The sequence below is a fragment of the Chryseobacterium sp. 7 genome, from assembly GCF_003663845.1.
Taxonomy (GTDB): domain Bacteria; phylum Bacteroidota; class Bacteroidia; order Flavobacteriales; family Weeksellaceae; genus Chryseobacterium.
Genome location: NZ_RCCA01000001.1, coordinates 1557127 through 1672469 on the forward strand (window position 1 = coordinate 1557127; position 115343 = coordinate 1672469).

Genomic DNA, 115343 nt, shown 5'->3' on the forward strand with positions numbered 1-115343 from the left:
AATAATAATCATGAAAAAGCTGTTTTTACTGCTTTTATTAAGCATTAATTTTTCCTTTGCCCAAACCAAAGATGAAACAGAGATCCGTAAAGTAATGGATGACTTCATGGGATGTATTAAATCCAGGGATGAAGCCAAGTATCTTACATTGTTCCAGGAACCGGTGCTCTGGACCGGTATTTATAAAGACAGAACACAGGCCAAACGTCTTGAGAAAAATCCTAAAGCGTATTACTACTTTGCAGATGATTATAAAGCTTTTATCAAAAGTTTTAAAGATGATAAATCTGAAGAAAAATTTGACAATATTAAAATTGTGGAAGATGGAGCAATAGCTTCTGCTAATTTCGATTACAGCTTTTGGTATGACGGTAAAATGGAAAACTGGGGAAAGGAGATTTGGACATTAATGAAGATCAACGGAACCTGGAAAATCACTTCCGTAACCTTTTCTATGGATCTGACAAAATACTTCCCACAACCTACACTAAACGAAAGAACTAAAAAATAATACAATGCTTTTTTTACTCCCTGCTTACTTATCAGAAAATACTTCTATCAACCACTTTTCACCTGTTTTGAAGGATTATATCATGCAAACGGATTATTTCTTTGTGGAAAACGAGAAAACAGCACGAAAGGTCGTTAAATTTTTTGCTCCTGAAAAAAAGCAGGCTGATCTGAAGTTATTTTTATTGGATAAATACACGGAAAATGCAGATATCAAAGAAGCTCAGGAATTGATGTTGAAAGGGCAGGATTTCGGATTGCTGTCAGAAGCCGGATTACCATGTATTGCAGATCCCGGAAATTTGATTGTAAAATGGTGTCATGAGAAAAATATCAGAGTGATCCCGGTTTCAGGTCCTTCATCCATTATTCTTGCTCTGATTTCCAGCGGATTCAACGGGCAGGAATTTACCTTCCATGGCTATCTTCCTATTGATAAAGGAGAGAAGAAGAAACAGATCATGAATCTTGAAAGTCTTGTTCAGAAAACAGGATATTCTCAGATTTTCATGGAAACTCCTTACAGAAATAACCCGCTTTTCGAAGATTTGTGTAAGTTTTTATCACCCAATACAAAGCTTTGTATTGCGGCCAGTATCAATGATCCGGAACATGAATTTATCAAAACAAAAACAATAAAAGACTGGCAGAAACAAAAGCCTGAACTCCATAAAATTCCCGCAGTGTTTGTCCTTGGCAAATAAGCTTTATTCTTTTTGATTAAATATTATAATCTTAAGAATCTTTAAAATTTACAGGCTGAGAGAATATTTAATTCTCTCAGCCTTTCTTTTTTTGATTTAAAATAGTTTTGGTAATTTATTAGCAATCACGTAGCTAACAATGCATTACATCTTTATTTTTCTCTCTTTGCTCTATTTAATATTGATTCAGATAAAATTTATTTCAATAATATGTGATTAATTTAGTTAATTTTTACTATTTTTATGCTTTAACATGTTGTAAGTATATGTTAACAATAATATGTTATGAATTGTTATTTTATGTTTTAATTTGAAATATTAACTAATTGTTTTTTATTAATTTGATTCTTATTGAAAATTTTATAATTCAAATTATTTAATGAATGTAAGCTAATACTTTTTGTATTTCTTTAGTTATTTAGAGTAGAAGGGTTTGAAAAATTAGCTATATAAAAATAAATCCGATACAATCAACACCAAATATTTAAATATGAAGACACGTAAAATTTTTTTTCCGGTATTGCTGATGTTGGCGATGCTGGTACCTTCTTTGATCCATCTGTCCGCACACGGGTATGTAATAAGCCCGGCTTCACGAGGATATCAGGGAAGTCTGGATAAGGCTGCACTTGGCTATTCTGTGGCGTTTGGAAAATATGGTTCTGTAATTAATGAACCAGGCTCTCTGGAAGCACCAAAAGGGTTTCCTGCAGCAGGTCCCGCAGACGGAAAGATTGCCTCCGCTAATGGAAGCATAGGGGGAGACACTACACTGGATCTCCAGACTGCCGACAGGTGGAAGAAAACAAATATCTCTACGGGTGTGAATGCCTTTATCTGGAAATACTCGGCGTATCATGCAACTGCAAAATGGCATTATTACATGACCAAGCAGGGCTGGAATCCTAATCAACCTCTTTCCCGCCAGGATCTTGAGCTTATTGGTACAATTACACATAACGGGACACCACCACAGGATAATGTTTCTCATCAGATTACTGTTCCTGCTAACCGCACTGGTTACCACATTATTTTAGCAGTTTGGGATGTAGCAGATACCACTAATGCATTTTATAATGTAATTGACGTTAATGTAACCTCCGGAACAGGAGTTTCTGCACCTGCCATTCCTACAGGATTAACGCAAGTAGGAGTAACAAGTTCTTCTGCTAAAATAAGCTGGAACCCGCAATCTGATGCAGTATCCTATAACGTTTTCCGTAATGGACAGAATATTCAGCAGGTGAACGGGGTTTCATTTGAAGATAATGGTTTAACTGCTAACACAGTTTATACATATGAAGTGCAGGCGAAAGGTTCTTCAGGGCTTACTTCAGGGAAAAGTACGCCACTCAATGTAAAAACAAACAGTGAGGGGACACTTGAAAAACCTACGGCACCATCCAACCTCCATTCAATGGCGGTTACTGAAAACTCAGTTTCACTTATGTGGATGGCTTCTACCCATTCGCAGGGAATTAAAAATTACCAGATTTTTGAAAATGGAATCAAGGTAGGAGAAACTGTACAAACAAGTTTCTTACGAACAGGTTTAGCACAGGACACAGAATATCGTTATACAGTAAAATCTGTTGCCATGAACGATCAGTTCTCTGATGCCAGCAATGAATTAAAAGTTAGAACTAAGAAAGTTACTCCAGGCAATGGACAATCCTATTGCGGAGCAGAACAATATAATGCTGCTAATGCATATCCTACAGCCGGAGTGAAAGTTTTTTACTCTTGCAAAATCTGGAAAAACAAATGGTATGCAAACCCTGGAGAAATACCGGGAACCAATATGGTATGGGAAGAAGTAAGTGTATGCACTGAAGGACCTGGTTGTGAATCAAGTGGTCCGGTTACTTACTGCGGCGCGCAGGAATATAGCCCAACAAAAACTTATCCAACAGCAGGAACAAAAGTATTCCATGCTTGCAAGATCTGGGAAAACAAATGGTATGCAAATCCGGGAGAGGCACCGGAAAGTAATGCCGTTTGGAAAGTGGTAAGCGACTGCAATGAAGGACAAAGTTGTAAAGTATCGTCTCTTACTAACAAAGAGAATGATCTTTCAATCATCGTATCTGAGCATTTGATCAATTTAGCACCAGAAAGTTATTACGGTAAAATAAGCAGAGTAGATGTCGTTACGCCTCACGGACTTCAGATCATGACATTTATGAATCCGGGGCAGAACAGTATGAATGTCAGCCGACTTCAGCCCGGAATCTATTTTGTAAAGATTCTTTATAAAGACGGAAGCAGTATGACCAAAACCATCAGAAAGTAAATTTTCGAAAATATTTAACAGCTGTTAACAAGACTATTGCATTGTTATTGATTTTAAACAAGTACTGGAAACAGGATAAATTGTTGATAATGCAGTAGAAATCCGGGCATCGAAGATGCCCGGATTTTTAATAAATTAATTCTGATTTTTCTTCTTTGATCTCCATTTTCTCCACAGAACAATAATAACGGGAATAAGCAAAAAGAAAGGCCATAATGAAACCATTCCCAGCAGGAAGCCTACAAAACTGTTCCAGCCCTCCGTCAGAGAATCCATAAAACGGCTTCCAAAACCAATTTTTGAAGTGGTTGAGCTTCTTACTTTCTCTTTGTATAAGTTTAAATTCAGAGTACTGTAATTTACCCTATCATCAATAAAACGAAGTCTGCCTTCAGCCACATCTATCTCATCTTCCAGCTCACGGATATTTTCCTGAATTTCCAGCATATCTTTCGTGGTCGCTGCACTTTTAAGCATGTCACGGTATTTTTCAAGATATATCTTTTTGTTAGCCAGTTTTATGGCGATGTCAGTATATTCTTCTGTGACGTCATTAGAGGAAATGTTTTTAGACAAAACAGTTCCTACACCATTTGAAAAGGAATTGATTAATGCATCAAAATTTTTATGAGGCACCCGAATAATCAGAGTAAGATTATCATCCATATCCGTATTTTGAAACTCTTCTTTCTGGATATAAGCATTGTTTTTTTTGATGATCTCATTCACCTGGTTCTGTGTCTTTTTAATATCACCCACCTGAATCTTCATATCTCCGTTTTTGATGATTTTTTTGGAGATCGTATCAGTTTTCTTTGGGGTGTAAACATCTTTGTTGGTTCCGTTCTCATCAGAAGCCGGTTTTTCGGAAACAAAAGCTGGTGGAGGTAAGGGTGCTGCTGCAGAAGAAGGTGCTTTATCCTCGCTTATAACTTCCATCAGGTCTGCTTTCAGTTCCTGTTTCTCACCATTTGATTTGCTGCAATTGATCAGGATAAGACCTGATAATAGGAAAATAATTTTTTTCATGGGTAAATTAGTTTTTTATGGTTATGATCAAAAAGTGTGCTCAAAAATGAGCATTTGTAAAATTGATTACTATTTTAAAATATGAAAATGTTTAAAATAACCCAATCAATAAAAGAAATAGCTGTAAAACCTACCTTGAAAACTGCCGAGACTGGGAAATTATTTCTATTTTTAATTCATGAAAAAAAGTCTTTTAGCATTTGTGTTTTCTCCATTTCTGATGTACGCCCAGGAAGCTCCGAAACTTACAGACGAAATGGCCATGAAATTATCTGATAAACCTCTTCACTGTATCAACCAGGAATATCCTAATAAAACAGCCCATATCATTAATAATGCCGGCGAAGTTCCTTTGACTCCCAAAGATCTTCACCCTAGTTTTTATGGATGTTTTGACTGGCATAGTTCTGTTCACGGACACTGGATGCTGACTAGACTTTTGAAAACAAAACCTAATCTGTCTAATGCTAAAGAGATTGAAAAAATTCTGGATGAATCATTTCAAAAAGAAAAACTGCAGACAGAAGCAGATTATTTTACAAAATATGAGCTAACGGGAACTTTTGAAAGAACCTACGGCTGGGCCTGGATCTTAAAGCTGGATGAAGAACTCACGAATTGGGATCACCCAAAAGCTAAAATATGGCATCAAAATCTGAAACCTCTTACAGATCAAATTCTGAAATCCTGGAAAACTTATCTTCCAAAACAAACATATCCCAACAGAACTGGAGTTCATGCTAATACTGCATTTGCTATGGCTTTTGCTATAGATTGGGCAAGAGCCAATAAGGATAAAGAGTTTGAAAACCAGCTGATGGAAAAGGCAAAATACTTTTTCTTAAAAGATCAGAAAACGCCTGCTTATCTGGAACCGGACGGCTCCGATTTCTTTTCGCCAAGTCTGGAAATTGCAGATCTGATGCGCAGAGTTCTTCCTCAAAAAGAATTTGTACAGTGGCTGAATACTTTCTATGAAAAGAGAAGCTTGGAAAATGTTGAAAAAATCCCTGTCGTAAGTGATCTGAGCGATTATCAGACTGTTCACCTTGTAGGATTATCTTTTTCTAAAGCATGGTGTATGAAAGGAATTTCCAACGCACTTCCTGCCGGTCATCCATTGAAAAAAGACTTTAGAAAAACAGCAGATGTATTTCTGAATAATGGATTGCCGCTGCTTTTTCAGGGTAATTACGGCGGAGACCACTGGCTGGCAAGTTTTGCAGTATATGCGTTAGAAGATTAATACTTGATTCCTGCTTTTTTCAGAATAAAGCCTAAAAGCCAGATTGGTCCAATGAGGAGAAACTGAAGATCTTTAAGGAAAGTCGGCTTTTTTCCTTCAATTTTATGCCCTATAAACTGAAAAATCCAGGTAATGATGAATACGGAAAGATAAACCATCCATGATTGTCTTCCCATACTGATATTGGTAAGGTAGATGAAATGTTCCATAATAAGCATGATCACAATCATCATGATAGCGATCAGAAAAGACAGTCTTAGATAGAACAATGTGATCAGAATAATCACCACAATGCTTATGATACTGGCACATGCGAAATAAGATGCGCAGAAATGCGGGGAAGGAATCAAGGAAGTAAAACCGAGAATTGTCCAGAAAATTAAAGGCACACAAATCCAGTGAATGAACTTGTTGGTCGCATTTCTATGACTTTTACTGTATTCTGCAAATAAGAGATCAACCTTTCTCATACTGAAGGAAAATTGGATTAATGCTAAAATAATAAAATTTTGTAATCACTGGTAAGATTGCTTACATTTGTCTTATGTCTGCCCTGGAAAAATTTGGAGTCGATATTTTTACGGAACGAAATATTTTCGAGAGAATTGCTGTCGATAAGCCTTTCCGTCCTGATAATCCTGCTTTTATCTTCATTAAATCTGGAACTATAAAGCTTCGCCAGCACTTCAGTGATCTGGAAGTTTCTGCCAATATGTTTATGGTAACCGATCCGCAAACCATTTATGAAGTAGTTTCTGTGACAGATGATTTTCAGTCGAGGATGGTTTCTTATAAAAGAGAATTTATCTCTGCTTTATCATTGAAATTTAACCGCCTGATTACATATCGCTATTTCAGACAGCAGATGAATAAAGGAGTTCCTTTTCCTGAAGATGAAATGGAAGTCGTCTGGAAAAGCGTCAACTTCCTGAAGTATATCTTGGATTCTGAGACCGAAATGCTTTATAAAAAAGAAATGGTAGAGCATCTTTTCTCTGTTTTCTGTTATCAGATGGCGGGAATTATTTCCAAGGAAGATAACAGCTCTATGAATCAGATGTCCAGGCAGGAAGAAATCGTTTTTGTATTTCTTACTGATATTGCAGAACATCATCTTACGGAAAGAACTGTCGAGTTTTATGCCGAACGGCAATCCATTACAACCAGACATCTTTCTTCTGTTGTGAAGAGCATTACAGGCAAGTCTGCAAGCCAGATTATTGCTTTAATTGTGATCAATGAAGCAAAAGTACTCTTAAACTCTTCCAATAAACCGGTTTCAGAGGTTTCTTCTATTCTCGGATTCAGTGATCAATACTCGTTTTCTCACTTTTTCAAGAAACATCTGGAAGTAAGTCCCACACAGTACAGACATCAGTTTGAAAATTGAAATCTTACATTTGAACATCTTTTTCCAAAAATCAAACATTTGATTGATTTTGTTGTTGACCTAACTTTGCATCTGTAAAACAAGGTAAAATGACAAAGAAAATAAAAACAGCACTATCTGTACTGATAGCAGCTTTTCCTGCGCTGTTTTTTTCCCAACAGATCAAACAGATGACCGCAGGTGAGGTGGCGGAGCTTGCTGTTCGAAATCACCAGCAGCTTAAAGTTTCTGCACAGAATATTGATATTGCAAAACAAAATACGAATGTTGTTAAGCTTCAGAAGCTTCCTGTCATCACAGCTTCTACCAGCCAATTCTATTTAGGAGATGCAGTTGCTATCGACAAAGACTTTTCGAATTCTACAAATGTTCCGATGCCACACTACGGAAGTTCATATGCGGTACAGGCAACACAGCTTATCTTTAAAGGAGGACTGGTAAATAAATCTATTGAAATGGCGGGGCTTCGTGAACAGCTTTCCGAGCTGGATTTAGAGAAAAATAAACAGGATGTAAAATTTTTAGTGATTTCCAATTATCTGGATGTCTATAAAATCATCAACCAGGAAGAGGTGTTTCAGAATAACAAAAAACTGGCTCAGGAACGTCTTAAAAACATTCAGAAGTTCTATCAGCAGGGAATGGTGACCCGGAATGAAGTGATTCGGGGAGAACTGGCCATTAAAAATCTGGATCAGGGAATTGTTACTCTTACCAACAATAAAAAAATCCTTAATTATAACCTGAATATTGTTTTAGGTTTATCTTCAGACACGGAGATTGTTCCCACAGAAAGTTTAGAGAATAAAGAATCTGGAATAGGCATGGATTACTATACGGATCTTGCCCATGATAACAATCCACTGCTGAAATCAGCTCAAAAAAATATTGCGGTTGCAGATAAGAATATTGAAATCATAAAAACAGATAATGCACCTACGCTGGCTGGATTTGGAGGGTATACACTGCAAAGACCTATCACGACAAGAAATCCTGTTTTGGATATGTACTCAGGAGGTTGGCAGACAGGAGTTTCTTTGAGCTACAATATAGATACTCTTTATAAAACGAAGGAAAAAGTGAAACTGGGTGAGCTGCAAAAGAATCAGGCGAATGATGCAAAGACTCTGGTACAGCAGAATGTAGATATGGGAGTGAATGCTGCCTATACAAAATATCAGGAAGCGATTCAACAGGCTGATATTCTGAATGATTCTAAAAGACTGGCGGAAGAAAACTATAAGATTACAGAAGCCAAATATCTGAACCAATTAGCTGTACAGGCAGAAATGATTGATGCACAGAACCAGAAACTGCAGTCAGAGCTGGATTATGCCAATGCTGAAATCAATGTTTTGTATCAGTATTACAACCTTTTGAAATCTACAGGAACACTTTAATTTTTAAAACTGACAATCAACACAATGGAAAACAAGGAACAAACTACTCAAAATACGACACCAACTCCGGCAACATCTGCTGCAGAAAATAAGAAAAAGAAAAATAAAACCAATAAAATCAGAGCCATCATTTCTAATATCATCGTTTTTCTGGTGATTGGATTCGGATTGTTTTGGTTAATCCGCGAATATTTCCATATCGGAAGCAAAACCTATACGGAAGCAGCGCAGGTAGAGGAATTTATCAATCCTATCAATACACGGGTTTCAGCATATATCAAAGAAATTAAGTTCATAGAACATCAACGTGTGAAGAAAGGAGATACTTTGGTAATCCTTGACGAACGTGAAATTCTTACCCAATTGGGACAGGCAGAAGCAGCTTATCAGAATGCGATGGCACAAAGAACGGCAACAAGTTCTTCTGTGAACACGGTTTCCAATAATATCAACGTTATGCAGTCTAATATCGCAGGAGCAAAAGCCAGATTATGGAATGCTGAACAGAATTTAAACCGATACAAAAATCTTTTATCAGCCGAAGCCGTTACAAGACAGCAATACGATCAGGTGAAGACGGAATATGATGCTCAAAAGGCAGCATATGAAACCCTGGTGAATCAAAAACAATCCGCCAATCTTTCCACTACTGAAGTGAAAAGCAGACTGGGAATTAATGATGCTGAAATTAAAAGAACGAAATCTGCTCTGGATATGGCGAAAATAAATCTTTCATATACCGTTATTACGGCGCCTTATGATGGAGTAATGGGGAGAAGAACCATTTCAGAAGGACAATTAATTCAGCCGGGGCAGCAAGTGGCAACCATCGTTCTGAACGGTCAGAAATGGGTAACAGCCAACTTCCTGGAAAGCCAAATGCCGAATATTAAAGTAGGTGAGAAAATTTTCATGACAGCCGATGCATTAGGAGGTCAAAAATTTGAAGGAGTAGTAACAGCAGTTTCTGCAGCTACCGGATCAAGATATTCAAGCGTACCTACTGATAACTCTACTGGTAACTTCATTAAAGTACAGCAGAGAATTCCTGTAAGAATAGAATTTACAGCTTCCAACAAAAAAGAAGATCTGGATAAGCTGAGTGCGGGAATGAATATGAACGTGAATATTAATAAAGACTAAAAGACGGAAGATATCAGATTCCAGACATTATGCGTATGAAAAGCTAAGGCTGAATGTTGAAAGTCTGCCATCTGATATCTATTACCTAAAAAACATGTACAACAAAGGATTATATAGCGATTGGGTACCAAAACCCGTACAGCTTCTGCTGATTGTATTGCTGCTTGCTGTGGTGATGCCAATTGGTGGGGTGTATACGGGAAATATCAGTTCTCTGGTAAGCGGTACCGGTGCCATGACAGAATATTTTATGTGGGCTAACTATGCGACTACCATTGGTATGGGAGCCTGTATGCCTGTTGTTATCAGAATCAAAATGAGGTTTAAAGTAAGGGATAAGCTGGTTTTACTTCTGGTACTTTTAGGTTTGCTTAGCTACATAAACGGAACTACTTTACAACCAATGGTTTTCATATTTACTTCTCTGCTGATTGGTTTTATGAAAATGATGGTCACCATAGAGTTGTTCCTGCCATTAATGGTGATGATTGGAAACCGCGGAATGTTTTATGGAGCTTTCTATACCTTCGTTCTGGTAATGAATCAGGTAGCAACCTATTATGCCGCTGAATTTGCTCTTATGTACAACTGGCAGCAGTTTTACCTGTTTACAGCTGTTTTATGCTTTATTTTAGCTTTAATACACTGGATTTTTATGCATGATAAATATTTTGCGCTAAAAGTTCCCCTGCATTATATTGACTGGTTAAGTATTTTACTTTTCATCTCCACTTTTATGTTTTCGGCGTATGTGTATTCATTTGGGAGACAGCAGGATTGGTTCAATTCGAAGAATATCATGAATGCAAGTATTGCAGCTTTTGTGAGTTTTGCATTGCTTTCTATCCGTCAGTTAACTTTAAAACGACCATACCTTTCATTCAAAATTTTCACAAAAAATAATGTTCAGCACGGTTTGTTTATGCTTTTCTGGCTGGGAATGTTTCTAGGAACAGCTTCTATCCAGAATACCTTTGCAGTCGGAGTATTGGGGTATGATCAATTGACCAATACCAGACTGAGTCTGCTGATGATTCCCGGAATTATCCTGGCCGGAATCATTGCCATTTTCTGGTTCAAAAAAGAAAAACCTTTGAAAATGTACATTTTTTCCGGTTTTGCAGCAATGATTGGATATGCCATTATCATGTATTTTTCGATGGTACTGGAGTTCAGTTATGACAACTGGTATCTGCCGATGTTTTTGAAAGGTTATGGAATGTGTTCCCTGTTTATTTCCGTATGGTTTTATACGCTGGATAAACTTGAAATGGATGAAATGCTGGCAGCCATCGGACTTGTATTGGTTTGGAGAACTTTCCTTGCCGTAGGAATTTTTTCAACACTCTATTCATGGTTTCAGTATCGTTTTCAGGTTACAGCAATTGGTGATCTTGCTGTTTATATGGATGGAATGACCGTTACTCCTCAGAATGTAGCTGCGAATATGAAGGTGATTCAGCTTAATGCCATCATCATTGCCACCAAAAAGATATTTGGATATATTATTTTAGTCGGATTTGGAGTGCTGATTTATGTTGCGACCCATCATTTCGGAGCAAAGCGTTTCCAGTATTTCAGGTTTATAAGAGTGTTGGGAGGTAAATCCGTTATCGCAAGAAGAAGACTTCGTGAAAGAAGAAAATTGTTAGAAGAAATAAAAGATGCGGCAGGGCCTGCATTATAAAGAATACCTTGTTTTTCACTAGTAAAATCCTGATCCTTCATTGGGTCGGGATTTTACGTTTTTAAGAAAATGTCAAATTTTAAACTTTTTGAAACATTAAGATGGTGTTAAGATGTTTAGAGCATTAAGATGAGCTTCGCTTTAAGCTTGAAATCAGAATGATTGATCTTAATTATACTTTACTCCTTAAATCCTTCTTAATGGTTTTAATATACATCCAGATTTTGAAAACTTTTCTGTAAAAAGATGTTTGCTATCATAAAATAAGGGAAAATCTCATATTTTGTTATTTTTATTCTTTCTAAATAAGAATTATATTTGTGAGATTATAAAACGTTGAGTAGAAAGAATGAAAAAGCAGTATGCATTCATAGGTCTTTTAGCCTCGGGAGTATTATTTTCCCAGACAGCTAAAGATTCTATAGCCTCTAAAGGTATTGAAGATGTGGTGATCGTAGCCTCAAGAAAACCCACAAAAATCTCAGAAGTTCCGGGAACGGTTTGGGTAGTACAGAAGGAAAAGATTCAGGAACAGGCTAAAAGTGGAGTTCCCATCAAAGAAATGTTGTCTATTCTGATTCCTTCCATGGATATTGGCCCGCAGGGAAGAACCAATTACGGTCAGAATATGAGAGGGCGTTCTGCGCTGGTGATGATCGACGGAGTTTCCCTGAACAGTATTCGTGCGATAAGCCGTCAGCTGGATGCGATTGATCCCTTTAATATTGAAAGAATAGAAGTACTTTCAGGAGCAAGTTCAATTTATGGAGGTAATGCTACGGGTGGGATTATCAATATTATTACAAAAACACCTTCCAAAAAAGGAATCAGCGGTGAAACAGAATTGGGAGTACGTACCGGATTTATGGGGAAAGATGACCATGATTTCCGAGCTGCTCAGTCTATTGCAGCAAAGGGTGATAAATTTTTTGGAAGGTTGGGAGTGGCTTATCAGCAAAATGGAGGAGTGTATGGAGCAGATCAGAAGCAGCTTTTTACAGATATTACCCAAACAGATCTTCAGTATAACCAGTCTATTGACATACTGGCTACAGGAGGATATCAGTTTAACAATAAACATAAGATAACAGCTTCTGTTCAGTATTACAACTCTAAATTTAATGGAGATAGAAGCTTGTTTTTAGGTCAAAACCTGAGTGCATTTACTACAAAAAATGCTTCATTATTAGAAATGAGAGATGGTTTCTCATCTGATAAAAATGTAGGAACAGAGCGTTATATGGCAACCGTAGCCTATAACGGAAACGGAATTTTAGGCGGGCAGGATTTGTATGTACAATTGGCTACCCGAGGTGAAAAATTAGGATTCTATCCATTCCCGGGAAATGTGACTTTACAGTCAGGGAAAATACCTTATATGTCCTCTTCACAGCAGGATACTTATTATTCCGGGATTAAAGCTTTATTATCAAAATCATGGCGGGGATTGAATGTTACCTATGGAGCAGATTTTTATTTTGAAAAATTTGAAGGAACACAATCTGTTTATGATATTGCAAAAACAATGTCCAGCGGAGGTTTAGTGAATGAAACAAAATACAGCTTAGGAAGATATCCTACCAATCACTCACAGAGTTATGCAGGATATGTTCAGGCAAAATACAATATTCTTCCTAAACTACAATTGAATGCAGGAATCCGTTATCAGCATATTAATGTGAAAATGGATGACTTTGTGGGATCAGAACAGCAGACACAGGTTGCTATGGGGTATGGAAGCTCAGCATCCGCAATTCCCGGAGGTGAAAGTTCTTATAATGTGACTTTGGCTAATGCAGGATTATTATACAAATTCAATGAGCAGCATCAGGTTTGGGGAACTTTTTCCCAGGGAGCAAGTCTGGCTGATCCTGCCAAATTTTACGGAATCGGGCAATATAAATTAGTGGGTACAAACTGGGATGTAGTGTCCAGTATCAACGTAAAAGAACAGCCGCTACAGGCTATCAAAACAAATCAGTTTGAAGTTGGATATCGTGTCAACAGAGGTGGTTTAAGAGCTCAGATTGCCGGATTTTTGAGTAATTCAGACAAAACTGTTGCTGTAGACAAAAAGACATTCCAGATCCTTGTGAATGATTTGAAATTAAGAAATATGGGAATTGAAGCTGAGGTTTCTTATGCCCTAAACAATGGAGTTTATTTCGGGGCAAGCGGACTTTTGATCAAATCTGAGGTAGATAACAAAGGAGAATGGCAGAAACAGGAGATTTACAACGCTTCTCCATCAAAACTGGTGACTTATATTGGATATAACATTAAAAGCTGGTCATTCAGATTCCAGTCTTTACAGAATTTCAAACAGAAGGACGAGCTTAATAATGTGATAGAAGGCTATAATACTTCAGATTTGATGATCGGATATAAATTCCATTTTGGAAAAATCAATTTAGGAATCCAGAATCTATTCAACACAGATTATCAGACGATATGGAGCAAGCGTTCGCAGGTTCTGTATTCTACATACGGACTTCCGGAACTATTTAATTATAAAGGAAGAGGGAGAACATTCAATCTTTCTTACACTTTTGAATTTTAAAAATACGATGAAGGTAAAAATGCCTTGATCTGAAAAACATATTGTATTTCAAATCCGGTTTCTGAATTAATCGGAAACCGGATTTTAACTTTAAAAAATCAGTTATGGCTAAAATTTCAACAGGGCAGATTGTTGCCGAAGTCACCAGAAAAGAATACATTACTGACCATTTTATCAGAGTGTATTTATACTCCCCAGAAGTTCCGGTGTTCAAGAATACGATGGTAGGAGATAATAATAAGATTGCCGTTCCTCTGGCAGGACTGAACGAGATTCATTTCCCGACACTTGACGAAAATCATCAGTGGGTGTATCCTCCAAAAGAAGTAGCTCCGGCCATCAGAACCTATACCCATAGAGGAATTGATCTTGAGAAAAATGAGCTGATCATTGATTTTGTAGATCATGGAGACGGTGGCCCCGCTTCCAGATGGGTGAGGGAAGCTGAAGTAGGCTCAAAACTGGGAGTGATGATGCGTTTGGAAGGTAAAGAATTGTATCCTGCTGCGGATTGGTATCTGCTGGTAGGAGATGCTACGGCCATTCCTGTAATCAGTGTAATTCTGGAAACGCTTCCTGAAACAGCAAAAGGAATATGTATCATCGAAGTTCATGGAAAAGAAGATGAACAAATGCTTGAGACCAAAGCTCAGATTGATTTTAAATGGCTCCACAATGTCCAACCTCAAATCAGCAGCGAAATTTCAAACACAGTAAAAAGCATTGAGATCCCTGAAGCTGCAAAATTTGGCTATGTTGCCTGTGAATTTTCAAGTGTGAAAGAAATCCGTACTTATCTGAGAAAAGAAAAAAACTGGACTTCCCAGGAATTATACGCTTATTCTTACTGGAAAGCAGGTGTAGCAGAAAATGAATCTCAGGCAGACAGACATAAGGAGAAGGATTCGATGGAATAGAAAGCAGGGATTTTGAATTTGAGAGTGGGAGGGTTTAGGTTTAAAGTTGTAAGTACTTTACATCTCGTACCCCGAAGCCCGCGTAACATTCAACTAAAAACTTTGAACATTGAACATTGAACTACTATCTTTGCACTATGAAAGATTTAATGGGCAGAGCGATCTGGGATTATTACCACAATGATAATCCTGAAGATCTGCAGACTGAAACGTCAATTTCTGAACTGGATGAACTTCCGGTGGATTATTTATTCAGGGATTTTGAAGAGATGAATGATATAGAGCAGAAAGCACTGCAGTTATCCGAAGGAAAAGTTTTGGATATTGGGGCAGGTGCTGGTTCTCATTCTATGTATCTTCAAAATGAAAGAAATCTTGATGTAACTGCATTGGACATTTCACCAAAATCTATTGAGATTTGCCAATTGAGAGGAATTAAAAAAGCAGTTTGTGAAAATATGCTTGATTTCTCCGGAGAAACTTTTGATACCATTGTATTACTGATGAACGGTACCGGAGTTTTTGAAAGTCTTGCTAAAATTGATACCTATCTTCAGAAACTTCATACATTACTGAACGATGACGGACAGGTTTTAATAGACAGTACAGATATTCTTTATATGTTCGACCGTGATAAAGATGGCGGAGTCTATATTCCGGCAGGTGGATATTACGGAGAACTGGAATATGTGGTTCATTATAAGGGGGAATCTGAAGAACCGATTACCTGGCTGTATCTAGACTTCAATACGCTGAAAAATGCGGCTCAAAACAACGGCTTCAAAATAGAAAGAGTTTTAAAAGACGAAGATTCTTACCTGGCAAAGCTGACTAAAAAATAATTAACAATAAGTCATTGCGAGCTGAAAGCGAAGCAATCTCATGAACTTATATATGGTCATTCTGTACACCGGAATGACTTTTTTGTGTTTCTCTAGCCCCGATAGAAATGGTTACCCCACAGCACGCATTGGGATTCCTTCGGCGCGAGGAGTAATAATGGATAGCGGGAATGAGCTTCTAATCATGATCTGAATAAATGAATGACCGTCGCTAACGGATAATAAGAAAACCATTCCTCGAAATAAAAGTACATCAGAACAGCTGTTCCAGCACACAAAATTACCGGAAAAACATAAGATTCTGCACGATAAGGAAGTTTTTTTGGAGTGGCTAAAACGCTTATGACAAGTAAGCCCAAAGCTCCTACTGAAAGAACTCCCATTTCCGGACTGTATCTGGATGTTGTACCAAAATCGAAATGGGAAAGCAGAACGTATTTTTGAAATACGAAAAAAAGAGAGCCAAATACCAGTGTAAAAAGGGCTGCAAGGTATTTTTTGAGTTTGATTAAATTCAGAGATAATAAAATCGCGCCGGGAATCGGGCTAAACAAAATACTGCTAACAAAAATAGTTGACCTTGAATAAAGCTTAATGGCATCAGGATCTTCTGTAATATGATCTCTCCAGACTTCTGCCTCTTCTGTACGTTTCGCTTCTTCTGCTTCCTTTTTCTGTTGGATTAACTGCTGAACAGCCGTTTTTTCCTGTTCACTGAAAACGCGTCTTCTTTCTTCCAGAATTTCAAAAGCCATCTGAACGGCTTCCGGAACAAAGCGGTTGCCTTCCTGTAAATATTTCTCTAATTCTGAATCGGAGAGTTTTCTCAAAACATTTCTGTTCACCATAAGCTGTATACTTTCAAAAGAAAGGCTGCTTCTAGTGAAACAGCCTATAATCTTTATAAGGATTTTAATTACCCGATCTCAATACCGTTTTCAACATTACTGTCATCCGGTGTTACGAAAGATAATTTTCCGTCTGGTTTTGTTGTTAATAATAACATTCCCTGAGATTCAATTCCTCTGATCTTTCTTGGAGCAAGATTCAGAAGGATCATTACCTGCTTACCGATTACTTCTTCAGGAGTGAAACTTTCTGCAATACCAGAAACAACAGTTCTTACATCTACTCCTGTATCTACAGTCAGTTTTAATAATTTATCTGCTTTTTCTACTTTTTCAGCTTCTAAAATAGTAGCTGTTCTAAGGTCTATTTTAGTAAAGTCATCAAACGTGATCTCTTCTTTCATAGAGTTTGCGTTAGGGTTTGTTTTTTTATTGTTTTGTTTTGTATTTTCCAGCTTTTGGATCTGAGCTTCGATGACATCATCCTCAATTTTTGAGAAAAGGAGTGATGATTCATTGATTTTATGTCCTGTTTCAATTAAAACTGATTGCGTTTCAATTGTGTTCCAATCTTTCTTCTCAACATGGAACATGTTTAATAACTTTTCAGAGCTGAAAGGCATGAAAGGTTCACATAGCTGAGCCAATGCAACAGCTATTTGAGCTCCAACGAATAAAGACTGAGCCGCTTTTTCCGGGTTATCTTTAATGGTTTTCCAAGGTTCCTCTGTCTGTAGATACTGGTTTCCAAAACGGGCAAGGTTCATTAATGCCGTTAATGAATTTCTGAACTCATAATTTTCAAGGAATCCTGAGATTTCTTTTGCAGACTTACTTATTTCCTGTAGTTCAGGACTGTTTACATCTCCTTGTGGAACAACTCCATCATAATATTTATGAATAAGAACCGCAACTCTATTGATGAAGTTTCCGAAGATACCTACCAACTCAGAATTATTCTTAGTCTGGAAATCTTTCCATGTAAAGTTATTATCTTTAGTTTCCGGAGCAGATGAAAGAAGAGCATATCTTAACACATCCTGCTGTCCAGGGAAATCTTCTACATATTCATGAGCCCATACTGCCCAGTTTCTTGATGTTGAGATCTTATCGTTCTCAAGGTTCAGGAATTCAAAAGCAGGAACGTTAGCCGGCATAATATAATCTCCGTGCGCTTTCATCATAGACGGGAAAATAATACAGTGGAATACAATATTATCCTTTCCGATAAAATGTACCAGATCACTGTCTGTACTCTGCCAGTAGTCTTTCCAGTCTTTTCCGTTTTTCTCTGCCCATTCTTTAGTGAAAGAAATATAGCCGATAGGAGCATCAAACCATACGTATAATACTTTTCCTTCCGCATTCGGAAGAGGAACCGGAACTCCCCAGTTAAGGTCTCTGGTCATCGCACGAGGCTTTAGGCCATCATTTAACCATGATTTAACCTGTCCGTATACGTTAGGCTTCCAGTCATCTTTATGACCCTCAATGATCCATTCATTTAAAAAGTCTTCGTATTCGTTTAATGGAAGATACCAGTTTTTTGTTTCTTTGAGGATAGGAACATTTCCGCTAAGCATTGATTTCGGATTGATCAGCTCTGATGGAGAAAGGGTAGAACCACATTTCTCACATTGGTCACCATAAGCATTTTCGTTACCACAGTTAGGACAAGTTCCTACAATATAACGGTCAGCAAGGAATTCTCCTGCCTGCTCATCAAAATACTGCTCAGAAATTTCTTCCGTGAATTTTCCTTTTTCGTATAAAACCTTAAAGAAATCCTGACTGGTTTCATAATGGTTTTTGGAGGTTGTTCTGGAATATTCATCAAATGAAATTCCTAGGTCAGAAAAAGATTTTTTAATGATCTCATGATATTTGTCTACAATATCCTGAGGAGTTACTCCTTCTTTTTTAGCTCTTATGGTAATAGGAATCCCGTGCTCATCTGATCCACAGATAAACGCTACATCTTTTCCTAATCTTCTCTGAAATCTTGCGTAAACATCCGCAGGAATATAAACACCTGCCAAATGTCCTATATGAACCGGCCCGTTTGCATAAGGCAAAGCTGCCGTAATCATCTTTCTGTTTGACATTTATAGTAAAGTTTAAATGCAAAGATAAGGAATATCTCTTGAATACCGCTATTGGTGGAGTTATTATGATCAAGATTGCCATTTTGAATGGCTGAATAAGAAATTGAGTTAAACAAACGTTTAACAAATAGTTAAATTAAAACAAATATTATGCAAAGCATAAGACGTTGTAAAATATTGGATCCTAAAAAACTAACTAAAATCCGTTTCGTAATATACATAAATTTAGCTAAAATTATATTAAATTTATGATAATTCTAATTTTTTTATAAATTGCGAGTCTGGCTCTAGGCCAAAGAATGACTGAAAAAAACGAAACTATAAAAAAATATGATTGTGAAGAACTTTACAACAGTTTTGAAAATTGCGCCCGCTTTTTTATTGGCAAGTACAGTAATGCACGCGCAGAAAAAAGATTCTCTTCCTCAGGAGAAGAAAATTGACGAAGTGGTTTTGATCGGGTATGGGAAACAGAAAAAATCTGATCTTACCGGTTCTATAACTTCTGTTACAGCAAAGGACTTTAACGGAGGAGCTACTTCCGCAGGACAGCTCATCCAGGGTAAAACTCCCGGTGTACAAATTACCAATAACAGTGGAGCGCCAGGTTCTGGTACAAAAATCAGAATCAGAGGTACGTCTTCTTTAAGTGGAGAAAACTCACCATTGATTGTAATTGACGGAGTTCCTCAGGATTTCGTAGGAATGAATGGTGTATCTGATCCTTTATCCTTAATTAACCCCAATGATATTGAAACATTTGATATCCTTAAAGATGCTTCTGCTACGGCAATTTATGGTAACAGAGCTTCCAATGGTGTTATTCTCGTTACAACTAAGAAGGGAACTGCAGGAAAATTTAAATTAAATTTCTCAACAGTTGCTTCGGTTTCTACTAAAATGGGTAAAGTAGATGTATTAAATGCCCAAGAGTTTAGAGACTTTGTTAATGCTTATGCGCCTGCAGGTTATAAAACCAAACTTGGAAATGCCAATACCGACTGGCAGGATCAGATTTATCAGGCAGCATGGGGTACAGATAATAATGTAGCATTATCAGGCGGAATAAAAGGTTTGCCATATCGTTTGTCACTAGGTTATAATGAGCAGAATGGTATTGTAAAATCAAACTCTTTCAGAAGAACTTCCGTAGGTTTGAACTTAAACCCTAAATTTTTGGATAATCATTTATCTGTGAATGTGAATTTGAAGGGAACATTTACAGACAACAGATTTGTGGATGGTGAAGTAATCAAGGCGGCTACTTATTTTGATCCTACTCAACCTGTTTACTCAGGAAATTCCAATTATGGAGGCTATTATGAATGGCTGGATCCGGGATCAGCAACAGGATATAATGTTAATGGTAATAAAAACCCGGTTGGACTTATTAATGGTATCAGGGATGTTTCTTCAGTAACCAGAGGATTGGGAAATATCCAGTTAGATTATAAGCTTCACTTTCTTCCGGATCTTCATTTTAACGTAAATGCCGGATATGATTATACAAAAAGTGATGGTCATAAATTTAAAGATGGTAATCTAAGAGCAGGTTTTGAAGATAAAGGAAGCTCAAATTTCTATTCTATGGAAAAGAAAAATAAGCTTTTGGAAACCTACTTTAATTATGTAAAAAATATCAGTGCAATTGATACAGGAGTAGATATTACAGCGGGTTATTCTTATCAGGATTTTAATATCCTAATTCCGGGAGCTGTAACGTATAGAGGAACAGGTATTAACTCGCAGGATTTAGATTTTGAAACCCGAAATACATTAATTTCCTTTTATGGAAGGGCTATTTTTACGATAGCTAATAAATATGTTATTTCAGGATCTATACGTAGAGATGGTTCATCAAGATTCTATAACGGAACCAGAGATAATGTATGGGGTGTTTTCCCAGGAGTTTCTTTGGCATGGAAGCTTAATGAAGAAAACTTCATCAAAAATATATCCTCTATCAGCACCTTAAAACTGAGAGCAGGATGGGGTAAAACAGGTCAGCAGGAACTTCCTGCATTAGATGGGAATAAACCAAACAATTATCCTGCATTTGCTGCTTATAATCCTAGTTACCAGGGAGCAGGATATCAGTTCGGAAACGAATTCTACTTTATGTACAGACCTGCTAACTATAATCCAAATCTTACCTGGGAAACAACAACTACTAAGAACTTAGGATTAGACTTTGGTTTTAACAAAAATAGAATTACAGGATCTATAGATGTCTTCAGAAAAGATACGAAAGACCTTCTTGTATATGCTGACGAACCTGCTGGAGGTTTAAGTAATGCAAGCTGGCAGAATGTTGGAGATATGAAAAATGAAGGGATTGAAGGAAGTATTACGGTAGTACCTGTTAAAAATCAAAATACAACCTGGGAAGTAAGTTTTAATGCTACCCACTATAAGCCGATTATTACTAAGCTTAAAGACAGAGCAGATGAATCATTTAATATGGAAGTAGGTGGTATAGAAGGAGCAGCAGGAAATAAAATTCAGGCTCATGCCGTAGGATATGCTCCAAATTCATTCTGGGTATACCAGCAGATATATGATACTAATGGTAAGCCTGTTGATGGTGCTTTTGTAGACAGAAATGGTGACGGTGTGATCAGTACGAAAGACATGTATTATTATAAATCTACTACGCCAGATGCAATTTTAGGATTTTCAACTAAAGTTTCTCACAAAAACTGGGATTTTGCATTAAGTGCAAGAGCTGTGCTTGGTAATTATGTATATAATAATGCTGCGTCAAATAGCTCCATTCAGTCTGCATCTACAAATGAATACTTACAAAACGTATTTGCAACAGCTCCTCAGTACCAATTCTCAATCCCTCAATATAAATCAGATATTTATGTTGAGAATGCATCATTTCTGAGACTGGATAATATCAATATCGGATACAACTTTGGGGAGATTTTCACTAAAGGAAGTAACCTGAAAGTATATGCAATGGCGCAGAATGTTTTTGTAATCACTAAATATTCCGGAGTGGATCCTGAAGTTTTTGGTGGAATAGACAATGGTTACTACCAAATGCCTAGAATTTACTCTCTAGGTTTTAACTTCCAATTTTAAATACAAATTCAAATGAAACTAAATAGAATTACACTTAAAAATATAATATTGCCTCTTTCAGCAGGATTTTTATTGACAGCAACTTCTTGTGTAAAAGATCTTGAAAGAGAGCCTATCACCGATGTTACTTCAGCCAGTATTTATAAAGACTTTGGTAATTATAAAAACGTTCTGGCAAAACTTTATGGTGGACTTGCTATGGGAGGCCAGGTAAGTGGAGATGGTGATCAGCCCAACAGTGATATTAATGGAATTAATGGAGGCTTTTCCCAATATACCAGATTAATGTACGACTTAAACGTAGTGACAACTGATGAAGCTGTTATTGGGTGGAATGATGGGAATCTTCATACCCTTCACAAAATGACATGGGATGCTTCCAATGAGTTTATCGCTGCTATGTATTATAGAGTGTTTACAGAAATTGCTTTTTGTAATGAATTCTTAAGAAATGTAACAGATGAAAAATTAGCCTCCAATAACATTACAGGGGACAATCTTACTCAGGCAAAATTAATGAGAGCAGAAGCCCGTTTCCTAAGAGCACAATCGTATTATCATGCGATAGATATGTTTGGAAATGTTCCTTTTGTAGACGAATCATACTTGCCGGGATCTATCAACCCGCCTCAAAGAATAGAAAGAAAAGCATTATTTAATTATATTGAGTCTGAATTGCTTGCTATAGTGGGAGAACTAAAAGATCCTAAAACCAATGAATACGGAAGAGCAGATAAAGCGGCCGTATGGTCTTTACTGGCAAAATTATATTTAAATGCTGAAGTTTATACAGGAACTCAAAGAAATACAGACTGTATCACATACTGTAATAAAGTAATTGCGGCAGGTTATTCTTTAAACCCTAAGTATGACAATCTATTCCTTGCAGATAATAATATCAATAATCCGGAGCAGATTTTAAGTGTAAATTTTGATGGAATCAATACACAGACCAATGGGGGAACTACTTTTCTGGTACATGCTGCAATTGGCGGAGATATGAAAGCAGTAGACTTCGGAGTAAATGGTGGATGGAGTGGTTTAAGAACTACAAAAGCATTTGTAGGGCTATTCCCGGCTAACGGAAGTGATGGAAGAGGAAGATTCTTTACTTCAGGACAGAATTTGGAGATTAATGATTTAGGTTCATTCACAGATGGTTATGCTTTCATCAAATTTAAAAATGTTAAAAGTAACGGTTCTGCTGGTGCTCATACCAACTGGGTTGAGGCAGATATTCCGTTATACCGTTTAGCAGATATCTATCTGATGTATGCAGAAGCAGTACTTAGAGGTGGAGCTGGTGGAAACCAGGCTACAGCAATTGGTTATATTAATCAGCTGAGAGAACGTGCTTATGGAAACACAAGCGGTGACGTTGCCTCTATCAATCTCAATTTTATTTTGGATGAAAGAGCAAGAGAATTATCTTGGGAAATGACCAGAAGAAGTGACCTTGTGCGTTTTAATAAATTTACAACAGGAGATTATCTATGGCCATGGAAAGGAAATGTAAAAGATGGTAAAGCTGTAGAAAACTACAGAAATCTTTTCCCGATTCCTGCTAAAGATATTGTCGCAAATCCTAATTTGGTTCAGAACCCTGGATATTAACTTTTAAACACAATCTGAAAATGAAAAACTTTTTTAAAATTTTAGCAATAGCATTTATTGGAATTTTTGTTATTTCATGTGAAAAAGATGAGGACCAGGCAGTTATTACAGAAACTGTAAAAAGTAAGGTTACACCAGATAAGACAACTCTTGTTTTAGATAAGGCTAATCCTGACAAGGTTGCTCTAAATATTACTTGGAATAAATCAACCTTTAACGTACCTGTAGTTTATACACAACAGCTTCAATTTGCAATCAAAGGGAAAAATTTCAAGGATGCCTCTACTATGGAAGTGACAACTTCACCTCTAACCTTTACTAATAAACAGCTTAATAATATAGCATTAGGCTTAGGAGCTGCTACTAATGTAGCTGCTGAGATTGAAGTTAGGTTAAGAACTTTGGTGGGTGCCGCACCTTTCTATTCTGATGTGAATACTTTAACAGTAACGCCCTATCTTTTAGGACCTACTTACAATTATAATGATCTATATCTGATTGGGGATGCTACAGCGGCAGGATGGGATAACACCAGTACAAATACGAAATTTCTTCCATTACAAAAAACAGCTGCAGCAGGAGTCTATTCTTATACCGGATATTTTGCACAAGGCGGTTTTAAAATGATTAAAACTCCGGGATCCTGGAATACCCAATATGGAATGGGCTCTGTAGGTACATTAAGTACAAGCGGTTCTTCAGGAAATATTTCCGTGTCTGCTGCTGGATATTATAAATTGACAGTTGATGCCAATACTTTAACGTATACCTTTACTTCAATTGGATCTCCAACGGTTACCTATAATACAATTTCAATGATTGGAACTGCATCAGGAGATTGGAGCACAGATTTGGATCTACAGAAGTCAGATTTTGATGCTCACATTTGGGTTAAGAAAAATGTTACTCTGAATTCAGGTGAATTCAAGTTCAGAGCAAATCACGATTGGGGAACAAACTGGGGAAAAGCTCAGGAGTTTTTTGGGGTAGCTGAGCTGGGCGGAGGAAATATTCCGGTAAGTGAAACCTTTAAGTATGATGTATATTTCAATGATATTACTGCGGAATATTCGGCAATTCCACTATTTTAAAAAACAATTAGAAATCAAACTAAAATAAAGCAAAGTGCTGTTTTACCACAGCACTTTTTATCTATTTTTAAGTTAATTAAATAGTCATTATGAAGAAAATTACAGTTGGAGCACTTTTGCTCTCAATGATGTTTACAGGTTTGAAAGCCCAATCTTTAAAATCTCCGGACGGAAAGTTTGAAATGAATTTTCAGCTGAAAAGTGGAGTTCCCTACTATAACCTGAAATATAACGGTGCGGTAGTGGTAGAAGATTCTAAATTGGGATTGAGATTATTTAAAGACACAGCCATAAAGTTTGCTTCTGAAATAGCCAAACCAGAAGATGCAAAATTCGATCTGAACAACGGTTTTGCAAAAACAGATGAAAAAAGAGATTCCAAAAATGAAACCTGGCAGCCGGTTTTAGGAGAAAAGAAAAACTATATCAATAACTACAATGAGCTGGCAGTTACCCTGAACCAGGCTTCTACAGACAGAAGTATTGTAGTGAAATTCAGATTGTTCAATGATGGTTTGGGTTTCAGATATGAGTTTCCACAACAGAAAAATCTTAATTATTTCGTAATCAGAGAAGAAGATTCTGAAATTGATTTCCCTACCGATATGAAAGCATGGTGGATTGTTGCAGATTACGACTCTCAGGAATATCAGTATCAGGAAACAAAAGTTTCTGAAATTCCGGCAAAATGGGACAAAGCATATGATGCCAACGCTTCACAATCATTGGTGAAAAATGCAGTTCAGTCTCCATTGATGCTTAAAAAAGAAGGAAAAGAACCTTTGTATATCAACGTTGCAGAAGCAGCGGTATTAGATTATCCGGCTTCACATCTTGAAGTAGATGCTCAGAATTATAAATTCAAAACACATTTAACTGCTGACAGACAGGGAGCGAAAGGATATATCCAGACACCATCAGTAACGCCTTGGAGAACCATTATTGTAGCTCCGAAAGCAGAACAGGTGATGGATTCTAAAATGATATTCAACCTTAACGAACCTACAAAATACACAGACACTTCTTACATTCATCCTACAAAATACATGGGAGTTTGGTGGGAGATGATCATCGGAAAATCACAATGGGCTTATTCTACAGCTGAAAATGTTCATTTAGGTAAAACTGATTTTGCGAAATTGACTCCAAACGGAAAACACGCAGCCAACAATACAAAAGTTAAAGAATATATTGACTTCGCTGCAGAAAACGGATTCCAGGGATTATTGATCGAAGGTTGGAATGTAGGTTGGGAAGACTGGTTCGGGCACTCTAAAGAATTTGTTTTCGATTTCATTACCCCTTATCCGGATTTTGATATCAAAATGTTGAATGAATATGCCCATTCAAAAGGAATTAAGCTAATCATGCACCATGAAACTTCAGGTTCTGCCACGAACTATGAAAGATGGGCAGACAAAGCCTTCCAAACCATGAATAAATATGGTTATGATGCGGTGAAAACAGGATATGTAGGAGATATTATTCCTAGAGGAGAACACCATTATTCTCAATGGATGATTAATCACTACTATAGAATTGCAGAAAAAGCAAATGACTATAAAATCATGGTCAATTCTCACGAATCTGTACGTCCTACAGGAGAAAGCCGTACCTACCCGAACTATATTTCTGCAGAAGCAGCCCGTGGAACAGAATATGAAGCATTCGGAGGAAATAAACCAGATCACCAGACTGTTCTTCCGTTTACAAGATGGATGGGAGGTTCTATGGATTATACGCCGGGAATTTTCCAAACGAAATTAGACTATTATTTCCCTGGAGATAACCGTTCTGTGAAAACTACTTTGGTAAAGCAGCTGGCACTTTATGTAACGATGTATATGCCGCTTCAGATGGCTGCAGACCTTCCTGAGAACTACAAAAAGCATATGGATGCCTTCCAGTTTATTAAAGATGTAGCAGCAGATTGGGATGATACAAAGATTTTATCTGCAGAACCGGGAGATTATGTAATCACTGCAAGAAAAGCTAAAGGTACTGAAAACTGGTTTGTAGGAGGTATTACTGATGAAAACAAACGTGATTATGCATTAGACTTCTCTTTCTTGGACAAAGGAAAGAAATATGAAGCAACAATCTATGAAGATGGAAAAGATGCTGATTATATTGATAATCCTCAAAGCTATAATATCTATAAAAAAGAGATTAGCAGTAAATCAAAAATTAATTTTAAAATGGCAAGAAGTGGCGGTTTCGCAATTTCTATTAAACCCGCGAAATAATTAATTTGAAGAGACACTAAGGTGCCCCGGTTCATCAAAATTCTGATGTCCGGGGTATTTTTTTGACAGATTATTTATCTCCTGCCTGCTGATTCAGTGATGAATACTGGTATTCAGCTTCTGAAACCGGCTCTTTTGCAGGTAAGGGTCTGTTTTTTATCTTTTCCTTATACTCTTTCTGATACTGCTTTACCGTTTTTCCGGTACCGTCATGTCTCCATCCCGGTGAATAAAAAAGATATTGTATGCGGTTTTTAAAGGAAATTCCCGGCTGTCTGATATCCTTTCCTATTCTTCTCCATTCATAGAATAGAGTAGTTGCCGGATCTTTAGACTCCATTTTAGGATAGATACCATATTTCACAGGAACCTCAGGATCTTCTTTCTCAAAAGTTCCGAAAATTTTATCCCAGATAATCAGCCCCATTCCCATATTACGATCCAAGTATTTGATATTACACGCATGATGTACTCTATGGTGAGAAGGTGTAACCAGAATATATTCTAAAAATCCCATGCTTTTAATGGATTGGGTATGCACAAAAGTACCATAAATCTGTATTGCGGAATATGCTACAAGGATATGCCAAGGATGAAATCCCATAAATGCTAAAGGAGAGAAAAACAGATATCTGTACAGCGGCTGAAACACCGGACTTCTGAACCCTGTACTGATATTGAAATAATCAGAATTATGATGGGTAATATGTACCGCCCAGAAAACCCGTGAATGATGATCTACATAATGATGAACATAATAAGCAAAATCCTGAGCCAGAAAAACCGCAATCCAATACCAAATTCCCTCTTGCCAGTCGAAAATACGGTGATGGTAAAAAAACATCATGACAAACAAAGAAAAGCCTTTCATAATAATATCTAACCCATAATTGAGCAAAGCAAAAAGAACATTGGTTGCTACATCTTTAGTCTCGTAAATCTTTTCCTTATTAAAATGACTGTAAGCCATTTCTATAAAAATAATCACAGCAAATACAGGAATCGTCCAGCTGTAAACAACATCCGGTCCCTCAGTTTTGAACATATTACTGAAATCAAACATTTCTTTTTTTCTGTAAAACTAGAAATAAAAAGAATGAAAAATCAACTTTCAGAATGAATTTTTTATGAAAAGTTTAAGTTTTTTTAATAAAAATCTAAATAAGGATGTTAAATTTTGAAACTTTACATTAATGGTGGTAAAAAAAGATACCTTGCGCTATATTTTTGAATGTATATATGAAAATTTAATGCTAAATTGAACACTAATATGAAGACAATATATGCCGCATTAGCCCTTTCAGTAACTTCAGTAGCTTTTTCCCAAAAAACATTGGAAAAAGTAGAACCTGCTTTTTGGTGGAAAGGGATGAAAAATCCAGAACTTCAGATTCTTGTTTACGGGAAAGATGTTGCCCATAACGACATTGTACTTTCGGATGGAATTCAGATAAAAGACATCAGGAAAGTGGATAATCCGAATTATGTTTTTATTACAGTCAATACCAATGAAATAAATGTTCCGAAGTTTACCATCAATATTAAAAAAGATAAAAAAGATATCGATGCTTATACTTACGAACTGAAGCAGAGAGAATCTGGATCTGCCAATCGGGAATCTTTTACTTCAAAAGATGTGATGTACCTGATCATGCCGGATCGTTTCGCCAATGGGGATGAAAAAAATGATTCTAGTCCTGATCTTACGGAGAAAATGGATAGAAAATTACCTAGAGGAAGGCACGGCGGAGATCTCCGCGGGATTATCAATAATCTTGATTATATTCATAACCTGGGAGTTACAGCGGTATGGCTTACCCCAGTGAATGAGGATAACGAAAAAAAAGATTCCTATCATGGTTATGCCCAAACTGATCTGTATAAAATAGATGCCCGATACGGAACCAATGAAGAATACAAAACATTATCTCATGAGCTGAATAAAAAAAATATGAAACTGGTGATGGACTATGTGACCAATCATTGGGGTTCTTCACATTGGATGATCAAAGATCTGCCCTCAAAAGACTGGATACATTGGTTTGATGAAGGAGAAAATGGTTTTAAACGTTCCAATTATAAGACAACAACACAATTTGATACCAATGCTTCGGATATTGATAAGAAATATGCGTTGGACGGGTGGTTTGATAAAACAATGCCGGATATCAATCAGAAAAATCCATTGGTTTTAAAATACCTTACTCAAAATGCGATCTGGTGGATTGAATATGCAGATCTGGGAGGCATCCGTGTAGATACCTATCCTTACAATGATAAAGAAGCCATGGCAAAATGGGCTAAAGCAATTACTGATGAATATCCGAAATTCAATATCGTAGGCGAAACCTGGCTGTATACAGCCGCACAAATTGCAGCATGGCAGAAAGACTCCAAAGTTGGAGAAATCGCAGGATACAATTCAAATTTACCATCGGTAATGGATTTTATGCTGTTTGAAAATATGCCTAAAGCCCTTAAAGAAAAAGAAAGCTGGGATAAAGGGATGATAAGAATTTATGATACTTTTACCAGTGATTTCCTGTATCCGGACCTCAATAATCTTTTGGTTTTCTTCGAAAATCATGATACAGAAAGATGGAACGAGATCTTTAATGCAAATCCTGATGCTTATAAAATGGCACTCACCCTGATTTCAACCGTGAGAGGAACTCCACAAATTTATTACGGATCAGAAATAGGAATGCGTGGAAATAAAAAGAGAAGGGGAGATGCAGATATCCGCAGAGATTTTCCGGGTGGCTGGAAATCTGATAAACAAAATGCTTTCCTTACATCCTCTCAGACTTCTGAGCAGAAAGAGTTTTTTCAGTTTACTCAAAAATTACTGAATTGGAGAAAGGATAAGGATGTAATTCACAATGGGAAAACTAAAAATTTCGTTCCTCAGGATGGTGTCTTTGTTTATTTCAGATATAACGAAAAAGAAAGTGTGATGGTAGTCATCAATAATAACAAAAAAGATCAGACATTAGACCTGAAACGTTTTGCCGAATCCCTTAACGGATTTACAAATGGGAAAGAAGTAATTTCAGGAAAAGAAATGTTATTACAAAACAGTATAAATATTCCTGCAAAAACTCCGTTGATTATTGAACTCAAAAAATAACTATTATACATGAAAAGATTAACAAGTGCCTATACATTAATCCTTTTTTTACTGGGATTTTCTTTACTTACAGCACAGTCAAAAAATACATTTAATAAAGAAAAAGCAGAAATAAGTGCAATGCTTGATGATTTCAATGCAGCTGCGGCAAAAGCAGATTATGCCACTTATTTTAATTTCTTTGCAGATGAATCTATATTTATTGGAACAGATGCTACCGAAATCTGGAATAAAAAAGAATTCATGGTATGGGCAAAACCTTATTTTGACAAAAAGAAAACCTGGAATTTTAAAGCCATTAAAAGAAATATCTACTTCAGCAAAGACGGAAAACTGGCGTGGTTTGATGAGCTATTGGATACCCAAATGAAAATATGCAGAGGTTCCGGTGTATTAGAGAAAATCAATGGAAGCTGGAAGGTAAAACAATACGTTCTTTCCATGACGGTTCCTAATGAAGTGGTAGATAAAGTAGTGCCAGAAAAAACACCTATTGAAGATTTATTAATTCAAAAACTGAAAGCAGAATGGCACTAATAAACGGAAGATATGAAAGCAGTACATCTGGCAGAAAAATAAAACCAAACTTATCCATGCTCCAGATCATCAATATGAGTATGGGATTTCTGGGAATTCAGATGGCATTTGGTCTACAGAACGGAAATGCAAGCCGTATTCTTGGAAATTTAGGAGCAGATGTTCATGAGCTATCCTGGTTTTGGCTGGTAGCGCCCATCACAGGGTTGATTGTTCAGCCTATTATTGGTCATATGGGTGACAATACGTGGAGCCCGCTGGGAAGAAGAAAGCCTTACTTTTTAATTGGAGCTGTTCTGTGTGCCATCGGATTGGTGCTCCTTCCGAATGCCGCCTCTGTTACTCAGATGTTTGCCGCTAATGCCCTTTTATTAGCAGTAATATTCCTTGCTATGATGGATGCTTCGGTGAATATAGCAATGGAACCTTTCAGAGCCCTGGTAGGAGATATGCTCCCAAAACATCAGGGTACCATAGGATTCTCTGTACAAACCATTCTGATTGGAATAGGAGCCGTATTAGGTTCTTATTTACCGGATTGGCTAACAAAAATGGGAATCTCCAATGAAGCACCAGCTGGATTTGTTGCCGATAATGTCATTTACTCCTTTTATATTGGTGCGGCTTTGCTAATCATATCTATTTTGTATACTATTATCACAACCAGGGAATATTCTCCACAGGAGTTCGCTGATTTTGATGATAAAGAAGAGGGAGAAAAACATGAGTCTAAGTTTTCGGATATATTCAAAGATTTTGCTGCGATTCCTGAACAGATGAAAAAGCTGGGAATTGTTCAGTTTTTCTCATGGTTTGCATTATTTACGATGTGGGTATTTACTACGAGCGCATTGGCAACCCATCATTTTGGGCTTTCCCCGGAAGATACCCATTCCAAAGCATTTAATGATGCAGGAGACCTTACAGGAAAACTTTTCGGAATGTATAATCTTTGGGCCATTCCGTTCGCTTTTCTATTGACACCTATTGCCAAGCAGATTGGTAAAAAGCAAACCCATGCTTTAGCTTTATTGTGTGGAGGTTTAGGACTGGTTTCAATGTACTTTATTAAAGACGTTAATAATCTATGGATCTCAATGATCGGATTAGGTTTTGCGTGGGCAAGTATTTTAGCAATGCCTTATGCCATGCTTATTGAAGTTATTCCACAAAGAAAAATGGGAGTTTATATGGGAATATTCAATTTCTTTATCGTAATTCCTCAGATTATTAACGGTTTATTCGGAGGACCTATTGTAAGTAGTATTTTCGGAAAACAGGCTATGGATTATATTGTAGTAGGAGGTGTTTGTATGCTGATAGGAGCTGTAGTAACCATGATTTTTGTGAAATCAGAAGATGAAACCCCTAAAGAAATTGAAGAGGAGATCAAACAGGTGCATTTTTAACAGGAAGTTAGAAGTTGTACCCAAAATTTAATTGAAAAACTGATAAAAATTCAATAGGAAGGGCTTTAGTCCGCTTTTTCCTTAAGTATTGATCAATTAGCTTTAGCTCAACTTAAAATGATTTATAAAAAGAAACGAGGCTGTCTCAAAAGGGCAGCCTCGTTTTCTTTTATTGTCTGTTATATATTGTAGTAAATTCATCTTTTATACCATCACCATCGGTATCAAAAAGTTCTTCTACAAGCTCTAATTGTGTATCTGTTAATTTTTTCACGGTATATACATCAGTTGTTCCGCTAGAATACTTAACCTGAAGCTTTTTAGAAGCCGTATCGTAGGTATAATCATAAGTTACATCTACATCAAGAGTGCACTGTCCTCCAGTATTTCCATAATAACCTATTTCATGCCATTTACCAGCAGAGCTGATATCCACCGAACCTTTTTTATCGCATACATTAGCATCAGAAGATTCATTAGCAATGATGCTTCCATCTTTACCTGAATATGCCATAAATTTGGAAGGCTGCCATTTACCAACAATGCTAGGTTCATTGGTTATTGTTGCTGTATCATCATCACTGCTGCATGAGAACAAACCTAATACAGCAATACTTAAAAATAGAGTTTTTTTGATCATTTTTTTTATTTGTTTTAAACGGGGGCAAATGTAATTATTTTATGAATCCAAAGTCAGAGTAATTTATAGATATATTTCCATTGTTTAAATGATTGATTTTTAGTATCTTATTTTTTTTATACCTACTTGAGCAAAATTCATAATAATGTATTTCAAATGGTTAATCAAAATTTAAATTTGTGCTAATATTTTAATCTAATTACATTCAATAGGTTATAAAAATATTACCGGTATTAATGTTTGTACATATAATCTGCTCAGTCCTTAAAGGATATCCGGTATAAAGCGCCATAAAAGCGGATGAGAATTTAAAGATCTCTTCACATCATTGTGTGATCCAACCTCTCAATATTCATAATTTATAAATAATCCTTTTACCCTTTTGCTTCTCCAGCTTCCTTTCTTACCCTACATCAACTTTTAAAACATCCGCATCCCGTACATTTGTACTATAAATAATCACATAAAATGAAAACAGTATATCATAAAGCAGATTCAAGAGGTCACGCTAACCACGGATGGTTAAACTCTTACCATACATTCAGTTTTGCCAACTATCAAAACAGAGAAAGAACGAACTTTGGGGTTCTAAGAGTGTTAAACGATGACACCGTTTCTCAGGGAATGGGCTTCGGAACACATCCGCACAGGGATATGGAAATTATTTCAATCCCTTTGGAAGGCGATTTGGAACACAAAGACTCAATGGGAACTACAGCGGTAATCAAAAAAGGGGAAATCCAGGTGATGAGTGCGGGAACTGGTGTGCAGCACAGCGAATACAATAAAAATAAAGATGAAGAAGTAAAATTCCTTCAGATCTGGATTTTCCCAAAAGAGCAGAATGTGGAACCAAGATACGATCAGAAAAGCATTAAAGAAGGTGAAAAAATCAACGGATTCCAGCAGATTTTATCTCCCAATAAAAATGATGACGGAGTTTGGATTCACCAGGATGCATGGTTCAACTTAGCCAATTTTACAAAAGGAAACGGTAAAAATTATATGCTCAACAAAAAAGGAAACGGAGTCTATGCATTCGTATTAAAAGGAAGTGCAAAAATAGGAGACCGTGTTCTGAATGAAAGAGACGGATTGGGAATTTGGGATACGCAGAGTTTTAATATCGAAGCCGTGGAAGACACCGAAATATTATTAATGGAAGTCCCAATGGAACTGCCTTCTTATCTTAAATAAAAAACTAAATTTGTAATCTTAAAAATAAACCTCACATATGAAAATCTTAGCAATAGCAGGAAGCAACTCAGAAGTTTCAATGAACAAGCAGTTGGTAGCATACGCATCCACATTATTTGAAAATGCAGAAGTAGAAGTAGTAGATCTTAATCCTTTCGAAATGCCCATCTATAAACATGAAAGAGAATTAGCAGGTGGTGTTCCTCAGGAAGCTCACGATTTTGCCGCTAAAATTGACGGAGCTAATGTATTGTTGGTAGCTTTGGCAGAACATAACGGAACATATTCTACAGCATTTAAAAATGTGTTCGACTGGGTGTCGAGAATCAAAGACAGAACAGTTTGGAATGAAGTGCCTATGTTATTGATGTCTACGTCTCCGGGAGGTAGAGGTGGAGCAGGTGTTTTGGAAGCTGCATCAAAGCGTTTTCCTTTCCACGGAGGAAATGTGGTGGAAACTTTTTCACTTCCATTCTTTAATGATAATTTTGATAAAACAACTCATAAAATTTCTAATGAAGAGAAAATCAGTGAGTTGAAAGAGAAAATAAAGAAGATTGCGGCTATTGAAACCATCCTTGAAAAATAGAATTTGAATATTCATTTAAAATTACTATTTTTGCAAAAAGAAAAGAGATGAAAATTCAGACCTCCTATAAACAATGTTTTTCTCATAAAGGGAAAATTGTGGGCTCTGAAATTCTGAGATAAAATAACGGCCGATAATCTGAAAAGATTGTCGGCTTTTTTGTTTTCTAAAATCAAGTATAAAAGTAATTGAAATATTAAAAGATAAGAAGACTCCAGAAGCAGTTACTAGATCATAAATAGTATGAAATCTGAAATCCGATATCTAAAAATCTAAGCAGACATGAGCAACACTTACAAATCAGCAGGAGTAGACAAAGAAGAAGGATACAAAACGGTTGACAAGATCAAAAAAGCGGTCGGTGAAACCCATAATTCCAATGTACTGAACCACTTGGGAAGTTTTGGTGCTTTCTATGAGATCGGTGGATACAAAAATCCGGTTCTTGTATCAGGAACAGATGGAGTAGGAACAAAGCTTAAAGTAGCTTTAGATACCAAAAAATATGATTCTATCGGAGTAGATTGCTTTGCAATGTGTGCCAATGATATTCTTTGTCACGGAGCAAAACCTTTGTTCTTCCTTGATTATCTGGCTTGCGGAAAGCTTGATTCAGAAATTGCTGCAGAAATCGTTTTAGGAATGGTTGCCGCTTGTAAGGATAACAACTGTGCATTAATTGGTGGAGAAACTGCTGAAATGCCTGGAATGTACCAGCCGGGAGATTATGATGTTGCAGGATTCTGTGTAGGAATTGTAGAAAAAGACCAGATTATTGATGGTTCTACCATTAAAGCAGGTAACAAAATTATTGCATTACCAAGCTCAGGATTCCATTCAAACGGATTCTCTTTAGTAAGAAAAGTATTTCCTAATTTCGAAGAAGAATTTGAAGGAAAACCTTTATACGAGACTCTTTTAGTTCCTACAAGACTATACTACAAAGATATTCACAAAGTATTGGAAGAAGTAAAAGTAAGCGGAATTGCCCACATCACAGGAGGTGGTCTTTACGAAAACGTTCCAAGAATTATTCCTGAAGGACTTTGTGCTTCTATTGATGAATCAAAAATCAGAATTCCTAGCGTAATGCTTGAACTTGAAAAGAGAGGTGAAGTAGCACGCGAGGAAATGTACGGAACATTCAATATGGGTGTAGGGATGGTAATCGTTGTAGATGCTGAACATGCTGAAAAAGTATTACACCTTTTAGATGATGCTTACGAAATCGGGGAAATCACTGAGGGAGCAGAGAAAATTGATTTGAAATTTTAAATGACATCAGATTTCAGACCCTAGACATCAGACGGTAAGTCTGTAATCTTAAATCTGGCATCTAACATCTGAATAATGAAGAACATCGTTGTACTCGTATCCGGTTCAGGAACCAATCTGCAGAGAATCATTGATACTATTGATTCCGGAGAAATCCAGAATGCAAAAGTAACATTGGTGGTAGCAGACAGAGAATGTTTCGGACTGGAAAGAGCAAAGAATCACAATATAGAAAGTATATTAATTCCAAGAGGAAAAAATTTCAGCAGTGAATTGGCGAAAGTAATCCCAGAAAATACAGACCTTATTGTATTGGCAGGATTTTTATCCATTTTAAAATCTGAATTCTGTGAAAACTGGAACGGTAAAATAATCAATATTCATCCTGCTTTGCTTCCGAAATTCGGAGGAAAAGGAATGTGGGGAATGAACGTTCACAATGCAGTAATAGAAGCTAAAGAAGTAGAGAGTGGGGCCACTGTACATTTTGTAACGCCGGGCATTGATGAAGGAGAAGCTATTCTTCAGAAATCTTTTGAAGTAACAGCCGAAGATACTCCTGAAACCCTGGCTCAGAAAGTTCACCAGATTGAATATGAAATATTTCCGATAGCGATCAATAAGGTCCTGGGAAATAAATAATGTCAAAAATTTTTGACAGGAAAATAGAAAAATCTAAGTAAAATAAAAGTAAGTTCGGAGGTGAAAGACCCGGACACAGTTTGAAATAGCTGTAAAAAGTAAAAAATCGAAAGTAAAATGAGTAAAAAGAGAGTTTTAATCAGTGTTTCTGACAAAAGTGGATTAATAGAATTCGCGCAGTTTTTGGAAGCTCAGAATTATGAGTTGATCTCTACAGGAGGAACGTTCAAACATTTGAAAGACGCTGGTTTAAATCCTATTCAGATTGATGAGGTAACCAATTTCCCTGAAATGCTGGACGGAAGAGTGAAAACTTTACACCCGAAAGTTCACGGCGGATTGCTGGCTGTTCGTACCAATGAAGTGCACATGAAAACCGTTCAGGAGCACGGAATTGATCTGATTGACATGGTGATCGTAAACCTTTATCCTTTCTTTGAAAATGTAAACAAAGACATTTCTTTACATGAAAAAGTAGAGTTTATCGATATCGGAGGTCCTTCAATGCTTCGTTCTGCAGCTAAAAACTTTGATTCTGTAACAGTAATCACTGATGTAGAGGACTATGCAGCCGTGAAAATTGAAATGGAACAAAACGGTGATACGTACATCGAAACCCGTAAAAAGCTTGCAGGAAAAGTATTCAACCTTACCTCTGCGTATGATGCAGCTATTTCAAGAATGCTTTTAGATGAAGAATATCCTACTTATCTTAATGCTTCTTATAAAAAAGTTGCTGACTTAAGATATGGAGAAAACCCTCATCAGACAGCAGCTTACTATGTTTCTACTTTCGAGAACGGAGCTATGAAAGACTTCGAACAGCTTGGAGGTAAAGAACTTTCTTTCAACAATCTTCGTGATATGGATCTTTGCTGGAAAGTAGTCACTGAGTTCAAAGAAGAAATGGCTTGTTGTGCCGTAAAACACTCTACGCCTTGTGGCGTGGCGATTGGAACTTCAGCTTTGGAAACGTACCAGAAAACTTTCGAATGTGATCCGGTTTCTATCTTTGGCGGAATTGTTGCAATGAACTATAAAATAGACGCAGCAACGGCTGAAGAATTGAATAAAACTTTCCTTGAAATTGTAATGGCTCCTGAATTTGATGAAGAAGCCCTTGAAGTTTTAAGAAAAAAGAAAAATCTGAGAATCATCAAAATCGTAAACCCGGTTTCAGACAAACAAACTTGGGTGAAAGTAGACGGCGGTATCCTTGTTCAGGATAATGACCTTCACTTTTCAGATGATATCAAAGTGGTAACTGAAGTACAGCCTACAGAAGAACAGAAAAAAGCATTACTTTTCTCTCAGAGAGTTGTGAAATATGTGAAGTCTAATGCAATCGTAGTTTCCAACGGAATTCAGGCATTCGGTATCGGCGGCGGACAGGTAAACAGAATCTGGGCGACTCAGCAGGCTATCGAAAGAGCAAAAGAAAAATTCTCCGGAGATTTGGTATTGGCTTCAGATGCATTTTTCCCTTTCCGTGATGTGGTAGATTTCTGCGCTCAGGAAGGTATCAAGGCGATTATTCAACCAGGTGGAAGTGTAAAAGATCAGGATAGTATTGAGGCCGCAAACGAGCACAATATTCCAATGATGTTTACAGGTGTCAGACACTTTTTCCACTAATTAAAATAGAATTAAAAAATAATTAGGGATTGTATTTTTTAGCATTCAAAATTATATATTTGTAAAATAAGACTAGATAATAATATAAAGTATGAGAATATTAATCATAGGTGAAGGCGGTAGAGAATCTGCTTTAGCGGCAAAGCTTCAGAATGACTCAAGAATTTCTAAAATGTTTTTTGCCAACGGGAATGCTACTACCGATGTAATAGGGAAAAATGTTCATTTATCGGAAATCAAAGAACTTAGAGATTTCGCCATTAAAGAAAAGATTGATCTTACGATCGTAGGTCCGGAAGCTCCTCTTGTAGCGGGTATTAAGGACGAATTTAAAAAACACGATCTTAAAGTTTTCGGTCCTACTCAGAAAGTAGCGAGCCTTGAAGGTAGTAAAGCTTTCTCTAAGAAATTTATGCAGACCTATGATATCAAAACAGCTAAAGCTGTGGTATTTGATTCATATAACGAAGCTATAGAGTATGTGAAGACCCAGCAGTATCCTTTAGTAGTTAAAGCAAGTGGTTTAGCTGGAGGAAAAGGTGTTGTGATCTGTGATACTCTGGAAGAAGCTGAAGCTACAATCCATGATTTTATGATCAGAAGAATCTATGGAGATGCTGGTATTCGTTTAGTTATTGAAGAATATTTACAAGGTTTTGAAGCGTCTATTATTGCTTTCTCTAACGGAGATAAATTATTTCCATGTGTAGCAGCAAAAGATTATAAAAAAGCTGGAAACGGAGATACAGGACCTAACACAGGAGGTATGGGTTCAATCGCACCAAGTCCGGAATTTACTCAGGAGCACTATGCAGATTTTGAGAAAAATATCTTAGAACCTACCATTAAAGGTCTTAAAGCTGAAGGTTTCGGATTTAAAGGAATCATCTTCTTCGGATTGATGGTAACGAAAAACGGAGCTTACCTTCTTGAATACAACATGAGATTCGGAGATCCTGAAACTCAGGTATTGATGGCGTTGATGGAAAACAACCTTCTTGATGTGATCCAGGATTGTATGGATGGAAAAGATATTCAGCTTAAATTTAAAGACGAAAAAGCAGTTTGTCTTGTAATGTGTTCAGGAGGTTATCCAAGAAACATCGAAACAGGTTTCGAAATTACAGGAGAAGATAAACTAAAACATAGTAAACTATTATATGCAGGAGCAATCAGCAAAGGAGACAAAGTGGTTTCCAACGGTGGTAGAGTTCTGAACATTGTAGCTACCGGTGCTACTTTCGAAGATGCCCGCAAAAAAGTTTACGAAGACGCAAGTCACGTACATTTCGATTACGGCTTCTACAGAGACGACATCGGAAAGTTTTAATAAAAATCACGAAAAAAGATTTGGAGCCATTCCAAGTCTTTTTTTGTAAAACAGTTAATAATTAGAAGTTAGAGGCTAGAGGTTAGAAATGAGTTGGTTGAAGGTATATTTGGAAATGATCTCCAAGCCAGAAGCCATTAGCCAGCGGCCATTAGCACTATCATTTATCAATCATCATTTATCAATTATCAACAATGAACAACGGTATTATTATTTTAGATTTCGGATCCCAGTACAACCAGCTTATCGGAAGAAGAATCCGTGAGATGGGTGTATATTCTGAGATCTTGCCTTACAATACACCATTACAAGATATTTTAGCAAAACAGCCAAAGGGAATCATCCTTTCCGGCGGACCAAGCTCTGTAAATGCAGAAAATGCCCACCTGGTTGAAAAAGCTTTATATGAGCAAGGAGTTCCTGTGTTGGGAATCTGTTACGGAATGCAGATGACTGCTCACCTTTTAGGAGGTAAAGTAAACAAAGGAGAAAAAGGAGAGTATGGTAAAGCAAACCTTGAGATCGTTAAAGAAAGCTCTTTATTGAAAGGAGTTACTCAGAACTCTGTAGTTTGGATGAGCCACTTTGACGAAGTAGGAGAACTGCCTGCAGGGTTTGAATTAAATGCGAAATCAGGCGTAATTGCTTCTATCTCTAATGAAGAAAGTAAAATCTACTGTGTTCAGTTCCACCCGGAAGTTTCTCATACAGAAGAAGGAGGAAAAATGCTTGAAAATTTTGTTTTCGGAATCTGTAACTCAGAGAAAAACTGGAAACTGACGAACTATATTGAAAAAACAGTTGAGGAAATCCGTGAGAAAGTAGGAGACAACAAAGTAATCCTTGGACTTTCTGGAGGGGTAGACTCTTCTGTAGCCGCAGTTTTGATTCACAAAGCAATCGGTGATCAGTTAACTTGTATCTTCGTAGATACAGGATTATTGAGAAAGGATGAAGGTAAAAAAGTAATGGATCAGTATGGAGAGCATTTCCATATGAACATTAAAATGGTGGATGCTCAGGATAGGTTCCTTTCAAAACTAGCTGGAGTAGACGATCCTGAAGCGAAAAGAAAAATCATCGGTAATGAGTTCATCCATGTATTTGATGAAGAATCTCACAAAATTGAAGGCGCTAAATTCTTAGCTCAGGGGACTATTTATCCTGATGTTATCGAGAGCCAGTCTGTAAACGGACCTTCTGCAGTAATCAAGTCTCACCACAACGTTGGAGGACTTCCTGAAGATATGGAATTCGAATTATTAGAGCCACTAAGAGAACTTTTCAAAGACGAAGTAAGAAGAGTAGGAGAAGAATTAGGTATTCCTCACCACATGGTATACAGACACCCTTTCCCAGGTCCGGGACTTGGAATCAGAGTATTGGGAGCGGTAGATGCCGAGAAAGTAAGAATCCTTCAGGAAGCTGATGATATCTTCATCGAAGAATTATACAAAAACGACCTTTACGAGAAAGTATCTCAGGCATTCGTTGTTCTTCTTCCAGTAAAATCTGTAGGAGTAATGGGTGATGAAAGAACTTACGAATACACCGCTGTAGTTCGTTCTGCAAATACCATCGATTTCATGACAGCTACATGGAGCAGACTTCCTTACGAGTTCCTTGATACTGTTTCAAGCAGAATTATCAATGAAGTAAGAGGAATCAACAGAGTAGCTTACGATATTTCAAGCAAACCACCTGCAACGATTGAGTGGGAATAATTTTTGACTTGAATTTAAAATATAAATCCTGCCCGTTTTGGGTGGGATTTTTTTATTACCAATCTTGCCTTAAAATAATTCCAATGCTTAAAAAATAGATCAATATTAAAAGGATTATACCATTAATAAGATATAAGATTGTCTTTTTATTATACTGATGAATGATATAAAAATTAATAATTAAAATAAGCAGGATCACCGGCGTGAAATTAAGGGAAAATTCTGTCTGAAAATACATTGATAATAATAAGTAAATCAATGATATTACTAAATTAATTATTGAGATTTTTTTCATGAATTACTACTTCTTTCCAATTTCCTTTACAACTGTCTTTCCAGGCTTTAAGAAATTTATCATTATTAAAAGTACGCTCGGGAATAAGTGTAAAAATATATTTTCGGGAATTACCTTCATTATTGATAGCAAAAAAGAAAGGTGAATTTTCTTTTTTAGTTATTCTTTCACCAATACTTATACTATCTACATATTCACCTAGAGAAATTAATGTGTCAAATTTATTTTTCCGTGATATTTTGACATGAAAAAAAACATTCTTTTTTAAATCAACTTTTTTAATAATTGTTCCATCAAAGGATGCTTTAATATCAGCAATGGTAAATTTATCACCATAATCATCAGGTCTTGTAATCTGATAAATAAAAAAGATGAGAAATAAAGCAGAAAATATTAAAAATAAATTTATTTTCTTCTGATCAGAAAGGTTTTCAAACATACATTACTTATTAAAATTGTTTTAATGAAAAAATGATCAGTATAATATTGATAACAATTAGCAGGCAATATATCAGTTTGAATAGTATATGCTTATGGAAAATAACATAGTTTAATAACATTGTGATCATTAAATAAAAGTAAATAAAACTTTTTGCTTCCTGAGGATTTATTTCAGATGCAGAAAACAAGTTTAAATTATGTGAAACATGGATTGATGAGTCTGCATAAAAAATTCTTAAAATAAAAATAATGGAGATACTTATAAGTAAAGTTATTGCGTATGGTTTCATTTAAATGAAGAATAGAAATAAATTGGTTATTGTTTTAAGCAGTATTTGTTTAATATTTTCACTAAATTTAAGTAAAATTACATCAAATGCAAATAGAAACAAGAAACCTGACCCTTCAGGATTATAATGAGCTGGCGGAAACGATGAAAAGGGCCTACCCGCAAATGTCGGAATCCATTTGGTCCAAAAAAAGTATTGATAAGCTTACAAAAATGTTCCCCAACGGACAGATTTGTATTACGGTAGATGGTAAACTGGCTGCTGTAGCGCTTTCCATTATTGTGAATTACGATGAATTTGGAGATGACCATACCTATAGCGATATCACTGGAAATTATACCTTCAACACTCATACTTCAACAGGAAATGTTCTTTATGGAATCGAAGTCTTTGTAGATCCTGAGTTTCGTGAATTACGTTTGGGAAGAAGGTTATATGATGCACGAAAAGAACTTTGCGAGCAGCTAAACTTAAAATCCATTATCCTTGGAGGCAGAATTCCAAGCTATCACAAATACAGCCATGAGCTCTCGCCCAGAGAATATATCAGAAAAGTAAGAGACAAAGAGATCTATGATCCGGTATTGTCTTTCCAGCTTTCCAATAATTTTCTTCCGATAAGAATCCTGAAAAAATACTTGCCGGAAGATGAAGCTTCCAGAGAAAATGCGGTTCTTTTGCAATGGAACAACATTTATTACAGCAGAAAGCCAAATACGATGCAGGACAGTATTATCCGTCTTGGATTGGTGCAGTGGCAGATGAGGCACTTTAAAGATATAGAAGCCTTTTATGAACAGGTGGAGTTTTTCGTGAATGTAATGGGAGATTATAAATCAGACTTTGTTCTTTTCCCGGAGCTTTTCAACACGCCGTTGCTGGCTCCTTTCAATAATCTGTCCGAAAGAGACAGTATGATAGAACTGGCAAAGCTGACTGAGGAGATTAAAAAGAAAATTTCAGAACTGGCCATCAGTTATAATGTGAATATTATTTCCGGAAGTATGCCTGTTTTTGATAATAATGATTTGTATAATGTCAGTTATCTTTTGCACCGTGACGGGCGTGTGGATGAATACAGAAAGATTCACATTACCCCGAATGAAAAGAGATATTACGGGATGAAAGGAGGAAATGAAATAAGGGTTTTTGATACCGACTGCGGAAAAATAGGTCTCGTCATCTGCTATGACGTAGAATTTCCGGAATTACCAAGAATTCTGGCTGATCAGGGAATGAAAATTTTATTTGTTCCTTATCTGACAGACACTCAAAACGCTTATATGAGAGTACGCCACTGTGCTGCCGCAAGAGCTATAGAAAACGAATGCTATGTAGCGATTGCCGGATGCGTTGGAAACCTTCCGAAGGTAAATAATATGGATATCCAGTTTGGGCAGGCTGCCGTATTTACCCCTTCTGATTTTGCTTTCCCATCCAATGCCGTAAAAGGAGAAGCTACTCCCAATACAGAAATGACCCTGATTGTGGATGTAGACCTTAACCTGTTAAAAGACCTCCATCATAACGGATCTGTTCAGGTAATGAAAGACCGCAGAAAAGACCTGTACGAAACCTATCTTAAATAACAAAACAGAATGCAAAAGCATTCTGTTTTTATTTTACCTAAAATTTCTTTGAGTGGGTTACATGTACTCAGGACATACTACAGCAGGGCAAATAAGTCTTGGACATCTTGGTCTTCCGTCTTTAGGGCAGCATTCGTTGGAGCAGTTTCCGATAATGATTCCGCTTCCTGCAATCCCTTTTAATTGCGCTCTTGAAAGTTTGTTGTTACGTAAATTTTTCATGTTATAATACTTTTGGTTTGTTTTATTTGTACGCTGTAAATATATTAATTTTTACAATATATGATGGTTTTTATTATTATGATGGTATTTTATTCTTTAAAATATTGATTATGTATTGTTATTTTTAATTTTTATGCATTGATGTGGTTGCAATAATTCTTTTGATAAAGGAACAATTTTTGGAGTAAATTGCACTTACTATTATACACTATGTTTGACAAGCAGCAAAGAAAACTGAAAAGATCCGCAAGACTGATTTCCGTATTGAGTAAATATGGATTCAAAGATATGCTGGCAAGAATGAACGGAGGAAATAAACAGGAAGATACTTCCAATTCTGATGAGATTATTTCAAAAGGAACAGTTTATGAAAGAATAAGACTGGCGCTGGAAGAGCTGGGTCCTACGTTTGTAAAGCTTGGCCAGTCATTCAGCAACAGGGAAGACCTTTTACCGCCGGAATTGATTCAGGAACTGCAGAAGCTTCAGGACAAAGTGGAAACAGTAGATATGGACGTAGAAGAAGCGCTGGAAAGTGAATTCAATATTTCCGTGAAAGATTATTTTCGTGAAATCCAGAAAGAACCTATTGCCACAGCTTCCATTGCCCAGGTGTATAAAGCTGTTTTGAATGATGGCAGCCCGGTAATTTTAAAGCTGAGAAAACCGGATGTACAGTCTGTTATTGAAGATGATTTGCTTTTAATCAAAGATATTGAAAAACTGATATCTGCCTATTCGGAAATAGGAGAGAAGCTTAATATGAAACAGGCCATTTCCACTTTTGAAAAATCATTGCTGGAAGAGGTTTCTTTGACAAATGAAAGAAATAATATTCTACAGTTCCGTCTTAATTTTAAAAATAATAAAGAAACATATGTTCCGAAAGTCTACGAAGAATTTTCCAATAATAATATTCTTTGTATGGAATTTATTGACGGGATAAAGGTTACGGATAAATCACTTCTCCTGGCCAATAATATAGACCCCGTAAAAGTTTCTGAAACAGGATTAAGACTGTTTGTATCACAGATCTTAGATTACGGATTTTTCCATGCTGATCCTCATGCCGGGAATATCCTGGTGAAAAAAGACGGTAAAATTGTTTTCATTGATTTTGGGGCGGTAGGAAAAATTCAGCCCAATGATAAAGAAATCCTGGAAAATCTTATCGTAAGTTTTGTAGCCAAAAACTCCCATAAAATAGTACGTTCACTCAAAAAAATGGCGATAAGCTATGAGATTCCGGACGAAAGAAGATTCGAAAATGATGTGGATGATATTCTGAATTTCGTTCACAGCTCATCATTGCAGGATATCAATGTACAGGTGATCATCAATAAAATGAAAGATATTCTGAAAGATAACAGGCTTTATATGCCGGATTATTTCTATCTTTTATTTAAAGGAATCAGTCTGATAGAAGGAGTTGGAAGAAATATCAATCCGGATCTGGACATTGTAAAAAGTCTTCACCCTTACACCAGGAAAATTTTCACCAAAAAGATAAGTCCTAAAAATCTTTTAAAAACGGGAATGGATCGAATGATGAATTTCACAGATAATGTAGATGAAATTCCGAAAGAACTTCGTTCTGTCCTTCAAAAACTGGATGAAAACAAATTTACAGTTTCCAGTGAGATCAAAAATATAGAAAAAACCAACCAGCTGATCAAATCCAGTGTGGTTAATCTGATTTTAGCCATGGTTTTAGGGGCTAATATCATTGCCACGGCTATTGTTTTTTCTTCAGAATCCGGACCCAGAATAGGAGAATTGTCCTTGGTAGCAGTCTTAGGTTTTATCTTTTCAATTCTTTTAGTCGTAATCCTTTTATTGAGAGTAACCAGAAAATAAATATAATTTAAAGTAACTGATTATCCATTCCAAAACTTCACATATTGCATCCCGTAACTTATAACCCCACAATGAAAACACTTATTATAACAGCAATCACATTATTTAGCTCATACTGTACCGCCCAGCAAGGAAATGAAGAGAAAATTCAGGGCGATTTTGACGGAAACGGAACCAAAGAATATGCCTACACCAAAGTCAGCGACTGCGGTGAAGAGTGTGAAGGAAAATGTGAAACTACTATTTACTTCAGTGATAAAAATATAAAACCTATCACCATTTCACCTGCCAATCAGGGAAGTGTGTATAATTTGGGAGATCTTAATGGAGATGGAAAAGACGAGATTGGTTTTTACCCCAACTGGTGTACCAGCTGCTGGCATTCATTTTATGTGTATACGCTCAACAAAACCAATTGGAAGCCCTTATTACCACCTATTTCCACCCATTGTAATCAGTGGGAAGAAGATAAATTCCCTATCAGAAAAGATCCGAAAAGGAAAGGATATGTTATTGTGACCTCCAGTAAATGGGAAGATGATGATATTAAAATCAAAGTCAATAGTATAAAAGTAAATTAAAGAGTTAATTTGTTGCTGGGTGCTAGTTAATCAGTTATTTTCCGGATAACTGGAGTTTTTTGTTTTTTTTATCTTCAGGAAAATTGACAATTCACTTGCGAAGCAAAATTCACTATTGACCAATTCCTTACCTCTAATTTTTAACTTCTAATTAAATACCTATCTTTGCAAAATGGAAAAACTCACTTTTGCAGATTTTGACCTTCCGGTTAAAATTCTTGATGTTTTAGCGGATCTGGAATTATTTGAACCTACCCCCATTCAGGAAAAAAGCTTGAAGCCTATTCTTTCCGGAAGGGATGTAATGGGAATTGCACAGACCGGAACCGGGAAAACATTAGCTTATCTTTTGCCCGTTTTGAAAACATGGAAATACAGCAAAACAGGAAATCCAACTGTTTTGGTACTTGTTCCTACAAGAGAATTGGTAGTGCAGGTAACTGAAATCCTTGAGAAACTGACAGAAAATATTACTGCAAGAGTAATCGGAATATACGGTGGGAAAAATATTAATACGCAAAAGTTACTGTTCAATGATGGCTGCGATATTTTAGTAGGAACACCGGGAAGAGTGATGGATCTTGCCATAGACAATGCCATTTCTCTGAAAGAAGTTCAAAAGCTGATCATTGATGAATTTGATGAAATGCTTAATTTAGGTTTCAGACCACAGCTTACCCATATTTTTGAAATGATGAAAGAGAAGAGACAGAATATTCTTTTCTCCGCCACCATGACGGAAGCTGTAGATGATATGCTGGATGTGTATTTTGCCAGTCCGGTAGAAATTTCACTGGCAAAATCAGGAACACCGCTTGAGAAAATTGAACAAACGGGCTACAAAGTAGAAAATTTCAATACTAAGATCAACTTACTTGAACATTTATTGAAAAATAATGAAGATATGTCTAAGGTGTTGATTTTTAACAATAATAAAAAACACGCAGATCTGCTTTTTACCAAAATTGATGAGCTTTTCCCAGAGCAGTTTGATGTGATTCACTCTAATAAATCTCAGAATTACAGATTAAAGGCTATGAAAAGCTTTGAGAATGAAGAGATCCGTGGTTTGATCACAACAGATGTAATGGCAAGAGGTCTGGATATTTCAAATATTACCCACGTCATCAACTTTGAAACGCCTGATATTCCGGAGCAGTATATCCACAGAATCGGTAGAACAGGTAGAGCAGATAAAGAAGGAAAGGCTATTACTTTTGTTACTAAAAAGGAAGAACCTTTGATTCTTGACATTGAGCTATTGATGGATAAAGATTTGAAGTTTAATGAATTCCCTGAAGAGGTTAAGATCAATCCTAAGAAGATTGCTGCTGAAGAAGATCAGGTGGTCATGAAAAATCCTGCTCAGGTAAAGCTGAATGACGGAGGAGGAGCATTCCACGAGAAAAAGGCTAAAAATACAAAAGAAAACTGGGGCGGACCTTCCAAAAGAAAGGCACCTAAGAAGTTTGGAGCCAACAGGGCTCAGCAGAAAGCAATTTCAAAATCGAAAAGAAAGAAATAAAATAAAAACTCCCAGACTAGATCTGGGAGTTTTTATTTTTAATCAAATTGAATGTTATTGCTCTTTAAAATTTCTTTAAACTTATCTGTCTTGCCTTCCTCTTTCATACCTTTATAAATCTGCCCAATTACAGCTTCTGCATCAGAACGGTAAGGAGATTTCTGTTCATTGTAAATTCTGTATGCCTTGCAGATATAATCAAGTCCTTTTTCATTATCTTTCAAATGAGCGAAGTAGATTTGCCCTATACCATAATAAACCTCAGGGTCATTGGGATATACCTTATCAAAATCATGATAGGCATCAATAGCTTTCTGATATTCTTTTTTATAGATATAGGCTATAGCGATATTCTGTAAAGGCATTTTACCTTTAGGATCTACAGCTAATGACTGTTTATAAGCATTCAAAGCCTTATCATATTCTCCAACTCTTCTGTAGCAGATCCCCAGATTATCCCATGCGTAAATAAATTTTGGGTCAGCTTTTACAGCCTGCTCATAATTCTGAATGGCATCCTTCCAGTTTTCCTGTTTGGAGGCATCTACCGCTTTCTGATAGAAATCAAGAGCCTTTTGATTTTTTGAGAACTTATCATTACTGGTTTCTGAAGTGATGGTAGCTCTTTTTACGCTCTCACAGTGTTGCATCAAATAGCGCTCAATATCATTATAGCTGTCCTTATACTGCTTTGAATTCTTATTGGTATTAAAAGTCAGATTAATCTGCTTTTTCCCGTTTACTTCTTTTACATTTTCAGACTGTTTTTCTGCTCCTTTCAAAAGGGTTGAGATCTGAAGTGCTCCTGTGTATTTATCAATACATCCGTGAACATCTTTGATGATATCTTCTTTCTTTCTGTTAGACAGAGAAATAGAATCAGCACATTTGCAGGCGTTTTCCGAAAGTTCCTGAAGAACTGTTTTTTCATTCGGCTTTTCCTGAGAAAATGAAAGGGAATACAGTAAAACAGAGCATAAAATGGTTATTGTTTTTTTTATCATGGGTTATAGTTTATTTCAGGTAAGGAGTAATCACCTTCGCCCAGATTCTGTATCCTTCCGGCTTAAAGTGAAGCATATCTTCCACAAAAATATCTTTTCTTACGTTTCCGTCAGCATCTTCCATTGCTTTTGTAACATCAATGAATTCAGCATTGGGTTCTTTTTTCATAAAAGCAGCGATCTTTTTGTTGGCTATTTTTATTTGAGGCCAGATCACTTCTCTGCTTGGCGAATATTTGATCGAGATATAATCTACTTCAATATTAGGAAATTTTTCACGGATTTTTTTATAGAAAGCTTTATATCGGTCAACTACCATTTTGGCTTTTAGCTGATGATTGTCTGCAAAATCGTTTTCACCGCAGTAAATAATGATCTGCTTGGGTTGATAAGGAGCTAAGAGATCATTTGCAAAATCATTAAGGTCTGTAAGCCTTGATCCTCCGAATCCTCTGTTGATAATTGTTTTGCCGGGAAAGTAATCTGCTACATCAGTCCATTTGGTGAATGATGAGCTTCCCAGAAATAAAATAGCATCCTTTTGTGGCGGGTTTTGCTGATCCAGTTTTTTGAATCCCTGGATATCCTGCCAGAACATAGGTTTATTTTCCTGAGAAAAGGCAATAGTAAAGAACAGCAATAGAAATGCTGTTAGAATCTTCTTCATTATATTCAGTTTTAAATTAGATATAAAATTAATAAAAAACTCCCGATTAACGGGAGTATTATGATTTATCTTTTGTAAGTAACGTAAGTAACTTCAGGGATTTTGTCTCCATCCAGATCAAAGTTTCCGAACTGCTGGGCAAGCCTCAGATCTTTGCTTGTCAGCATATCCACTCTGTAATTTGCTGTTCCTTCATTGTCAAGTTTAATTCCCAAGACTTTAGAGTCAGCATCATAGGTGTATCTTCCTTCAGTTTTTTGATCCATTTGACAGTCTGCACCTATTCCTGTATATGCGGTATAGCTTACATAATAATCCGTTCGGAAGAAAAGAGTATTTTTAGCTGCACATCCGGTGTTTGGATACGATTGAAGCACTGTTTTATTATCTTTTCCGGAAATAATTTCTCTTTTAACTTCCTTCCAGTCTCCCTTCATGATATCCATATCATAAGCTTCGAGATTGTCATCTTTACAAGAAGTAAGCGCAAGGGCAGAAAAGGCAAATAAAAGTAGCTGTTTTTTCATTTTCACAAATTTAAGAATATGCTAAAATATAAATAAATTTGAAATATTTGTAATGAAATAATGAATTTTTAAACGAATGTTTGTAAATTAAATAATTTCAGGAATGTAATCAGCATTTCCAAGCAGATAAGACGCTTAAAGAATAAAAAATTGATTTAAAACATGAAGATATTATCTCTCAATCTAAATAGTCATTCCTTAAGAAATGCTATTTTCTAATTTATTTTTAAACATAGAATTAGAAAATAGGATAATTTGTATTTGATAAAAAAATAAACTCAATTCTTTTTTCAGTATTTCCATCATTTTCTTCATATTCCAGGCGGTTGCTGATAATAATGCATTGATTTGTGGCCCCATTTCTCCCATGAAATAATTTTGAGCCAGCCTAAAATCCGTCTTTAAGTGTCCGATGATAGGTTCGATCGCTGCTCTAGTTCTGAATTTCTTGCGTTTTATTTGTTTTTGATAAGCGGTGTCTGTTTTTCTTGGAGTGCTTGGAATAGAGATTTTTACGCCTTTGATCTCCGATTTTCCTCTGCCACCTCGATCGTAAACGAGTTCTTTTGGAAGTTGCTGACCACTGTTTTCCATTTGCTCCAGAAGCGGCTCAATGGTGTGACCATCGTATGGTGTTTGTAAAAATGCCTTAATCCCAAGAATGATTTTTTTGCCTTTGCCCGAGGTCGTTATCAAGCCCACCTTATTTCCAAATTCATACTGTTTATGAGCTTTTCCTTTCGCAATACATCGGGTAAATGGTTTGTGAATGCTGTAAATTTTATCGGTATCGTTTCTTTTTTGAGTAACCGCTTTGGCGTAAAGTGTCAGTGTATTTTTGTAAAACTCTTTCTGTTCTGCCGTAAAATTGCGTTCCAGTTCTCGTATCAGCCTCATGGCGATGGTTTTTAATTGTCTTTGTGACTTTCTTGCCATTTTAGCTCGCTTAGGATGTTTGCCGTTGTAGGTGTTGCGAACCAGTCGTTTGCTGACTTTCGTGTAGCGCTGTCTCTGCTTTAGGCCTTCTTTTTCGGCTATTTTGTTGCAATAATCAATTACTTTTTTACACAATTTCGCATCCGTAGGAAAAGTAGTGTTATTCTCTTGAACCGTGGTATCTGACAAAACAAAATGTGAAGTATTGACCTTTGCATCATGCATCCTTACACTGTAGGCAAAGATTTTTTCAATACCGTTTTCGCCAATTCTTTTTCGGAAATGCACAAAATTACTTGGGTCACACGGGAATTCATGTTCAAAGAAAACTCTTCCGCAAAAATACTGCATGTAAGGATTCATAATCCACGCTGAGGCAAGGGTTTCATCGCCCAAATTGTACAGGTGCTTCAAAAGAAGGCAGCCCACCATAAACCGAATCGGATGACTTGGATTGCCTACTTTAGAATACAATGGAGAAAATTCTTTCTCGAAATAATTCCAATCAATTTTTTCTGAAAGCAATACAAGTTCGTGCTTCTCATCAATAAAATCCACCAACATCGGGCGAAATAATTCTGGCAGTTTTTCTGGATTTTTTCCCAACATATTTGCAAGGTTTTAAAGCTCTAAAATACAAAAACCTGCAAGAAAAAACAAATGAATCAATATTTAGAATACTAATATCCAATGTTTTAAATGTATTTTAAGGAGTGACTAAATAAAAAGAAGCGAGCTTTAGCCCGCTTCCTATATAAATAACAGCCGCTCTGGCTTTAATTAAAATTTAAAAATAAACATTAAACTTAGAATTTTAAACCTTAAATTTCTAGTAGCTCATCTCTACAATCTTATAAGCATCCTGTGGAGTCAGTTTTTTATACTCTCCAAGACCTAGCCAATTTCTGTCTGTAAAAGCTTTTTCAACTTTTTCAGCTGTTCCTTTGAAATCTTCCGTGTATTCAGAGAGTCTTGTTTTAATGTGAAGACTGTGGAAAAATTCTTCCATTTTTTTGATACCCAGTTCTGCTTTTTCTTCTACAGTGCCGTCTTTGATTCCCCAAACTCTTTCAGCATACTGAGCCAGTTTTCCTTTTTTATCTTCGAAATTATAACGGTAATGTGAGGGAGCAATGATAGCCAGCGTTCTTGCATGATCAATTCCAAAATAAGCCGTCAGCTCATGTCCCATAGCATGTACAGCCCAGTCTGTAATGACCCCTTTCTGGATTAATCCGTTCAGCGCCATTGTACAGCACCACATGAAATTTCCTGCAGCATCGTAATTGAAATCATCTGCCAATACCTTAGGAGCCGTTTCCTGTAGGCTGATCAGAATACTTTCTGCAATTCTTTCCTGAAGATCGGCAGAAGAAGGAGCCGTCATATATTGTTCCAAAACGTGGGTGTATGCATCTGTGATTCCATTCACAATTTGATTTTTGGGAATAGATCTGATCACTTCCGGATCCAGTACGGAAAACTGCGGGAAAAGTCCGGGACCTCCTGAAGACAATTTCTCATTGGTTTCTCTTCTGGAAATCACATAACCGGAATTCATTTCCGAACCCGTCGCAGGCAATGTTAAGATACTTCCGAATGGCATTCCCTGACCTTCAAATGTTCTTACCGATTTTCTCAAAATTTCCCATGGTTCTCCATCATAATTGGCCGCTGCGGAAAGGAATTTTGTTCCGTCAATTACAGATCCTCCACCTACAGCAAGAAGATAAGTGATATTTTTTTCTTTAATAAAGCTTAGAGCATTAATCAGGATTTCATATTCCGGATTGGCTGGCACTCCACCGAATTCATATACTTCATGGTCTGCCAAAGCCTGTTTTACCTGGTCATAAACACCATTGTTTTTGATGCTTCCGCCACCGTAAATCATTAATATTCTTGCGTCTTTGGGAATTTCGTTGGAAATTTTAGCAATTTCACCTTTCCCGAAAAGTATTTTTGTTGGATTTTTAAACTCGAAATTAAGCATGTTCTAAATTTATTTAAGATCAAATTTACGGAATGGAAAAGGAAAATTGAGTTAATGAAATTTTAAAATTACTATAATTCATTTTTATGAAAGCTATTGTTTTTTGCTGCTTTGATTTCTTTCTAATCCGAACACTATTCTTCAGATGAAAGATAGGCTTTTGCTCTTTTTATAAAGGCTTCCTTATCATTTTTAATCTCTTCCAATAGTTTTTTTCTGCCATCAGGAATAGTAAGATATCGATCGCCCCAAAGGTTGATTTCTACGATTATCGGAATAAGATCAACCCCTTTCTGCGTCAGAAAATAAAGAATTTTCAGTTTGTTGTCCGGATGGTCTTTTTTATCAATGATCCCATTGTCTAAAAGGTTTTGAAGTCTTGTTGCCAGAATATTGGTGGCTATTTTTTCATCTGCCTTCAGGAAATCACCATAGGTACACTCTTTTTTCAGCATAAGATCTCTTATGATGAGCAGAGACCATTTGTCTCCCCACATTTCCAGTGAACAGCTGATAGGACAGTCTGATCTTTTTTTATTCATTTTGTTAATTTTATAATAACGCTTGCAAATTGAAAGTGTTTGTTTTAATTTTGCTTTTATTTTGCAAGTAAATTTAATCATAAAAAATTAATTAATCAAATGAATCATTATGACATTGCCGTAATTGGCTCAGGACCTGGAGGATATGTAGCAGCTATACGAAGTGCTCAGCTGGGATATAAAACAGTAATTATAGAAAAGTATGATACATTAGGAGGAACATGTACTAACGTGGGCTGTATTCCGACTAAGGCTTTATTAGATAGTACCCATCATTACTTGGAAGCACAGCATAAATTCAATGAACATGGGATTAAGCTGGATACTATAGAACTGAATTTTTCTCAAATGTACAGAAGAAAAGCAGAGATAGTTTCAAAAAATACCGGAGGGCTTGACTTTTTAATGAATAAAAATAACATTACAAGGTTAAAAGGTACAGCAACCTTTGTCAATAATTCTACCATAAAAATTGTCAACGATGCTGAAGTTAAAGAGGTTACTGCTCAACACTATATTGTTGCAACAGGCTCAAAACCATCGACCATTCCGGGAGTGGAGATTGATAAGAAAAGAATTATTACCTCCACAGAAGCATTGGCTTTGCAGGAAAAACCTGAATCTATGGTAATCATTGGTGGGGGAGTGATTGGAGTGGAAATGGCTTCTATCTTTAATCGTATCGGAACCAAAGTAACTATTCTGGAATATGCCGATCATTTGATCGCAGGTATGGATCATGAATTGGGAAAAAACCTTCAGAAAATTCTGAAAAAAGAAGGGATTGACATCCTTCTTAACCATGCTGTTTATAAAACCGAAAATACAGGTTCAGCAGCTAAAGTATTTTTTAAAGATAAAAACAGGGAAGAAGGTGAGCTTGCAGCAGATTATATTTTGGTAGCAGTAGGAAGAAGCCCTTATGTAAAAGGTCTCGGTCTTGAAAATACAGATGTACAGCTGGACGGGAGAGGTTTCATTAAAGTGAATGGAAATAATCAAACTTCAGCGTCCAATATCTACGCCATCGGAGACGTAATTGGTGGAGCAATGCTCGCTCACAAAGCGGAAGAAGAAGGTGTTTTGGTAGCAGAAACAATCAATGGACAAAAGCGTCATATTCATTATAACCGTATTCCTTCGGTAGTGTATACATGGCCGGAAGTAGCTTCTGTAGGATATACAGAAGAATATCTGAAACAAAATAATATTGCCTACAATGTAGGTAAATTCCCATTTTCTGCCAGTGCAAGAGCCCGCGCCTCAATGGATATGGAGGGTTTTGCAAAAGTATTGGTAGATCCGAAATATGGAGAAGTTCTGGGTGTTCATATCATTGGTGCCAGAGCAGCAGATTTAATTGCACAGGGTGTCATCGCACAGGAATATGAAGTGACTGCCGAAGATATGTTCCGTATTTCGTATGCTCATCCCACTTATTCTGAAACCCTGAAAGAAGCATACCTGATTGCATCCGGACAGGGCGCGATTAATATATAAAGAAAATAATATTCAAAATTAAACCATTAAGATCTGTGAGGAAAGTAAGAATAATTAAGATTCATCTTACATGAAAAGATAAGGAATACTGCTGAAAAAATAGCTTTAGCTATTCCCTTAACTATTCTTATCAACTTAAAAAATCTTAATGGTTTAAAAATGTCAGTTTATCAATTTTACCGAGGATAAAATTCTTGCGCTATTGTGTGTTTTTTTAAATCAGTTACAAAGAAGTACAGTTCTCATCCTTCGCATAAACACCATTACTTTTCGTTTCAAGTTTTCCGGTTTTTCTGTTGATTTTGATGAAAAAAGATTCTTTCACAGCCGGACAACCCTTAGATTGCATGAGGTACATGGAAATATGACGGTCTTCAATTTTATAGGCTCCGGTAAAACGGTTACCTGTATCCACAGAATAACCATATGTTTTTGCCAGTAAAATAGCTTCAGGGAGATTATCAACTGTTCCGATAAAATCTCTCAGCTGCTGTTCATTGGAAAAATAAACAGATCTTTCATTTTTACAGGCCAAGATGTATGAAAAACAATTATTACCTATACATTTCTGGAAAAAACCTTTTTCAGGAACAGGTTCATTAATGGTCATAAAATCAGGAGCCTGACTTTCGTAAATTATTGCTTTTTCATCATCTGAATCGTTGCTGAGAACGCGCCAGTAAGCATAATCTTTATCTGGTATAACGAACGGATAGAGATATTCTACATTGTCAAGGATATCAGGAATTTTTTTATAATCATCGGGAACCTTAATCTGGCCGGAAAACAGATTAGAAAAGATCAGGGACAATATGACGATTACTTTCATAGAGAATGGGTTTTTATGACAAATGTTAAGAGAATTACTGCAAAACAATTTTATAGTATCCTTTTTCATCAGTTACATCAATACCTATGCCTGTAAATGTTAATTTATTGATTTGATAACCATCACAGCCTCCTTTAAACTCTGATGATTGAATGGAAAAGTCAAGATCTTTGATATTAGAATAAAATTTATATTTTTTTGTTCCGTTATAGGCACCTACATTTTCTAAAAGAATCTTGTTATCAGATGTTTTGGATAGTGATATACTTACGTTATTCTCATCCTGAATAGAATAGCTTGTTAATGTCCCGTTGGTAATAAGATTTTCGTTGCTGGAATTGACAAACTCAAAGATGATGGGCAATGGAGCATTATAACAATCTTTCTCACAAGAGATGAACAGAAGCGCGATAAGTAAAAAAGTAAATATTTTTTTCATTGTATTTCTGATTTAAATCCAAATTTCCTATGCATGAACGTTTTATAAAGATAAGAAAACTGGTGTTTATACCAATTTTATAAGAATTTCCGGATTTCCTTTCTGTTTGTAAAAGCTATCAGGAATATACCTGAATCAGTTTACCATATGCTCTATAAACGGAATAATTTTTCCATTTTCAATTTTCCCTTTGATATAGATAGAATCTCCGTTCTTAAAGAGATACTCTTTCACCAGCAGGTTGGTTAAACCATAAGGTTCAAGAAATAAATTTACCCAAGGATGCTGATTTTTCAGAACGGATATTTTTGCGTTTTCTGTTGGCTGGTACCTTCGCAGGTAAGCAGGTGTTTTATAATTGGTAGCATAAGCGCTTTGTGTAAGATGCTCCTTTCCACTTACATTATCTGCGATACACAATGAAAAATGAACAGGATATAACTGATTATTGATTGAAAGTTGGGCGCCTTTAGGATATCCTGCAATAACACTGTAGTCGAACTCTTCGTAAATATTGGACGGACGCTTGGTTTTTAAATCTGTGTGAAAATTAGCAAAACCAATCCGCAGAAGGTACATGGCAGACTCTTTTCCTGAGATAGGTGAAGTGATTGTTTGATCCGTGTATATTTTACATTTCAGAACGGGTAAAGAGGCAATTTTATCCAGTTGTTTGTTGTGGTCGTCTACCGCTTCCTTCATGGAATTAATACTGTTGAAAATAAAAAAACCAAATCCTATAAACATAGAAATGCAGATAAATATAAAAACGCCGAATAGGATAAGAATGGTTTTAATTCCTTTTTTATCAACCTTTGTTCCGTTTGATTTGATATTGACATCGGCATTGAAATTGAATTTGATCATAGAGTTAACATGGTTGCCAAAATAATCAAATTTTAAACAGAAATTACTATTATTTTTTTGAATTTCTGTCTTAATTTTTGTCATTTGTCAACTCAACTCATTTCAAAATCACTTACATTTGTTAATATGATACATGACCAACGCGCAGAAAAATTCAGGCAGATTGTGGAAAATAAGTTCCAGATCTACAATTCATTATTTATGAGCCTGCCTTATGATAAAATGACGAATATCGGAATGCTGCTTCCGTTTCTTTATGAAGAAAGCAGAACCGGCTATGAAGTAGGGAAAACTCCCGAAGATATCGTTGAAGAATTTTTTAAAAACCATACCGATCTTCAGAACGAAGAGCAGAAACTGGAACTGCTTTTCAAGATCATTCAGTATATAGAAAGACAGGTTGTTTTGTTTGACAGTATTGAAGATGCTGCATTTCCCAACCTTCATTCCGAAAGTGATAACGGTACAGTGACTAATCTCTTTGAACGTTCTTTTCAGGATCATAAAATTGAAAAAGTACGCGAAAAATTAAAAGATTTCAGTGTAAAGATTGTATTTACGGCTCACCCCACTCAGTTTTATCCAAGTTCGGTACAGAGAATCATTCAGGATTTGAGAGGTGCCATTACCGGTGATTCGGTGACGCAGATTGATATGCTTCTGCAGCAGCTTGGGAAGACCCCATTTGTCAACAAAGAAAAACCTACTCCGATAGATGAAGCACTGAGTATTATTTCTTATCTGAGATATGTATACTATGATACCATTGGTGAATTATTTACGAAGATCAAGAAGACTTTCGGGAACGGGAATTTTCACCTTCATGAAGATATTATCCAGCTTGGTTTCTGGCCGGGAGGAGACAGAGACGGAAATCCTTTTGTAACAGCAGAGGTAACAAAGAGAGTGGCTGAAGAACTTCGTTCAGCTATTCTTAAATCATACTACAGCCATTTGAAATTTATCAGAAGAAGATTAAGTTTCAGAGGAGTTTCTGAAGTATTAACCCAATTAAGCGAAGAACTGTATGCTGCCATTTTTGATGGAAAAGACATTAAAGCAGAAGATATTTTAAAGAAAGCAGCTGAAGCAGAAAAAATACTGATCAACGAACATAACTCTTTGTTTTTAGATCTTTTGGTAAATTTCAGAGACCGTGTAATGATCTTCGGAACTCACTTTGCAACACTGGACATCCGCCAGGACAGCAGAATTCATCAGAAAGTGATTGATGAGGTATATGCAAAAATGTATGGAAATGAAGAGGCTGATGATGACCAGAAATTCAGCAAGCTAATTGAGGTTTCAGAGAAAATAAATGCCGATGATTTTGAAGATATTGTAAAAGATACTTTGTTAACGGTTTCTCAGGTTACAGAAATCCAGAATCTGAATGGATTGCGAGGAATGAACCGCTATATTATTTCAAATTCTGATGCCGTAAAAGACGTTATGAATGTTTATGCATTCTTTAAAATCTGCGGTTATAAAGACGAAGAGATCAATATGGATATTGTTCCGCTTTTTGAAACTATGGAAGGTCTTGCCAATGCGGAGAATGTAATGAACGAGCTGTATCATAATCCTGTTTATAAAAAACATCTTGAAAAAAGAGGAAACCAGCAGACAATCATGCTCGGATTCTCGGATGGAACCAAAGACGGAGGGTATTTAAAAGCCAACTGGGAAATTTATAAAGCTAAAGAAGCATTAACAAAGCTTTCTGAGCAAAATAATATAAAAGTGGTATTCTTTGACGGCAGAGGAGGCCCGCCAGCAAGAGGAGGTGGAAAAACCCACGATTTCTACGCTTCACAGGGAAAAACGATTGCCAATAATAAGATAGAACTAACCATTCAGGGGCAAACCATTACCAGTATTTTTGGAAATAAAGAGCAGGCAAAATACAACTTTGAACAGCTTCTGACCGCCGGAGTTGAAAATGACGTATTCAAAAATGCCAAAAAAGAACTTACAGAAAAGGAGAGGGCGTTGATTATTGAGCTGGCAGATATCAGCTATCAAAAATACTCAGACTTGAAAGCACACCCTATGTTTGTTCCTTATCTTCAGGAAATGAGTACACTTGAATATTACGGGAAAACCAATATCGGAAGCCGTCCTTCAAAAAGAGGAAACGGAAGCGAACTGAAGTTTGAAGACCTGAGAGCAATCCCTTTTGTAGGATCATGGTCACAATTAAAACAGAATGTACCCGGATTTTTCGGTTTTGGATATGCGATGCAAAAGATGAAAGAACAGGGTAGATTTGAAGAAGTACGAGAGCTGTACAAAGGTTCAGATTTCTTTAAAACTTTAGTTTTGAACTCCATGATGAGTATGAACAAATCTTATTTCCCTTTGACGTATTATATTAAAAACAATCCGAAGTTCGGAGAATTCTGGAATGTTCTTTTCAATGAATATGAGCTTTCCAGAGATATTATGCTGGAACTGACAGGATTTAAAATGCTTCAGGAAGAAGATCCGCTGTCCAGAAAATCCGTGAAAATCCGTGAAAAAATTGTACTTCCATTGTTGAGTATTCAGCAATATGCTTTGATGAAAATTCAGAAAGGAGAAGGAAATAAAGAAGCGTATGAGAAGCTGGTGACCCGTTCTTTATTCGGTAATATCAATGCGAGCAGGAACTCCGCATAAAATAATGAATAAGATTCAGCGTTTTAAGATAAAAGCTATTCGTAATTTCGGGTAGCTTTTTTATCAATTATTTTAAACTAATTAAAACATTTGAATAAATAAAGAAAAAGAGGCTGTCTCAAAAGTGTCATTCTGAACACAGACTGAAAGTCTGCGAACAAAGTTCTGAAATGTAGTGAAGAATCTCATGAATTTGGTTATCAGTAAGATTCTTTCTTCGTCAGAAATCGAAGATTCGACGCAGTCAATGACAAAAGCCAGATTGTTTGACTTCTGAGACAGTCTCGCTTTCAATTATTCTTTTAAGAATTTTTCATACAAAATCTTATCCTTCGTCTGGATTTTCAGATAGTAAGTTCCTTTTGCAAAATCCTCCACTTTTATAGATTTCTGGTTGTTCGCTTTTCGGATTAATCTTCCCAGATTGTCATAAACTTCCAATGAGAGAATTTCCTGTTCTGATGCAATGTTTAAAATATTTTTAGCAGGATTCGGGAATATAGAGAACTTCTCTTTCTTTACCATCTCAGAAGTATTCAGAACAAGGTTATATAAACTACCGAAATTAAGAATTCCATATCCTGTCTGATCCGAATGAGCCGGATAAAGTGAAGCCGTTTGCCTCAGCTTTGTTTTCATCTGTTCCCTGTTCATCGTTGGAAATGCCTGTATAAGACAAGCTACACCTCCCGCAGCAATGGGAGTTGAAATAGACGTCCCGTTCACAATTAAAGTTGCACTGTCAAAAACTGATGTAGTACCAGTTCCCTGAGCACTTCCATCAGGTTTTACCACCCCAAGAGCGTTAGGCCCGAAAGAAGAAAAATCAGAAGTGTTTCCTGCGGAATCTACAGATCCAATAGAAAATACATTAGCATTATCAGATGGTGTCATAAGATAATGCCAAGGCTGCTGTCCGGAATTTCCCGCAGCGGCAAGAACAAAAATACCTTTTTCGGCAGCAATACCTGCTCCTCGGGCAATAAAGGAAGTATTGCCATCCATATTGGCATACGTATAATTGTAACGGCTGTCATCAAAAACATTATATCCCAATGATGAAGTAATGATTTCTACCCCTTTTCTGTCTGCCTCTTCAGCAGCTTCAATCCAGTACATTTCTTCTTCGGGAACTTCTACACTTGCATTTTCACTTCGGTAAAGATAAAAATCCGCATCAGGTGCGGCCCCCACGAAAACATCTTGCAGATATCCGCCGATAGCGCCTAAAACAACAGAACCATGACCATTGAGGGCTGTATTGTAAACGTCTCCGGTTTTGGTCACAAAATCATAGGTCGCCTTGATATGGTTGCCTGTCCATAATCTTGCAAAAGCAGTTCCTGTATTCACTGTTGGAAACCCGGAATCAATCACCGCAATGGAAATTCCTGTTCCGGTAAAGCCGGCCAGATGAAGGGGACGGATGTTGACCTGATCAATTTGTCCTGAACCTGAACCATAATTAAAAGTGGTAAGTGTTTTGTTGATGCCTGCATCGTCTTTCCACTTTCCGGGTGCAATTTTTACTGTAGTTGATGAACTGTTTCTGGCAAAACTTTCAACAGATAATACAAAAGGCTGAGCCTGTAGTACTGTTTTTTGAGCTGGTGTCGCATTTACCGCTGCTCCGTTAAGCCATTTTGAATAATCTGTAACCGTAAATCCTAAATTTTGAAGATTCTGAAGATAAGCCTGTTCAATAGGCGCATCCTGATCATTTAGAGGAATTCCCAGCGTGGTACGTCTGTTGAGTGATTTCTGGCTGAGTTCTGACAACGGATTGGCATAAAAAGCAGCTTTATTGGGCTTATCCGTAAAGTAAACAAAGACAAGTTCTGTCTGAGCAGAAACGTGAAGATAACCCGTTAGGAAACAAAAGAGTAAAAGTTTTTTCATAAGAATAATTTCTATAAAGATAAAAACAAAATCAATAAAATTTTTGATCGGATATTAAATTCCTTATTTTTACAGAAATATTTATTATATGAAAAAAATTCAGATGGTTGACTTGCAAAGTCAGTATTACAAAATAAAGAATGATGTAGACAATGCGGTTTTGAATGTAATGGATTCTGCGGCATTTATAAACGGTCCTGAAGTAAAGTCTTTCCAGAATGAATTGGAGTCTTATTTAGAAGTAAAACATGTGATTCCATGTGCCAATGGTACAGATGCATTACAGATTGCCCTGATGGCTTTAGATCTGAAAGAAGGAGACGAAATTATTACAGCTGATTTTACTTTTGCCGCAACCGTAGAAGTAATTCATTTGCTTAAATTAAAATCTGTATTGGTAGATGTGGATTATGATACATTCACAATTTCTACGGAGCAGATTAAAAAAGCGATTACACCAAGAACAAAAGCGATTATTCCGGTACACATTTTCGGACAGTGTGCCAATATGGAAGAGATTTTGAAAATTGCTGAAGAGCACAATTTATATGTTGTTGAAGACAACGCCCAGGCAATTGGTTCAGAATATACATTCTCTGACGGAACAGTGAAGCAGGCAGGAACAATGTCTACTGTTGGAACAACTTCTTTCTTCCCTTCCAAAAACCTTGGATGCTACGGAGACGGAGGTGCTATTTTTACCAATAATGACGATCTTGCACACCGTTTAAGAGGAATTGTAAACCACGGAATGTACGAAAGATACTACCATGATGAGGTAGGAGTAAATTCTCGTTTGGACAGCATTCAGGCTGCAGTTTTAAGAAAAAAACTTCCTCACCTTGATTCTTACAACGAAGCAAGAAGAAGAGCGGCAGATTTTTATGATGAAGCATTCGAAGGAAACCCGAATATTCTTACTCCGAAAAGAGCTGAGAATTCTACTCACGTATTCCACCAGTATACTTTAAGAATCCTGAACGGAAAACGTAATGAACTTCAGAAATTTTTAACGGAAAAAGAAATTCCTGCAATGATCTATTATCCGGTAGCACTAAGAAAGCAGAAAGCTTACTTTCAGGAAAGTAATGCCGCAGACTTTGTGAATACCGATAAGCTTTTGGATCAGGTAATTTCTTTACCAATGCATACAGAATTAGACGAAGAGCAGCTGAAGTATATTACGGATGCCGTGCTTGAGTTTATGGGGTAAAAATAAGTATGAAGGAATTTTTTTTAAAAGGTAGAAAATATAAATTCTTTTTAGGATTTCACCTTTTTATTGTAGGAGTCTATTCAATATATGTAATAAACACATTGAATTCTTATCATTCCTCCTCTTACTCAATATATTATAAAGAGAGTATTTATGAAAACATCGCGAAATACTCTTTTTATATTATTATAAATTCAATTTCAGGGGCTATTATTTACTTCAAAATAAAACATGCAAAGGTTATTCTCAATTTTTTTGCTGTAATGATCTTTATGTTGGTTTGTTATGCAGAGTATACCCTGATTAAAACTTATATTAATAACTCATATTACAATTTTGTAATTATTTTTAATACAGGAGTTATTGGTTTTATCGTTTTTTATATCTTTTATCTTAATAAGGTTAATAAGAAGGAAAATATAGAAATAAGCGAAATAGAAAATATAGGAAAACACAAAGAATAAAAATAGAATGACAATACTTGTTACCGGGGGGCTTGGATATATTGGTTCTCACACTGTTGTAGAACTTCTTAATAATGGTTTTGAAGTCATTATTGTAGATGATTTATCCAATTCAGAAAGGTTTATTTTAAAAAATATTGAGGAAATTGCAGGAAAGAAACCTGTTTTTTATCCTTTTGATTTGAGAAGAAAAGAACTTCTTACTCAGGTTTTTGATGCCCATCAGATTGATGGTTGTATCAATTTTGCAGCTTCTAAAGCAGTAGGAGAGAGTCAGATCAAACCTGTAGATTATTATGAAAATAATTTATTCTCATTAATTAATATTCTTCAGGAGTTTAAAACAAGAGGAATCTCCAATTTTATTTTCAGTTCATCCTGTACAGTATACGGCCAGGCTGAAGTAATGCCGATAGATGAAAATACACCGTTGAAAATGGCTGAAAGTGTCTATGGAAAGACCAAACAAATGGGTGAGCAGATTCTGATTGATTTTGCAAAGGCTTATCACCGTAAAATTTCGGTATTAAGATATTTTAACCCGATCGGAGCACATCCATCTGCAAAACTGGGAGAACTGCCAATCGGAGTTCCGGATAATTTGGTACCTTACGTAATGCAGACAGCTGCAGGAATACGTGAGAAATTAAGTATTTGGGGAGATAATTATCCAACACAGGACGGAACAGCCGTTCGTGATTATATTTACGTGGTTGACTTGGCGAAAGCACATGTTGCAGCATTGAAGAAGCTGATAGAAGACTCTTCATCTGAAGCAGTGATAGATACTTACAATCTGGGAACAGGAAAAGGTTCATCTGTGCTGGAAGTGGTAAAAGCATTTGAAAAGGCAAACAATGTAGAAGTACCTTACCAGATTTGTGACAGAAGAGAAGGAGATATTACGATTGCTTACGCAAACCCTGAAAAAGCAGAAAAGGAGCTCGGCTGGAAGTCTGAAACATCTCTGGAAGAATCTTTAAGAACCGTTTGGGAATGGCAGAAATATCTGAACAGCAGAAATATATAGTTTCAGTGATGATATTATTTTTCTCCCGGTATGAAAGAACATTTAAAAAAAGAATATAAAAACAAATTACAAAACACAACTTTGCTAAATTTTCCATCTTTTATCTTAATTAAAAGAACATTTATTTCAGCGGGGTTTTAATTTTAAATTAATATGAAGACACAAAGAATAGGTATTACATTTTCCTCATTTGACTTATTACACGCAGGGCACATCAAAATGCTTGAAGAAGCTAAAACGGTATGCGACTATTTAATCGTAGGACTTCAGATTGACCCGTCTCACGACCGTCCCAACAAAAATAAGCCAAGCCAGACTATTGTTGAAAGGTATATTCAGCTAAAAGCAGTGAATGCGGTAGATGAGATCGTTCCTTATTATACAGAAGAAGATCTGCTGGACATTTTAAAATCTTTTGTGATTGATGTAAGAATCATTGGAGATGATTATATGGACAGAGACTTTACAGGTAAAAAATACTGTGAAGAAAAAGGAATTGAGCTTTTTTACAACAAAAGAGATCACAGGTTTTCCACCAGCGATTTGAGAAGAAGAATCTATGAAGCGGAAAAAGAAAAAGATTCAAAAGCAGAACCTGTAAAATAACATCATAAAAAAATCCCGAAAAGTAATTTTCGGGATTTTTGTTGTATTACATTGGGCCGCCACCCTGTTCTTCGTCTCCCTTAGTATTGGAGTTAATATCTTTTTTAATCTTTGGTTTGGTATCAACCTTTTCGCCCTGTTTAAATTTGTAAGTGAAAGACAATGCGAATTGTCTCGGCTGCCACTGCATCTCCATTTCTCTGGTAAACTGAGCATTATCAGAGTAGTTTTTCATCTTCCTTGTATTAAAGATATCTCTGATATTAAATCCGATAATCCCGTTTCCTTTCCAAATAGTCTGGCTTACCCCTAGATCTACACCATACATTGCTTTACGATTATTCATCGCTGTTTTTTCTGCACCTCTGTAAAAACTTTGAATTTGTAAACTTAAGTTTTTGGTAGGCTTGAAGGTATTGTTAAAACGTAGTCTGTAGGAGAAACCAGTACCTGAGAAGTCATTTAAAGTTTTTGGATTATCAGGGAATAAGTTATAGCTTCCGGTATTTTTATAGCCATAAAGGTCCGCAGAAAGCATGATCTTCCACCAGTTGAATGGATCATAAGTTCCATTTAAATCCAAACCGTAGTTCGTTTCTGTACCTACGTTGAAAGGAATTGTATTAACAGCTCCGGTCTGATCTACATACTGATATCTGTTTTGTTCATCCTCAGACTTTCTAAAATATAAAGTAGGGTTGAACGTAATCTTTTTATTTGAAAGGTTATATCCTAGCTCAAAAGAGTTTTCATAGGTTGGGTTAAGGTTAGGGTTTCCTCTGAAATAGTTTCTGTCATCATCAAAAGACATGAAAGGAATCAAAGAGAAAGCTCTTGGACGATTGATTCTTCTTGAATAATTTAACAAGATCTGATTGTTCTTGGCCAGGTCATAGCTTAAAAATACAGAAGGGAAGAATTTAGTATAGTTTTTATTGACTTCCGGAGTATTTGCAGGATTTCCATTTACATCATAATTCTGGAAGTTGACATCAATTTTTGAAGTTTCACTTCTTAATCCTAACTGATAAGCAAACTTTTCTCCAATTTTACTTTTAAATTGTGCATAAACTCCCAAAATCTTTTCAGAATATACCGTGTTACTAGTGAAATCGAATCTCGTAGTTGCAGGTTGTTCGTTCAAGCTTTGATCTACAAAATAATTATAAGTATTTTTGTTATAATCATAACGAGCTCCAGCTTCTAATTTAGACTTTTCACCTATTGGAAGCTCATAATCAATTTTTCCAATGAAAGTGTCTGTTTTTGAATCTGTACTTACATTATTGGTGATATTACCATTTGGTTGTAAAATATTTTCAATAAATGTTCTTTGAACAATTTTATTGATTCCGTCTGTTTTATTCGTCTGATAGCTTGCAGATGCAGATAATAGTTGTCCGTTATCTCCAATTTTCTGATCAAGTCCAAAGTCAAATTGAGTGGCAAGGTTTTTATTGTTTCCGTAGCTGTTTCTTTCTCTTAAAACATTGCTTACACCAGAAGTAGGAGTAGTGTATTGTCTTTCATTATAAGCATTAAGACCTGTTTGATCCGTATCAAAACTTCTGATCATTCCAGAAAAATTGATGGAAGTCTTATCACTGAAATCATGTGTAAAACCTGCTGTAACATTATAGGTGTCACTTTCTCTTGTCGTTTTACCATTTTGTTGAGAATACTGTGTAAAAGGAAAAGCGTCAGAAGAAAGACTGCTGATGTCATCTTTTCTTGTAGTGGTATTCTTCATGGTGCTTTCGTTTTTCTGATAGCCGCCACCACCATTTAGGAACCATGTCCAGTTACCTTTTCTCCAGTTAAGATTGGCATTCAGATTCGTTCTTGGAAGGTAACCTAGTGTTCCGGTCACAGTACCATTGAAGCCCATCTTTTTATCTTTTTTAAGAATAATATTCAGAATACCTGCTGTTCCACTTGCTTCAAATTTGGAAGAAGGATTGGTTATTACCTCAATTCTTTCAATCTGATCAGCAGGAATACTTTGCAATGCATTGGCTCCGTCATCTATCCCAAGAAGAGAAGAGGGTTTTCCGTTGATCAAAAATTTTACATTGGAGTTTCCTCTCATAGAAACCGTTCCGTCTGTGTCCACAGAAACTGAAGGAACATTGGTTAAAACATCCTGAAGATTTCCTCCTTTACTTACAATGTCTTGTGAAGGATCATACGTTTTTTTGTCAAGCTCTACTTTATAAGGCTTTGTTGCTGCTGCAGTAATAACAACACCTTGTATTTCATTGGTTTTGCCATCAACTGTAGAGGTAGGTTCTGCTTCAATAGATAATGCTCCGATATTGCCTGCTGCTGCAATATTTTTACTGACTACGCTTTTTTTGTAGTCAATAGCTTCTACGGTAATGTCGTAATCTCCCGGCATAAGCTGTAGCTTGTACTGTCCTTTTTCGTCTGTCAGTACAGCGTCACTTAATGTCTTGTTGGCTTTGTTGCTGAAAGTTACAGAAGCATAAGGAACCGGCTGATTTTTTTTGTTGACAATCGTCCCGGAAACATCTGTTTTCTCCTGTGCAAAAGCCATTGCTGCCGCTGAAAGTACTAATGTAAGTCCTAAAGTTTTTCTTGTGAAAATATTGACAATTTCTGTCTTATTCTTCATAGGTCATTTTTTTGTATAAAATCGTGAAAGAATAACCCTTACTATTTTGAATATCCATATCGATTTGATTGTCAAAATATTATGGTCGTATATTGTTTTTCTAACTGTATAAATTTTTAGGTGCTTTCTAAGCTTATTTTATATTTTTGGAGTTCAGCCAGTCCTGATAAGCCTTTGCATTCACGGCATGTTCTTCAGCGTTTGCCGTAAACTTATGGTACCCAAACCTTGCCGGATCTGCACACATAAATATAAAATTGTTGTTTTCAGCATTTAAAACAGCATCTATTGAATTCTTATCCACTACACAGATAGGCCCCGGAGGAATACCTGCATTGGCATAGGTGTTATAAGGTGATGGTGTAGACAAATGCTTATATAATACTCTTTTTATAGGTTCTTTAAAATTGGTCTGCTTATTAATTGCATAGATTACCGTAGGATCAGACTGAAGTTTCATGCCTTTTCTGTAACGGTTCAAATATAATCCTGCAATTGTTTTCATTTCATCTTTTTTTCCTCCGGATTCTTTATAAACAATAGAAGCCAGCGCATAGATCTGATCTCTTGTAAGACCAGACTGTTGCTCTTTAGTTTTTCTTTCGCTCGTCCAGAAATCATTATACTGATTTTCAAATTTTGCAAAAAACTCTCTTGGGCTTACCGTCCAGAAGAATTTATAAGTATCAATGAAAAAATATTTTTTTAAATCTTCTACATTTTTATAGCCTTTCTCTTGTGCAACAACATCCAGATCATTAATGAAATGCAATGAATCAATTTCCGTTTTTTTGGTAACCTTACCGATCATCTGGTACATGTCTCCAAAATCTCCAATTCTGTAAGAATTTGCTGTTTGATTACCTGCTTTGATCATATTCACAAGGTTTTTGTTTCCCGTTCCGCTTGCTATGTGGTATCGCCCTGCTTTGAAATTGGTGTCAAGCCCTTTTTCTTTAGCCACCGCTTCAAAAGATTCCTTGTCTTTAATATAAGGAGCAATAGAATCCATGATCTGCTTAAAACCTGCTCTGTGAGGAATTAGAACATAACCATCCTTTTCTACATTGTTTCCTAAATATTTATTATAAAATCTAAAACCAAAAAATCCTGCCACTACAAAAACCAGCAGAATGATAATGAGAATAGCTTTTTTCATTCTTATTAAATGTTGATTAAAAGTTATTTGTTTTTAAAGAAGATCTGTTTTACCTCTAAAAACCTGCTTTGCGGGACCCTCCAGCCAAATGTTCTGGAATGCGTTACCGCTTTTTTCAGCATATACCTTAAGGTTTCCACCTAAAGTTTTAACTTTTACAGAGGTTAGATTATGTTTTTGAAGAAAAGTTAAAGCAGAAGCTGTAACTCCTGTTCCGCAGCTGTAAGTTTCGTCCTCAACGCCTCGTTCATAGGTTCTTACAAAAATTTCATCATCAGAAATTTTTTCTATAAAATTCACATTGATTCCTTTTTCTTTATATTTTTCTGAATTTCTGATTGCATATCCTTCGTCATATACGTGATAATCTTTTAGATTTTCCACATATTTTACATAGTGGGGAGATCCGGTATTCAGAACAAAATCATTTCCGTCATGTGAAATTGTCTCCACATTAATCATTTTTAATTTTATAACTCCGTTATGGATTTCGGCTTCATGTTCTCCGTCTGTTGCAATGAACTTGCATTTATCTTCAAAAATGTCAAGGAAAAAAGCAAAAGCTACAAGACATCTTCCCCCGTTTCCGCACATGGTGCTTTCTCCACCGTCAGAATTATAATAAACCATTTTGAAATCATAGTTCGGATCGTTTTCCAGTAGAATAAGACCATCAGCACCTATCCCAAAACGTCTGTCACATAATTTCTCTATACTGTTTTTATCTTTAGTAAACTGCAGATCACGGTTGTCTACCATCACAAAATCATTCCCTGTTCCCTGATATTTATAAAATTCCATATTTTTTTGTTAAATGAAGAAGCAAAATTACTATATTTTAAATGAAAAACGAACAGTGTTAGCTGTTCGTTTTGTTATTTATAATCGTTTTATCTAAAGCCGCCTCCGCTGCTCTGTTGTCTGCTTGAACTAGTGCTTTGGGTACCACTCGAACTGTTTCTGAATCCGCCGCCGGAAGACTCTGATCTTGTACTGCTTTCAGAATTTCTGAAACCGCCGCTGCTGTTTTGGTTTCTGAATCCACTGTTATTTTGTGTACCCTGGCTTCCCTGGGTATTCTGAGAACCGCTGCTTTGATTTCTGAATCCGCCGCTGTTTTGGTTTCTGAATCCTCCGTTTTGGTTATTCTGATTTCCCTGGTTGTTCTGATAGCCACTGTTTTGGTTTCTGAATCCTCCATTGTTGTTTCTGGTACCATTATTGAAACCGCCTCCGTTATTGTAAGAACCGTTACTATTGGTAGTACGTGTATTCTGGAATCCGTTTGCAGGTCTTGAAGAGCTGGAAGATCTTCTTTCTACATATACTTTTCTTCTGGAGTTGTTATAAGTTTCATAATAATAAGGCACGCCGCTATCATAGTAGTAATTAACGTTATTTCTGTAATAATAGCCGTCATTACCATAATATCCTCCGCTTCCGTAATATCCGGAAGGAGCATAGTAATATCCGTTGTTATAATAGGGATCTCCATAACCATAACCTCCGCTATTGCTACCGTATCCATCGGTATATGCTAAACAAGATGTTAAACTGGTAATAGCAAAAATACTGACTGCTATTTTAAATAAATTTTTCATGACTTTATTGTACTTTTTTTTCTTTAAAACTTTTTTTCCAATTGACGTATCCTAAGATAGCCATTATAGTAAATACCAAATATTGAACCGAAGTGATACCAAGTCCCTTAAAAATCATCATTGGTATACAAATAAGGTCTCCGATGATCCAAAAAATCCAGCTCTCAATGCGCTGTTTGGCCATAAACCACATTCCTACTAAAAATATTGAAGTGGTAAAAACATCCATCCAATTGGCCCAGTCCAGATGATATAATCCAAGACTGGTTCCTTCCATGGAAAATTTATTATCAATATAAGGTTTGTAATAATAAATGAGAGTAACAAGTGCGAGGCTTAGAATAAAAAGTATGCTGGCATAGATCCATTCTTTTTTAGAAGCCCAATTAACATCCACATGAATGTTGTCTTCAGAATTTTTAGCCCATAAAATCCATCCATAGATACTCATTACTGTATAATAGACGTTAATCATACAGTCTCCCAGCAGCCCGGCATTGAAAAGAAGATATACATAAATCAGCGTCGAGATAATGCCGGTAGGGTAGACCCATATATTTTTCTTTATGGAAAAAAATACGCTCAGTATTCCGAAAATTGCACCTGATGTTTCCAACGTAATTTGTAAAAAATCATAGCTTTTATAAGGCTTTACAAAAAGATTATATAAATTCATGCAATCAAAAATAAGCAAAAATATGGACTTTTTAAAATGGATTATATAATGTGTTGTTCAGGTTTTAGAAGTTTTAATGTAAAATAAATGATGAAAGTTTAACGATTAAAGTGAAAGTATCTAAATTTTTTATACTTTCGTAAATTCTTAAAATAAAAAAAATTATGTCGAAAATTTGGGTCAAAAAGCCACTCAGTGCCTATGAGGCAGATATGAAGAAAAGTGAGCTGAAAAAAGTCCTTGGAAAATGGAGTTTAACAGCAATTGGAGTAGGTGCTATCATTGGTGGTGGAATTTTCGTTCTTACCGGAACAGGAGCCTATTATCATGCAGGGCCTGCGCTTGCAATTTCCTTTATTATAGCGGGTATTGCCTGCGTTTTTGCTGCATTGTGCTATGCCGAGTTTGCATCCATTATTCCTGTAGAAGGTTCAGCTTATGCTTATGCGTATGGAACGGTAGGAGAAATTTTTGCATGGGCCATGGGGTGGTGTCTCATCCTCGAATATGCTATGGCGAGTATGGCGGTCTCCGTGAGCTGGTCCGGATATTTTAATAAATTTTTGAAAATTTTTAATATTCATTTGCCAGCATATCTTACGTCAGATCCGGCAAGTTATACCGGAGATGGTTTTTCAATGAACCTGCCTGCATTTATTCTTGTTCTTTTAATTACTGCACTACTGGTAAAGGGAACTAAAGAAGCTGCAGGAGCAAATAACCTGATCGTTTTAATGAAAACATCAGCGGTTATCTTCGTTATTATCGCCGGGGTCTATATTATTTTTTCTAATACTGATCTTTATAACGCTGTAGATGGTGTTAAAAACTGGAAACCTTTTATTCCGGATCAGGTTCAGATTAAAAATTCTGAGGGAGATATGGTCTCTGCCTATGGTATTAAAGGAATTATTTCCGGAGCAGCAGCTATTTTCTTTGCTTATATTGGTTTTGATGCTGTTTCTACACAGGCTGGAGAGGCTATTAACCCTAAAAAAGATGTGCCTTTCGCGATTATTGCTTCATTATTGGTTTGTACTGCTTTATACATCTGTGTATCTCTTGTATTAACAGGAATGATGCATTATACAGACTTTAACCCGGAAGGTAAATATCCTGATGCTATCAAGGCTCCTGTAGCGTATGCTTTTGAAATTGCAGGAAAACACTGGGCGAGTAATATTGTAACAATCGCTGCTACTGTAGGATTAATTTCTGTAGTAATGGTAATGATGATGGGACAGTCCAGAATCTTCATCGGTATGGCAAAAGACGGATTGATTCCTAAATTCTTTGGTGATCTTCATCCAAAAACAAAAACACCTTACAAAGGAATCATTTTGTTAGGAATTGTTGTAGCATTAATCGCGGCATTTACACCTATTTCAACATTGGCTGATATGACAAGTTTCGGAACTCTGTTTGCATTTACACTGGTTTGTATTGCAGTTTGGGTAATGAGAAAAAAAGAACCGAATCTGATCAGACCTTTCAAAGTTCCTGCTTATAAAATTGTAGTAGCATTGGGTGTATTTATCAATATTTATTTGATATTTAATTTAAGTGCTCATGCATTGGAGCTTTCCGCGGTATGGTTATTCTTAGGAGGTTTGGTATATTTCCTTTATGGAAAATCAAACAGTAAACTTAATAATCCTGAAAAATATCAGAACCAAGATTAATAATAATATAAACCGCTTCGGCGGTTTTTTTTGTCTTATAATTACAATATGTATATGAAAAAGATTTTCTCCATTTTATTGATGTCTTTAGGACTTACAGCGTTTTCTCAGCAGGTGGAAAGTATTGAAACTATTCTTAATGATAAAATCAGTATCAGGGCTATTGAGCTGTATGATCATAAAGTGTGGTACAGTGGTACAGATTCCAAATTTGGGTTCGTGGATCTTCAAGATTATAAAAATCAGAAACAGATAAAGCTGTCGGAAGATAAGCTTCAGTTCAGAACATTGGCACAGGACAAAACTTCCTTTTATGCAATTAATATCGAAAGTCCCGCATATTTTTTTAAAATTGATAAAAAAGATCTGAAATCTCAGGTTGTTTTTAAAGATACTGCCAAAACCGCTTTTTATGATGCCTTACATTTTGTAAAAGACGGATATGGTATAACGTTCAGTGATCCGGATAAAAATCTTTTGATGAAACTGGCATTATTGTTCCCGCAAAAGAAAATGTATGAGCTATGGAATCCTCCCATCAGCAATCATGAAAAGTTAAAGCTGAAAGAAGGGGAGGCCGCATTTGCTGCCAGCAATACCAATATTGCTTCCTACAAAGATATCCTTTGGATTGCAACCGGTGGAAAAGCTTCCAGAATTTTTAAGCAGAAAGGATTAGATTGGAAAATTATTGAAACTCCTTTTATCCAGGGAGAATCTTCACAGGGAATGTATTCTATAGATTTTTATGAAGATAAGTTCGGGATTGCGGTTGGAGGAGATTATACCAGACAGGAAGCTAACGTCAATAATATGGCAACCACTTATGATGGCGGAGAGACATGGCAGATTCAGGCGTCCGGACAGAATGCGGGCTACAGCACCTGTGTAAAAATTAAACCCGGGTCCAAAGGGAAAGAGATCATTGCAGTAGGAGACAGGCACATCAGCTATTCTTCAGACTTTGGAAAAACATGGAAGAAAATTTCCGATGAAAAGGGTTTCTTTGTCTGCCAATGGATTGATGCTAACAATGTAGCTCTTGCAGGAAATAACAGAATTGCGGTGATGAAATTAAAATTTTAAATATCAGATATAGAATTTATCACTATTTGTCAAAAGCCTGATCATACGTATTTAGACTCATTATAAAATAGAACCTAATATAATTCATAGGCTAAAATTCATAACTAATGGTTAATTTTGTAAGGTGAAATTTTAATTATGTTAAATTTCATACCCCTATAAAATTTAATTTTCAAAATGAACTCTTTAATAGATAAGTATAATATTCCCGGACCGCGTTACACTTCTTATCCTACCGTTCCATATTGGGATGAATCTACATTTTCACCGGAAAAGTGGAAGGAAACCGTAATCAGGTCTTTTCATGAAAGCAATGCAGAGGAGGGAATTTCTATTTATATCCATTTGCCTTTCTGTGAGGCATTGTGTACGTTCTGTGCATGTCATAAACGTATTACGAAACAGCATAGTGTGGAAGTACCTTATCTGGAAAGCGTTTTGAAAGAGTGGAAACTTTATCTGGATCTTTTCAACGAAAAACCTAAACTTAAAGAATTACACCTTGGTGGAGGTACGCCTACTTTCTTCTCTCCTGAGAATTTAAGAACATTGCTGGAAGGTATTTTTTCAACAGTAGAGATTGCGGAACATCAGGAATTTTCTTTTGAAGGACACCCAAACAATACTACGAAAGAGCATCTTCAGACTTTGTACGACCTTGGTTTCAGAAGAGTAAGTTTCGGAGTTCAGGATTATGATCCGAAAGTTCAGAAAGCGATCAATAGAATTCAGCCATTTGAAAATGTAAAGAATGTTACAGAATGGGCGAAGGAAATTGGTTACAGAGGAATCAGCCATGATCTTGTTTTTGGGTTGCCGCACCAGAATTGGGACGCAATGGAACATACAATCAGAAAAACTATGGAGCTGAAGCCAGACAGACTGGCATTCTATTCTTATGCGCATGTTCCATGGGTGAAAGGGGTTGGACAGAGAGGTTTTGATGAAAATGACCTTCCAAGTGGAGAAGAAAAGCGCCGTTTGTATGAAGATGGTAAAAGACTTCTTCAGGATTTAGGATATATTGAAGTGGGGATGGATCACTTCTCTCTTGAGCATGATGATCTGTACCAGTCTTTGATTCATAAAAAACTTCACAGAAACTTCATGGGCTATACTTCAAGCAAAACCCAGTTAATGGTTGGCCTTGGAATGTCTGCTATTTCAGATTCCTGGTATGCTTTTGCCCAGAATATAAAAACCGTTGAAGAATATCAGAAAATGGTGGAAGAGGGAGAAATTCCTGTTGTAAAAGGGCACGTACTGAGTGAAGAAGATCTTATTGTAAGAAGACATATTCTGAATTTAATGTGCCAGCTTGAAACAACATTTGACGTCAATAATTCTTTCCCTGAACTTGAAAATGCACTGGAAATGCTGCAAGAAATGGAAAATGACGGTTTGGTTGAGATCAACGGAACCGAAATTAAAATTACAGAAGAAGGAAGAGCTTTCACAAGAAACGTAGCTATGGTCTTTGATCTGAGAATGATGAGAAACAAACCGGAAACGAGGATTTTCTCCATGACAATATAAGCAAAAAGCGGTTCAGATCTGAACCGCTTTTTTATTGGCTTTAAGATTTTAGTTGAAATACTTTATTGCTCTCCGGATTAGAGGAACACTTATGCATGCCATGTTAAAAAATAGTGCTATTTAATAATTAATTTCTGGCTATAAGATTTTAATTCCCCTGATTTTAGATTGATAAAATATACTCCGGCAGGTATTCCTGAAATATTGATGCCTTTACCGCTTGTGATCTGATCTGTTTCCAATACTTTTCTCCCTTCTGCACTGATAATTTCCAACGTTGCTTTTTTATCTTTCACGCCATCAATGAAAATTTCTTTTGAAGCAGGGTTGGGGTAAACTTTGATACTTCCTAAAGTGTTTTCCTGAGTGCCTAAAGTTCCTGTTGAAATTTTAAATATTTTTCCGCTGTTGACGGCTGCTACATACAATCCTTTTTGATAGTCCTCTCCAAAAGTAGAAAAGTTGTTTCCGGAATAAGGAGAAGTCCATGTTATTGCATTGTTGCTGTCCAGAACTCCGATTTGGGAAGAACAGTAATCCGCGAAGAAATATTTCCCCTGCAGTGTAGGATATTGAGTTCCTCTGTATACATAACCGCCCGTGATGGAACATTTTCCTCCCGAATGATCATATACCGCAATAGGAAAAGTCATTGTAGCCTGTGCTGCACATCCTGTGGTATTGTAGGTGTTATTTCCTTCATAGCAGCGCCAGCCATAATTTAATCCGGCAGTAGTAATGGGCATTTTGTTGATTTCTTCAATGGCTCCTTGTCCCACATCTGCAATCATAACATTTCCTGTAGTCAGGTCAAAGGAAAATTTCCATCCGTTTCTAAGACCATAAGCCCAAATTTCGTCTGAGCCATCCACATCTGCTCCTGCAAAAGGGTTATCAGGTGGAATATTGTAAGGCCCAGTGGCATCTACATCTATTCTCAGCATTTTTCCCAGCAGCGAATTTTTGTTTTGGGCATTATTATTGGGGTCACCGCCACTTCCTCCGTCTCCGGTGATGATCCAGAGTTTTCCGTCAGGAGCAAAATGAATGCTTCCTCCATTGTGATTGTCGAAAGGTTTGGGAATGTTCAGCAAGATTTTTTCGGAAGCAGGGTCGGCTACGTTTGAATCTGTGGAACTTACACTGTATCTGGCAACAATAATGTTTCCCGAAGGATTGTTATAATACACAAAAAAATACCCGTTGGTAGAGTATTGTGGATGAAATGCAAGTCCCAAAAGGCCTCTTTCGCCTCCAAAAACAATTTTAGAACTGATGTTCAGAAAATTGGTTGCGTTAATTGTCCCGTTAGGTTGAATAATTTTAATGATACCGTTCTGCTGTACCACAAAAAGCCGGCTGTCATTGGCATTCGTAATCTCTACAGGACTCGTAAGCCCTGTCACAAATTCTTCCAAATTAATGCTTTGAGAATTAACAATTAAGGAAGAAAAAATACTGATGCTAAAAAGTAGTTTTTTCATAATATTTTGAGAGTTAGAGTGTTGAAGAAGTGAATGAAAATTTTATACCAATCAGATTTTGAAGACTTCACTATGATAGCAAGAAAAAATTGTTAAATCTTAAATAGAAATCACAATACCAATATATCTGAAAATAAACCATTTCTGTTGTTAAAAATTCATAAAATACAAGAAAATCATTATATTTGCCGACTTAATTTAACGTAGTTATAACAAAATGCAAGGAAAAGGACTTATTACAATTGTCGCTATTGTACTAGGGTTGATTTGCTTAAACGAGCTATTACCAACATGGTACGCCAGCAAAATTGAAAAGCAGGCAACTGCTATTGCAGGAGACAATCCGGAGAAGTATCAGAAAGAAATTACAAGACTTTCTAAGGATACTTTGAATTTAGGATTCACTAAACTTTATTACACTAAAGCCAAAGACAAGGAAATGAAACTTGGTCTTGACTTAAAAGGAGGGATCAACGTTCTTTTGGAGATCAACCAAAGAGATCTTGTGAATGATTTAACCAATTATTCTACCAATCCTGTTCTTATTGAGGCTTTAAACAAAACTGATGAAGCACAGAAGAATTCTACAAGACCTTACATCGACAACTTCTTTGACCAGTTCGATGTAGTTAACAAAGCTAAAGGAACAAACCTTAAGTTGGCAGATCCGGAAATTTTCGGAAATACAACCCTTACTGAGGTGAAGTACAATACTCCTGATGAGCAGGTGAAAAGCATTGTTAAAAGAAAAATTGATGCGTCTGTAGGAACAGCTTTCGAGGTGATCAGAACGAGAATTGACAAGCTTGGAGCCATCCAGCCAAACGTTCAGAGAGTACCTGGTACCGCTAGAATTTCTGTGGAAATGCCTGGTATGAAGGACATCGATAAAGTGAAGAAAATGCTTCAGACTTCTGCAAAACTTCAGTTCTGGGAAGTACAGCAGGTTCCTGAAATTGCACCTTATTTCCAGACTTTGACCACTATGGTTGCTGCAAAAGGAGATTCTATGGGAGTGGCAAAGAATGTGAACTTCATGAACCTTTTACAGCTTGACAAATTAAGAACGAATGGTGTTGCCAACGTAAAACTATCTGATACTGCAGTTGTAAACAAGATTTTGAACAGCAAAGTAGGGCAGTCTTTACGTCCGTCCAACATTAAATATACCCAGTTCATGTGGGGATACAAACCTGAAGCTACAGATGCTGAAAGCTTAGTATTGTATGCTATCAGAGGTAACATCAACCAAAAAGCTCCGGTAGACGGTGCTGTGGAAACTGCAAATATCAGCTACGATGAACTAAGCAGAGTAGTGGTAGACATGCAGATGGACTCTAAAGGAGCTAAAGAATGGAAAACATTAACGGAGAAAAACGTTGGAAAACCGGTTGCAGTAACTCTCGATAACAGAGTATATACAGCTCCGAATGTTGTAGGTGCTATTCCTAACGGTAGAACTCAGATCTCTGGTAACTTCTCTCAGGAAGAAGCTAAGGAATTAGTAGACGTATTAGGTGCTGGTAAATTGCCTGCAGGTGCAAAAGTAGTTCAGGCTACCGTTGTAGGTCCGTCTTTAGGACAGGAGGCTATTGATTCAGGTTTAATGTCGTTCATTATTGCATTTGCTATTATCATTGTGTATATCATTTTCTACTACGGTGGAGCTGGGGTATATGCGGTAATTGCAATGGTGATCAACTTATTCTATATTTTCGGTATTATGGATTCTGGTGACTTTACACTTACACTTCCAGGTATCGCGGGTATCGTTCTTACCATGGCAGTAGCGGTGGATACGAACGTTATCATTTATGAAAGAACTAAAGAAGAATTATTTGCAGGGAAAAGTATTCTTGAAGCTTACAAAGATGGTTTCAAACATGCATTGAATGCGATTATTGACGGTCACACTACGACTTTCTTAACGGCAGTTGTATTGTTCTTCTTCGGAACAGGACCTATTAAAGGTTTTGCACTGACGTTGATGATCGGTATTCTAATGACATTATTTACCTCTGTACTTCTTTCAAGAGTAATGATCTTCTCAAGATTAAACAAAGGAAAAGGTCTTTCTGTATGGACTCCGGCTACGAAGAACCTGTTCAGAAATACCTGGATCGATTTCATTGGAAAGAGAAAATATGCATACATCGTTTCTGCTGTTCTTACAGTAGTGTGTATCATTTCAATCGCAACTCACGGTTTCAAATACGGTATCGACTTTACCGGAGGGAGAAATTACGTAGTTAGATTTGATAAAGATGTAAAAGCTGAAGATGTAGAAGATAAATTAGTAGCTTTATTCAAAACTGAAGATGGTAAAAACTCTTCTGTAGAAGCTAAAACTTTCGGAAACAACAAGCAATTAAAGATTTCTACAGATTACCTTATTGAGGACGAATCTTTAAAGGCTGACCAGATTATTGAACAAAAACTATTCGAAGGTTTAAAATCAAACTTACCGGCAGGAACTACACTGAAAGATTTCAAATCTGCTGATAAAGACCACGCAGGAATTATTTCTTCAGAGAAAGTAGGACCTTCTGTTGCTGACGATATCCAGACTCACGGGATCTATGCCGTATTGGCTGCATTAGCAATGATCTTTATCTATATCTTAATAAGATTTAGAAAATGGCAGTTCTCTCTTGGAGCGGTTGCTGCCCTATTCCATGATGCGGTTATTATCTTAGGAGCCTATTCATTGCTTCACAAGTATATGCCATTCAACATGGAGATCAACCAGGATTTCATTGCTGCGATCCTTACCGTATTAGGATACTCAATTAACGATACGGTAATTATTTTCGACAGAATTAGAGAATACCTGAGAGAGAAAAAATCTTTAACATTAGCAGGTCTGTTTGATGACTCTATCTCAAGTACATTGGGTAGAACATTCAACACCTCGTTCACTACGATTTTGGTGATCCTTGCGATCTTCATCTTTGGGGGGGATAACCTGAGAGGATTCATGTTTGCAATGCTAATCGGTATTGGATTCGGTACTTACTCATCCATATTTATTGCGTCTGCAATTGCTTATGATTTCCTTAAAACAGGAAAAGAAGATGAAGTACATGGGAAATCCACTTCTGCTAAAGAAGAACTTGCTTCAAAGTAATACAAACTACAATAAATTAGTAAAGACCGTTTCGAAAGAAACGGTCTTTTTTTGTTCATATATGGATTAGTCCATTTTTAGATAATTTGTATGCATTACATAGCATAGCTTTTGATTAAAGTTAATTTAAATAATCACCATATGGTAGAATTATGTTTAATAATTCCAACTGTTTTGATTAATTTTTTATATGTAATGCATTGGTAATGAGTCTTTTGTTATAGGTTTGGAAGTGATTTTTTTACGATTAAATGACAATTTATGTAGTAGAATATTTTATCTTTACATTAACCAAAACAAAAAACCAAAATGAAAATCGAAAAATTATTCATTACTGTGGCATTACTTGCCGGCAGTTCTCTATTCTCGCAAATCGGGATAGGAATTCCCAACCCCGATATGAGTTCTGCATTAGATGTTTCTGACCCCAATAAGGGAGTATTAATCCCTAGAATTTCTGATCTGTCAACAATTACTAATCCGGCTAACGGTTTGCTGGTGTATGATCTCACTAGACAGGCATTGACACAAAATATAGGAATACCAGCCAGCCCGAATTGGGTACCGATCAGCGGTAATATTGTTAAATTTTTCTACATGCCTTCCATTAGTATTGATACTTCTACTATGGGTACGGGAAGAACCAAAAATTTATTCCAGCTTTATCAGACTCAGTTTTCCACTCCTAAAGTATCGAGTACTGGAGCTCCGGCAGGTATCCCTTTCTTTACCAATGCATCAGATTTGTATTATTATGTAACTGATTTTGATAATACGGTTTTAAGTAATGTAAGTATTGATGCTAACGGAATATTAAGTTATGATGTGATAGGATCAGCCACTGCATGCTCTTTTGTTAATATTGTATTTGTAATCAAGTAGTTTTAAATGACATACTGTTTTGTGATCATCCTTACTGAAGGATGAGTATTATCTCGTACACAATTAACTTTTAAAATTTTTGGTGATGAAAATAAATTCAATATTACGTTGTGCTCTTACCATGATATGTTTTGTGGTATCCGCCCAATTGTTGTCCCAGGAGATGGTAGTTCTACCCAATGGCGGATGTGGAAGATTGCTGGATACCAATACTTCAAGCTCAGATGATGGAGGGCTTCTTTGTATCAGGCTGGGGAAAGAAACCATTAATCCGGATAATATGACGGATACGGACGTGAATTCATACGCATCTCTGAAGCCAGGCACAGGTGTTGGAGTCTTTTGCAGTATGTCTTTAGGAGTAGGGACTACCGGAGCCGATTTCCAGGCCAATAAACCTGTTTATATTGACTTTGCTTCGGATGGTTTTAATTTGTATGCCAGCTTTAATGCAGGAAATTTTGTTTTCTATAACAATGGGCAGGAAGTTTATGTCACTGGAATTAATGAACATTTTTTATTAGACCTTGGAGACAACCAGCAGCGCAGGCTCATTAAAGTAACTCCACCGGCAGCTTGGGATGAAGTACGGCTGGTTTTTAATGAACTTTTAGGTGCAGGTCTTGTATTCAGCCAAATAAGAGTATATAATATTCTTTCAGAGTATTACCTTGCTCCTATGACGTATCTGTCTCAGCCTACTGATAAAACTGTAGCTGCCGGGGGATCTGCAACAATGACTGCTGTAATCAATAATATACCTACAGATGAAACTCCTGATAATATTACGTATCAATGGCAGGTTTTTAACGGCAGCACATGGACTGATCTTACAGATGATACCCATTACAGCAATGTTAATTTATCCACCCTTACCATTAGCAATGCTCCTGTAAATTTTAATAATAATCAATACAGAGTGGTGGCGAACTCCAGTTTCAATACCTGCTTCTTCCAGGGAATTTCTGCTGTGGGACGACTTTTTGTCAATTCTGTGAATGCTCCTGGAACAATTGCAGCAGATCAGACCGTGTGTATGGATATCAGCAATGATCCTGCCCTGTTTACTCAGATTACGGGTGAATTGATATCCGGTTTGGCAGAATATCAGTGGCAAAGCTCTACAGATAATATTACATTTACAGATATTACGAATGCTACATTCGCCACTTATGACGCTCCGGCCGTTATGCAAACCACTTATTACCGGAGAGGAGTAAGATCTGTACTGAATGGTAATATATCTGCCTATCTATATAGTAATGTAGTGAAAGTGATCTTAAAACAAAATTGCCAGATTAACGGTATCGTCACCAACAGAGTGATCTGTGCCAGAATGACTCACAATTAACAAAAACGAATTTCTTGTTCATGATAAAATCCTGTTTCCAAACAAATATGAAGCAGGGTTTTGTTTTCCTGAATGTTTTAATTTACGAGTTTATATTATACTTCTTTAATACACTACAATTTAGAACCATTATTTTCCAGATTTGATTAATTTTGCACCATCATGGAAAATTCAAAGAAAAAAGCGGCTATAGGCTTCATATTTATTACTTTACTGATCGACATTACAGGGTGGGGTATCATTATTCCTGTGGTTCCTAAATTGATTGAGGAGCTTATTCATGCAGACATCAGCGAAGCTGCAAAATATGGCGGCTGGTTAGGATTTGCCTATGCATTTACACAGTTTATTTTCTCTCCGCTCGTAGGAAACCTGAGTGATAAATACGGACGAAGACCTATTATCCTGATTTCACTCTTTGGATTTGCAATAGATTATATCTTTCTTGCTTTGGCTCCTACTATTTGGTGGCTGTTTTTAGGAAGGGTTATTGCCGGGATTACGGGGGCCAGTGTCACCACTGCCAGTGCCTATATTGCAGATATTTCAACGGATGAAGACAGGGCTAAGAATTTTGGACTGATTGGTGCTGCCTTCGGTCTTGGATTCATTATAGGGCCTGTTCTGGGTGGAGTTCTTGGCCACTATGGTGCCAGAGTACCTTTCTATGCAGCTGCGGGATTATGCTTGCTTAATTTCCTGTATGGATATTTCATCCTTCCTGAAAGTTTGGATAAAGATAAAAGAAGGGAATTCGACTGGAAGCGCGCCAATCCTATTGGTTCATTTAAATTTTTAGGTAAACACCCTGAAATTTCAGGACTTATCGTTTCACTGATATTGATTTATATTGCTGGTCATGCTGTACAGAGTAACTGGAGCTTTTTTACGATGTATAAATTCAGCTGGACGGAAAGAATGGTGGGAATTTCACTAGGAGTAGTAGGTTTATTAGTAGGCCTTGTACAAGGTGGACTTATCAGATATACGACACCAAGGCTGGGAGAGCAGAAAAGCATTTATTACGGACTGGCTTTCTATGCTTTAGGAATGTTGTTATTTGCTTTTGCTTCCGAAGGATGGATGATGTTTGTATTTTTGGTGCCTTACTGTTTAGGAGGAATTTGTGGTCCGGCTTTGCAGTCTGTTATCACGAAAAGCGTTCCTTCCAACGAACAGGGAGAGCTTCAAGGGGCATTAACGAGTTTAATGAGTGCTACATCTATTATCGGACCTCCAATGATGACGAACCTGTTCTACTATTTCACGCATGATGAAGCACCTTTCAAATTTTCCGGAGCACCGTTCTTTTTAGCGTTTGTTCTAATGGCGATCAGTGTTGTGATTACGTATTCTGCTTTTCAGAAAAAAGGAAAAGATGTCGTAGATGTAACCTCGAAAAAAGATCTTCATTAACAATAGATTTGTTCTATTCCGAATATATATGCTGTTCCGGGTTCAATCTATTCAATAATTTTACAGAAGTAGTTTTTACTTACTTTTGAAACCCAAAAAACAAATTATGAATACATCAGAACTGGAAAAGTATTTCGAAAGAATTCATTTCTCGGGAACTCCGGAATTGAATATGGAAACGTTAAGAAAAATACACCAGCTTCATCCCAAATATATTCCTTTTGAGAATATTGACCCTTATACAGGAACAGTTCCTTCTTTAAAAGTTGATGATATTTTCAAAAAACTGGTTCTCGAATCCAGAGGTGGATATTGTTATGAACAGAATCAGCTTTTGAGTGAAGTTTTAAAAGCTTTAGGTTTCAATGTAAAACTTCAGCTTGGAAGAGTAGTATGGGGCAGGCAGGAAGACAGCATTGCTGCACAAACCCATCTGTTGCTTATTGTAGATTTTGAAGGGAAAAAATATGTGGTAGACTGCGGTTTTGGAACGGCAACTCTTACAACACCCATTCTTTTAAATGAAGAAGATCAGCAGCAAACCCCCAACGGAATATTTAAAGTTTCTAAAAAAGAAGAAACCCATACACTCTGGATGTGGAAAGAACAGTGGCTTCCGGTGTACCGCTTCATAATTGAGCATGTAGAGCCAATTGACCTTGATATTTCCAACTGGTATTTGTCCACCCACCCGGATTCTCATTTTAAAAACAGACTGATTCTTTCAAAAGTAGATGAAAATGCCCGTTATACTTATACTGACGGTGTTTTGAATATACGGTCCAATGATGGTGAGAAAGAATCTATATCTATAGAAAATGACATGCAGCTGTATGAAATTCTGGTTAATACTTTTGGGCTGAAAGAGAATGCAATAGAAGCCTTGAAATCTAAAGTAAATGCTTAATAAAATTTAAAAAAAATATCATTTTTGAAAATAAAAAACGGGAAGCTCGCAGAGCTTCCCGTTTCGTTTAAAATCAGATTTTTATTATGAAAATAATTATGGGTAAAGGGATTTTGTCCCGTTACTTACAATATTACTGCCTAACCCTGAGAATGATACCGTGAAATTACTTGAATTAAAGCTTAAAGAACCTGTAGGAGTACACATTCCTAATGCATAACGGCATTGCCCATAAGCACCTGTTTTCTTAGTGATTTTGCTCTCGCTTTTTGCTTTTCCTAAGCTGATATATCCCCAGTCGCTTACATCCGCATTGGAAACGGTAGACCCGGAATAATAAATCGTAATTTGGTATCCAGCTTCTCCTCTCTTGGATCCCCATAGCCAGTTGGCCGTCCACCATTGTTTATACCAGGTAGAAACCACTTTCGCAGCCTGATTGTTAGAAGCCTCCGAATTTCCACGGGTGTCCATCATGACAAGTCCCCCGAAAATATTATCCCAGATAATTCCTGAATCATTATAAAAACAGACAGTGGTAAATTTTCCATCTTTGCTGTTCCATGTAATTTCCATGACATTGGTATCGGATTTTACTTCTTCAGTAATAGCATCTTTTAATCCCTGTTGCGCTGTTGTAAGATCTTCACCAGTATACAGATCACCAATTTTCCCAATTTTTACGGAAGACGGATCCATAATGTTTCCAGAAGCAATGTACTGGTCTTTATCAGTAATCAGGCTTTTGGAAAGCTCAATTCCTTTTGGAGTAATTTTTCCCAAAACAGCTACTCCTGCAATCTGTAAATCATTTTTCAGATACGTTTCAAGATTTTTTTGAGATTCATTCAGTTGAAGTTGAACGGCATCAGGAACCACTTTTGATGGGAGAGGAATAATTTCCTTTTTCAGATCATCTGCGGTTATTTTTGCCTGTGTCGTTTCCTGTTGGTTCATTTCGTTGTTTTCGTCACGGCAGCTTTGGAGTGCCAGTACTGAAAGTACAGCGAAAACTTTAAAAGTAGTCACTAATTTTTTCATATTAAATATTTATTAGGTTGTGTATCATAAATATACAGAAATGTTACGTAATTCTCATTGTTTTGAATTAAGTATTTGTTAATTAATAGGTAGGAGGTGGTAGATAGCAGGAATTAGGGATTAGGGATTAGGGGTGAGTTTGAGAGTTTAAGGTTATGAGTAACCCGTAACTTGCAACATCCAAAAAACCAACAACAAATTAAACTCGTACCCCGAAACCCCAAGAACTTTATAAAATCTTAAAATTTGTTTAAATTTTTAGTTTACAGTCCGTAAATGCAATAATCTTTTGTAATTTTACGCCATGGAATTAAGCATTGGAGAAATGGCACTCATTGCCATTGCAATCGTTGTATTATTCGGTCCGGATAAACTTCCTCAGATTGCGCGTGACTTAGGTGCAGGCGTTAGAAAAATGCGTGGAGCAGTAGAAGATATTAAAACTGAAATCATGAAGGAGACAGATAACCCTGTTTCTGAAATCAAGCGTGAGATTGAAAAGGTAAAAGATGCTGCAAAGGATTTCAACCCGATGAATGATATTAAGAAAGATATTCTTACGGAGCCTTCTTCTGTAGCTTCTAATGAACCTCCAAAACCGAAGCCGGCGGATGATGATACTTACGAAGGACCTGTAAGCAGATAATCATGGAAGAGATTATTCAGGAAGATAAAGCGGTATTTCTTTACCTTAACAATTTGGGCGATTCATCTTTCGACCAGTTTTGGATGCTGATTTCCAGTACCTGGATCTGGGTGCCTCTTTATATTATATTCCTTTATTTTTTATACAAAAGTTATAAACTAAGATCTTTAGTTTTTATCCTTATATTTTTGGCTATTGGTGCAACGGTTTCTGATCAGTTGGCCAGTGTTTTCAAATATGGTGTGGCAAGGCTGAGGCCGTGCCATGATCCTACTTTGGAGCATCATATGAGAATCGTGAAATGCGGCGGACAGTATGGTTTTTATTCTGCCCATGCTTCCAATACCTTCTTTTTGGCTTCTTTTTTAAGTATTTTATTGAAAAATAAACTTAAATGGTTTCCATATGCTATATTTGTATGGGCTCTGGTGGTTTCCTACAGCCGTATATATTTAGGAGTGCATTTCCCGATAGATATTTTGGTGGGGGCGTTTGTTGGATCTTTATTGGGAGTGATATTTGGTGCACTCGCCAAAAAAGTGATCAATAAACAAGCTATAACCTTATGAAAAAAAACTTATTACTAGTAACTTCCCTCTGTGTTTCCCTTAATTTCTATGCCCAGGATAAAAAACTGGCTGAAGAATGTTTTAACAAAGCCGATTATAAATGTGCCGAAGAGCAGTATTTAAAGCTGGCAGAGAAAGAACAGATTCAAAAATTTCAATCGGAATATTACGATTATCTTGGAACATCTCAGAGAAGACTCGGAAAAAGCACCCAGGCTTTTAAATCTTATGAATCTGCCCTGAAAGCAAACCCTTTGTCAGTTTCTGTGTATGCCAATCTTGCATCACTTTACAGCCAGAAAGGAAATAAGGTGAAAGCGCTGGAATATATTGAAAAAGGACTTCAGGTGAATGCCGAAACTCCGGATTTATACCTTACCCGTTCCAAAATTTACGACAGCCAAGGGAAAAAAGATCTTGCCATTAAAGATCTTAATCAGATTCTGACTTTTGCTCCTGACAATCTTTTTGCCAAAACAGGATTGGCCAATCTGAAAAAGAATAATGGCGATCTGGAAGGTGCTTTAAAAGATTATAATCAACTTCTTTCCGAAAAACCGGAATCATTGCTTTACAACGGACGTGCAGATGTTTATTTTAAAATGAAAAAATACAAGGAAGCGCTTACAGATGCCAATAAAGCAATTTCCATAGACCCGAAATTTGCACAATCTTATGTGAGCAAAGCAATGATCCTGTTCGATACTTCCAAAATTAAGGAAGCCTGCGAAAATCTTGATAAGGCTGTAGCTTTAGGCTATGAAAAAGCAGTGCTGACAGATGTTTATGCTAAATGTGTAAAGAAATAAATTACAAAATTCCAATCCAGATCATATAAATAAATCCATACTAAAAAACGAATAAAGAGATAGAGAGATGTTGAATATTGTTCTTGTAGAACCCGAAATACCCAATAATACAGGAAATATCGGAAGACTATGTGTAGGAACCGAAAGTAGGTTACACCTAATTCATCCGTTTGGATTTGTGATTAATGATAAAAACCTGAAACGTTCCGGATTAGACTATTGGGTACATCTCGATGTTACTGAATATGCAGATGTAGAGGAATGGGTTAGCAATATTCCAGATCTGTCACGCGTTTTTTTAATGAGTTCACATGCTGAAAAATCATATCTGGAAACTGAATTTCGGGACGGTGACTGGCTGGTATTCGGAAAGGAGAGTGTAGGGCTTAGTAAAGAGGTTCTGGACCGTTTTGAAAACCATTTAACCATTCCTATGTCGAAGCTCATCAGAAGCTTTAATATTGCCAATTCCGTTGCTTTTGTAGTAGGGGAGGCAAAGAGACAGATCAGTCTGAAATAAAAAAGAGGTTGTCTCAAAAATGTCATTCTGAATACAGACTGGAGATCTGCGAACGTAGTTCAGAAATGTAATGAAGAATCCCATACTTTTGGTTATAATGAGATTCTTCCTTTGTCAGAATGACAAAAGCCAAATTATTTGACTTTTGGGACAATCTTTTTTGTTTTAATCATTATGATAAGGTTTTCCCTGCAGAATCTGATCAGCGCGGTAAAGTTGTTCAACAATAAAAAGGCGGATCATCTGATGGGTAAAAGTCATTTTAGATAAAGACATTTTTTCATTCGCTCTGCTGTAGATTTCTTCAGAAAAGCCATAGGCTCCTCCAATCAGAATATGTACTTTTTTCACAGAAGAATTCATCCATGTATCTATTTTCTGCGAAAATTCACGGCTGGTAAACTGTTTTCCTTTTTCATCAAGAATGATAACCAGATCGGTTTTATCAATGTGGTTTAAGAATAACTTAGCTTCCTCTTTTTTAAGAAGGTCAGAAGACAGATTTTTAGCATTTTTAACATCCGGTATTTCAGTAATTTCAAAATTCCAGTGTTTGGGTAAACGGTTAAGATAATAACTGATTAAAGACGTAATTTCCTTATCATCTGTTTTACCGATACAAAGTAAACTGATTCGCATTGTGTGAGAAGTTTCAGAGTGCAAAGATAGGGTTTCGTGGTGAATTTGTTGCTGGTTTTTTGGTTTCGAGTTGCTAGTATATTTTGTTGCAGGTTTTGGGGTGCTGGTTCTTTTTGTTGCGGGTCACCTTGAACCTTAGACTCTAAAGCCCTTCGACTCTCAAACTCTCAAACTCAAAACCACTAATCCCTAAAACCTGCCACCTACTACCTAACATCTGCCGTCTATCTTTTCCCTATTTAATTTAATTCCCCTACCTTTGTATAAAGACAAACAGATCGATGAGTGTAAAGGTTCCTAAATTTATTTTGAAGATTCAAGAGTTTTTTGACAGCATCCATATTCCTGTTTTGGGAATATCGCTTTGGCAGATGTTTCAGATCTATATCTCAGGGATTTTCAAAGGTAAAATAGGAAGAAAGGCTGCTGCCATTTCCTGGAGCTTTACCATCAGTTTATTTCCGTTTATTCTGTTTTTGCTTTCCGTTTTGCCTTATATGCCGCATTATGACAAGCTTCAGTTCTATATTTTTGATGTTTTGATGCACAATGTTTTCCCTTCGAATATGGAAGGTGATGTGAGAGGTTATATAGAAAAAAGTATTATTCCGAATATGAGGGGAATCAGTAACCTGACCATCGTTCTGGCACTTGTTTTTGCTACAAATGGTACATTTTCTCTGATTAATGGTTTTAATGAAAATTCGGATGAAAAACTGAGCGATGTAAAGGAGTTTATTCTTTCATTTTTTATCACCATAGGTTTTATTACTATTGTCTTCCTGGCACTTTTCGGAGTGTATTATGTGGAGGTTGTAATGAAGCTCTTTACACCGGCTTATGATATCACCTGGCTTGTAGATAATCTTTCCAGCATTATTGGATTTGTTTCTTTTCCTCTTTTTTATTTTATACTGCTTACTTTATTTTACTGGCTGGGAACGGTGAAAATTTCAAGATTCCGTCAGGCTGTTCCGGGTGCTATTTTAACTACTATTCTGTTTGTGGTGACTACCTATATTTTCGCCATTTATGTAAAGGATATTGCAAGGTATAACGTACTGTACGGATCCATCGGAAGTATGATTCTGCTGATGGTTTGGGTAAATGTGAATGTGTATCTTCTTCTATTTGGGAATGAGCTGAACATGGCAATCAGAAAGCTGAGAATAGAAAAGCTGCTGTCTGATGAAATTCAGAAAGAAACCATCCATTATCATTCTCAGTTTACAGAACCTAATTTTGACAGTGATGAGGAACATCAAAGAAAACTGGATAATCTGAAGAAAAATTAATTTTCTTCCAGATCTGGATTTTCTTTTGAACTTACACTCAATATGGTAAACCCTGCAATGGCCGCTACAAAAGAAGCAATCAGGATAGCAAATTTCGCTTCATCCTGAATTTCAATTTCACCTTTAAAGGAAAGCAATGCAATGAAAATGGACATGGTAAATCCGATTCCGGCCAATAAACCTACGCCAATCATTTGAAGCCAGTTGCTGTTTTGAGGCAGAGAACTGAGTTTTAATTTGATAGCGATTAGTGAAAACAAATTGATTCCTATTAATTTTCCTAACACCAGACCACAAATAATTCCCAATCCTAATGTACTCGTAACCCCAGCCACCATTTCACTGGAAAAAGTGATATTGGTATTAGTCAAAGCGAATATTGGCATAATGAGAAAGCTTACCGGAATGTGAAGCTGATGCTCCAGTTTTTCCAAAGGCGAAATTTCTACATTAGACGCGTTGGTTGGAATGGAAAATGCCAGTAAAACCCCTGCTATGGTTGCGTGAATTCCGGAATGATGAAGGAAATACCATAGAAATAGTCCCGGAATAATATAAAATATCGTTTTGGTTACTTTTAAAAAATTTAAAACAAATAGGAGAGCCGTTACTCCAAAAGACAATAGAAGATAGCTCCAGTGGATTTGCTCTGTATAGAAAATGGCAATCACGAGGATGGCTCCAAGATCGTCTACAATAGCGAGTGCCGCTAAAAATATCTTGATAGAATTAGGGATTTTTTTTCCAAGCATCGAAATGATAGCCAGCGAGAAAGCAATGTCTGTAGCCATAGGTATTCCCCAGCCATTGCTGTATTCTGTACCTGTATTGAAAATGCTGTAGATGACGGCCGGAACAAGCATTCCGCCTACGGCAGCAAAAATAGGAAGGGAGGCATTTTTAAAAGAGGAAAGCTCGCCTTCCACAAGTTCGCGTTTTATTTCAAGACCTACTAGAAGGAAAAATATGGCCATTAATCCGTCATTGATCCAGATGCTGACAGGATATTCCAATCCGAAAAGGTGAGTGCCAACCTCTTTATCCAAAAAATGCTGAAAGTTCTCTGCAGCAGATGAATTGGCAATAAGCAATGAAATAAGTACACAGAAAATAAGAATAATTCCTGAAGACTGGCTGTTGTTGAAAAATTTTTTAAAATAAAGAGATAAATTCATGTTTATGATTGTAGTCGCCTCACTATGGAAACACCATTAATACTTTTAAGTTTTTTAAAGGTCTCTTCCAGCTGACCTTTATTTTTGACTTCGAGATTGATATTTCCTGTGAAAACACCATTGTTGGATTCAATAGACATGCTTTTCATGTCCATTCCCATACTTCCGCTGATAACGGTAGTGATATCATTAATCATTCCCATTCTGTCCAATCCTTCAATTTCAATTTTTACTCTGTTTTTGAAGCTTTCAGCATTCACCCATTTGGCCGGAATGACACGGTAATCATACTGTGCTCTCAAATTAATAGCATTCGGGCAGGTATCACTGTGAACTTTAATTCCGTCTGAGATGGTGATGAATCCGAAAATTTTATCACCCGGAATCACTGTACAGCATTTTGCATAGCTGTAGTTCAGTTTTTCTTCATCTTTTCCAAAGACAATCATGTCAAGGTTTTCTTCTTTATGTTCCTCGAAATGCTGGCTTTTATTAGGTGATTTTCTGAACCTTGAAAGTAAATTGTTGAATACATTTTTACTTTCAATATATTTTCTTAAGCTGCTAACATCCAATTCGTTAGTTTGAAATTTAAGAAAGAGTTCCTGAGAAGATTTTAAATTAAAGAACTTCTGGAGCTTATTAATTTCTTCATCATTAAAATTGATTTTCGCATGACGAAGTTTTCTCTGTAAAATTTCTTTTCCTTCCTCTACCAATTGGTTTTTTTGAGAATTCAGATAACTTTTGATCTTGGATTTGGCCTTCGAAGTTACTACGAATTCCAGCCAGTCAGATTTTGGTTTCTGATTCTGTGAAGAAAGAATGTCTACCTGATCTCCGTTTTGAAGGATATAGGAGATTGGAACCAGCTTTCCGTTGATTTTAGCTCCTAAGCACTTCATTCCCAGATCAGAATGGACTGAGAAAGCAAAATCTAAGGCTGTAGCATTGGTTGGCAGAATTTTAATTTCTCCTTTCGGGGTAAAGACAAAAACTTCTTTAGAATATAAATTAAGCTTAATATTATCCAAAAGTTCTGAAGTGGAAAGGTTCTGCTGCTGTTCCAGTACTTCACGGATTTCTGTTACCCATTTTTCAAAGTTTCTGTCGTCCGAACTCTGTTTGTAGCCTTCTTTGTATTTATAATGGGCAGCAACCCCTTTTTCGGCAATTTCGTCCATTCTTTCAGAACGGATCTGTACTTCAATCCACTTTCTGTCTGGTCCTAAAACCGTTAAATGCAGACTTTCGTATCCTGTAGAACGGGGTTGGGTAATCCAGTCACGCATTCTGGAAGGATTACTGTGGTAAACATCCGTAACGATAGAGTAGATTTTCCAGGCAAGGAATTTTTCATTTTTCGCATCCGATTTATAAATAATCCTGATGGCATAGTTATCAAAAACTTCCTCAAAAGAAACTCCCTGTTTAAGCATCTTTCTGTAGATGGAAGAGATGGCCTTTGCGCGGCCTTTAATTTTAAAGTTTAAACCTTCTTCACCAAGCCTTGCCGATACTTCTTTTGTAAACTCATTGATATATCGCTCACGGTTTTCCTTGGCAAGTTCCAATTTTTCCGTAATCTCGTTATATACTTCGGGGCTGTTATATTTTAAGGAAAGGTCTTCCAGCTCAGATTTGATGTTGTACAATCCAAGACGGTGAGCCATGGGCGCATAGATATAAACCGTTTCTGAGGCGATTTTTTTCTGCTTGTCCGGAGCCATGCTTTCCAAAGTCCTCATATTATGAAGACGGTCTGCAATTTTGATCAGAATAACCCTGAAATCCTCGGATAATGTGAGTAACAGTTTCCTGTAATTTTCGGACTGTACAGAAATATTCTGGTGATTCATAATGGAAATTTTGGTCAATCCATTCACGATATTTGCAATTTTTTCACCGAAGATTTTTTTCAGATCATCGTAGGTATAATCGGAGTCTTCAATCACATCATGCAAAAGCGCACAGGCAATAGAAGTTGCTCCCAGACCAATCTCTGTAGCTACAATTTTAGCAACAGCAATAGGGTGGTAGATGTAAGGTTCTCCGGATTTTCTCCTTTGATCCTTGTGGGCATCCAGAGCAATGTCGAATGCCTTTCGGATGAGCTTATTATTTTCCTCATCCAACGTTCTGTATGTATTAGAAATCAGATCCTTATATCTTGCTAGGATCTCTTTATTCTCTTGTTCTAAATCGTAACTCATTTGTGTGCATGCCTATAATATCACGAAAATACGAAATTTTTTAATTTTTTCAAAGATAAAAGATCCGCAGTATGCACTACGGATCTCCGGCTATTAGATTTTTATATCGATTAGAATTTCACTTCAGAATTCATTCCGTCACTGGACGTTTTGATTTTAATATCAGGGCTGTTCTGAATTTCAGCTCTGTTTCTAGCATCAATATACTTTTTGATGGTATCGTAATTGGTTTCATTGATGTTCATGTTTTCAAACAGGTATGATTTCAAAGCAGCATTCTGAACAAAGGCATTCCGTGCAAGGTCAATCTGGTTAATATCTTTTACAGTAACGCTGGCCAGATATTGGGAATTATTAGAACCTTCATTAAGGTATACAATGTAATCTGCATTTTCAAATCCTGAGTTCTCCAGATCACTTTCCAGTTTTTTGTAGTCGCTGTGATGAGCAAATACTCCAGCTAATATATGTGACATAGTTAATTGGTTTTAAAGTTATGACTAAAGTTAGTAATAATTTTCTAATTATTATTGTGGTTAAGGTAATAATATTTGTTAATTAACATTGAGTTTTCAATAGAAAATGATAATATTTAAGAATAATTATTGAACATGTGTTTAAATTTAACAATTGAGTAAATTCATTTATTCTGATTTTGGAAAAATTAGGGAACTTTAATCAATTTAAATAGGTTATCTATGATAGTATTGTAGTGCAATAAAAAGCCCCGAAAATGACTTTCAGGGCTTCTATTGGTTAAAAAATTGATTAGATTTAGATTCTTTCGTTTTTAATCTCCTCTACAATTTCAGGATTTAAAAGCGTACTGATGTCTCCGAAATTACTGAAGTCACCCTCAGCAATTTTTCTCAGGATTCTACGCATAATCTTTCCTGAACGCGTTTTTGGCAGTCCGGAAACAAACTGTATCTTATCCAGCTTGGCAATCGGTCCAATCTGATCTGAAATAAGCTGGTTGATTTCCTTCTTTAGGTTTTCTTTATCACGGCCTTCGCCAGATTCTTTAAGCATTACATAACCATACAGTGCATTTCCTTTGATGTCGTGAGGATAACCTACAATAGCAGATTCCGCAACGGCAGGATGCTGGTTGATACTGTCTTCAATTGGTGCTGTTCCCAGATTGTGTCCGGAAACAATGATCACATCATCTACACGACCCGTAATTCTGTAATAGCCGACTTCATCTCTCAAAGCACCATCTCCTGTAAAATATTTCCCTGGGAATGCTGTGAAATAAGTCTCTTTATATCTTTGGTGGTCACCCCAGATGGTTCTTGCAATTCCCGGCCATGGAAAGCGGATACAAAGATTTCCTGTAACCTGATTTCCTGTAATTTCATTTCGCTTATCATCCATCAGAACGGGCTGTACACCTGGAAGTGGAAGGGTAGCGTAAGTTGGTTTGGTTGGTGTCACAAAAGGTAATGGTGAAATCATAATTCCTCCTGTTTCCGTCTGCCACCAGGTGTCTACAATCGGGCATTTTTTCTTTCCTACATGATCATTGAACCAATGCCATGCTTCATCGTTGATAGGTTCACCTACGGAGCCAATAACTTTCAGAGAGCTGAGGTCATGTTTATCTACCCATTCTGTACTTTCTTTTGCTAAAGAACGGATGGCAGTAGGAGCGGTGTAAAACTGAGTGATTTTATGTTTTTCAATCACTTCCCAGAAACGGTCTGGTTCAGGATAAGTAGGAACTCCCTCAAAAATGACGGTGGTAGCTCCATTCAATAATGGTCCGTAAAGAATGTAGGAATGTCCGGTGATCCATCCGATATCTGCTGTACACCAATAAATATCATTTTCTTTATAATTAAAGACATTTTTGAAGGTATAGGCGGTATACACCATATAGCCAGCGCAGGTATGAAGCATTCCTTTTGGTTTTCCTGTAGATCCGGAAGTATATAAAATGAAAAGCGGATCTTCAGAATCCATAATTATGGTAACGAAATCAGGAGAAGCTTTCTCATACAGATCAGCCATCCAGTAATCTCTTCCTTCTTTCATAGTAATTTGGTTGTGGGTTCTTTTTACAACAAGAACTTTCTCAACGGTTGGAGTTTTCTCCACAGCATCATCTACAATCGTTTTCAGATCCAGAACTTTATTACCTCTATAGCTTCCGTCTGAAGTGATCACCATTTTTGCCTCACAGTCATTGACTCTTGAAGCCACTGCCGAAGCTGAGAATCCTGCAAAAATAACAGAGTGTACAGCTCCCAGTTTTGCACAGGCAAGCATAGTAACTGCCAGTTCAGGAATCATGGGAAGATAGATGCAGACTCTGTCTCCTTTTTCAATACCCATATCGCGTAAAACATTGGCCGTTTTATTAACGCGGGTATACAGTTCATTGTAAGAAATATGCTGTGCTTCTTCTTTTGGATCGTTAGGTTCCCATATGATTGCTGTTTTTTCTCCTCTTATGGTAAGGTGTCTGTCGATACAGTTTTTGGTAATATTGAGTTTTGCGTTCTTGAACCATGTAATCTTCGCTTCATTCATATCGTACTTAACAACCTTGCTCCATCTTTGGTACCACACAAAGTTTTGATCTGCTACCTTATCCCAGAATTTTTTAGGATTTTTGATAGACTTTTTATAATCTTCAAAATATTGTGGTAAATCTTCTATTAAGTAATTTCTCATATCCCTTTCGTTTTTATTGATTTTATTTTGATAAATTTTTTATGTTTTGATTTTTAAGCTACTAAATTTTAATGGAACTTGTTTAAACTTTTTTGAACCATTAAGATTGCATTAAGATGTTTAGAGTATTAAGATGAGCTTCGCTTTAAGCTTAAAAATCAGAGTGATTGATCTTAACTTAACTATGCTTTACTGCTTACATCTTTCTTAAACCATTAAGAAAGATCCAATATTTTTGATAAGTTTAAACAACTCAATGATTTAATATCATTAAGTAAGCTATTTATTTTATTCATCTTTGATGAACTTAACCTTTCTTAACATCTTTACTTCTCTTAGTGGTTTAATTTTTATATTGAATTAAACATGTATTTAAATTTAAGTTTAATTTCCCGTTTAACCCCTATATTCCTTGATTTTTTCCTGAATTTCATCAATGATTTTCTCATCATCAATAGTCGATGGAATTTGGAAATCCTTCCTGTCAAGAAGCGTTCTGATCAGCTTTCTTAAAATTTTTCCTGATCTTGTTTTAGGTAAACGTTTGACAACCATTACATTTTTCAGAAAGGCTACTGCTCCAATTTTGTTGCGGACCATCTGAATGATATCTTTTTCAATGTCTGTTTCAGAAATAGCTGAGCCGTTCTTCAATACAACTGTAGCAAAAGGAATCTGACCCTTTAAATCATCATCAATCCCTACTACCGCACATTCTGCAACATCAGGATGTGAAGAAACAATTTCCTCCATTTCAGAAGTAGAAAGTCTGTGTCCTGCAACATTAATTACATCGTCCACTCTTCCTGTGATGAAAATATAACCGTCTTCATCCTGTATCGCACCGTCTCCTGAAAAATAATATCCTTTGTACTGAGACAGATAACTGTTTTCAAAACGTTCGTAGTCTTTCCATATTCCAAGCATAGCGCCGGGTGGAAGTGGAAGTTTGATCACCAGATAGCCTTCGTGATGAGGATCGAGTTCCAATCCGTTTTCATCAAATATTTTAATGTCATATCCTGGAATTGGTTTCCCTGCGGATGCTCTTTTAATCTGATAATTTTCATCATGAGTCAATAATCCAAGCATTGGCCAGCCGGATTCTGTCTGCCACCAGTGGTCTATAGCCGGAACTCCGATATGTTCTGCAAACCAGTCCAGAGTTGCCACATCACATCTTTCACCCGCCAGAAACTGTTTTTTGAAATGGGTTAAATCATATTTTTTTACCAGCTCTCCGTTCGGATCTTCTTTTTTAATGGCTCTGATCGCAGTAGGTGCTGTAAACATCACCGAAACTTTATATTCTGAAATAATTCTCCAGAAAGTTCCTGCATCAGGAGTCATGATGGGTTTTCCTTCAAAAATTATCGTTGTATTTCTATTGATTAAGGGTCCATACACAGAAAAACTGTGTCCTACAGCCCATCCAAAGTCTGAAGCGGCCCAATACGTTTCTCCTGGCTCTACACCATAAACATAAGTCATGGAGAATTGTAATGCAGTGGCATAACCTCCGGTGTCCCGAACAATACCTTTGGGTTTTCCGGTAGTTCCCGAAGTGTAAAGCAAATAAAGCGGATGAGTAGATTCCACAGAAATGCAGTCTGCCGGAGACGATTTTTCTACTAGCTCCTCATAATCAATAAGTCCGTCAAACATCTCATCCTGATTATCGACTAACTTTCTGTTATATACGATGATATTGTCTACTTTATCCTGTGTCAGTTCAATTGCTTTTTCTACCAATGGCAAATATGGAATTCTTTTGGCGATTTCCACACCGGCTGTGGCTGTGATGAGAACTTTAGGCTTGCAGTCGTCAATTCTCACCACAAGTTCATGAGGTGCAAATCCTCCAAAAACAACATTATGAATGACTCCGATTCTTGCACAGGCAAGCATGGCAAAAAGTGTTTGTGGAATCATCGGCATATAAATAACGGCTGTATCTCCTTTTTTTAATCCCAGAGAAACCAATCCTCCTGCCAGTTTTGCAATTTCCTCTTTTGCCTGATGGAAAGTGTAAGTTTTCTTCTGGTTGGTTACAGGAGAGTCGTAAACAATTGCCACCTGATCTCCGAAACCGTCTTCAATGTGTTTGTCAATGCACAAATAGCACATATTGAGCTTTCCGTCCGAAAACCATTGGGGGTAATCATTTTCGTCTTTAGAAAGAATCTGTTGCGGAAATTCAAACCATTTGATTTCTTCTGCTTGTTTTTTCCAGAAGTCTTCTTTGCTTTCTATGCTTTGTTTAAATAATGTATCTGTTTTCATGTCAATATCAAGGTCAATAGTTGTGTTTAGTGTCTGTATGTCATTGCGAGCCGAAGCCGAAGCAATCTCTTAATGGTTTAATCTTACCGTGTTAAAACATCTCCTCAATCTGCTGCATCAGTTTCTTAATCGAGTAGGGCTTTGTGACGTAGGCATCTGCTCCCATTTCCAATCCTTTTTCAATATCTCTGGGATTGTTTTTAGCACTCAGAAAGATGACTTTGGTGTTTTTCAGTTTTTCATCCTGTTTGATAAGGTCAAGGGTGCTGTACCCATCAAGATTAGGCATCATAATATCGAGAAGGATCACGTCAGGAACCATTGTTTTCAGGAATTCAAGTACCTCTGTTCCGTCACGGGCAATATAGACATCGTATCCGTTTTTCTTAAAGCTGTATTCCAGCGACATTAATATTTTATGTTCGTCATCCGCAATGATAATCTTTCTCATAAGAAGGTTTTAATGGTGTTCAACTTCATTTGTAATCTCTTTTTTAGTTTTTTCGGGAATGCTGATGGTGAAAGTTACGCCCAGTCCGCTGTTTTCGGCTTTTATACTTCCTCCGTGTGCCTGTACAATTTTTTTGGAAATGGCCAGCCCCAGTCCGCTTCCCGTAGGCTTTAAAATATTTTGGTTTTTCGACTGGTAAAACTTGTCAAAAATCATTTCCAGATCCTCTTCCGGAATATGTTTTCCGGTATTGAAAATGGTAATGACAAGCTCCTGGTCTTTTTCAAATAATTTAGTCTGAATGGTTCCCTGTTCTTCGGTAAATTTTAACGCATTTCCCCAGATATTCTGAAACAGCTGAATCATTCTCGCTTCATCATATTCAAAGATAAACTGATTCAGGAGATTAACTTCACTTAAATGAATATTTTTCTGCTGTATCAGATGAAGAAGTGGGTTTAAAGCCTTTTTATACGTTTCAATAATATTATTTTCCTTAATGTGTAGAGAGATTTCGCCGTGCTGTAATTTGTCCAGATAAAGAATATCGTTGATAATTTCGCTCAATCGGTCAGATTCTGTAACAATGTTGTTTAAAAACTCCTGTTTGATGTCAAAAGGAATATCATCATCATCGGCTAAGATTTCTCCGGCAGAACGGATGGCTGTAATTGGAGTTCTCAGCTCATGGGCAACCGAATCAAGAAAGTCGTCTTTTTGACGGTCTTTGACGATCAGGCTTTCATTGGCTGTTCTTAAGTCATCGGAAAGTTTTTGCAGCTCCTCAGACTGTTCGGTAAGTTTTTTATTTAAACTGATATTTTCCTGTGATTCTTCAAGGATATTCAAAACCTCTTTTAAAGATATTTTATCTTCTTTGGTAACGCCTTCTATTAATATTTTTGCGGAAGCGGTTCCAATTCTTCCGGCTAAAAGATTTTCTGAGAATTTGATAAATCTTGAGTCGGCAGTTTCAGTTTTGGAATCAATATTATACTTTAAATTAAAAATTCTTAATGCCTGTTCTGTTTTATTTTTGCCTAAAAAACGTTCCAGAATATTCTGGATATCTGAAATATAAGCCGTTCCGCGCCAGATGAAAGCATTTTCATGATTTTGAATGTATTTGTCTATATCCACATATAATTCAGCAAAGTTTCTTTCGCGGTAATTTCCTTTTGAGCTCACAGAAACAATGGTAAACAGACTTGTATTTACGAGCATTGACCAGAAAAAGATCTGCGGAATTCTTCCTAAATAAGGAATAGTGAAAAAGCCGAAAGCGTCATACATTTCCCTGATAATTCCTTTAAATTCCTGATTGTACGAAAAATAATATTGCGGAATAATCAATCCGAAATAACAGATTATTAATCCAGCTAAAAGTCCTGTAACAGCGCCTTTATAACTTCCTCTTCTCCAGAACAAAGCGCCGAAAAATGCAGGGGCAAGTTGTGCAATCACCACAAATGAAATCAATCCTACAGAATCCAGCGAGGTCTTCAGAATGAAATATTTATAAAAGGCAAAAGCCATGATGATCAGGGCAAAAATGCTGAATTTTCTGATGTTGGTAATACTTCTTGTATTTTTTTCTTCACTTTCAGACTTTAATTTTCCCAGCAATCCGTATGGAATGATGAGGTTGTTGGAAAGCATGATGGATAAAGTAATGGCAGAGATAATGATCATAGAAATACATGAGCTTAATCCGCCAAGAAAAACAAGCACAGTGATCAAAGTATTGTCAAAATGCTGCGGAATGAGAATAGAGTAGAACTCCGGATTTACTTTTTGTCCGTCAAAAATCAGTCTTCCTCCCCATGCAATCGGGAAAATAAAGATGGTAAAGATTAAAAGGTAAAGCGGGAAAAACCAGATGGCTGTTCTAATGTGCTTTTCCTGTCTGTTCTCAACAATTGCGGTGTGAAATTGTCTTGGAAGAATGCAGATTGCTGTTGCAGAAATCATACACAGAACCATCCAGTTCATAGCACCTTCAATTCCATTGAATGTATTTTTTTCTTTAAAATCTTCGAATTTGCTGGCCTTCTCATAGATATCTGAGAACCCATCAAAAGCATAATAAATCACGAAAAGTCCAAGAATAATAATAAAAAATAGTTTTAAAAAGCTTTCCAGTGCAATGGCAGAGATAATTCCCAAACGTTTTTCTGAGGCATCTACGTATCTTGTTCCATAATAAGAAGAAAATAAGGCAATTAAAACGACTACAAAAGTCGCGTTATCAGTCAGAATATCTTTAGACATCGGTGTTTCCGTCACCAAATGAAAGGTTTCAGAAATAGCTTTAATCTGCAGCCCAATATAAGGAACAATTGCTAGAAGACAGACTACAGTGATAATGGCACTCAGACTTCTGCTGTTACCGTATCTCAATGAAATAAAATCGGCAAGACTGCTTATTTTATTCACTCTTGAAATTCTTACAATCCGGGTATTGATGTAGATCCATGCCGGAATGATCATAATAGGACCGATGTAAATCGGAAGATAGTTTAATCCGCTTGTAGCTGCCACACCAATGCTTCCATAATACGTCCACGCAGTACAATACACCGCAAGAGACAAAGCGTAGATGTAAGGATTGTTGATCCATATTTTACTCCTTTTCTTCTCTGCCAGATAAGCAACTAAGAAAAGAAGGGCAAGATAAAACAGAACTACAAAAAATAATGCGAAACTACTCATCATACCTTTTTACAATTACAAAAGAAATCACAATGGAAATCATCCAGACCGCGAACAGATAAATCAGGATCATAGGGTAGCCCAAAACTTTCCTTTCACTGTTGAAAAGCAATGAAATAGGAATACTGAAAGCGATCATAAGCCCTACACTCAATATGATAAGTTTTTGTTCGTGTCTTTTTTTCATAAATGATTTGATAAAAGATAATTGATGAATGCAGCATTCATCAATTATCCATATTGGTTTTAAATTTTATCGTCAGAATATTCTCCTTTTAAAGCATAATAACCGAAGATAGCCATCCCGCCTGAGATAATCGGCATCAGTACAAAAAGAATGATGATGCCAAAAACCAGATCTTCCTGTTTCCCGGAAGCGATTTTAGGGATTCCCAATACCGTAATTCCGAAATATCCTACAATCACCGCGATAGCGATCCAGAGAATGCCTAATATTTTTTTTAGTCCGTTCATTTTTAGTTGTTTTAAAATTAATAAAAATTTGAGTGATTAAGTGCCTAATCGTGAAGATTGTTGTTCTTATTTTTAAGATAAAACAATCCGATCACCAAACATACTGTGGCAACTCCAATCGGGTACCAAAGTCCTTCCAGATACCATGTCGCATGTCCTGCTTCTTTTCCAGTGGTTACCAGATAAGTTGCTACTGCCGGAAGAAGCCCTCCAAATACTCCGTTTCCGATGTGGTAAGGCAATGACATTGAGGTGTATCGGATTCTCACAGGGAACATTTCAACAAGGAAAGCAGCAATAGGACCGTATACCATAGTCACAAATATCACCTGAATAAATACAAGGAATACAAGATACCATTTGGTGTCATCACTTAATTTTAAACTTTGAGAAACTTTAGCTTCCTCAGCTTTCCCGTCTTTCATGACAACTCCTGCAGGTGACCAGTGAACGATACTGTCTTTTTTGATTAAAGTTCCATCTGTGTAAAGAGTTTCTTTGTGAAAAGTAACCAGACTGTCCGTTGCAATATCACTGTGGATTTTTGCCGTTCTTTTTTCTGTAATTCCATTCGCTGCAACCGTTTTGTTTTCAAGGTTGACACTTTTAAACATGCTGTCGTAAATAGGTCTGTAAGCTAGAATAGCAACCAGCATTCCGGTCATCATCACTGCTTTTCGTCCGATTTTATCAGACAGCCATCCGAAAAATACAAAGAAAGGAGTTCCTAAAAATAAAGCCGTTGCCATCAATGAATCTACCTGTGCAGATTCTACATTCATTACTTTTTGAAGAAAACTCATCGCGTAGAACTGTCCTGTATACCAGATAACCCCTTGTCCCATTGCAGCCCCAAATAAAGCCAGTAAGACAAACTTGAAATTATATTTGTTTCCAAAGCTTTCTTTTAAGGGGTTTTTGGATGTTTTTCCCTCACTTTTAGCTTTCGCAAAAAGAGGAGACTCCTTCATATTCTTTCTGATAATGTAAGATACAGCTACCATTAGAATTGAAATCCAAAACGGGACTCTCCATCCCCAATTGTCAAATTCTTCCGCAGAAAGTGTTGTCTTGGTAATTAAAATAACGATTAATGAAATGAAAAGTCCGGCTGTTGCGGTAGTCTGGATCCATGAAGTCCAGTATCCACGGCGATGAGGTTGGGCATATTCAGCTACATAAGTGGCAGCACCTCCGTATTCACCTCCTAAAGCAAGTCCCTGAAGTAGTCTCAGGATTAAGACTAAAACCGGAGCCATAAAGCCAATGGTTTCATAACTTGGAATACATCCAATCAGGAACGTAGAAAATCCCATGATCAGCAAAGTAACAAGGAAAGTATATTTTCTCCCGATAATATCTCCCAGTCTCCCGAAAAATAATGCTCCGAAAGGTCTTACAACAAATCCGGCAGCAAATGTTGCTAATGTAGATAAGAATGCTGCAGTAGGATTATCAGCAGGAAAAAATTTGGTTGCTAAAACGACGGCTAAACTTCCAAAAATATAGAAGTCATACCATTCTATTAATGTTCCGAGAGATGAGGCGGTGATCACGCTCCAGATGGTGCGGTTCTTCTGCCTGTCGGTCATATTTTCGTAGGTTTCGTGATGATTTTCGCTCATATCGATTAGTTTTTGATGTTATTGGAATAGGATTTTAATTTGTTTTAAACCGTTAAGAGATTTTAAGGGGTTAAGAATAATTAAGATTATAGCTAAAGCTATTTATTCAGATGAATGCTTTATCCATCTTTGATGGAGCTTAACTTATCTTAAATTCTTTACTCTTCTTAATGGTTCAAATTTTACAAGTAGATTTGAAACTGCACAATAAACTCCCCTTTAGAAGAAGGGTTTTCCGTAGGACTCGTGTAAACCGGTCTTGTTGAATATTGCGTTGTGATTTTAGCATGATGCCCGTCTATGAACCAGTTGGCTCCCACATCAAACTGTGATGAGGATTTATCGAAAGCCTCAAAACTTTTATGAGTATAAGCTGCAAAAGGCTGTATTCTGATTTTTGGTTTTTCGGCCTGACTTGGTAACAGTAATCCAGCCTGTGCATAGATAATATTACCTGTTCCGATAGTCGGTTGCAGATTTCCTGGTCCTGCAATGGCTTTATTGCCGATAAAATTAGGATCAGAAGCTCCAATATTCATAGTTCCCAGGTTTCTTACATAGTTAGGCCCGAAATTGTAGTTATAATATCCGGCATAGGCAGAAACAGCCATTTTGTTTTTTGCTTCTCCCAAAGGAATATCTGCAAAAGCATCTACTGCAAAAAGCGTAATGTCATGTTTTTCAATATTCGAATTAACGGAAGTTCTTGTTCCGTCAGCCTGATGATAAAAACCGGCACCTACATTGAAGACTTTTTTCGTTCCAAGGTAAGACCCCACTTTGAAAGGGAGCGCGTTGGATTCCTCGTCAAGAAATTGATACTCAACATATCCTGCTTTTGAAAAGCTTGGATTTCCGTTGTTGTCTACAGCTACAGCCTTCGAAGGATCTGTTACATTCACAGGGATAAGATCTGTGGCAAAGGGTTTATTTAAACTGAAACGATATTCCAGTTTTCCGTATTTTCCTTTTGCAAACATTCCCAGCTGTCTTGCAAACTGGTCTGAATTGTCAATCAATGGCCATGAAAAAACGGGAGAGTCTAATGTGAGAAAATTAAGCGTAGAAGCCATCGTCATACGGGAAAGTCCCATGTAATAATGCAAACCTGCCCCTAAAGTTAAACTGAATTTTCCCGCTTCTCCAGGTAAAATAACTGCATATTCATTCCACGCATCATGAAAAAATAACTGCGTTTTCTTTCCATTTCCATAACCTCCTGTGCCTGAAGTGCCTGTAGCGCCACCATTGATGAACGTCTGATTGTTAATCCCAAAATGGAGTAGGATCATATATCTTTTAGAAATCTGCGCATAGGTTAAAGCGCGTAATCGTCTGTTTCCCAGGCTCCATGAGTTGTCAGTAGGTTCACCACCTACCATTGTTCCGGGATTCATGGAAGTGTTTCTTAACCAAAACTGGTCCCATAAAATAAATCTGACGAATTTATCTCCGTTTTGGTTAAGGTTTATTTTTAAGCCATTACCATAATCTTGAGAACCCTGTGAATATAAGGAACTGCTGATTAAAGCTAATCCAATGAATGTAAGTAATTTCTTCATAAATTATCAATTTTTGGCGTTGTTTTTTGTGAATGCCAAATTGTAATTAATAATTTATTTATGAAAATTTAATATATATTAGTGGTAATAGTATATATATGATGTGAATAATATGTCAAATGTATTATTTATCAGTCTATTATCTCTTAGTCTAATGCACTCATTTTTCTACTTATTTCTTAAATCTTTCCCACTTAATCAGCATGTATTTATCAGCAAATTGAGTGATAATAATTCCAGAATTTTTAATGTTTTCTTCCTGTGCAATGTATTCTATAAGTTCATTCTGCTTTAATATCTTATAAACAGGATGGAATTCAGAGTGGGGAGGTCTGGTGATATTATATTTTTTAATCCATGAGCTTATCGTAACGTGGGAAACCCCGATGATTCTTTCAATTTCACGATAGCTTAAGCCCTCCAGATAGAGTTGAAGAGCCTTGGTGACATAATAGTCATCAATTTGTTTTCCCAGTTTTTTAACGGTAAAATAATAGTTGCAGTCTTTGCAGTGGAAGCGTTGTTTCTCATTAATGATGCCGCTTTTTACCACTTTGATACTTTTGCATTTAGGACAGGTATTTTCCATAAATATATTATTTTAGCAAATATATAATAAATTAGCAAATATACATTTTTCAATAAAGATAATTTTACCTGTATAAAATTTTAAAACAAAAAAAATATCTTTTTTATTTGGATTTAAAAGAAATTATATTTTAAATTTGCCAAAAAATTTAGATAAATAAATGGAAATAGAAATTTCCTCATGCGAACATCTAATGTATGTGAGTGAAATACAGCAGGAAATGTACGATTCTGCACAGCGTAGAGGAACGGGTATCGCAAAACGTTCTATAGAATATTTGAGTAAGAAGATTTCAGAGGGCAATGCTGTGGTAGCCACTGAAAACGGTGAGTGGGTAGGTTTCTGTTATATAGAGACCTGGTCACATGGGAAGTTTGTAGCCAATTCGGGGCTTATTGTGTCACCGAAATTCAGGAACGGGGGAGTCGCTACTCAGATTAAGCAGAAGGTTTTCCAATTATCTAGAGACAAATATCCGGATGCGAAAGTATTTGGATTAACAACAGGTTTGGCAGTAATGAAAATCAATAGTGATTTAGGATATAAGCCAGTTATTTATTCTGAACTGACTCAGGATGAAGAATTCTGGAACGGCTGCAAAAACTGTGTAAACTATGAAATTTTAATGATGAAGGAACGCAAAAACTGTCTGTGTACAGCGATGTTGTTTGTTCCTGAAAATGATAAAAAAAAAGAGGAGGTAGTAGATAATCTACCTGAAAATAAATATAATGGAACGAGTCAAGGTGATTTTGGGTATTCTGCCCAGAATTCTATTGGAGAGTTCCATTTGACCATTAATAAAAATAAAAAGAGTCCAGATGAAAAAGAAAGTCATCTTAGCGTTTAGCGGAGGTTTAGATACTTCCTACTGTGCTAAATATCTTAGTGAAACACTAGGATATGAGGTGTATGCAGTTACTGTAAATACCGGAGGTTTTTCAAAAGAAGAAGAAAAAGAGTTGGAGAGAAAAGCTTTAAACCTTGGAGTAAAAGAATACAGGTGCGTAGACGCTCAGGAAGATTATTATAATTCATGTGTGAAATATTTGATTTTCGGGAATGTACTGAAAAATAATACGTATCCTCTTTCTGTGAGTGCCGAACGTACTATTCAGGCGCAGGAAATTGCAAAATATGCAATTGAAGTACAAGCAGATGCTATTGCTCACGGAAGTACGGGAGCAGGAAATGATCAGGTTCGTTTTGACTTGATTTTCCAGGTGATGTGTCCAAATATTGAAATTATTACGCCCATTCGCGATATGGCTTTGTCCCGTGAAGAAGAAATTGAGTTTTTGAAAGAACATGGTTATGAAATGGAATTCCAGAAAGCGCAATATTCCGTCAATAAAGGACTTTGGGGAACTTCGGTAGGAGGAAAAGAAACATTGACTTCAAGAAATTATCTTCCTGAAGAAGCTTTTCCGTCTCAAATCAAAGAAACTCAGCCTTCAGAATTGGAGATCGAGTTTAAAAACGGAGAAGTGGTAGGAGTAAACGGAGAAAGCTTTGAACATTCAGTATATGCTATTCAAAAAATAGAAACATTGGCTTCGGCATATGGAATCGGTCGTGACATCCACGTAGGAGATACGATTGTTGGAATTAAAGGAAGAGTAGGATTTGAAGCGGCAGCCGCATCAGTGATTATTAAAGCGCATCATCTATTAGAAAAGCACACCCTTTCAAAATATCAGCAAATGATGAAGTCGCAGTTATCCGACTGGTATGGAAACTGGCTTCACGAGGCACTTTTCTTAGATCCTGTCATGAGAAATATTGAATCTTTCTTAGTAGATTCTCAGAAAACAGTGAGTGGAAAAGTATTTGTGACTCTTCACCCATACAGATTTATTCTTAATGGAATTGAATCTGCTCATGACCTGATGTCTGATAAATTCGGAAGCTATGGAGAAGCGAACAGAGCATGGACAGGAGATGATGTGAAAGGATATACAAAGATTGTAAGCAATTCTTTAAATATATACCATCAGATTAACCAGAATATCAACTAATTCCGAAAGGATGATGTAATGAAAGGCAGAACAAAAATCTGTCAGAATCAAAATGAAGAAAACAGTAGGAATCATTGGAGCCAACGGTTATACAGGAAGTGAGCTGATACGCTTACTGGCTTTTCATCCCCATGTGACATTGAGTTTTTTATATAGTCGTTCGAATTCGGGAACAAGAATTTCGGATCTGTACCCGGATTTAACGACAGTTTGTGAAATGGTTTTGACGGACAAATCTGAAGATGTAGATATTCTTTTTCTGTGTCTTCCCCATAAAGAAAGTCAAAACTGGTTAACTCAGAATCCAGTTAAAGATGAAACGCTGGTGATTGATCTTGGAAACGATTTCCGTTTAGAAGGAAACTTTGGAAACAGAAATTTTATCTACGGATTGCCGGAAATCAATAAAAAACAACTGGCAGGCGCAAAAAGTATCGCCAACCCTGGATGTTTTGCTACAGCTATTCAATTGGCTTTGTTGCCATTAGCGAAAAGAAAAGTGTTAAATGAAGTTTTTACTACAGGGATCACTGGTTCTACCGGAGCTGGGCAATCTTTGCAGGCAACAACTCATTTTACCTGGAGAAATGATAATGTTTCAGCCTATAAAACTTTAACTCATCAACATGTAGATGAGATTTTGCAACAGCTGATTTCATTTAATAATAAAGAAGTAAACCTGAATTTTGTTCCATGGAGAGGAGATTTTGCAAGAGGAATTTTTACAAGTTCCACCATGAAGACAGATTTGACGTTGGAGGAAATAGAACAATGGTATCAGGATTTTTATGCGGAGGAGCCTTTCGTTACGGTAAGTAGCAGGGCAGTTGATTTAAAGCAGGTTGTCAATACCAATCGCTGTGTGATTCAGATCGAAAAGAGTGGAAATGTTGTCGTTATTCACTCAGCGATTGACAATTTGTTAAAAGGTGCTTCAGGGCAGGCAGTTCAGAATATGAATCTGGCCATGAACTGGGAAGAAAACGCAGGACTGAACCTGAAACCGATCGCATTCTAATTTATTAATAAGGTAGAAGGTTGCAGATGATAGGTTGCAGTAGTGCGAAGAATAACTTTTAGACCTGCAAACTTTCAACGATCAACCATCAAACTAACAACTAGCAACAAAAATGAATTTATTCAACGTATATCCATTATTCAATATAAATCCGGTTAAAGCTCAGGGATCTTTTCTTTGGGACGACAAAGGAGAAAAGTATCTTGATTTTTACGGAGGTCATGCTGTAATTTCTATTGGTCATAACCACCCACATTATCAGAACAAACTGAAAGATCAGCTGGAAAAAATATCTTTCTACTCAAACTCTGTTCAGAATGCATTGCAGACTGAATTAGCTGAGAAATTAGGGAAACTTTCAGGATATGAAGATTACAACCTTTTTTTATGTAATTCTGGGGCGGAAGCCAATGAAAACGCATTGAAGCTGGCTTCTTTTCACAATGGAAAAAGCAAGGTGCTTTATTTTTCCGGTTCATTCCATGGCAGAACTTCTGCAGCGGTTTCTGTGACAGATAATCCAAAAATTGTTGCTCCGGTTAACTTTTCTGAAAGATTTATCAAATCAGAATGGAATGATGTGCAGCAGCTTGAAGAAACCTTTGAGAAATTTGGAAGTGAAATTTCATCCGTAATCATCGAAGGAATTCAGGGAGTGGGAGGAATTATGATTCCTACACCGGAATTTTTATCTAAAATTAAAGAACTATGCGAAAAATATGATGCTGTTCTTATTTTGGATGAAGTACAGTCCGGATACGGAAGAAGCGGATATTTCTTTGCCCATCAGGAATTTGGTGTAGAAGCAGATATCATCACTACAGCAAAAGGAATGGGGAACGGATTTCCAGTGGGTGGAGTTTTGATTCATCCTAAGTTTCAGGCAAGCAACGGTTTGCTGGGAACTACATTTGGAGGAAATCATCTGGCTTGTGCAGCTTCCATTGCTGTTCTGGATGTTATGAAAGATGAAAATCTTATCGAAAATGCTCAGCAGATGGGTGAGTATATTGAAAATGAAATTAAAGATTTACCACATATTGAATCCATCCGAAGGAAAGGATTGATGATCGGAATAGAACTCGACAGAGACTGTTCGGAAGTAAGGAAAGAATTACTGTTCGGTCATCATATTTTCACTGGAAACTCGAATGATAAAACAGTACTTAGGATTCTTCCGGCGCTGAATATCAAAAAAGAGGAAACTGATCTTTTCATCAATGCTTTGAAAACAGTATTGGAAGGGATCTAAAGGATTAAAAACAAAATCTTTAAAATCAATTTTAAAATGAAAAAATTTACCTCTGTAAGTGATGTAGAAAACTTACAGGAAATCATAAAAAAAGCTTTACAGATAAAAGCAGATCCCCTTACCGAAACGGAAAAAGGAAAGGGAAAGACAATCGGACTTGTATTTTTAAATTCAAGTTTAAGAACCCGTCTGAGCAGTCAGATTGCAGCTCAAAATCTTGGTTTAAATGTTTTGACATTAAATGCAGCACAGGAAGCCTGGAATCTTGAATTTGCTGACGGAGCAGTGATGAACGGTGACACTGTAGAACATATCAAAGATGCCATCGAGGTTTTAAACCAATATTGCGATATCATTGCGGTACGTTGTTTTGCAGGGATGAAGAGCAAAGAAGATGATGTGAATGAAAGTATCTTAAGTCAGTTTGAAAAACATGCAAAAGTTCCTGTCATTTCATTAGAATCAGCAACCCGTCACCCGTTGCAAAGTCTGGCAGATTGTATCACCATTACAGAAAACTGGAAAAAAGACCACAAACCCAAAGTGGTGTTGACGTGGGCACCACATATCAAACCTATTGCCCATGCTGTTGGAAATTCCTTTGCAGAATGGATGCAGGAAATGGACGTTGAGTTAGTGATTGCAAACCCTGAGGGATATGATCTGGATAAAAACTTCACAAAAGATGTGAAAGTAATTCATGATCAGGATGAAGCGTTGAAAAATGCAGACTTTATTTATGTAAAAAACTGGTCTTCTTTTGATGATTATGCTGCAATGCCTGAAGTGGAAGGAGACTGGATGCTTACCAATGAAAAATTAGCCCATACCAATCAGGCTAAAGTAATGCACTGTCTTCCGGTTCGCCGTAATGTGGAGTTGAGTGATGAAGTAATGGATGGAGATCATTCTATCATCTACCAGCAGGCAAAAAACCGAATTTTCTCTGCCCAGGCTGTATTCAGTGAAATTTTAGATGAATTAAAAGCTTAAAATAATCCTTGTCAAGGTTCAAAACCTTAACAAGGATGAAAAAGGATCCCAAAAAGTTGACAAATGAAAGAAAAGTTATACATCATAAAAATTGGCGGAGCTTTGATCGATGATGAAGCATTATTAACCCAATTCTTAGAACAATTTTCTGAAATTCAGGAAAAGAAGATCCTTGTACACGGCGGAGGTAAATTGGCAACAATACTTGCTGATAAACTGGGAATCGAGCAGAAAATGATCAATGGAAGAAGGATTACGGATAAAGAGACATTGGATATTGTAACGATGGTGTATGCGGGAGGAATCAATAAAAATATTGTTGAAAAGCTTCAGCAGAAAAAATGTAATGCTATAGGCTTTTCCGGAGCAGATGGAAACTTAATCAAGGCTAAGAAAAGAGAGCATCCTGAAATCGATTTTGGATTTGTAGGGGATATCAGTAAGAAAAGTGTGAACAGGAAACTGGTTTCAAAACTCATGAAACTTAATCTTGTTCCGGTGTTTTCAGCGATCACCCACGATAGAAAAGGAAATCTTTTCAATACCAATGCGGATACCATTGCTTCTGTAATGGCGCAGGCTCTTTCCGAAAAATATGAAGTTGAACTGTTGTATTGTTTTGATAAAGAAGGAGTTTTGGAAGACGTAAACGATCCCGAATCAGTGATCAAAAGTGTTACTGAAGAAGATTTTACCACACTGAAAGAAGAGGGAAAACTTCATAAAGGGATTTTGCCTAAACTAGAAAATGCTCTGGGAGCCATAAAAAATAATGTAAATAAAGTGTTTTTGATCAAAGAAACAGAACTGAAAAATCATATAGAAAATCATCATGCAGGAACTGAAATCTGTTTATAATAAAGAAGAGCTATTGAATAATGCGGTCGGATTGCTTAAAAATTTGATTGAGATTCCTTCATTCAGCAAAGATGAGTTTAATACTTCGGTGGAAATTGAGAATTTCTTCAAAAAGCATCAGATTCCTACCAAACGTTTTAAAAATAACATCTGGGCGGTGAATAAACATTTTGATGTTTTTAAACCTTCCATTTTACTGAATACACATCATGATACAGTAAAACCTAACAAAGCTTACACGCTGGATCCGTTTGTTCCTATTGAAAAAGATGGAAAATTATTTGGATTGGGCAGTAATGATGCCGGAGCTTCTTTGGTTTCTATGGCGCAGGTTTTTTTACATTTTTATAATAAAGAAGATTTAAAATATAATTTAGTTATTGCTTTGACGGCAGAGGAGGAGATCTCAGGATTTGATGGGATAGAAGCTCTGTTTCCGCAGCTACCCAACGTAGAACTCGCCATTGTAGGAGAACCCACGCAGATGAATCTGGCGATTGCAGAAAAAGGACTTCTTGTGATTGATGGAGAAATGAAAGGTACTCCTTCTCATGCCGCTCATCCTAATGATGACAACTCGATTGTAAAATGTATGCAGGATTTGCAGAATATTCTTGTCTTTAAATTTCCAAAGGTTTCAGAATATCTGGGAGAGGTGAAAGTAACTTTATCCGGAATTCATGCAGGAGTACAGCATAACGTTGTTCCGGAATCATGCAGTTTCACACTGGATGTAAGAGTGACAGATGAATATTCTAATCAGGAAGCATTCGATATTATTCAGTCTCAGATGAAATCTACATTAACGGCAAGATCGTTCAGGCTAAATTCTTCAAAGATCGAAATGGATCACCCATTCGTAAAAGCAGGAATTGAAATCGGAAGGACAACTTACGGTTCACCTACCTCTTCAGACCAGGCGATTATTCCATGTACATCCGTGAAATTAGGACCTGGAGACAGTAGGCGCTCTCACACAGCAGATGAATTTATCTATATCCATGAAATAGAAGAAGGAATAGAAATCTACATCAGAATTTTAGAAAAAGTGTTATAAATAATGGAAGAATGAAGCGGGAAGATGGAAGTTATTATAGTTTGTAATTCGCTTCCAGCCTCAGCCTCAGGCTTCCAGCTCAATATATGTTTTGACTCCGCCCGGCAGGCATTGAAGTTTAATTTTTAATAAGATTTATGCAAAAAGAAAATTAGAAATGAAAGCTTTACATAAGGAAATGTTTTTTTATAGTTAATAGTAATAAGGATTGCCTTGCCGGGTATGTCAAAACCCATCAGTATTTTAAATCAGAATATTATGAAAAAAATATGGCAGAAGGATGACCTTGCCACCAATATATTAGTCAATAACTTTACAGTCGGTAAAGACCTTGACTTTGATGAACGTTTAGCGAAATATGACGTGAAAGGTTCTATGGCACATTGCAAAATGCTGGCAGAAACCGGAATTATCACTCAGGAAGAATCAGAGCAGATGTTATCTGTTTTGAATACTATTTTAAATAAAATTGAAGAAGGAAGTTTTGAAATTGATAAAGATGCTGAGGATATCCATTCTCAAGTAGAAGCTATTCTCATTGAAGAATTAGGAGATACAGGCAAGAAAATCCATACCGCAAGATCAAGAAATGATCAGGTTTTGCTGGATATAAAATTATATTTATTGGATGAGATCCGTGAAATTACAGCACTTACAGATGAATTTTTCCAGATTTTAATTCAACTGGCGGATCAGCATAAAAATGTTCTGCTTCCGGGATATACCCATCTGCAGATTGCAATGCCTTCATCATTTGGATTGTGGTTGGGAGCGTATGCAGAAGCACTTTTAGATGATGTGGAAATGCTGTTTTCTGTAAAGAATATCATCAATAAAAATCCACTGGGATCAGCTGCTGGCTATGGTTCATCTTTTCCGATCAATCGTGAAAGTACTACTTATAATCTGGGCTTCCAGTCGATGAATTATAATTCGGTATATGCTCAGATGACCCGTGGAAAGTCGGAGAAAATGTTATCAATGGCAATGGCAACTTTAGCAGGAACGCTCGGGAAGTTTGCTTATGACGTTTGTCTGTATCTGAGTCAGAATTTTGATTTCATTAGTTTTCCAAAGGAATTTACTACAGGAAGCAGCATTATGCCTCATAAAAAAAACCCGGATATCTTTGAGCTGGTTCGTGCACGATGTAACAGAATTCAGTCGCTTCCGAACGAATTGATTCTTTTGACAAACAATTTGCCATCAGGATATCACAGAGATGTACAGTTGACCAAAGAAATACTTTTCCCGGCGATAGATTCTTTAAAGGAATGTTTGGAAATTCTAAATTATACTTTACCGAATATTCAGGTAAAAGACGGAATTCTGGAAGATGAAAAATACAAATATCTGTTCAGCGTAGAAAAGATTAATGAAGAAGTGAAAAACGGAAGTTCATTCCGTGATGCTTATGTAAAAGTAGGGCAGGAAATTGAAAACAACGAGTTTGAATTTGAACCCGGAAACCTTGAACATACCCACCAGGGAAGTATCGGAAATCTTTGTCTGGATAAAATAGAATACCAGTTCAATAAACTGAAAAATAAATTATTGGGTTAGAATCTAAGCCATTAAGGTTCTTAAAACTTAGGCAATATCAGTAGAATTCTAAATTTTTTTTAGCCTGCTGTCTTTTCGTTGTGAACCTTAATCTTTAATAAATCTTACTTGCTTAAGTGATCTTAATGGCTGGATTGTAATTCCGCTCTTTGAATTTGATGATTGATTATCTTGAACCATTAAGGAAGATGAAGGTTTTAAGGTAAGTTAAGAAAATCTACGATTTTTTAGCCTCATAGTTTTAAAATTCGCCTGCGAATTCCTTAATTATTCTTCACCTCTTAAAAGCTCTTAATGGTTAAAAAAATACAGGGATTTTGCTCCAAGTCAATTTTGAACTGAGTAGATTGTTCAACTTGTGAAAATCTGCTGCATAAAATTTTATCGGAGATAAAATCTTTGCGCCTTACAGCATGAAGTTTATAAATTTATTTTGTGTCTTTGCGTTTTCTAACAAATAAGATATTAAAAATAAAATGTACTGGTAAGCGCAAACGCGCAAAATGAAGACGCAAGAAAATCAGAGATTTTCAGCAAGTAAAACCGGGATAATAATGAGTTTAAAATAAAAGAATTATTCCAGGTCAATTTTAAACTTGGTAGATTTTTTTACCTCATGAAGGACGATAGAACTGTGGTATTGCCCAATATTAGGAATGTTTGAAATAACATTAACCGCAAATTCGTTATAAGAATTGATGTCTTTGGCAATAATCTTCAGCATATAGTCATACTCTCCGGAAAGACTGATGATTTCCTGTACTTCATCATAGTTTCCAATATGTTTCTCAAAAGTCTCCAATACTTTCTTGGATTGTTCCTTAAGACGAACATTACAGTAGACTACAATATTTAAACCCAATTTTTCACGGTTTAAAAGCCCCACATATTTCTGGATGATACCCTGCTTCTCCAATTGTTTGATTCGCTCATACGTAGGAGTAAAGGTAAGAC

Annotated in this window: 95 protein-coding genes (2 of these 95 only partly in view); 56 read left to right on the top strand and 39 right to left on the bottom strand. The window is 36.6% G+C overall.

Annotation, left to right across the window (positions count from 1 at the left end; translation table 11 throughout):
* The 4 genes from CLU97_RS07175 to CLU97_RS07190 all read left to right on the top strand — a co-directional run.
* Positions 1 to 5 carry the 3' end of a low molecular weight protein-tyrosine-phosphatase gene (locus CLU97_RS07175; protein WP_121487315.1) on the top strand. Its footprint begins 445 nt before the window's first position, so 5 of the gene's 450 nt are visible here — the last part of the coding sequence; the start codon falls outside the window, past its left edge; its stop codon occupies positions 3 to 5.
* A 5-nt stretch (positions 6 to 10) separates the two neighbouring features.
* On the top strand, positions 11 to 511 hold the full coding sequence (locus CLU97_RS07180) for a nuclear transport factor 2 family protein (protein ID WP_121489677.1): 501 nt from the start codon (positions 11 to 13) through the stop codon (positions 509 to 511).
* Positions 512 to 515: 4 nt separating this feature from the next.
* Complete coding sequence (locus CLU97_RS07185; protein WP_121487316.1) at positions 516 to 1214, top strand: SAM-dependent methyltransferase; 699 nt, start codon at positions 516 to 518, stop codon at positions 1212 to 1214.
* A gap of 490 nt (positions 1215 to 1704) precedes the next feature.
* Positions 1705 to 3507 carry a lytic polysaccharide monooxygenase gene (locus CLU97_RS07190; RefSeq protein ID WP_121487317.1) on the top strand — a complete coding sequence of 601 codons (1803 nt, stop codon included), beginning with the start codon at positions 1705 to 1707 and terminating at the stop codon, positions 3505 to 3507.
* A gap of 135 nt (positions 3508 to 3642) precedes the next feature.
* Here the strand turns inward: CLU97_RS07190 and CLU97_RS07195 are convergent, their stop codons facing one another.
* On the bottom strand, positions 3643 to 4536 hold the full coding sequence (locus tag CLU97_RS07195; RefSeq protein WP_121487318.1) for a DUF4349 domain-containing protein: 894 nt from the start codon (positions 4534 to 4536) through the stop codon (positions 3643 to 3645).
* Between the two features lie 178 nt (positions 4537 to 4714).
* Here CLU97_RS07195 and CLU97_RS07200 point away from each other — a divergent pair, with 178 nt between their 5' ends.
* A complete protein-coding gene (locus tag CLU97_RS07200) occupies positions 4715 to 5782 on the top strand; it encodes a DUF2891 domain-containing protein (RefSeq protein WP_121487319.1) in 1068 nt (355 codons plus the stop codon).
* On the opposite strand, the gene CLU97_RS07205 is transcribed toward CLU97_RS07200, so the two are convergent.
* Positions 5779 to 6252 (bottom strand): DUF962 domain-containing protein, encoded by a 474-nt coding sequence (locus CLU97_RS07205; protein ID WP_121487320.1) that lies wholly within the window; start codon positions 6250 to 6252, stop codon positions 5779 to 5781. The two genes, CLU97_RS07200 and CLU97_RS07205, sit on opposite strands and share 4 nt — an antisense overlap.
* Positions 6253 to 6326: 74 nt before the next feature.
* On the opposite strand from CLU97_RS07205, the gene CLU97_RS07210 reads away from it, so the two are divergent.
* The 7 genes from CLU97_RS07210 to CLU97_RS07240 all read left to right on the top strand — a co-directional run bounded on the left by CLU97_RS07210 (position 6327) and on the right by CLU97_RS07240 (position 15721).
* Entirely contained in the window at positions 6327 to 7172 is an 846-nt protein-coding gene (locus tag CLU97_RS07210) for a helix-turn-helix domain-containing protein (RefSeq protein WP_121487321.1), read from the top strand.
* 89 nt (positions 7173 to 7261) lie between these two features.
* On the top strand, positions 7262 to 8572 hold the full coding sequence (locus CLU97_RS07215; protein ID WP_121487322.1) for a TolC family protein: 1311 nt from the start codon (positions 7262 to 7264) through the stop codon (positions 8570 to 8572).
* Positions 8573 to 8596: 24 nt separating this feature from the next.
* Positions 8597 to 9715, top strand: coding sequence for an HlyD family secretion protein (locus CLU97_RS07220; protein WP_121487323.1), 1119 nt, complete (start codon positions 8597 to 8599; stop codon positions 9713 to 9715).
* Between the two features lie 94 nt (positions 9716 to 9809).
* Positions 9810 to 11402, top strand: coding sequence for an MFS transporter (locus CLU97_RS07225; RefSeq protein ID WP_121487324.1), 1593 nt, complete (start codon positions 9810 to 9812; stop codon positions 11400 to 11402).
* A gap of 349 nt (positions 11403 to 11751) precedes the next feature.
* Positions 11752 to 13962, top strand: coding sequence for a TonB-dependent receptor (locus tag CLU97_RS07230; RefSeq protein WP_121487325.1), 2211 nt, complete (start codon positions 11752 to 11754; stop codon positions 13960 to 13962).
* A gap of 104 nt (positions 13963 to 14066) precedes the next feature.
* Positions 14067 to 14879, top strand: coding sequence for a siderophore-interacting protein (locus CLU97_RS07235; RefSeq protein ID WP_121487326.1), 813 nt, complete (start codon positions 14067 to 14069; stop codon positions 14877 to 14879).
* 137 nt (positions 14880 to 15016) lie between these two features.
* Positions 15017 to 15721 carry a class I SAM-dependent methyltransferase gene (locus CLU97_RS07240; protein WP_121487327.1) on the top strand — a complete coding sequence of 235 codons (705 nt, stop codon included), beginning with the start codon at positions 15017 to 15019 and terminating at the stop codon, positions 15719 to 15721.
* A gap of 182 nt (positions 15722 to 15903) precedes the next feature.
* Here CLU97_RS07240 and CLU97_RS07245 read toward each other — a convergent pair whose 3' ends face one another.
* Both CLU97_RS07245 and metG read right to left on the bottom strand, forming a co-directional pair.
* Positions 15904 to 16569, bottom strand: a complete 666-nt coding sequence (locus tag CLU97_RS07245; RefSeq protein ID WP_121487328.1) for a hypothetical protein — start codon at positions 16567 to 16569, stop codon at positions 15904 to 15906.
* Positions 16570 to 16637: 68 nt separating this feature from the next.
* Complete coding sequence (gene metG / locus CLU97_RS07250; protein ID WP_121487329.1) at positions 16638 to 18674, bottom strand: methionine--tRNA ligase; 2037 nt, start codon at positions 18672 to 18674, stop codon at positions 16638 to 16640.
* A gap of 336 nt (positions 18675 to 19010) precedes the next feature.
* Here metG and CLU97_RS07255 point away from each other — a divergent pair, with 336 nt between their 5' ends.
* The 4 genes from CLU97_RS07255 to CLU97_RS07270 all read left to right on the top strand — a co-directional run bounded on the left by CLU97_RS07255 (position 19011) and on the right by CLU97_RS07270 (position 26715).
* A complete protein-coding gene (locus tag CLU97_RS07255) occupies positions 19011 to 21764 on the top strand; it encodes a SusC/RagA family TonB-linked outer membrane protein (protein ID WP_121489678.1) in 2754 nt (917 codons plus the stop codon).
* A gap of 12 nt (positions 21765 to 21776) precedes the next feature.
* Positions 21777 to 23378, top strand: a complete 1602-nt coding sequence (locus CLU97_RS07260) for a RagB/SusD family nutrient uptake outer membrane protein (protein WP_121487330.1) — start codon at positions 21777 to 21779, stop codon at positions 23376 to 23378.
* A 20-nt stretch (positions 23379 to 23398) separates the two neighbouring features.
* Positions 23399 to 24469 (top strand): SusE domain-containing protein, encoded by a 1071-nt coding sequence (locus CLU97_RS07265; protein WP_121487331.1) that lies wholly within the window; start codon positions 23399 to 23401, stop codon positions 24467 to 24469.
* Positions 24470 to 24558: 89 nt separating this feature from the next.
* A complete protein-coding gene (locus CLU97_RS07270) occupies positions 24559 to 26715 on the top strand; it encodes a glycoside hydrolase family 97 protein (RefSeq protein WP_121487332.1) in 2157 nt (718 codons plus the stop codon).
* A 70-nt stretch (positions 26716 to 26785) separates the two neighbouring features.
* On the opposite strand, the gene CLU97_RS07275 is transcribed toward CLU97_RS07270, so the two are convergent.
* Positions 26786 to 27778, bottom strand: a complete 993-nt coding sequence (locus CLU97_RS07275) for a sterol desaturase family protein (RefSeq protein WP_121487333.1) — start codon at positions 27776 to 27778, stop codon at positions 26786 to 26788.
* Positions 27779 to 27985: 207 nt separating this feature from the next.
* Between CLU97_RS07275 and CLU97_RS07280 the strand changes: the two genes are divergently transcribed.
* Genes CLU97_RS07280 through CLU97_RS07290 form a run of 3 tightly spaced genes read left to right on the top strand, consistent with a single transcriptional unit; the run spans position 27986 to position 31791 of the window.
* Positions 27986 to 29845, top strand: coding sequence for a glycoside hydrolase family 13 protein (locus CLU97_RS07280; protein WP_121487334.1), 1860 nt, complete (start codon positions 27986 to 27988; stop codon positions 29843 to 29845).
* Positions 29846 to 29854: 9 nt separating this feature from the next.
* Positions 29855 to 30382, top strand: coding sequence for a nuclear transport factor 2 family protein (locus CLU97_RS07285; protein WP_121487335.1), 528 nt, complete (start codon positions 29855 to 29857; stop codon positions 30380 to 30382).
* Complete coding sequence (locus CLU97_RS07290) at positions 30373 to 31791, top strand: MFS transporter (protein ID WP_121487336.1); 1419 nt, start codon at positions 30373 to 30375, stop codon at positions 31789 to 31791. Before CLU97_RS07285 ends, CLU97_RS07290 begins: the two co-directional genes overlap by 10 nt.
* Before the next feature lie 169 nt (positions 31792 to 31960).
* Here CLU97_RS07290 and CLU97_RS07295 read toward each other — a convergent pair whose 3' ends face one another.
* On the bottom strand, positions 31961 to 32431 hold the full coding sequence (locus CLU97_RS07295; RefSeq protein ID WP_121487337.1) for a lipocalin family protein: 471 nt from the start codon (positions 32429 to 32431) through the stop codon (positions 31961 to 31963).
* 468 nt (positions 32432 to 32899) lie between these two features.
* Here CLU97_RS07295 and CLU97_RS07300 point away from each other — a divergent pair, with 468 nt between their 5' ends.
* The 7 genes from CLU97_RS07300 (at position 32900) to guaA (ending at position 40823) form a co-directional block, all read left to right on the top strand.
* On the top strand, positions 32900 to 33628 hold the full coding sequence (locus tag CLU97_RS07300; protein ID WP_121487338.1) for a pirin family protein: 729 nt from the start codon (positions 32900 to 32902) through the stop codon (positions 33626 to 33628).
* Positions 33629 to 33665: 37 nt separating this feature from the next.
* Complete coding sequence (locus tag CLU97_RS07305) at positions 33666 to 34217, top strand: NADPH-dependent FMN reductase (protein WP_121487339.1); 552 nt, start codon at positions 33666 to 33668, stop codon at positions 34215 to 34217.
* Positions 34218 to 34499: 282 nt separating this feature from the next.
* Positions 34500 to 35492: a phosphoribosylformylglycinamidine cyclo-ligase gene (gene purM / locus CLU97_RS07310; RefSeq protein ID WP_121487340.1), complete on the top strand. Its 993-nt coding sequence runs from the start codon at positions 34500 to 34502 to the stop codon at positions 35490 to 35492.
* 75 nt (positions 35493 to 35567) lie between these two features.
* Entirely contained in the window at positions 35568 to 36134 is a 567-nt protein-coding gene (gene purN, locus CLU97_RS07315) for a phosphoribosylglycinamide formyltransferase (RefSeq protein WP_121487341.1), read from the top strand.
* Positions 36135 to 36251: 117 nt separating this feature from the next.
* Complete coding sequence (purH, locus tag CLU97_RS07320; protein WP_121487342.1) at positions 36252 to 37769, top strand: bifunctional phosphoribosylaminoimidazolecarboxamide formyltransferase/IMP cyclohydrolase; 1518 nt, start codon at positions 36252 to 36254, stop codon at positions 37767 to 37769.
* 91 nt (positions 37770 to 37860) lie between these two features.
* Positions 37861 to 39099, top strand: a complete 1239-nt coding sequence (gene purD / locus CLU97_RS07325) for a phosphoribosylamine--glycine ligase (protein ID WP_121487343.1) — start codon at positions 37861 to 37863, stop codon at positions 39097 to 39099.
* A 176-nt stretch (positions 39100 to 39275) separates the two neighbouring features.
* Positions 39276 to 40823 (top strand): glutamine-hydrolyzing GMP synthase, encoded by a 1548-nt coding sequence (gene guaA / locus CLU97_RS07330; RefSeq protein ID WP_410493420.1) that lies wholly within the window; start codon positions 39276 to 39278, stop codon positions 40821 to 40823.
* A 272-nt stretch (positions 40824 to 41095) separates the two neighbouring features.
* Here guaA and CLU97_RS07335 read toward each other — a convergent pair whose 3' ends face one another.
* Positions 41096 to 41557, bottom strand: coding sequence for a hypothetical protein (locus CLU97_RS07335; RefSeq protein WP_121487344.1), 462 nt, complete (start codon positions 41555 to 41557; stop codon positions 41096 to 41098).
* A gap of 378 nt (positions 41558 to 41935) precedes the next feature.
* Here CLU97_RS07335 and CLU97_RS07340 point away from each other — a divergent pair, with 378 nt between their 5' ends.
* On the top strand, positions 41936 to 43438 hold the full coding sequence (locus CLU97_RS07340; RefSeq protein ID WP_121487345.1) for a carbon-nitrogen hydrolase family protein: 1503 nt from the start codon (positions 41936 to 41938) through the stop codon (positions 43436 to 43438).
* A gap of 57 nt (positions 43439 to 43495) precedes the next feature.
* On the opposite strand, the gene CLU97_RS23605 is transcribed toward CLU97_RS07340, so the two are convergent.
* Positions 43496 to 43660: a hypothetical protein gene (locus tag CLU97_RS23605; RefSeq protein WP_167358481.1), complete on the bottom strand. Its 165-nt coding sequence runs from the start codon at positions 43658 to 43660 to the stop codon at positions 43496 to 43498.
* 210 nt (positions 43661 to 43870) lie between these two features.
* Here CLU97_RS23605 and CLU97_RS07345 point away from each other — a divergent pair, with 210 nt between their 5' ends.
* The 3 genes from CLU97_RS07345 to CLU97_RS07355 all read left to right on the top strand — a co-directional run bounded on the left by CLU97_RS07345 (position 43871) and on the right by CLU97_RS07355 (position 47623).
* Positions 43871 to 45517: an ABC1 kinase family protein gene (locus CLU97_RS07345; RefSeq protein WP_121487346.1), complete on the top strand. Its 1647-nt coding sequence runs from the start codon at positions 43871 to 43873 to the stop codon at positions 45515 to 45517.
* 71 nt (positions 45518 to 45588) lie between these two features.
* Entirely contained in the window at positions 45589 to 46098 is a 510-nt protein-coding gene (locus CLU97_RS07350; RefSeq protein ID WP_121487347.1) for a hypothetical protein, read from the top strand.
* A gap of 172 nt (positions 46099 to 46270) precedes the next feature.
* On the top strand, positions 46271 to 47623 hold the full coding sequence (locus tag CLU97_RS07355) for a DEAD/DEAH box helicase (protein WP_121487348.1): 1353 nt from the start codon (positions 46271 to 46273) through the stop codon (positions 47621 to 47623).
* A 38-nt stretch (positions 47624 to 47661) separates the two neighbouring features.
* On the opposite strand, the gene CLU97_RS07360 is transcribed toward CLU97_RS07355, so the two are convergent.
* The 6 genes from CLU97_RS07360 to CLU97_RS07385 all read right to left on the bottom strand — a co-directional run bounded on the left by CLU97_RS07360 (position 47662) and on the right by CLU97_RS07385 (position 53292).
* Positions 47662 to 48627: a tetratricopeptide repeat protein gene (locus CLU97_RS07360; RefSeq protein ID WP_121487349.1), complete on the bottom strand. Its 966-nt coding sequence runs from the start codon at positions 48625 to 48627 to the stop codon at positions 47662 to 47664.
* 10 nt (positions 48628 to 48637) lie between these two features.
* The gene (locus CLU97_RS07365) at positions 48638 to 49294 is read right to left on the bottom strand and encodes a GDSL-type esterase/lipase family protein (protein WP_121487350.1); all 657 of its coding nucleotides are present in this window, start codon (positions 49292 to 49294) and stop codon (positions 48638 to 48640) included.
* Between the two features lie 65 nt (positions 49295 to 49359).
* Positions 49360 to 49821, bottom strand: a complete 462-nt coding sequence (locus CLU97_RS07370) for a lipocalin family protein (RefSeq protein WP_121487351.1) — start codon at positions 49819 to 49821, stop codon at positions 49360 to 49362.
* 198 nt (positions 49822 to 50019) lie between these two features.
* Positions 50020 to 51366 (bottom strand): IS5 family transposase, encoded by a 1347-nt coding sequence (locus CLU97_RS07375; RefSeq protein WP_121486246.1) that lies wholly within the window; start codon positions 51364 to 51366, stop codon positions 50020 to 50022.
* 220 nt (positions 51367 to 51586) lie between these two features.
* Positions 51587 to 52750: an iron-containing alcohol dehydrogenase gene (locus tag CLU97_RS07380; protein WP_121487352.1), complete on the bottom strand. Its 1164-nt coding sequence runs from the start codon at positions 52748 to 52750 to the stop codon at positions 51587 to 51589.
* Positions 52751 to 52884: 134 nt separating this feature from the next.
* Positions 52885 to 53292 carry a winged helix-turn-helix transcriptional regulator gene (locus CLU97_RS07385; protein WP_121487353.1) on the bottom strand — a complete coding sequence of 136 codons (408 nt, stop codon included), beginning with the start codon at positions 53290 to 53292 and terminating at the stop codon, positions 52885 to 52887.
* Between the two features lie 99 nt (positions 53293 to 53391).
* Here CLU97_RS07385 and lpdA point away from each other — a divergent pair, with 99 nt between their 5' ends.
* Entirely contained in the window at positions 53392 to 54792 is a 1401-nt protein-coding gene (lpdA, locus tag CLU97_RS07390; RefSeq protein WP_121487354.1) for a dihydrolipoyl dehydrogenase, read from the top strand.
* 223 nt (positions 54793 to 55015) lie between these two features.
* Here lpdA and CLU97_RS07395 read toward each other — a convergent pair whose 3' ends face one another.
* The 3 genes from CLU97_RS07395 to CLU97_RS07405 form a co-directional block, all read right to left on the bottom strand.
* Positions 55016 to 55621 carry a hypothetical protein gene (locus CLU97_RS07395; protein WP_228437562.1) on the bottom strand — a complete coding sequence of 202 codons (606 nt, stop codon included), beginning with the start codon at positions 55619 to 55621 and terminating at the stop codon, positions 55016 to 55018.
* A 34-nt stretch (positions 55622 to 55655) separates the two neighbouring features.
* Positions 55656 to 56060, bottom strand: coding sequence for a hypothetical protein (locus tag CLU97_RS07400; RefSeq protein ID WP_121487355.1), 405 nt, complete (start codon positions 56058 to 56060; stop codon positions 55656 to 55658).
* A gap of 135 nt (positions 56061 to 56195) precedes the next feature.
* Positions 56196 to 56927, bottom strand: coding sequence for a hypothetical protein (locus CLU97_RS07405; RefSeq protein ID WP_147436463.1), 732 nt, complete (start codon positions 56925 to 56927; stop codon positions 56196 to 56198).
* 126 nt (positions 56928 to 57053) lie between these two features.
* Here CLU97_RS07405 and CLU97_RS07410 point away from each other — a divergent pair, with 126 nt between their 5' ends.
* Positions 57054 to 59588: a phosphoenolpyruvate carboxylase gene (locus tag CLU97_RS07410; protein ID WP_121487357.1), complete on the top strand. Its 2535-nt coding sequence runs from the start codon at positions 57054 to 57056 to the stop codon at positions 59586 to 59588.
* A gap of 294 nt (positions 59589 to 59882) precedes the next feature.
* On the opposite strand, the gene CLU97_RS07420 is transcribed toward CLU97_RS07410, so the two are convergent.
* On the bottom strand, positions 59883 to 61487 hold the full coding sequence (locus CLU97_RS07420) for a S8/S53 family peptidase (RefSeq protein ID WP_121487359.1): 1605 nt from the start codon (positions 61485 to 61487) through the stop codon (positions 59883 to 59885).
* Positions 61488 to 61575: 88 nt separating this feature from the next.
* Here CLU97_RS07420 and CLU97_RS07425 point away from each other — a divergent pair, with 88 nt between their 5' ends.
* The 3 genes from CLU97_RS07425 (at position 61576) to CLU97_RS07440 (ending at position 64803) form a co-directional block, all read left to right on the top strand.
* On the top strand, positions 61576 to 62700 hold the full coding sequence (locus CLU97_RS07425) for a DegT/DnrJ/EryC1/StrS family aminotransferase (RefSeq protein ID WP_121487360.1): 1125 nt from the start codon (positions 61576 to 61578) through the stop codon (positions 62698 to 62700).
* 474 nt (positions 62701 to 63174) lie between these two features.
* Positions 63175 to 64197 (top strand): UDP-glucose 4-epimerase GalE, encoded by a 1023-nt coding sequence (galE, locus tag CLU97_RS07435; protein ID WP_121487362.1) that lies wholly within the window; start codon positions 63175 to 63177, stop codon positions 64195 to 64197.
* A gap of 153 nt (positions 64198 to 64350) precedes the next feature.
* Positions 64351 to 64803, top strand: coding sequence for an adenylyltransferase/cytidyltransferase family protein (locus CLU97_RS07440; RefSeq protein ID WP_121487363.1), 453 nt, complete (start codon positions 64351 to 64353; stop codon positions 64801 to 64803).
* Between the two features lie 46 nt (positions 64804 to 64849).
* Here CLU97_RS07440 and CLU97_RS07445 read toward each other — a convergent pair whose 3' ends face one another.
* The 5 genes from CLU97_RS07445 to pnuC all read right to left on the bottom strand — a co-directional run bounded on the left by CLU97_RS07445 (position 64850) and on the right by pnuC (position 70874).
* The gene (locus CLU97_RS07445; protein WP_121487364.1) at positions 64850 to 67438 is read right to left on the bottom strand and encodes a TonB-dependent receptor domain-containing protein; all 2589 of its coding nucleotides are present in this window, start codon (positions 67436 to 67438) and stop codon (positions 64850 to 64852) included.
* 133 nt (positions 67439 to 67571) lie between these two features.
* Complete coding sequence (mltG, locus tag CLU97_RS07450) at positions 67572 to 68597, bottom strand: endolytic transglycosylase MltG (protein ID WP_121487365.1); 1026 nt, start codon at positions 68595 to 68597, stop codon at positions 67572 to 67574.
* A 33-nt stretch (positions 68598 to 68630) separates the two neighbouring features.
* On the bottom strand, positions 68631 to 69398 hold the full coding sequence (gene dapF / locus CLU97_RS07455; protein ID WP_121487366.1) for a diaminopimelate epimerase: 768 nt from the start codon (positions 69396 to 69398) through the stop codon (positions 68631 to 68633).
* 89 nt (positions 69399 to 69487) lie between these two features.
* Entirely contained in the window at positions 69488 to 70198 is a 711-nt protein-coding gene (locus CLU97_RS07460; RefSeq protein WP_121487367.1) for a hypothetical protein, read from the bottom strand.
* 4 nt (positions 70199 to 70202) lie between these two features.
* On the bottom strand, positions 70203 to 70874 hold the full coding sequence (gene pnuC, locus CLU97_RS07465; protein ID WP_121487368.1) for a nicotinamide riboside transporter PnuC: 672 nt from the start codon (positions 70872 to 70874) through the stop codon (positions 70203 to 70205).
* A 164-nt stretch (positions 70875 to 71038) separates the two neighbouring features.
* Between pnuC and CLU97_RS07470 the strand changes: the two genes are divergently transcribed.
* The 3 genes from CLU97_RS07470 (at position 71039) to hemN (ending at position 75178) form a co-directional block, all read left to right on the top strand.
* A complete protein-coding gene (locus tag CLU97_RS07470) occupies positions 71039 to 72556 on the top strand; it encodes an amino acid permease (RefSeq protein ID WP_121487369.1) in 1518 nt (505 codons plus the stop codon).
* A 54-nt stretch (positions 72557 to 72610) separates the two neighbouring features.
* Complete coding sequence (locus CLU97_RS07475; protein WP_121489680.1) at positions 72611 to 73642, top strand: WD40/YVTN/BNR-like repeat-containing protein; 1032 nt, start codon at positions 72611 to 72613, stop codon at positions 73640 to 73642.
* Positions 73643 to 73819: 177 nt separating this feature from the next.
* Positions 73820 to 75178, top strand: a complete 1359-nt coding sequence (gene hemN / locus CLU97_RS07480; protein WP_121487370.1) for an oxygen-independent coproporphyrinogen III oxidase — start codon at positions 73820 to 73822, stop codon at positions 75176 to 75178.
* 116 nt (positions 75179 to 75294) lie between these two features.
* Here hemN and CLU97_RS07485 read toward each other — a convergent pair whose 3' ends face one another.
* Positions 75295 to 76662: a PQQ-dependent sugar dehydrogenase gene (locus CLU97_RS07485; protein ID WP_121487371.1), complete on the bottom strand. Its 1368-nt coding sequence runs from the start codon at positions 76660 to 76662 to the stop codon at positions 75295 to 75297.
* Positions 76663 to 76879: 217 nt separating this feature from the next.
* Between CLU97_RS07485 and secD the strand changes: the two genes are divergently transcribed.
* From secD to CLU97_RS07510, 5 genes are all read left to right on the top strand, one after another.
* A complete protein-coding gene (gene secD / locus CLU97_RS07490; protein ID WP_121487372.1) occupies positions 76880 to 79789 on the top strand; it encodes a protein translocase subunit SecD in 2910 nt (969 codons plus the stop codon).
* A gap of 309 nt (positions 79790 to 80098) precedes the next feature.
* Positions 80099 to 80671 (top strand): hypothetical protein, encoded by a 573-nt coding sequence (locus CLU97_RS07495; protein WP_121487373.1) that lies wholly within the window; start codon positions 80099 to 80101, stop codon positions 80669 to 80671.
* Positions 80672 to 80756: 85 nt separating this feature from the next.
* A complete protein-coding gene (locus CLU97_RS07500; protein ID WP_147436464.1) occupies positions 80757 to 82022 on the top strand; it encodes a hypothetical protein in 1266 nt (421 codons plus the stop codon).
* Positions 82023 to 82184: 162 nt separating this feature from the next.
* Complete coding sequence (locus CLU97_RS07505; RefSeq protein ID WP_121487375.1) at positions 82185 to 83438, top strand: TCR/Tet family MFS transporter; 1254 nt, start codon at positions 82185 to 82187, stop codon at positions 83436 to 83438.
* A 106-nt stretch (positions 83439 to 83544) separates the two neighbouring features.
* Positions 83545 to 84345: an arylamine N-acetyltransferase family protein gene (locus CLU97_RS07510; RefSeq protein WP_121487376.1), complete on the top strand. Its 801-nt coding sequence runs from the start codon at positions 83545 to 83547 to the stop codon at positions 84343 to 84345.
* 96 nt (positions 84346 to 84441) lie between these two features.
* Here CLU97_RS07510 and CLU97_RS07515 read toward each other — a convergent pair whose 3' ends face one another.
* Positions 84442 to 85386: a hypothetical protein gene (locus tag CLU97_RS07515; protein WP_121487377.1), complete on the bottom strand. Its 945-nt coding sequence runs from the start codon at positions 85384 to 85386 to the stop codon at positions 84442 to 84444.
* A gap of 304 nt (positions 85387 to 85690) precedes the next feature.
* On the opposite strand from CLU97_RS07515, the gene CLU97_RS07520 reads away from it, so the two are divergent.
* The 4 genes from CLU97_RS07520 (at position 85691) to CLU97_RS07535 (ending at position 87930) form a co-directional block, all read left to right on the top strand.
* Positions 85691 to 86032 carry a twin-arginine translocase TatA/TatE family subunit gene (locus tag CLU97_RS07520; RefSeq protein WP_105701607.1) on the top strand — a complete coding sequence of 114 codons (342 nt, stop codon included), beginning with the start codon at positions 85691 to 85693 and terminating at the stop codon, positions 86030 to 86032.
* Positions 86033 to 86034: 2 nt separating this feature from the next.
* The gene (locus CLU97_RS07525) at positions 86035 to 86601 is read left to right on the top strand and encodes a phosphatase PAP2 family protein (protein WP_121487378.1); all 567 of its coding nucleotides are present in this window, start codon (positions 86035 to 86037) and stop codon (positions 86599 to 86601) included.
* Entirely contained in the window at positions 86598 to 87410 is an 813-nt protein-coding gene (locus CLU97_RS07530; protein WP_121487379.1) for a tetratricopeptide repeat protein, read from the top strand. The genes CLU97_RS07525 and CLU97_RS07530 overlap by 4 nt, the downstream gene beginning before the upstream one ends.
* A gap of 67 nt (positions 87411 to 87477) precedes the next feature.
* Entirely contained in the window at positions 87478 to 87930 is a 453-nt protein-coding gene (locus tag CLU97_RS07535; protein ID WP_121487380.1) for a tRNA (cytidine(34)-2'-O)-methyltransferase, read from the top strand.
* Between the two features lie 165 nt (positions 87931 to 88095).
* Here the strand turns inward: CLU97_RS07535 and CLU97_RS07540 are convergent, their stop codons facing one another.
* Positions 88096 to 88569: a 23S rRNA (pseudouridine(1915)-N(3))-methyltransferase RlmH gene (locus CLU97_RS07540; protein ID WP_121487381.1), complete on the bottom strand. Its 474-nt coding sequence runs from the start codon at positions 88567 to 88569 to the stop codon at positions 88096 to 88098.
* A 281-nt stretch (positions 88570 to 88850) separates the two neighbouring features.
* Between CLU97_RS07540 and CLU97_RS07545 the strand changes: the two genes are divergently transcribed.
* Positions 88851 to 89864, top strand: coding sequence for a YihY/virulence factor BrkB family protein (locus tag CLU97_RS07545; protein WP_121487382.1), 1014 nt, complete (start codon positions 88851 to 88853; stop codon positions 89862 to 89864).
* Here the strand turns inward: CLU97_RS07545 and nhaA are convergent.
* The 12 genes from nhaA to CLU97_RS07605 all read right to left on the bottom strand — a co-directional run bounded on the left by nhaA (position 89861) and on the right by CLU97_RS07605 (position 105630).
* Entirely contained in the window at positions 89861 to 91039 is a 1179-nt protein-coding gene (nhaA, locus tag CLU97_RS07550; protein ID WP_121487383.1) for a Na+/H+ antiporter NhaA, read from the bottom strand. The genes CLU97_RS07545 and nhaA overlap by 4 nt on opposite strands.
* Positions 91040 to 91041: 2 nt before the next feature.
* A complete protein-coding gene (locus tag CLU97_RS07555) occupies positions 91042 to 93252 on the bottom strand; it encodes a RelA/SpoT family protein (protein WP_121487384.1) in 2211 nt (736 codons plus the stop codon).
* A 110-nt stretch (positions 93253 to 93362) separates the two neighbouring features.
* Positions 93363 to 93728, bottom strand: a complete 366-nt coding sequence (locus CLU97_RS07560) for a hypothetical protein (protein ID WP_121487385.1) — start codon at positions 93726 to 93728, stop codon at positions 93363 to 93365.
* Between the two features lie 298 nt (positions 93729 to 94026).
* Entirely contained in the window at positions 94027 to 95955 is a 1929-nt protein-coding gene (gene acs / locus CLU97_RS07565) for an acetate--CoA ligase (protein WP_262690701.1), read from the bottom strand.
* Between the two features lie 375 nt (positions 95956 to 96330).
* Positions 96331 to 98217: an AMP-binding protein gene (locus CLU97_RS07570; RefSeq protein ID WP_121487387.1), complete on the bottom strand. Its 1887-nt coding sequence runs from the start codon at positions 98215 to 98217 to the stop codon at positions 96331 to 96333.
* A gap of 91 nt (positions 98218 to 98308) precedes the next feature.
* Positions 98309 to 98668, bottom strand: a complete 360-nt coding sequence (locus CLU97_RS07575; RefSeq protein ID WP_105701617.1) for a response regulator transcription factor — start codon at positions 98666 to 98668, stop codon at positions 98309 to 98311.
* A 9-nt stretch (positions 98669 to 98677) separates the two neighbouring features.
* Entirely contained in the window at positions 98678 to 101380 is a 2703-nt protein-coding gene (locus tag CLU97_RS07580) for an ATP-binding protein (RefSeq protein WP_183084630.1), read from the bottom strand.
* On the bottom strand, positions 101373 to 101567 hold the full coding sequence (locus tag CLU97_RS07585) for a hypothetical protein (protein ID WP_121487389.1): 195 nt from the start codon (positions 101565 to 101567) through the stop codon (positions 101373 to 101375). The genes CLU97_RS07580 and CLU97_RS07585 overlap by 8 nt, the downstream gene beginning before the upstream one ends.
* Positions 101568 to 101626: 59 nt before the next feature.
* Entirely contained in the window at positions 101627 to 101854 is a 228-nt protein-coding gene (locus CLU97_RS07590) for a DUF6814 family protein (protein WP_034696261.1), read from the bottom strand.
* 44 nt (positions 101855 to 101898) lie between these two features.
* Positions 101899 to 103479 (bottom strand): MFS transporter, encoded by a 1581-nt coding sequence (locus tag CLU97_RS07595; protein ID WP_121487390.1) that lies wholly within the window; start codon positions 103477 to 103479, stop codon positions 101899 to 101901.
* A gap of 182 nt (positions 103480 to 103661) precedes the next feature.
* A complete protein-coding gene (locus CLU97_RS07600) occupies positions 103662 to 105041 on the bottom strand; it encodes a porin (RefSeq protein WP_121487391.1) in 1380 nt (459 codons plus the stop codon).
* 172 nt (positions 105042 to 105213) lie between these two features.
* Positions 105214 to 105630, bottom strand: coding sequence for a helix-turn-helix domain-containing protein (locus CLU97_RS07605; RefSeq protein WP_121487392.1), 417 nt, complete (start codon positions 105628 to 105630; stop codon positions 105214 to 105216).
* Between the two features lie 160 nt (positions 105631 to 105790).
* Between CLU97_RS07605 and CLU97_RS07610 the strand changes: the two genes are divergently transcribed.
* The 8 genes from CLU97_RS07610 to argH all read left to right on the top strand — a co-directional run bounded on the left by CLU97_RS07610 (position 105791) and on the right by argH (position 114389).
* Positions 105791 to 106480: a GNAT family N-acetyltransferase gene (locus CLU97_RS07610; RefSeq protein ID WP_121487393.1), complete on the top strand. Its 690-nt coding sequence runs from the start codon at positions 105791 to 105793 to the stop codon at positions 106478 to 106480.
* Positions 106452 to 107648, top strand: coding sequence for an argininosuccinate synthase (locus CLU97_RS07615; protein ID WP_121487394.1), 1197 nt, complete (start codon positions 106452 to 106454; stop codon positions 107646 to 107648). The genes CLU97_RS07610 and CLU97_RS07615 overlap by 29 nt, the downstream gene beginning before the upstream one ends.
* 52 nt (positions 107649 to 107700) lie before the next feature.
* Positions 107701 to 108666, top strand: a complete 966-nt coding sequence (argC, locus tag CLU97_RS07620) for an N-acetyl-gamma-glutamyl-phosphate reductase (RefSeq protein ID WP_121487395.1) — start codon at positions 107701 to 107703, stop codon at positions 108664 to 108666.
* Between the two features lie 112 nt (positions 108667 to 108778).
* Positions 108779 to 109918 (top strand): aspartate aminotransferase family protein, encoded by a 1140-nt coding sequence (locus CLU97_RS07625; protein ID WP_121487396.1) that lies wholly within the window; start codon positions 108779 to 108781, stop codon positions 109916 to 109918.
* A gap of 36 nt (positions 109919 to 109954) precedes the next feature.
* Positions 109955 to 110911, top strand: a complete 957-nt coding sequence (locus tag CLU97_RS07630; protein ID WP_121487397.1) for an N-acetylornithine carbamoyltransferase — start codon at positions 109955 to 109957, stop codon at positions 110909 to 110911.
* Between the two features lie 63 nt (positions 110912 to 110974).
* Positions 110975 to 111769, top strand: coding sequence for an acetylglutamate kinase (argB, locus tag CLU97_RS07635; RefSeq protein ID WP_121487398.1), 795 nt, complete (start codon positions 110975 to 110977; stop codon positions 111767 to 111769).
* On the top strand, positions 111744 to 112826 hold the full coding sequence (locus CLU97_RS07640) for a M20 family metallo-hydrolase (RefSeq protein WP_121487399.1): 1083 nt from the start codon (positions 111744 to 111746) through the stop codon (positions 112824 to 112826). Before argB ends, CLU97_RS07640 begins: the two co-directional genes overlap by 26 nt.
* A gap of 258 nt (positions 112827 to 113084) precedes the next feature.
* The gene (gene argH / locus CLU97_RS07645; protein WP_121489681.1) at positions 113085 to 114389 is read left to right on the top strand and encodes an argininosuccinate lyase; all 1305 of its coding nucleotides are present in this window, start codon (positions 113085 to 113087) and stop codon (positions 114387 to 114389) included.
* A gap of 574 nt (positions 114390 to 114963) precedes the next feature.
* Here argH and CLU97_RS07650 read toward each other — a convergent pair.
* A protein-coding gene (locus tag CLU97_RS07650; protein ID WP_089696583.1) for an Lrp/AsnC family transcriptional regulator crosses the window boundary here: on the bottom strand, positions 114964 to 115343 show its 3' portion. Its footprint extends 82 nt past the window's final position; 380 of the gene's 462 nt are visible here — the last part of the coding sequence; its start codon lies off the right edge, out of view; its stop codon occupies positions 114964 to 114966.

Bases quoted from the DNA above. Each gene is read 5' to 3' on its own strand.
- CLU97_RS07180 (WP_121489677.1), top strand. From the start codon at position 11: ATGAAAAAGCTGTTTTTACTGCTTTTATTAAGCATTAATTTTTCCTTT.
- CLU97_RS07185 (WP_121487316.1), top strand. From the start codon at position 516: ATGCTTTTTTTACTCCCTGCTTACTTATCAGAAAATACTTCTATCAAC.
- CLU97_RS07190 (WP_121487317.1), top strand. From the start codon at position 1,705: ATGAAGACACGTAAAATTTTTTTTCCGGTATTGCTGATGTTGGCGATG.
- CLU97_RS07195 (WP_121487318.1), bottom strand. From the start codon at position 4,536: ATGAAAAAAATTATTTTCCTATTATCAGGTCTTATCCTGATCAATTGC.
- CLU97_RS07200 (WP_121487319.1), top strand. From the start codon at position 4,715: ATGAAAAAAAGTCTTTTAGCATTTGTGTTTTCTCCATTTCTGATGTAC.
- CLU97_RS07205 (WP_121487320.1), bottom strand. From the start codon at position 6,252: ATGAGAAAGGTTGATCTCTTATTTGCAGAATACAGTAAAAGTCATAGA.
- CLU97_RS07210 (WP_121487321.1), top strand. From the start codon at position 6,327: ATGTCTGCCCTGGAAAAATTTGGAGTCGATATTTTTACGGAACGAAAT.
- CLU97_RS07215 (WP_121487322.1), top strand. From the start codon at position 7,262: ATGACAAAGAAAATAAAAACAGCACTATCTGTACTGATAGCAGCTTTT.
- CLU97_RS07220 (WP_121487323.1), top strand. From the start codon at position 8,597: ATGGAAAACAAGGAACAAACTACTCAAAATACGACACCAACTCCGGCA.
- CLU97_RS07225 (WP_121487324.1), top strand. From the start codon at position 9,810: ATGTACAACAAAGGATTATATAGCGATTGGGTACCAAAACCCGTACAG.
- CLU97_RS07230 (WP_121487325.1), top strand. From the start codon at position 11,752: ATGAAAAAGCAGTATGCATTCATAGGTCTTTTAGCCTCGGGAGTATTA.
- CLU97_RS07235 (WP_121487326.1), top strand. From the start codon at position 14,067: ATGGCTAAAATTTCAACAGGGCAGATTGTTGCCGAAGTCACCAGAAAA.
- CLU97_RS07240 (WP_121487327.1), top strand. From the start codon at position 15,017: ATGAAAGATTTAATGGGCAGAGCGATCTGGGATTATTACCACAATGAT.
- CLU97_RS07245 (WP_121487328.1), bottom strand. From the start codon at position 16,569: ATGGTGAACAGAAATGTTTTGAGAAAACTCTCCGATTCAGAATTAGAG.
- metG (WP_121487329.1), bottom strand. From the start codon at position 18,674: ATGTCAAACAGAAAGATGATTACGGCAGCTTTGCCTTATGCAAACGGG.
- CLU97_RS07260 (WP_121487330.1), top strand. From the start codon at position 21,777: ATGAAACTAAATAGAATTACACTTAAAAATATAATATTGCCTCTTTCA.
- CLU97_RS07265 (WP_121487331.1), top strand. From the start codon at position 23,399: ATGAAAAACTTTTTTAAAATTTTAGCAATAGCATTTATTGGAATTTTT.
- CLU97_RS07270 (WP_121487332.1), top strand. From the start codon at position 24,559: ATGAAGAAAATTACAGTTGGAGCACTTTTGCTCTCAATGATGTTTACA.
- CLU97_RS07275 (WP_121487333.1), bottom strand. From the start codon at position 27,778: ATGTTTGATTTCAGTAATATGTTCAAAACTGAGGGACCGGATGTTGTT.
- CLU97_RS07280 (WP_121487334.1), top strand. From the start codon at position 27,986: ATGAAGACAATATATGCCGCATTAGCCCTTTCAGTAACTTCAGTAGCT.
- CLU97_RS07285 (WP_121487335.1), top strand. From the start codon at position 29,855: ATGAAAAGATTAACAAGTGCCTATACATTAATCCTTTTTTTACTGGGA.
- CLU97_RS07290 (WP_121487336.1), top strand. From the start codon at position 30,373: ATGGCACTAATAAACGGAAGATATGAAAGCAGTACATCTGGCAGAAAA.
- CLU97_RS07295 (WP_121487337.1), bottom strand. From the start codon at position 32,431: ATGATCAAAAAAACTCTATTTTTAAGTATTGCTGTATTAGGTTTGTTC.
- CLU97_RS07300 (WP_121487338.1), top strand. From the start codon at position 32,900: ATGAAAACAGTATATCATAAAGCAGATTCAAGAGGTCACGCTAACCAC.
- CLU97_RS07305 (WP_121487339.1), top strand. From the start codon at position 33,666: ATGAAAATCTTAGCAATAGCAGGAAGCAACTCAGAAGTTTCAATGAAC.
- purM (WP_121487340.1), top strand. From the start codon at position 34,500: ATGAGCAACACTTACAAATCAGCAGGAGTAGACAAAGAAGAAGGATAC.
- purN (WP_121487341.1), top strand. From the start codon at position 35,568: ATGAAGAACATCGTTGTACTCGTATCCGGTTCAGGAACCAATCTGCAG.
- purH (WP_121487342.1), top strand. From the start codon at position 36,252: ATGAGTAAAAAGAGAGTTTTAATCAGTGTTTCTGACAAAAGTGGATTA.
- purD (WP_121487343.1), top strand. From the start codon at position 37,861: ATGAGAATATTAATCATAGGTGAAGGCGGTAGAGAATCTGCTTTAGCG.
- CLU97_RS07335 (WP_121487344.1), bottom strand. From the start codon at position 41,557: ATGTTTGAAAACCTTTCTGATCAGAAGAAAATAAATTTATTTTTAATA.
- CLU97_RS07340 (WP_121487345.1), top strand. From the start codon at position 41,936: ATGCAAATAGAAACAAGAAACCTGACCCTTCAGGATTATAATGAGCTG.
- CLU97_RS23605 (WP_167358481.1), bottom strand. From the start codon at position 43,660: ATGAAAAATTTACGTAACAACAAACTTTCAAGAGCGCAATTAAAAGGG.
- CLU97_RS07345 (WP_121487346.1), top strand. From the start codon at position 43,871: ATGTTTGACAAGCAGCAAAGAAAACTGAAAAGATCCGCAAGACTGATT.
- CLU97_RS07350 (WP_121487347.1), top strand. From the start codon at position 45,589: ATGAAAACACTTATTATAACAGCAATCACATTATTTAGCTCATACTGT.
- CLU97_RS07355 (WP_121487348.1), top strand. From the start codon at position 46,271: ATGGAAAAACTCACTTTTGCAGATTTTGACCTTCCGGTTAAAATTCTT.
- CLU97_RS07360 (WP_121487349.1), bottom strand. From the start codon at position 48,627: ATGATAAAAAAAACAATAACCATTTTATGCTCTGTTTTACTGTATTCC.
- CLU97_RS07365 (WP_121487350.1), bottom strand. From the start codon at position 49,294: ATGAAGAAGATTCTAACAGCATTTCTATTGCTGTTCTTTACTATTGCC.
- CLU97_RS07370 (WP_121487351.1), bottom strand. From the start codon at position 49,821: ATGAAAAAACAGCTACTTTTATTTGCCTTTTCTGCCCTTGCGCTTACT.
- CLU97_RS07375 (WP_121486246.1), bottom strand. From the start codon at position 51,366: ATGTTGGGAAAAAATCCAGAAAAACTGCCAGAATTATTTCGCCCGATG.
- CLU97_RS07380 (WP_121487352.1), bottom strand. From the start codon at position 52,750: ATGCTTAATTTCGAGTTTAAAAATCCAACAAAAATACTTTTCGGGAAA.
- CLU97_RS07385 (WP_121487353.1), bottom strand. From the start codon at position 53,292: ATGAATAAAAAAAGATCAGACTGTCCTATCAGCTGTTCACTGGAAATG.
- lpdA (WP_121487354.1), top strand. From the start codon at position 53,392: ATGAATCATTATGACATTGCCGTAATTGGCTCAGGACCTGGAGGATAT.
- CLU97_RS07395 (WP_228437562.1), bottom strand. From the start codon at position 55,621: ATGAAAGTAATCGTCATATTGTCCCTGATCTTTTCTAATCTGTTTTCC.
- CLU97_RS07400 (WP_121487355.1), bottom strand. From the start codon at position 56,060: ATGAAAAAAATATTTACTTTTTTACTTATCGCGCTTCTGTTCATCTCT.
- CLU97_RS07405 (WP_147436463.1), bottom strand. From the start codon at position 56,927: ATGATCAAATTCAATTTCAATGCCGATGTCAATATCAAATCAAACGGA.
- CLU97_RS07410 (WP_121487357.1), top strand. From the start codon at position 57,054: ATGATACATGACCAACGCGCAGAAAAATTCAGGCAGATTGTGGAAAAT.
- CLU97_RS07420 (WP_121487359.1), bottom strand. From the start codon at position 61,487: ATGAAAAAACTTTTACTCTTTTGTTTCCTAACGGGTTATCTTCACGTT.
- CLU97_RS07425 (WP_121487360.1), top strand. From the start codon at position 61,576: ATGAAAAAAATTCAGATGGTTGACTTGCAAAGTCAGTATTACAAAATA.
- galE (WP_121487362.1), top strand. From the start codon at position 63,175: ATGACAATACTTGTTACCGGGGGGCTTGGATATATTGGTTCTCACACT.
- CLU97_RS07440 (WP_121487363.1), top strand. From the start codon at position 64,351: ATGAAGACACAAAGAATAGGTATTACATTTTCCTCATTTGACTTATTA.
- CLU97_RS07445 (WP_121487364.1), bottom strand. From the start codon at position 67,438: ATGAAGAATAAGACAGAAATTGTCAATATTTTCACAAGAAAAACTTTA.
- mltG (WP_121487365.1), bottom strand. From the start codon at position 68,597: ATGAAAAAAGCTATTCTCATTATCATTCTGCTGGTTTTTGTAGTGGCA.
- dapF (WP_121487366.1), bottom strand. From the start codon at position 69,398: ATGGAATTTTATAAATATCAGGGAACAGGGAATGATTTTGTGATGGTA.
- CLU97_RS07460 (WP_121487367.1), bottom strand. From the start codon at position 70,198: ATGAAAAATTTATTTAAAATAGCAGTCAGTATTTTTGCTATTACCAGT.
- pnuC (WP_121487368.1), bottom strand. From the start codon at position 70,874: ATGAATTTATATAATCTTTTTGTAAAGCCTTATAAAAGCTATGATTTT.
- CLU97_RS07470 (WP_121487369.1), top strand. From the start codon at position 71,039: ATGTCGAAAATTTGGGTCAAAAAGCCACTCAGTGCCTATGAGGCAGAT.
- CLU97_RS07475 (WP_121489680.1), top strand. From the start codon at position 72,611: ATGAAAAAGATTTTCTCCATTTTATTGATGTCTTTAGGACTTACAGCG.
- hemN (WP_121487370.1), top strand. From the start codon at position 73,820: ATGAACTCTTTAATAGATAAGTATAATATTCCCGGACCGCGTTACACT.
- CLU97_RS07485 (WP_121487371.1), bottom strand. From the start codon at position 76,662: ATGAAAAAACTACTTTTTAGCATCAGTATTTTTTCTTCCTTAATTGTT.
- secD (WP_121487372.1), top strand. From the start codon at position 76,880: ATGCAAGGAAAAGGACTTATTACAATTGTCGCTATTGTACTAGGGTTG.
- CLU97_RS07495 (WP_121487373.1), top strand. From the start codon at position 80,099: ATGAAAATCGAAAAATTATTCATTACTGTGGCATTACTTGCCGGCAGT.
- CLU97_RS07500 (WP_147436464.1), top strand. From the start codon at position 80,757: ATGAAAATAAATTCAATATTACGTTGTGCTCTTACCATGATATGTTTT.
- CLU97_RS07505 (WP_121487375.1), top strand. From the start codon at position 82,185: ATGGAAAATTCAAAGAAAAAAGCGGCTATAGGCTTCATATTTATTACT.
- CLU97_RS07510 (WP_121487376.1), top strand. From the start codon at position 83,545: ATGAATACATCAGAACTGGAAAAGTATTTCGAAAGAATTCATTTCTCG.
- CLU97_RS07515 (WP_121487377.1), bottom strand. From the start codon at position 85,386: ATGAAAAAATTAGTGACTACTTTTAAAGTTTTCGCTGTACTTTCAGTA.
- CLU97_RS07520 (WP_105701607.1), top strand. From the start codon at position 85,691: ATGGAATTAAGCATTGGAGAAATGGCACTCATTGCCATTGCAATCGTT.
- CLU97_RS07525 (WP_121487378.1), top strand. From the start codon at position 86,035: ATGGAAGAGATTATTCAGGAAGATAAAGCGGTATTTCTTTACCTTAAC.
- CLU97_RS07530 (WP_121487379.1), top strand. From the start codon at position 86,598: ATGAAAAAAAACTTATTACTAGTAACTTCCCTCTGTGTTTCCCTTAAT.
- CLU97_RS07535 (WP_121487380.1), top strand. From the start codon at position 87,478: ATGTTGAATATTGTTCTTGTAGAACCCGAAATACCCAATAATACAGGA.
- CLU97_RS07540 (WP_121487381.1), bottom strand. From the start codon at position 88,569: ATGCGAATCAGTTTACTTTGTATCGGTAAAACAGATGATAAGGAAATT.
- CLU97_RS07545 (WP_121487382.1), top strand. From the start codon at position 88,851: ATGAGTGTAAAGGTTCCTAAATTTATTTTGAAGATTCAAGAGTTTTTT.
- nhaA (WP_121487383.1), bottom strand. From the start codon at position 91,039: ATGAATTTATCTCTTTATTTTAAAAAATTTTTCAACAACAGCCAGTCT.
- CLU97_RS07555 (WP_121487384.1), bottom strand. From the start codon at position 93,252: ATGAGTTACGATTTAGAACAAGAGAATAAAGAGATCCTAGCAAGATAT.
- CLU97_RS07560 (WP_121487385.1), bottom strand. From the start codon at position 93,728: ATGTCACATATATTAGCTGGAGTATTTGCTCATCACAGCGACTACAAA.
- CLU97_RS07570 (WP_121487387.1), bottom strand. From the start codon at position 98,217: ATGAAAACAGATACATTATTTAAACAAAGCATAGAAAGCAAAGAAGAC.
- CLU97_RS07575 (WP_105701617.1), bottom strand. From the start codon at position 98,668: ATGAGAAAGATTATCATTGCGGATGACGAACATAAAATATTAATGTCG.
- CLU97_RS07580 (WP_183084630.1), bottom strand. From the start codon at position 101,380: ATGAGTAGTTTCGCATTATTTTTTGTAGTTCTGTTTTATCTTGCCCTT.
- CLU97_RS07585 (WP_121487389.1), bottom strand. From the start codon at position 101,567: ATGAAAAAAAGACACGAACAAAAACTTATCATATTGAGTGTAGGGCTT.
- CLU97_RS07590 (WP_034696261.1), bottom strand. From the start codon at position 101,854: ATGAACGGACTAAAAAAAATATTAGGCATTCTCTGGATCGCTATCGCG.
- CLU97_RS07595 (WP_121487390.1), bottom strand. From the start codon at position 103,479: ATGAGCGAAAATCATCACGAAACCTACGAAAATATGACCGACAGGCAG.
- CLU97_RS07600 (WP_121487391.1), bottom strand. From the start codon at position 105,041: ATGAAGAAATTACTTACATTCATTGGATTAGCTTTAATCAGCAGTTCC.
- CLU97_RS07605 (WP_121487392.1), bottom strand. From the start codon at position 105,630: ATGGAAAATACCTGTCCTAAATGCAAAAGTATCAAAGTGGTAAAAAGC.
- CLU97_RS07610 (WP_121487393.1), top strand. From the start codon at position 105,791: ATGGAAATAGAAATTTCCTCATGCGAACATCTAATGTATGTGAGTGAA.
- CLU97_RS07615 (WP_121487394.1), top strand. From the start codon at position 106,452: ATGAAAAAGAAAGTCATCTTAGCGTTTAGCGGAGGTTTAGATACTTCC.
- argC (WP_121487395.1), top strand. From the start codon at position 107,701: ATGAAGAAAACAGTAGGAATCATTGGAGCCAACGGTTATACAGGAAGT.
- CLU97_RS07625 (WP_121487396.1), top strand. From the start codon at position 108,779: ATGAATTTATTCAACGTATATCCATTATTCAATATAAATCCGGTTAAA.
- CLU97_RS07630 (WP_121487397.1), top strand. From the start codon at position 109,955: ATGAAAAAATTTACCTCTGTAAGTGATGTAGAAAACTTACAGGAAATC.
- argB (WP_121487398.1), top strand. From the start codon at position 110,975: ATGAAAGAAAAGTTATACATCATAAAAATTGGCGGAGCTTTGATCGAT.
- CLU97_RS07640 (WP_121487399.1), top strand. From the start codon at position 111,744: ATGCAGGAACTGAAATCTGTTTATAATAAAGAAGAGCTATTGAATAAT.
- argH (WP_121489681.1), top strand. From the start codon at position 113,085: ATGAAAAAAATATGGCAGAAGGATGACCTTGCCACCAATATATTAGTC.